The sequence below is a fragment of the Mucilaginibacter robiniae genome (assembly GCF_012849215.1).
GTDB lineage: Bacteria > Bacteroidota > Bacteroidia > Sphingobacteriales > Sphingobacteriaceae > Mucilaginibacter > Mucilaginibacter robiniae.
The window spans coordinates 4,150,749-4,266,091 of record NZ_CP051682.1 but is presented as its reverse complement, the minus strand read 5'-3'; the positions used below and the strand labels follow the sequence as shown (position 1 = coordinate 4,266,091).

Below are 115,343 nucleotides of genomic sequence, written 5' to 3'. Positions count from 1 at the left end.
TAACTTGCTGTTTGTTTAACTTAAGACTAAGTGACTTATCTGATTAAAATTTATGTAATCTTCCCCACCTTCCAGCTTTACATGTTGTATACTTATGTTTATTTTTAAAACTTTCTATTCTCTCCTAGTAAGTAAAGTAATATATAAGCTGCAACTCCGCGAACCTTTATATAAACAATATTGCTGATTCATTTGATGCTGTAGGACAAGAACTTTTTAACGTGATATTTGAAGAAGCTTTGATGAGCCCCTGACGATAGTGCCAAGTGGCAGCTTTATCTTTACAAAGGCTTATTTGTATTACTTAATAGAAGACTTCTACAGATCCCTTAAAAAAGTAAAGCCTCCTGATGGGCAGGAGGACTTTTACTAACCAATTATAAACCTAAATTATGAGAAGAATTTTTATTCGTTTTCTAATGGTGTAAAAATAACACTAAGTATTCATACTACCAAAAAGAATTTAACTTTTTTAATAAAATGTGTACTGTATTCATATTTTGATTTTGCTTATTGTTCACAAGAACACATCATCTACTTTAACCAATCCAAATGTCTGTTCGGTATTTAATCGACTTCCGGGTCAGTGTCGTGGACGGACGTTTTACTCCTGATTTCTGTAAAAGTTTAGTTGTCCCGTTCCGGCAAGAACCTAACCTATATTGCGCACGAGCACACTCGTGCACGTCTTCACCACAAGGTTCCAGTAGCTATAGTATACCATTTTATACTTATACAATAAGCCTATATTTCTGTAGAAATATAGGCTTATTGTATAGAGATGACTGTTGTAACTACTCTACTTTAAAATCAGCTTCTTTAACCTCTTGTGAGTTGCCACCTATAAATACCTTGAAAGCACCAGGTTCATAAGTGTACTTCATATTAATATCGTAAAACATTAAATCAGCCGGACTAATTGTAAAGCTAACCGTTTTTGATTCACCGGGCTTTAAAGTTACTTTTTGGAAGCCTTTCAGCTCTTTAAGTGGACGGGTTACAGAACCTACCATATCACGAATGTATAACTGTGCGGTTTCCTGTCCGGCTACATTACCTGTGTTGGTGATAGTAATACTTGCAGTAAGTTTATCATTAGCACCGTTTATGGTTGTTTTGTCCAGTTGAATAGCACTATAATTGAAAGTGGTATAACTTAACCCATAACCAAATGGATATAATGGTGTATTTGGAATGTCCAGATATTTAGAAGTATATTTTTGTTGCTCATCAATAGGACGGCCTGTGCTTTTCGCATTGTAGTAGATTGGAATCTGACCTACACTACGCGGAAAGGTCATGCTTAACTTTCCAGATGGATTGTATTTACCAAACAGAACATCGGTAATGGCTTCACCAGCTTTGGTACCAGCAAACCAAGTTTCCAAAATAGCATTTAGATTATTATTTTCCCATTGCAAAGTTAACGGTCTACCGTTCATTAATACCAGCACAACAGGCTTACCTGTAGCTTTTAGAGCTTTTAGCAATGCTTGTTGATTTTCCGGCAAGCTAATGTCGCTACGGCTGGCAGCTTCTCCCGACATGCCAAAAGGTTCACCTAAAAAGGCTACTACTACATTGGCGTTTTTAGCGGCTGCAACAGCTTCATCAATCAACTGCTGCGGTGTTTTGTTATCTAGCACAATCTGGGCATCATGCGGGTTCAGTTTGTTGATAATTTTCTGATCGTCAGTAATGTTGCACCCTTTGGCATAAACAAATTTATTGTTTAGATATTGTGCCTGTATTGCATCCCAGAAACTGGCAGCCTTTTTCCAGTCGCCTGCCCCACTCCAATTGCCAATTAAATCACGCTGATCCTTCACCAGCGGCCCAACAAAGGCAATGCTGGCGTCAGCTTTAAGTGGCAAAACATCATTTTCGTTTTTAAGCAACACCATGCTTTTTTCAGCTGCTTCTTTTGCTAGTTGTAACTTAGCAGCATTCATAATTTCTTTTTTTGCTCTCGATTCGCTTACGTAACGATATGGGTCGGTAAACAGGCCTAACTTATACTTAGCTTCCAGTACACGGCGGCAGGCTAAATCAACATAGCTCACATTAAGCTTTTTTTCATTCACTAGTTGTTTTAGCCTTTTCAGGAAAATCTCGCTCACCATATCCATATCGTTACCAGCTACTAGCGCTAGTTTAGCTACTTCCTCTTCATTACCTACTCCATGATTCATCAGTTCCATAATGGCGGTATAATCAGTAGCTACCATACCATCAAAGCCCCATTGTTTGCGCAATAAATCGGTTAAGAGCCACTGGTTAGCGGCGGCAGGTACACCATTAATTTCATTAAATGAACTCATCACTGTAGCAGCACCAGCATCGATAGCTGCTTTATATGGAGGCAGATAGTATTCAAACATTTTACGTTCGCTCATATCTACCACGTTGTAATCGCGTCCGGCCTCAACAGCGCCATACAAAGCAAAGTGCTTTACACAGGCCAGCACGGTGTTCTTGGCGGCCAAATCATTGCCCTGATAACCTTTTACCATGGCTCGTGCAATTTGCGAACCCAGCCAAGTATCTTCACCAGATCCTTCCGATACACGCCCCCATCGCGGATCGCGCGCAATATCAACCATAGGTGAAAACACCCAGTTCAAACCATCTGCCGTAGCTTCTTCGGCAGCTGTACGGGCCGTTTGTTCAATCAAAGGCATATCCCAACTGGATGATAAGCCCAGCGGTATAGGAAAAATAGTTTTATGTCCGTGAATAACATCATATCCAAAAAGTAAAGGAATTTTTAAACGGGTTTTATTTACAGCATATTGCTGTAATTTACGCACAGCTGTAGGTGTGTAGGTATTGAACACGCCGCCTACCATGCCTTGCTGTATCTTTTCTTCCACGCCTTCACTTAAAATAGGACCGGTTATATCAAATCCAATTGAGGGTAAATTCAACTGGCCTATTTTTTCATCCAAGGTCATTTTGCCCATTAGGTTGCTGATAAAGGCATCCATTTTAGGATCGGTTTTCTTCTGTGCTATAGCTGTAAAGCCAATAGCAGCTGTTAAACATGATGCTACAATAGTTTTACACAAGTTCATATATCGATGTTGTTGATTTATTAATATTTTACGTTTATTCTGTTACTATAACGAATATTGAAAGTCGAGCTTCTTAAGTCCGCGTTGCACTTCAGGGCAACTCATAAAAAGTTTCCAGAGCAAACCACTGCGGTAATTTTCAATCATCACTATAATCGGCCCCTGATCGATGGCCAGGTAAGATTTGGCATACCAGTTTTGTCCTTCATTAAAAGCATCCACAAAGCCGTACTCACCCCATATTTTATCACCTAAATCGTAGTAAAAATGACGTAATGCTTTCATGGAAAACTGAGGCGTATAAGGAAATGCCGATAACGCAGCTGTTGGCGCAATTACGCCTACATCATTAGTGGGCGAACTGGCCGTGTATCCATCTTTAATATCGCTTGCAGTTAGTCCCCAGCAGTTTTCGCCATAACCTTTAAAATGCTTAGGATTGTCTACACAGTAGGCATGATTTATTAAAGTATGATTGGTGTTTTGTTCCCAGTAATCAGCATAGCGATCTTTTAGCCCTTTAGGATTCAAGCCTAAAAATGAATATTGAGAAAAAAACAGTGGACCGCCATAATCAAACCCTAAAGGAAGCTTAAAACCATAAAACGTTTTGCCATTATTAAAAAAGTTGCTTTGTGCCCAACCACGATGATAAACATCAGCTGTAACCGGATACCGATCACCCGATGCAGCCAGTACATAGGTAATTAAACATTCATTAAAGCCATGAATAGGAAAATTCATAGCCCAGCCATTGTTGGGCGACCAATGCCAGTATAAGGCTTCTCTCCCCTCACGTGTAAACCAGCTCCATTCAATGTCATCCCACATCCAGTTTATTTTGTTACGCAGGTCAGTTTCCTTAGGAGTATTAGCTGAAAAATATTGACGGGCACACAACAACCCTTGGAATAAATAAGCGGTTTCCACTAGATCGGCCCCATCATCTTTACGACCAAAACGAATCACTTTACCTGTGGTGCCATCCAGCCAGTGCGGAAATGCGCCATGAAAGGCATCGGCTTTCCACAAGAAGTTTACTATTTTAAGCATACGATCAACCGCTTCATCATGGGTGATCCATTTTCGATTGGTGGCAGTTATAATACCCATAATACCAAAACCAGAACCACCTGTTGTAACTACATCGGTGCTGGTTTCAAAAGCATTGTTACTGCGCTCGCGAGCTAAACCACTTACCGGGTGACCATAATCCCAGAAGTAGCGGAATGTTTGTTTTTGTACTACATCGAGCAGAACACTATCTGATAGATTTTTGATAATGCCTACAGTTTTAATTTCTTGGGCTTTAGTAGGAGTTAAATTAGCTTTTTTTTGCCCAAAACCAATATTGCATATTGCGGTAAATAGTAGTAAATAAATAACAGTTAGCCTTTTCACTTTAACAAAACTTAGGTAAATGAAAAAAGCCGAAACCTGATAGCTAAATCGGGCTTCGGCTCTAAATACTTTATTAATTAATAGCCTGGGTTTTGTGTTAGTACACCACCACTTAAATCAATTTCGGTTTGCGGAATTGGCATCAACTCGCTTTTTCCGGTTACGAAACCTTTACTACCGAATACGGCTGCACCACGTCCCTGACGTATAACATCGAAGAAACGATCAAACTCCATTGCCAATTCATATCGGCGCTCATTCCAGATAGCAGTACGTAAAGCTGACTGGTCGGTAGTGGTTACCTTAGGTAGAATCGAGCTATTTGAACCACGTGCCCGGGCTCTTACCATTTCTAATGATGCCAGAGCTTGGGTAATATTTCCTAATTCATTTGCGGCTTCAGCATTCATCAATAATACTTCAGCATAACGTATAACCCGCACATTTTGTGCTTCACCTTCATTGCTTACAAATGCAGTAGTAAATGGCACGTAAGATTTCTGGTTATACATTGGGTTGGGATTTGAAGCCAGTACCACGTCACCTCCGGGAGTAGTTTCTCCGCGATATAGAATGGTAGCATCCCGGCGAGGGTCGCCGGTTGCAAATGCGTTAGACAAATCACTGGTTGGTACATTAAAGCCCCAGCCACCACCACTTTGTCGTGCACCCTGCACCTGCGAATACTGGCTGGTTGATGCATTGGCTATAGTAGATATAGTAGCACACTGAATTTCGAAAACAGATTCAGAGCTATTCTCATTAGCTATTCTGAATAACTGCTCAAAATTAGGAAATAATGAATATCCCATGCCCATTACTTGAGTAGTGTAGTTATATACATCAGTCCATTTTTTCAGGTACATAGCTACTTTGGCATGTAGAGCTAATGCAGCACCTTTGGTTGCCCGGCCTACATCATCAGATCCATAGCTGGTTGGTAGCACTGAAGCTGCATCGGTTAAATCCTGCTCAACAGCGGCATATACCTGAGCAGCAGTGCTACGAGATATATTGTACTGATCTGTACCAGTTGGCACATGCAAGCGCAACGGTACGCCACCAAATGCACGTACTAATCTAAAATAGCTGTAAGCTCTTACAAATTTAGCTTCTGCCAAATAGCGTGCTTTTAAACTTGCATCCATAGTAATGTTAGGCACATTATCCAATACCTGATTACAGAGATTGATTTCCACATACAAACCAGTCCAGAATCCAGTTAATTGTGTTTCAGTTGCAGTTTCTGTAAAGGTGTCATACAAATTCATGAATGTAGCATCACCTGCAGTACTGCCTTTTTCTGCATCATCAGATCCCATGCTTTCTACCGCAATGGCAGGAAATGCCACTTGGTTAAAAGAGCGTAAGTTAGCATAAATTGAATTTACAGCTTGTGCAGCATCAGTTGCACTGGTAAAAAATGTAGAACTGGTGGTTTGCGCCTGAACAGGAACATCCAGGAAACTTTTTTTACAGCTTTGCGCTGATATTAAGACTACAAGCGAAGCTGCAGTTATTGCTTTTCGATAAGTTTGAGTATTTTTCAACATAACTCAGATTGTTTTAAAGTTTAGAAGGTTACGTTTAAGCCCAAGTTATAAGTAGCATATAAAGGGTACACACCGTTATCAATACCTGCTGCTGTTGATGTTACACCACTAGAAGATACCGCGCTAGCTGTTCTACCGATTTCAGGGTTAAAGCCGGTATAACCAAATATGTTAACCGCATTTTGCGCATTAGCGTAAATTCTTAACCGTTGAATGTGTAGCTTACTTGTAACCGATGATGGCAAATTATAGCCTAATTGTAGATTTCTTAACCTTACATAACTGCCGCTTTCCACGTACCAGCTATTTGGGTAATAGTTGCTGCCGCCACCAATGTTTGCAGAAGGATAAGTATTAGAAGTACCTTCACCATGCCAGCGGTTCTTATAAAAATCAAGCGTGTAGTTTTCAGCACCGTAACGCAAACCTTTGTTAGCGTTATATACATCTACTTTAGCTACGCCTTGTATATCAACTGTTAGATCGAAGTTTTTGTAATTGAAAGTAGTGTTTAAACCAAATTGGTATTTAGGGTTTGGATTACCTAGTACAACACGGTCTTTACCATCAATTACACCATCACTATTAACATCCTGGTAGATAAAATCACCTGGACTCGCACTCTTTTGTGAAGATGATGCTATCTGCGCTGCATTTTGGAATATACCAGTTACTCTGTAACCGTAAAATACACTAATAGGCAACCCTACGGTTGTAATACTTGTAGTGTTGCCACCCGTAGCACCACTGCCTACATAAATGATGTTATTGCCGCTATAATTAGCTGTTACTTTATTATTGTTGATGCTAAAGTTACCGTTGATAGCATAGGAAAAATCTTTACCTGTATTGCCTTTCCAGCCAGCAGAGAATTCCCACCCACGGTTTCTAAAATCAGCTTGGTTAGTAATAATGGAACCGTTAGTTGTGCCTAATGATTTTAGAACGGGTACATCGAAGATACCCTTTTGGGTTACACGATTGTAGTAGTCAATTTCAAAGGTAAATCGGTTATTAAATAAACTACCTTCTAAACCTAAATCAGTACCTACACCTCTTTCCCAGTATAGAATAGGATTTGAAATAGTAGTAATGTTAGCACCAGAAGCAATTACACCGTTAGTTGTCCCGTAAACAGCAGTTAAATCGCCGGTACGAGATACGGTGTTAGTATAAATGTTAGCAGGAATAGCAGAGTTACCAATTTTACCCCAGCTACCACGAATTTTCAAATTATTGAATATGTTTTGATCTTTAAAGAAATCTTCATTAGAGATTACCCATCCGGCACCTATAGAAGGAAAAGCGCCCCAACGTTGATCGCTGCTGAATGCTGATGAACCATCGCGCCGTATAGATGCATTTAACAGATATTTATCTTTATAAGCATAATTTACACGACCAAAGTACGATGCTGATGTAGTAATAGTAGCATAATCTCTTACTGTAGTAGTTGATGCATCACCTGAATTGATGTAGTAAGTAGCTGTTGAATTAGGTGCATTTTGTACTGTAGCAATCGAATAATAATTATAGTAATGCTGAGCACTTTGACCCAACAATACCGTTAACCGATGATCTTTATTAAAAGTCTGGTTGTAAGTTAATGTGTTTTCCCAAATCCAGTTGCGGGACTGTGTTTTGGTTAAGGTTAAATCGCTAGTGGTGTTGAACTGGTTGGTTGTTGCAGCATATGCCGGAATGTAGTTGCGTACTTCATTCTGCCTAACATCAGCACCAAAACTGGTGCGGAAAGTTAAATGATCATTGAATTTCAGTTCACCAAACATATTGCCATTAAACCGGAAATCTTTAGTGCGCTGGTTGTAATTATCTAGCTGCGCCTGTGGGTTAGTAGGTGAATTACCAATAGGATAATTGGCAGGATCACCATATGTACCATCAGCATTATACACCGGTACTACAGGTGCTGCAGTATAAGCTTTGTAAATGATATCCGCAGGTACATCTTTAGAATTGCTGCCTTGAAGTATAGCATTGTATCCTACTTTTAAAAACTTATAAGCTTGTAAATCTTGCTGTAAACGTACAGTTACACGATCATAACTATTGGTTTTTACGTTACCTTGCTGGTTAAAATAACCAATAGACATGTTATAAGACGACTTATCGGTACTACCACTTAATGATACGTTATGGTTTGTAGTAAATGCTTTACGCAAAATTACATCAAACCAGTCTGTACCTTTACCCAAGCTTGCCGGATCAGCAAACGAAGTAGTGCCATTTAGTTCATTCACCAACTCGGCATATTGTGAAGCATTAGCCATCTTAACCATGTTGGTTACTTTCTGTACGCCTACATACCCGTTGTAATTAACTGTAGGTTTACCACCTTTGCCTTTCTTAGTCGTAATTAATACAACACCATTGGCAGCTCTAACACCATATATTGCTTCACTTGAGGCATCTTTCAGGATGCTCATGCTTTCAATATCATTAGAGTTCAAGAAGCTTATGTCATCAAACCACACCCCATCCACAACGTATAACGGGTTATTGTTGCCATATACAGTACCCTGGCCACGAATAGTAATTTGCGGAGAAGCACCTGGAGTGCCAGAGTTAGTGATTTGCACACCGGCAACTTTACCCTGTAAAGCACTTACCGGATTAGGATCAGGTTGCTTCGAAAGCTCTTCACCTCTTACTTGACTTACAGAACCTGTAACATCAATCTTCCTTTGGGTTCCGTAACCTACTACTACTACCTGTTGAAGCTCACTTGCTTTATTGGCCAGTTTTACATCTAAAGTAGTTCTGGCATTTACTGCTATTTGTTGTGCAGTATAACCAACAAAAGAAAAAGTTATGGTAGCACTTGATGGTACATTAATTGTGAATGCACCATTAACATCGGTTTGAGTACCTGTGGTTGTTCCTTGTACAGCAACTGTTACACCTGGTAAAAACTCACCAGTTGTTGCATCAGTTACTTTGCCTTTAACTGCAACATTTTGTGCAAAAGCTACAGTTGAAAACAACAGACACAGTAATACCAACCTCGAGATTGTGTAAATTCTCTTCATACGGTTTTAATTAGTTTTGGTATTAAATAAAATTGGTTTTGAGTGTACAAACTTGATGAGTAAAAACCACAACTCATCTATTTTTGTACTCTACATTACTACATCATGAATCTTAATACCTACTCAAACACATAATAAACAAAACCTAGTATGTTAATTTACAGGCATTTGAAAATAACAAATCCAAAGTGTGTACACTACACTCTGGATTTATAATTATGAAAGCTGGAAAATAGCTATGAGAGGTGATGATGTAGTATTATAGCTCAATTAAGAACTCTGATAAGTTTTTGTCATGTTGTAATTGGAGCTTTTTTCGTAGTCGATAACGTCTTATTTCTACCCCCCTTAGTGTAATATTTAACAAAGAGGCAATTTCTTTACTACTCATGTTCATGCGTAGGTAGGCACATAGCTTTAAATCATTTGGAACTAATTCTGGATGTTGAGATTTCAACTTTTTGAAGAAATTTTCATGGGCTTCATTAAAGCTGTTTTCAAAAATATTCCAATCCTGTTCATCGTTCATCCCTTCATCAATTACCTTCTGCAGTTTACGTAATTGTTCAGGAGATAAGGTTTTACCATTATCGTCTTTCAAATGAGTTATTTCATCACTTAGCTTTTGCAATAACTCATTTTTATAAACAATGTTCATTGCCGAATTAGAAAGCTCCCTGTTTTTGTTAGCTAAATCAGCCTGTAGCTGCTCATTTTTTAAACGAATAATTTTTTGCTCGTTCAAAGCCGCCTCTTTACGCAAAGCTTCTTCTTTTTCTAATATGAATTTCTGATGCAAGTACTCCTGATGCTTGATAAGCTTCTTTCTATATAAGAATCGAACAACATAATAAAGTGGAATAAGTAGCAGCAGGTATATAATAATGGCGATCCGGCTCGAATACCAAGGTGAGAGTACAACAATTTTGATGGACGTTTCATCTGATACGTTTTTTCCATCAACTTGAGCTTTAACTTTAAAGTAATATGTACCCGGGTTTAAATTAGTAAAGTCTTTTTGACTTTCGGTACTCCATTCTGACCATGTTTTAGAGTAGCCATCTAAGATATACCGGAACCTTATTTTTGATTGTTGATATAAGGGAAAGCTGTAGTAAATACGTACACTATTTTTATTAAACGGCAATTCAATCTCGCTAGTACCATTTTCAGAAAGTGTAACTACTTTATTGGTTGTATTTTGAACCTTGCGTATGAGAACCTTAGGTAACGCTGCATATTTTTGCTGATTGTCGCCCTGGTTGTTATATATCACAAAGCCATCATCAACGCTTATCAAATATAAGTAATCGTTAATGCGACTTATATTTTCATAATGCTGAACCATTTGCCCATTTAGCACACTAAACCGATTAGAGTCAATTTTAATTTTGCCGGCTATTGATAAATCAGCTAACGCAACATGCCCGTGGTTAATAAACCAATATTGGTTACTTGAAGCTTGAATTACTTTGTTTGATGTAGCAAATGTTCCCAGCATTTTATTCAGCTGGGTATATCGGTAAAACTTGTCGGTGATATGGTCGTAAGTGTAAAAGCCAGCTTCTGTTGAGTAAACAAGATCATTATTAAGTTTAAAAACATTTATGTTATAGCTGCTCGGAAGATTATAATGTTCATCATAATACTTGATAGATTCAGCTTTTGTTAAATCATGATTTAATTTGATTCGGTATACTCCTTTATAAGCATGGCTAACCCATAAATAGCCTTCGTTATCTTGCTCTACATAAATAGTGGGTTGAGTAAAACCACTTATTTGATGACTAAATATCCAATTGCCTGATGCATCTTTTTTATAGATTACTAAGCCGTTGTATGTACCTTGAATTAGTTGCGCACTGTTTGATTTTTTAATCGTCCATCCGCCACTAACTGAGGATAACGTTTTCAACGAGGTACCATTTACTTCATAAGTGCCATTATTATGACCGCACAACAAACGGCCATCAATAAGTGATAAATTCCAAACTTGCCCTTGTGAACCAGAAATAATATTAAAATCTAGAGCTTTAAACAAACCATTATTCTTATTCTTCCAATCACTGTAAAACAAGCCTTGATTGGTTCCTAAATAAATCTTGTCATTATAAATAATACTCGAATAAACAGTACCAAACTTTCCGGTTTTATCCTGATAAAAATATAAGGGTGAATTTAGCTCTATTCGGTCAATGCCATTATCTAAGGCTGCCCATAAGTTTTGATTATTATCGGTGTATAAACCTAATACCGTATTATTGTGCAACCCGCTTAACTTATTAACATGCTGAACAACGTTGCCTGCCGTATCAATGATAACAACACCGTTCAGTATAGTGCCATAAGCATAATACTTATTTTGAATATAGCTGCCATTATTTAATTGATAAGTTTTTAGAAAGCTATTTACCGGACTGGTAAATGGTACCACCGCTTGCCCGTTGTAAATGAACAGCCCATCTTTAGCAGTGCCTATTAAAAAATTACCTGATTGGTATGGTAATACTGACAATACAACACTGTTACTTAAAACATTGCTGCCAGGTATATAGCTAAGCTTATTACTCTTTAACTCGAATAGCCCTAAACCAACTTGTTCTACAAAAAAACGGTTACTTGCTTTAAGCAAAAATAAGTAAGACTGTGATGATTTGACAACCTCTATCCTACCCTTTTCATAAATGTATATGGAACTAAAGGTTTGGAACAGTACACGTTCTTTATCTACATATATTTTCCAAATTTCTTCATTTGGAAGATACTTAGCCGGAACTAAATTGATGAGCGAATGATACTTTAAAAAGCCTTGAGCATTGTTTTGCCAATATCCGAATTCACCAAATCCGCCTGCGTAGATCTTTCCCTTGCCATCTGCAGCTACTGACCTTACAATTAGCTGATTGGGCATGTGGTAAAGCTGCCAATACTGTCCATCGTAAGTAAGTAACCCATCTGAGTTACCAAAATACATTATACCATGTTCATCTTTGGTAACAGACCAGTTTTGATTACCAGCTTGGTATAACGCTTTAGTATAATTTTGAATGAACGGAACACCAACACTTTTAATATCGGTAGCGTTTACAATTGTAGGTAGAACTATAAAAAGCAGTAAGCCATAAAATAAATTAGCTATTTTTCTCATAGATATTTAGGCCGTGGTGTATTGAGTGTAACTACAAAATTACAATTTGCCTATCATATTGCCAGTATGCACAAACATACCAATCGGTAAGCGTTGATATATCAATTATTCTATTTAAGTGTCTTATTACATAGTTCTGAATAGTTAATGTATCTAAAAACAATAGATATAGTAGAACAATAAATTTCTAAAAACATCTACTTTTGCGGCTTTTACTTATATCTGTATGGAACCATCATTAAAAGAGCGCAGTGGAAATCATTGTGAATTATGTAAATCTGGAAATCATCTTTCTGTTTATACTGTAACACCTGCAACACATCCGAATAATCAAATTGTAATCTGTGATGCTTGCCTTACACACCTTGAAAAAGGCATTGATACAGATAGTCAATATTGGCGTTTTTTAACAGAAGCTATGTGGAGTGAGGTTCCGGCCGTACAGGTAGTAGCTTGGCGAGTACTTTCCAAATTTAAAAATGAGGACTGGGCAGCAGACAATCTTGATATGCTCTACCTGGATGATGAAACGCTTGCTTGGGCTAAAGCAGAACAGGATAGCACCAGTGTTGAACCTAGTGAAGTGCATAAAGACAGCCTTGGCGCTGTACTACAAAATGGCGATACAGTTGTTTTGACCCGGTCTTTGGATGTAAAAGGAAGTTCACTCAATGCCAAGATGGGTACTGTTGTAAAAAACATTCGCTTGGTGGCGGATAATACTGACCAGATTGAAGGAAAAATTGATGGACAACTTATTGTTATTTTAACTAAATACTTGCGTAAGCAAAAAGGTTAATTGGGTTTATCATTCATTGCTGAATCACTAAGGGTTGCTCTAATTCAAACCTTATTTTTTATTTGTACAGATAGTTTATTGGCAATCCGTAGAAACAGTAAGCCCTTGCAGAACAAAAATCTGCAAGGGCTTATTATATGTAAATTTAAGTTCTGACTTTGTTATTTATAAGCTTTACTTGCGTTATAAAGGAAATCACGTTGTGTAAACATCTCTTTCACAAATAAAACTTATATCATAATGAAATAACACCAATAATTATCTTAATGGAATAACAAACCGGAAAACTGTACCCTGACCTATTATCGAGTTTACATAAAGAATACCATTACTTTCTTCTATTAACTGCTTAACTAGCTTTAAACCTAACCCGTAGCCTACTTCGCCACCTGTACCTTCTGTAGACTCAGAAGTTCCACTTAGGATAGCTTGTACCTTATCTTTTTCCATACCCACTCCTGTATCAGTAACCCGAACCTCCAAATGGTTTTGATTATGTACTTTAAGTAGATTTAAGTCCAGAGTTATAGTTCCTCCAATAGAGGTAAACTTAATGGCGTTTGATATTAGATTTCCAATTACCTGCTGTAGTTTATTTTTAGGAAAGGTAACAGCAGCCGTAAGTGGTGAAAGCTTTACGAAAAAGTTTAATCCTTTCTCTTTAAGCCTTGGGGCAAATAATTGAGTAAGCTTTTCTTTTAAACCTACCAGACTAATCATGTGTGGAAGCGACTTGATTGCATCGCCGGTTTTAGCATCCTGCTCTAAAATTTCTGCTGCCAGCTCCAGAACAGACTCTCCGCTTTCTTTGATTAATTTGAAGTATTCCTGGATTTCCTCCGTACTGGTTGCTTCATCATCGGTGCTTGCGACTTGTGCTAAGCCAATAATGCCAGCAATAGGCCCTCTGATATCATGTGCTAATATCTTTTTTGCATTTACCAGTTGTCGGTTTTGAGTTTCTAGCCTTTCCAGCTGTTTAATGCTCTCCAGCCTACTTATAATTTCCTTTCCAATTAGCTGCAACATCTGCTTTTGAGCAACAGTTAGCACTTTGTTTTCTTTATCAAGAACACATAAAGCTCCAATATGGTAGCCTTGTTCTGTGGTTAAAGGAATACCGTAATAATAATCCAACCCAGTTTGTGTTACATAATCCCGCTTATTGAATCGTAAATCTGTTGATAGATGCCGCACCTCAAATTCTTGCTCTTGCTGAATCGTGTACTGACAAACCGATTTTTCCCGAGCCATGTGTTCCAGATGCGCACCTTGCTGAGCAATCGTCCATTGATTGTACGCATCCAGCAAGTTCACTAATGAAATTTCTGTACCGGCAATCATAGAAGCCAGTCTTGTTAAATCCTCGAACTTTGATTGCAGTACATTATAGTCAAGGTCGTATTCCGACAAAGCAACCAATCTACCAAACTCATCATTATCAACCCACTTTGTATTACTTATCATAGATTAATCAGTATAAAGGTTGAGCACCTTTAATTGATTATACGGCGGTATATAAATTATGTTATATAAATCATTACTCCCCTAACAGCAATAAATAATGAAATAGTCAGCAAAGGTTTTATAAAGATTTAACTGGAAGGTTAATTTAGTTACATGAATTAAAAATTAATACATGTACATGTAATAAACTAAATTGTTCCATCTGCTTGGTTAAGCTTGCTATGCCGTTTTCCATAAGTAAAGTATATGATTAAACCTATGCCCAACCATACAACAAGCCTGAGCCAAGTATCGGCTGGCAAAAAGGTCATCATGGCCAGGCAAGTTAATATACCTAATATGGGCACAACGGGTACTAAAGGCGTTTTGAAAGGTCTAATTGTATTAGGCTGTTGTTTACGTAATATTAAAACACCAGCACATACCATTACAAAAGCAAGTAGAGTTCCTATACTCGTCATTTCTCCCACTACCCGGATGGGTACAAAAGCTGCAAAAACAGCAATAAAAGCACACAGCACCAAATTCGACTTCCAAGGTGTGCGAAACCGATGATGAACATCTGAAAATATTCGGGGCAATAATCCATCCTTCGACATGGAATAAAAAACTCTGGATTGACCTAATAAATCAACCAGAATCACAGATGTATAACCAATTAGTATAGCCAAAACAACAGCCTTACTTAACCAACGATAATGTGTTTTTTCAATAGCAATTGCAACAGGCGCACCCGAACCGATAAATTCTTTGTAATTAGCCATACCGGTCATTACATGAGCGAATATGATAAACAATATAGTACAAACAACCAACGACCCTATAATACCAATAGGCATGTTACGCTGCGGATTTTTTGCTTCTTGAGCTGCTGTAGAAACTGCATCAAAACCAATAAATACAAAAAAGACTAACCCCGCTCCTCTTAACACTCCCGACCATCCGTATTCGCCCCAAACACCTGTATTTTGTGGTATATAAGGATGATAATTTTGCGGATTGATGTACGACCAACCAGCAGCAATAAATACCAGCACTACTCCAACTTTTAGCGTAACAATGATTGCATTAATTAATGCAGAACCTTTAGTACCTCTAATGATAACTCCCGTAACCAAAACAACGATAAGTGCTGCAGGCAAATTAATAATGCCTTGAACAACATGCCCGTCAGCAGCCTTAGCAGTTTCAAAAGGTGATAAGGTAAGCTGTGGAGGCAGGTAAAGATCAAACCAGGATAAAAACTTAGTTAAATATTGTGACCAACTAATGGCTACAGTTGCTGCACCTACGGAATATTCAAGCACCAAGTCCCAGCCAATAATCCAAGCAAAGAGTTCGCCCATAGTTGCATAGGAATAGGTATAAGCACTGCCTGCTACCGGAATCATTGCTGAAAACTCAGCATAACACAGAGCAGCGAAAGTACAACCCAATGCCGCAATAGCAAACGATATGGTTACAGCAGGGCCAGAATGCTGCCCAGCAGCAATGCCAGTAAGCGAAAACAAACCTGCTCCAATTATAATACCAATACCAATTAAAATTAGGTTAATAGGGCCAAGTGAACGTTTAAGTGTATTCTCGCCATCTTCGGCCGATTCTTTCAGTAATAAACTGATCGGTTTTATTCTCATTCGGCAAAGGTCTGTAAAAGATACACGATAAGTATGAAGGTTATTAGAAAAATTGAGAATAGCAAAATTTAACTATACAGATAGTTGCGGTGTGATATACAACTATTATTTATGTAAAACCTGTACAGCTCCGCTGAAGCTACGGAGCTGTACAGGTTAATTCAAATTAATTCAATGTAAATGCAGTTTTAGTTTTGATAGCTGCGGATGAAGCACCAATTAGCGCTTCAAAATTGCCAGGCTCGGCTACCCATTCATGCTTTGTTGGTTCAAAAAAGCTTAGAGCTGCTTTATCAATAGTAAAGGTCACGGTCTTTTGTTCGCCAGCTTTCAGAAAAACTTTTTCAAATCCTTTTAACTCTTTTATTGGGCGTGGCAGAGATGATTTTAAATCGCTAATGTAAAGCTGCACTACATCTTCCCCATCACGTAAACCGGTATTTTTTACATTAACTGAAAAGGTGATTTTATCTGAAGACGACATTGCTTTTTTATCGGCAGTTACTTTACCATACTGGAAGGTAGTATAACTTAAACCATGACCAAAAGCAAACAACGGTTTAATGTTATGTTTATCAGCCCAACGATAACCTACATAAATACCCTCTTTGTAGGTAACCTCATCTTTAGTACCCGGAAAAGCATTTAAAGCATGTGCACCATTGTCTGTTAATTTTACCGGAAAGGTAAAAGTCAGTTTACCTGATGGATTAACATCACCAACCAGTACTGCAGCTAAAGCATTACCTGCTTCTGATCCTAAAAACCAACCTTGCATAATTGCAGGTACTTGGTTCACCCATGGCATAGCTACAGCATTACCTGATATATTTACCACTACCAGGTTTTTGTTCGCCTTCGCTAGTTGTGCAATCAACTGATCTTGATTATATGGCAAATTTAAACTTTCACGATCTGCACCTTCAGCATCCTGGTGGTCGCTTTTATTTAAACCACCAATGTATATTACTACATCAGCTTTTTTAGCAACATTAATTGCTTCAGTCATCAACTCGCTAGCAGAACGTTTGTCGGCCAAGTTCTGACCTGTGTTTACACCGTTATAATTGCCTGTGGTATCTCCCACATAACCACGTGCATAAACCACCTCCGCTTGTGTACCCACTCTTTTTCTGATACCATCTAGCGGTGAGATTTCATATTCTGCTTTTAGTGATGAACTACCACCACCTACAGTCATCATTTTAATGGCGTTCTCGCCAATCACTGCGATCCGCTTAGTTCTATTCAGGTTGATGGGTAATACACTACCTTGGTTTTTCAACAGCACTATACCTTCTTCTGCTATTGTGCGAGCAGCAAGTGCATGCTCCTTCGTAGCAAATGAGCCAAAAGGTCTGTTCTTGTTCATGGTGGTAAGAAAAGATAGGCGTAAAATCCGACGTACTTTGTCGTCTAACTCCTTGGTACCTACTTCACCAGAATTAATTAACTTTATGTAAGGATCAGCCAAGTAATAACTGTCATAAGCATTGCTTTTACCTTGAGACAAGCCATTGGTCCAGGAACCAAATTCCATATCTAACCCGTTAAAAATGGCTTGACGCGTATCATGTACACCGCCCCAATCAGATATTACAACACCTTCAAAGCCCCACTCTTTCTTCAATATGTTATTTAGCAGATACTCATTATGGCAGCAATGCTGCCCCTTGTATAGGTTATACGAACCCATAATAGCCCAAGCACCACCTTCTTCAACAGCAGCCTTAAAGGCTGGCAGGTAAATTTCATACAGAGTACGATCATCCACGTTTACATTAACTGTATTACGATTTCCTTCCGAATTGTTTAAGGCAAAATGCTTTACACATGCAGCTACGCCATTTTGCTGAACACCTTTAATATAAGGTACTACCATTTTAGACGATAAAAAAGGATCTTCACCCATGTACTCAAAGTTACGCCCATTTAATGGTGAACGATAAATGTTGATACCAGGCCCTAGAAGAATATTTTTGTTGCGGTAGCGTGCTTCTTCACCTAATGATTTACCATAAAGCATAGCCATATCTTTATTCCAGGTTGCAGCTAAGCAGGTAAGTGCCGGGAAGGCCATACAAGAATCGTTAGTCCAGCCGGCTTGCGACCATTCATCCCATAGCACTTCAGGACGAATGCCATGTGGGCCATCGGTAGTCCAATTTTCCGGTATGCCCAGATGCTTTACACCCGGAGAACTAAATTTTGATTGTGCATGTATCATTGCTATTTTTTCTTGCAACGTCATGCGCTTCAATGCATCTTCTACACGCTCTTTAACAGGTTTGCTATCATCCAAATATGCGGGTATGGAACTTTGTGCATAAGCGCCTGATACACGCAGCATAGCGGCCAGGATGAGAACCTTAAAAATCTTTGATGCGTTGTTATACGCTTTTCTCATAACAGTATTAATATTTTGGTTTGTAAAATTAGCAACAGCCTGAGGATAGCCAATGCCTGTAGATCATAATGTAAAGTTATCATGATATAACGACGCCTGAAAAGTTGGAAATTAAAAAGTAGTTATTTTATATACATATCTTACTTATATACAGTATTTAATATAAAATAAAAAGAACAAAAAAGTAGCACTATAAAACACTTAAACTACATAGCAATAGGTAGCATACCAATTTTTGTCACTTGTTTTTCAAAGTCGTTACGCGATACGGAAGCCTTGTTGCGGGCCTTCGTACGGTAGTTGTAAATGGTGCTTAATGAATAACGCAAGAATGCCGCAATTTGCACACTATCAGTAATCCCCAATCGTATAAGTGCGAATATGCGCAATTCTGTATTAAGCAACTCACCTGGCTTAACAGTTACCTGTGATTCAGGAATGAGCAAAGCATTAAAGTCACTGACAAAATTTGGATACAAATTCAAAAAAATACTATCAAAAACCTTATATAGTTCTTCCAGTTCATTATCCACCACAGTAGTTGAGCGCAGCATTTTAAACAGCTCATCTAAATGCTTCTCATTAGCTTTTTTATTTAACGCCTTTCGATAATCTTCCAGCTTGTTAATGTAAGTGGAACATAAGTCAAAGAACTGGGCAATGTAAGCCTCTTTTACCTGGTTAGCTTCTGATAGTTGAGAATTTATATCGCTTAATTCTACATTGTTTTTACTAAGCTCGTGATTAAGTTTTGCTAATTGCTGACTAGTTATATGTAGTTTTTCTTTAATACGCGATACTTTTTTCATCTGCTGATACACATAAATAACAGCCAGAATAAGGATAACTGATAATAAACTAATTAGCACCAGGTATAATTGTAATTTACCTTTTTGATTAGCTTCCTTTTCCAGATATGAAGTATTAATGATTGTATATAACTCCGACATGCGCAATGTGCGAAATTTGACATTACAAAAAATAGCATCTTCGATAGCTGACTTGGTGTACTTGAACGCATTATCTATATCCCCTATTTCATAAAAGATTAAAGCCAAATTCTGTATTGAAGCATTATCTTTATTAGCCATTTGCACATCGGTAATTGCAGACAGAGCATAATAGTTCATTGCCAAGTTATTACGATGCTGTAACTGATAACTGTAAGCCAGTAGATAAGTAACCATGGCGTAATCGGCCGTATTTTTCTTTGTTGATGGTAAAAGCTTTAGTAATGAGCTTTGTGCAGCAAATAAATTATGTTGATAGATGTTTTTTTCAGCTAGATTTATTTGATAATGAATTGACTTTGGCTCAAGTACAGTTAATAAAGAATCGCGATATACTTTAATAAGCTTTACATAAGTTTCACTATAATTGTTAGTTGCATAATGCTCATAAAACTCTATTTGAGCTTCGTAATAACCGAAAAGCTGCGGGGCTGAAAGCTGGTTTCTATTTATGTGGGTCAGGATGTTTTCCGATTCTAAAAACTTCCCCAACGATGAATATAGATTGGACAGTTGCAATTGAGTAATTACACTTAAATCTTTATTTTTTAACTTTTTTGCTACTTCTAAGTTTTGAGTTGCATAAAATATAGCTGTATCTATTTTAAACTTTTTATATTCCTGATACAGGCTATTGTTTGTTTGGTATTGCTCAAGCAAGCTTAATTCTGACCCTTTAATCCTTTTTAATGAGGCTATTCTTTCTTCTTTTTGTCGGGTGTATTTAGCTTTAATTTTAATTACCAGATTAAGCCTATATATTGGCGGTAGGTCATCCGCTTTAACATAGGCTATATTAAGTATAAAAAACGAGATTAAAGTCAAGCTAATTTTCACTACCAACACTATTGTTTAAATTGGTAAATATAGCAAACTCAATAGCAGAGGTAATGTAAATCCATAATTTAGATACTTTGAATAAGATTTTACAAGTATAGTTTCATTATTCGGAAAGATATAGCACAACAACAAGGTGCAGCATTCAATAGATGCCCTCAACTTAACAGCTTTATCTAACCAGATACAGTGAGGCTGATAACACAAAAACCTGATTAATAACCATTTATCCCTCTTTTCTGAAGTTAATCTTCAACGTACTTGTTTCTTGCCGCCTGAATGCCAAAATACAACATCAGCATTACAGCAAATCCTAAAAATAAAAACGATTGCTGCCATGAATTATTTAAATCATGTAGTTTTCCAAATAAGGGTGGCCCAAATGCTGCAATCAAATATCCTATTGATTGAGCCATCCCAGATACTTTAATAGCATTTGCACTAGATTTACTTCTTAATGAAAAGAATAATATAGCAAGACTAAACGCTAGTCCAGTAGATAGCCCCAGCACAATTGCATTACAATAAATCCATTTGGATTTCAACCAGATGAACATCAAGATACTAATTAGATTTAAAGCACAAATTAGAATTATCATTGCTTTTTGATTTTTCATTTTACCAGCAATGATAGGACTACAAAAAGAAACAGGAAGCATTGTAATCTGGATAACAAACAATACCCACCCCGGAGAATTACCATGCATACCATAGTCGCCAAGTACTGCGGGTAACCAAGATACCAAACAATAATAAAACAAGGATTGCAATCCCATGAAGATGCTAATGCTCCAAGCCTGTGCAGATTTAAACAAGTTTAAATCTGATGTAACATCCACCTCTTTCTTATGCTGAACTGAACCTTTATTAAATAACAGTTCAAGCATTAATACAATCAATGCTAAAAGTGCAATAACCAACCATATCCCCAATGAGCCACGCCATCCTAACCCTGTCCACTGCCCGATCCTCACACTAAAACCTGAAGCTAAGGCTGCTGTAAGATTCATTGCTACAGCAAAAATACCGGTCATTAAACCGATTTGCTTGGGAAAGTTATTTTTGATATAACCCGGGGTAACTACGTTACCAATACAGATCCCTAACCCAATAAAAACAGACCCAATAAATAAGTAAATAACGGAACCCGAAACACGCAAAAGCAAGCCAATACTTAATACAATCAGCGAATAAATTAAAAATTTTGTAATCTTAACTTTATGCGAAAGCCGGCTTACTAAAACCGAGCATGTAGCAAACATGAACAAGGGAATGGAAGTTAGCATACTGCTTTGAAAAGCGTTTAGCTGAAGAGCTTGCCTAACCTGGTTCAAAACCGGAGCCACCGATATAATAGGAGAACGCAAGTTACTGGATACCAGTACAACCACTAAAAAGTTAACAATAAGTAAAGCATAAGATGCTTGCTGTCTATCTTTATAATTTATCATGTTAATAATCTTTTGGCAAAATTACTTGTTCAATCTTATTTACATTGGTCATAATGTTAATCTAAAACGACATGCATTACTCTGATGAAATCCTAAATATTGATAATATTATCAAACCTTATTTTGTCTGGTTCGAAGAAAACTGGGTACACGACGAACAGTTTCACCGGCATCAAAAGGTGCAATTGGTATACGTAGAAAGTGGGTTTCAGTACTTAACCGTGGAAGGTAAAAGATATCTTTTACCACAAAACCATGCTGCATTGATTCCGTCAGGAGCAATCCACAAAACTAATTCACACTCAGAGAAAATCAGGCTCATGGTTTTGTTCTTTGATGTAAATAAAAGTGATTCTTTTTACCAGGAAGTTACTGTCTTTAATGTTCCTCCCGTTTTAAAAGAGATGATAAAATATGCAGAAAAATGGTCGAAAAGTAAAGAAGACACTAAGGACGAAGCTATATTTTTGAGAGCACTTTTTAATGAGCTTCCCCATTTTGTTGCCGTGTCTTTACAACTGCATATTCCCTTCCCTAAAGACAAACGCCTGACCAAGGCCATCAAATATCTACATCAGCACTATGCTGAAGAAATTAAAATGGAAGATTTGAGTACAGCTGCTTCATTATCATTACGTACGTTAGAACGCGTTTTTAAAAAAGAAACCGGATTAACACTAGCTAAACACCAACAAATATTACGCATTATTAAAAGCCTAGAATATTTAAGCTCAAATGATTGTACAATTTCTGAAATAGCATACAAAGTAGGCTATAAAAGTTTGCAAGCCTACACTAATAGCTTTCAATCAGTACTACAATACCGTCCAACTGACTTTTTAAGAAAGATCAAATAGCAAGATAATAGAAAACAGATTATAAATTATTTATCCTGTAAAATGTAGATGAAATGTTTCTTGAAGCATACAAACTACAGTTTATTCATCATCTGCTGATTATAGCAATAAAAGACGCGTGATGCTCGAGAACTTTAAAATTTAGTTTTTTTCGTGCTTAACTACATTGAAGCTGCAACCAGCATAAAATAAAACACTTTTCCTCAACGTAACCCTCAGCTTCAATCAAATACTACAACGCTCAATAATTTTGTAAAACAGATAAAGATTGATTTAAAAGACATGTCTGCTCCACGTATTAAAAAAAAACCCTGTATATGAAACATATACAGGGTTTTGATACTTTATGGTATCGCTTTAGTCGGGATGGCAGAATGCCATCTCTACCCTCTATATTATTGATAATCAATTTAATAATCCTAATCAATTACGGATGGGTGTTGATTAAGACATTTCACTCCCTGTTGGTTATACTATCAATCTTGTCCTCAAAGATAGTAATAATTTTCATGCGGTTGTTTTCCTAACTTTATAGGATGGAAACATATAATGATTTGCTTAAAATTAAGGATGCTTTACAATATACAGACTACAAAAACAAAAAGTCTATAACTTGGCTTAGGAACACAATTAAAAAGACTATAAGGTTGCTCCAGGTAGTTAATGTTATTCATTCTGATATTTATGTTGATGATGTGGTAGAAAATCTAGAGTCTACAGTTAAACAACTTATACATTACAGCGATCTTAATCAGTGTTTTGAGATGGGATGCAAGGAAGCTCTTAAAGATATTCAAGGTTTCTTATTCCGAAATCGCCACTTATCAAGTGTAAAGTAATTAATTATCGGCTTGAGAGGTTACCCCTGTAATTGCAGCAAGCTATGTTGAATTGGCCAAATATGCAGCTTAGACGGGTAGCACCTTAACGCTTAAACACCGCAGCAGCTTCCATGCAGGTTCTGTAAAGGGCAGCGAAGGCAGCGTAGCGGACATAGCTGTTTATATACCCTCCTATGTAAAGCTATTATTGTAAAAACGGTTATTCTTTTATTTTGATTATCAATATGGCTCTTTTTTCTTTTGCCAGCCTTTTATAAGTCAATATCTTCCACTGGCAGCAACTTGCTGCCTTTACCTAACGTTTATCCCTTTGTTTCTCCGCCTCCTATTTGCGGTCATTCCTTATGAGGAGCCGCCAGCATTCATTATGGGTTTTAATAAAAGGCGCTGCCTGCTTGACGTTGCAGCCTGTTGCTAAGTTTGTGATTTAAACAGCCGCCGGGCATGTATTGCAGTCGCCTTTTTCTTTTCACCGGCAACGCTACCTGACCTGTCTGATTGAAGCAATTACACTAACTACAGCTGCCGGGTATAGATTGCAGTCACCTTATTTCTTTTGAGTGCCAAATGGGAAAACGTTTGTTGTTATGGTTGCCGTGTTAGTATGTGTGTAAACTCGGAGAGTTTTCCATATACTAACACGTATACGCCATGCTATTCAGGAACGGGTACTTCTGCCTTTCCTACACCTACCTGGTAGGGTTCCCCTGATCTGATCACATGCCATATTCTTCGCAGCAGCTTGTGTGCTACTTTGACAATGATCTTATTGGGCTGCTTACCTGCGTGGCTCCGGTAGTAGTCCTGCATCGAAGGATCGCGTCTGACCGACACCCATGCACTTTCAATCAGGTAACTGCGAACCAGCACCTTGCTGCGGTAGGTCAATCCTCTGACCTGCATGGTTTCTCCACTGCTGTAAATGCTGGGCACCAATCCTACAAAGCTGGAGAGCTGATCGAATTTGTCAAACCTTCTGATGTCACCCAGCTCGGCCAGGATACTGATAGCAATCGTAGGTCCGACTCCGGGTATGGTCATGAGCAGCCGGTAGTCCTGGTGATAGCAAATATCAACGTACTTTCTGAGCTCGGTATTCGATGCTAACCATTCCTGGCGAACAAACGCTAAGTGGCGAAGCTTGCTTTGCATACTATAGTGGCCCGTAGTGAATTTCCACTCCAGATCGCTCAGCCAGGTCATCATGGCAGAGGGCCAGGCTGATCTATCGTAGGCTGATAGCAGTTTGACCCCATAGTATAGCAGTTCTCCTTTGATCTGTGCTTTAAGTTTGCGCATGACTTTGGTCAGGTTATTTTTCTGCCGGAAAAGGCTTCGCAGCTGTTCCTGCTGTTCATCCGGTACATGTATGCCTGTCAAATGACCCGAGTGCAGTTGTTTGGCCAGGTTTCTGCAATCCACCCGGTCACTCTTCTGGTCTTTGTTTTTTGCGCTCTGCGGTATATCCGCAGGATTGAGCACCTTGGCCTTCCATCCGGCTTCAGTTAAGCGGCGGTAAGCCACAAAGCCGCAGCACGAGGCTTCGTAGCAGCACTGGACAGGATAACCTTTAAAGTGCTCATTCACATACCCGATCAACTTATCCGGTTCGGAGGGCATACTGAACGTTTTATGCTCAAACAGATCAGTGCGGATACTCACTGACCAGCTTTTTTTGTGCACATCAATGCCGATAAATAACTGTGGTGTCTGCATAATCTTAAAGTTTTGTTACTCAACAAAGCTTTTACATCTATGCTTGACTGTTTTCTACGCTGCTAATTTTGTGATAGCGGTGTAATGCTTGTATATTTACAATAACAAAACATATCATTATGGCAGAGACTTTGCACCTTGGCAGGAAAATTAGCAGGATACGTGAGTTGAGGGGCGTAAAACAAGAAGCGTTAGCCAATGACCTTGGTGTAAGCCAGCAATCTATTTCGAGGATTGAACAAAGTGAACATGTCGAAGGTGAAACGCTAAATAAAATCGCACAGGCTTTAGGCGTTACGGCTGAAGCTATCAGAAATTTCAGTGACGATGCTGTGATTAATATAATTTCCAGTACGCTGCATGACAATGCTGGCTCTGTCAATAACCATTGCACACTTAACTTCAATCCGATGGATAAGTTACTGGAGGTTATTGAAGAAAATAAAAAGCTCTATGAACGTCTACTTGCCAGTGAAAAAGAGAAAAGCGAATTATTTAAAAACAATCAAAAATAAACAGTCAGAACAATGGTACGCACTGTCATCACTCCTAACAAGCAGATTATATCTTTTGAGATTCCCCAGAGTTATGTCGGAAAAGAGATCGAGGTGATTGCTTTCACTAAAGACGAGGGCATTAATACAGATCAATCGGCTAAAAAGAAGGTGTCTTTTACTGCTTTATCATTTGACACACGGAACTATAAGTTTAACCGCGACGAGGCTAATGAACGATAGAGTATTTTTAGACAGCAACATACTTGTATATACCTATTCAAGCACGGAACCGGAAAAACAGGCTATTGCTCGCCAGCTTGTTATTAAAAACAATAGTTTTATAAGTACACAGGTGCTACAGGAGCTCTGCAATATTGTAACTCGTAAATTTAAATTTAGCTATCCTGTTGCTATTCAAGCCATAGAAGAATGCAGCGCAAATAATGATGTTCATGTAAATTCTGGCAATACTGTCCTACAAGCTTGTCGTGTAGCCGACCGATATGGTTTTTCATTTTACGACAGTCTGATAATTGCAGCGGCTATTGAAAGTAATTGTTCTATCCTGTATTCAGAAGATATGCGCGACGGTCAACTAATTGAAGGCGTAATTACGATAAAAAACCCATTCAAATAATAACTATTCGTGAATTGTAGGACATAATCAATCTAACAACCTTTAACCTTGAACATTTGAAACTTTTTCTACTTGCACTGCTAATAATTATCTCTACCAATAGTTTCGCTCAGCGTGACGAAAGCCCCTATGTTGGTAAAAAGCTTACTCTTGTTAAGGACGCCGGTCATTTAAAGGACAGTGTAAATATCGTTACGGACTTTTTCAAACATATCGTTAAATGGGACTATAGGCCAGATAATATCATCTACCAAGTCGGTAATAAGCCTTGGTCATATCGAGACAGTTTAATTAATAAAATTTTTGTTTGTTTGAGTGAGAAAAAGGAAGCTAATGACACTGCCTATACCTATCTAGAGCTGGAAAACAGAGAAACGGGTATTATATTTTACAAGATGAACTCTAATTGGTCGGAACTGGTTCTATGTGACGACAAAGGTAATCCTATTCCCAAAAAGAAGGTAGTTAAACCAGTTGTTGACCCATGCGCTTTGATTGATGAATCATACGATGAATTTAGTCATACAAAGCAATACACAACAGCATATATATATCATAGGGAAAATGAGTCACCTTTTGATCCTACGGAAACATACCATGTCGACTTTACTAAGTACATCAAAAAGTCCGGAGTAAATTACTATATGGCGTTAGAGACAACCTCAAACATTCCCCTTGCAACGGAACAGGGAGCAATTGTCATTTTGAAGAATGGTAAGAGGCTTAAGAAACCATTAGCTAAAGTCACTACAACTGTCAATAGCAAAGCTGAATACGTGCGAAGAAGTTTTATTACACTTACCTCGGCAGATATTGCCATACTAAAATCCTCACCAATAAAACGATTTCAGCTTTACATTGATCAGGATATTGTAAATGATTCCGAAACAGTTTATAAAATGTTTCTATGCTTAATTAACAAAAAGTAGAGTAATAGGGTCAGAGTTTGAGGAGACTAATCAATTTTTCTGGCCATAAGCCACGTCGATACATAACTTAAGTAAAATGATCAGTTCAGTAAAACCGTTACATACTATTGAGCTTTCAATAACTCCCAATTTATTTGAACAATCAGCTTTAGTAACCATTGACGAAAAGGTCGATTTCGGATATAAATTCATTTTAGTAGAAGAGGCTTATGAGTTTAAGTTGGCGATCAGAAGGATTTACCTCATAGCTTCTAATGAGCAGCAAGCCTGTAAGTACTTGGCGGAAAAGACATGTATATTACATAGGAAATTAGATTTAGAAGACAAAGGATTTCTTCATAACTACGTTTTATGTTTTCTAACGGAAGTTGAGGCTTATTTAGATAATTATCTGCCTAAAACTTGTAATATTGAGAAAGTTAAAATTGATGATGGAAAAATAGCTGATGATATAATAGCCAGTCTGAGTAAAGATGGTTTCTTCAGCTGATTCGCATTACTTAATGGCTGCTCTATGTAGGTACACAAATCTTAAACCGTGGCCATTCACAAAATTGAACAGATACATAAACATCATATCGTTATCAATAACACCATCATTCCCATAGGAGAATTCTACCGTCATAGCTTTTTAAAGCAGGTTTTAAGCAGTTAAATCTTTCAGGTTGTCGGCATATGCAGTATAAAGCCGGATCCGCGTACGCTTTCCAATGCTAACTGCGGATCGTTCGCAAGCAGCTTGCGTAGCCGGCGAACGTAGACGTCGAGACTTCTGCCATTAAAATAATCGGCATTGCCCCAAACTGATTCCAATACATCCTTTCGGTAAACTATCCGGTTTGCCTGCCTGGCCAGTAATTCGAGTACGCCAGCCTCCTTTCTGGTTAGTAGAGTTGATTGTGATCGGGAGGATAATCGTAGTTGTGCCGGTTCGAACCGGAAATTGCCAATGACCATCAGGCTTGAAGCTTGTGGGGTTGACGCATTGCGCCTCAAGATATTTTGCACTCGCAGTATCAGTTCATCAGCGTCAAATGGCTTAATCATGTAGTCATCCGCTCCAAGGGTGAGCCCTCTGAGCACATCTTCTCTTTCCCGTCGTGCAGTGAGGAACAGAAAGGGCAAGGCCGGATAAAGGCGTTTGATCGTTTCAGCAAGCGAAAAGCCATCGCTTTTAGGCAGCATAACATCCAAGACGACGATAGCAAAAGACTGCTGGGAGAGCAATCTTAGGGCAGACTGTCCGTCCGTAGCTAAGGAGACTTGTAGTCCCTGTACCTGCAGGTACTTACAGAGCAAGCGGCCGAGGTCGGCATCATCTTCGACTAAAAGCAACGGTGTTGGGTTCATAAGGCAAGATTAGGCTAAAAATGCTGCCACCAGCAGCATTTTGCAGGTAAGACAGTTTGCCGCCAAGTTGCAAAGCCTGCAAGCGGCAAAGGTAAAGGCCAAGACCTAAGCCGCGCACCTGATCACCATCCGGGCCTGGTACACGATAGAATTTGGTAAACAAGTAGCGCTGATGAGGTTTTGCAATCCCCGAACCTTCATCAATGAGGCTGATTATGATTTGCGGTTCAGCAATCTTGCACTCCAGAATGAGCGGCGTATCAGAAGGCGTATACTTAAAGGCATTATCCAGGAGGTTGGCCAGAATGCCGGTCAGCATATCCGGGTCGGTTTGAATGGATATGTTGGTAGTTCCGCTCAAGCGCAGCTCCCGATCAGCGTCTATTGCCATTGCCTTCAATCCTTGAAGGAGTGTTAGCAGGCAAACCGCCTGAAATTCAGGAATGCCCAGCGGACGGTCCATAGCACTGGTAAGCACACTATCCATTAGTCTCCGAATTTTGTTATGCTGATTATCCAGCTGGCCCAATAGCTCGGTGTACCAGTCCTCATCCAGTTTGGCTTCAGCCGTACGAAGCGATTTTACGATTATCCCAGCAGCACTGAGCGGCGTTTTCAGCTCATGAGTCATGTGATTAGCAAAATCCGTGGTTACATCGGCAATCTTTTTCTGCCGAAGGAGTGTGGTAAAAATCAGTACAAAAATCGTCAATACTGCAATAATTAACAATCCGCTACCCACCAGCATGGCTGTCATTCGGCGCAGTACCATATGCTTCCAGTCAGTGGCATCTATATCCGTTCTGGTCCAAACGGCCAGGCGGTAACCGGACTGTGCTTTGTTTTGCTTTAATCCAAAACCAGCTTGCTGCTGGCCCTCGCTAATATTAAATGCTCCCGTTTGTTTGTTTTTCACGCCACCGGCTAAAAAGAGGGGCGGTTCATCTCTTCGCCACAGGGTATCGATGTGATAGTTCTGATAAAGAAGGACTTGCGTGTACTCCAAGTTGTAACCAGTTTGAAAAAGCAGGCTATCGTTTCTGAGCGCATGAATAATAGGCTTACGAAACTTTTCTCCGATGCGATTAGTTTGTTGCTGAAATCCTGTGAGCGCTGGCTTTGTGCCGCTGGCGAGTTGCTCCTCTACGTTGCTAAGGAGTTTCTCCATAACCTGGTGATTCAATGAGTCAGATAATGTTTGGGTGAGCACAGCCAACCGGGACTTTACCTTGCCGAGATAATCCGCCTGTTCCAGACGGTAGGTGTTCTGTACCAGCCGGTACTGGATAAAGCATAACCCGGCAAGCACCAGTACGCAAGCACAAATCAGTAACAGCAGCTTTAGCTTGAATCGCATGGTTAAAGATAGCCGCATGGTTCGGTAAACGAAAACACATCCGCGGCTTTTAACCTTGCTTTAACCTTTATTTAGCCTGATGTGTGATTTCATTTGACGCTCTTTGCAGAAAAGAAGCGTATGAAAAAAGCATTATTACTTCTCGTTTTACTAAATGGAGCCGTTATGCGTTTGTGGGCACAAACGAATCCCTATCAAACGGCTATGGCAGCCTATCAGCGCAAGGACTACCATGCAGCTGCTTTGTTGTTCAACCCCTACTTTGCGGCTAAAGGAGAAGCGTTAACCAGTACACAGCTTTATGATGGCGCCTGCATCCTCGCGCTTGACGGGCAACAGGACGCAGCACTTTCTGCACTGCATATCCTGGCAGAAAAACGATACTTCAGCAGTTTGAACCGTATCAGCACTGATTCGGACTTGAGTAGTTTGCATGGTTTGCCGGAATGGAATAAACTGCTGGAGAAAGTAGCCGAAAACCAAAGAACCGAACCCGGCCGGAATGCCCTCAAGGTAAAGGCTGCTTTTAGTCAGGCCAAAGCGTTGCTGATGGAAGACAATGGGCGTTTATGGGGTAAGCCGCTCTGGAGCGACAGCCTGCTGGCGCTGGACCCGCAACACCGGGTGTACAGCATGGAAGCCTTGGCCGGCGCACAAAACAGCAGCGGCATCTGGATTGCTCAGGCCGGTGAACGCGAATTGAACCAAAGCAATGCGCCGCAGGTTTATCAGGGCAAGTCCTATGCCGTTATCCTGACCAGTTATCTGGCAGACAGTTCGGCCACCATCATCCACGAGCTCTTTCACTTAAAACAGCAACATGATATTTCACTCAATGGAAATCCGGTTAACTACCTGGATGACTACGAAGCGCGACAGCTGCTCCGGCTGGAATACCAGGCGCTGCGCGACGCATTGGCCATGGCAGACAAAGGTAAATCTAAAAACTCTGTTACAGCAAATTTGCGCGACGCTATCTTGTTCCGAACACTTCGGCAGTCGCAGCACTCCCAGTCAACAAAGGATGAAATCGAGATTGAGTCATCGGAAGGCTTGGCCAACTATACAGGCTTTGTGCTTTCGGCCTATAGAAACAAATACGATCTTGCGATTAGAGAATTAAATAGCCGTGAACAGGCGCCGACCTACACCCGGGCCTTTCCTTATGCGACTGGCCCTGCTTACGGTTTGCTTTTTGATTATCTCGGCATTCACTGGCGTACGGGGCTGAATCATGCGTACAATTTTACGGCAATTTTTAGGCAGGCTAATCTTGGACGCATTTCTGCAAGTGACACAGCGACCTTTAAACCAGCCGCGAAACGGCACAAATATACTGATATTCATGATCAGGAATTAAAACGTAAGGCTGCCATAGATCAAAAGATAAACTATTTAACCCAAGAATTCACTCAAAAGCCTGTACTGCGGGTTAAGCTTGCAGACCCTAACTACAACCGTTCTTTTGACATGTACGGTACAACGGTACTCGAAGGCATCGGCATGGTTTACGGCTCCATTACGGGTACCGACATCAACGGTAAAAACTTCGGCAGCTTTAAAACAACGACTACAGGAACCGAAGACCAGCCAGCTGGCGTACTGGCCAGTTTTGATAATATGGTTTTCAGGTTTTCATTACCGCTTAAGATAGAAGGTAATAAACTCACCGGCTCCAATTACGAACTGGTATTAAACCCGGGGTGGGCTGTTCGAAAAACAGATAATCAGGGGAATTTGGAAATTATTAAAGAATAAAATAGGGTTGATTTATCAACTTCGGTCAATCACATTAAACTTACTTAAGTACTGTAGACTTATAAATTAATTGGTCGAGCTCTGCCCAGTGTGGGGAGCTAACCGTTGAAATAATTCCTTTTTAATATTTCGCCCCAAGACTGGACACAATGCGAGCTAATTACTTGCACAACTAAAATTCATGTTCGGAATGGAAATCCGTAAGGATTTATTTTTTAGCTTGTTTCTCAGCTGGACTTTAGCCAAACTCAAGCGGCACGGGCAAGTATTTCTATGAGGAAGTGGAGTCTTAGCGTATCATTTTCATCTGTTTGGTACTCTTGTCCAGAGGTTCAAAAAGGGTGGCTGGCCCAAAGTCGGCTTCGCACGGCCGCCAGTGCGTCTGCGAAGGTGGGTAGCTTCTTCTGGTACCAGGCTGTTGTTTCCTTACCCAGTTTTCCGGCTTTGTTCAGTTCATAGGCCCATAGGGTGGTGATGCTGAATAGGCTCAGGAGCAGTGGTGTCGTCCGGGCAATCGCTTTATCAGACCATTGCCTTTGGGTTTCTACACCCAGGTTGGTACGCACTTCTTTAAAAGTTACCTCTACTGTCCATCTTTTGATAAAGTAGTTTACTATATCCTCTTCGTCTAAAGCAAGGTCTGTACTTAGCAGGGCAGACAGCTCACCTTTTCCGCTAGGATCACGCAGCATTACCCAGCGGACAGGTAGTGGCTCCATGCCGCTGTGATACCATATAACCATACCTGTAGCCAGTTCCACTTTCTTGTTTTTCTGCCCGTACCATTGCGGAATGATAAGTTGCTGCCACTTCAGTTTAGTACGGTCTGCCTGTTGTTTCAAGGTAGGCAGACGCTCACCTTTCAGGCGTTTTCTGCCTACCTGCCCGCCTTTCTTTCCGGTACTTTTTCGTATAGGGCTGCATCCAGCCGCAGGCGGGTAATCATTGTAACCTTACTCTTGATAGCAGCTAATAGTTCTAAAGCTGAATAGCTGCTGTCTGCGGTAATAATCAGCTTTTTGCCGGGCAGCCAGCGGGCAAGTAACCCGATGATTTGCCTGGCCCAGTCGGTAATCTTCTTGTGCTTGGCATGCTGTTCCTTGCAGTATCGTTCTGAGGGAGCCAGTGCCGTGAGGAAAGGCAGAGCCCAGATGCGGGCAGCCCAGGGAACTTCAGTCAACAACATCAGGCACATCCATCTCAGCCCGCTGCATTTCACAAAGTGTGAATGGGAAGAACGTACCGGGTCACGGTAGATGCCTTTAGCCTTGATCTTTGCGCCCCGCCTGCGCTCTATGGTTTCGTCTATACCAAAGACCAACGGTTCATCCACTTTATAAAAGGTTTCTATCAAAAAGGTCAGCAAAATGCGGGAGGCTTTCAGCCCGCTTTACCTGGCCCGGCTCAAAAAGCGGTGGTACTTATGGAAAGCGTTTTCTGAACTTAGGCCGCAGTAAAGCAGCACTGCACACACCGTCCGGGAGCCATTCGCCAAAAGGGCACCCATCAACAATACTTCCAACAATCTAAATGTGCGTTTGGAAAAAACAGGGCGAAAAGGTAATATTGGCCTTGAGCCCGCTTCTGGCAATGAAGTCATGTCTTAAAAGTTTCGTCACTCATAAAACATGCGAACTTCCTTTCAGTTGCAGGCTCAACCTTTTGGCTAAAGTCCAACTCAGAAAGTGTAAGCAAACTGTTAAGACATCGCAAGCTAACTACTACACAAATATACCTGTAATAGCTTATGCCAAGCAACAGGTCGAGCCGTACGTCAGCTGTTCTACACCGCAAGACTTGGAGGTGCGAGAATTCTCTTACTTTCTTTTGTCCGGTTCCAATGATCGTCCAGTTACATTGCAGCTCAAAGGTCCTAAAGGACAAGCTTTTACCAAAACACTTGCCCGAAGTGGGTATAGCGATGTCAAATATTCCGATGGCATGAGCTATAAAACCATTGGGAATGTGGGTCACCTGGTTATCAACAACTTTGAAGACCGTCGGATCATCAAGCAGTTCGACTCATTGTTTACACAAATCTCTGCTACCAAAGGGCTCATTATAGATATCCGGGATAATGGCGGCGGTGATGGTGATATTGCTTTTCATATCCTTGCCGCACTAACAAACAAGCCCTTCAGGACATCCGCTTATAAGATACCGCATTACCGGTCGGTTCCAGGTACGATCATGCAATGGGAGGAACATGATGCCGGAACAGGCATGCCAAATGGCAAACTGCTCTATGATAAACCGGTGATATTACTGATCAGTGCACAAACCTATTCTGCCGCTGAGGATTTTACGGTTGCCTTTGATGACCTGAAGCGTGGTAAAATGATCGGGCAAGCCACAGGAGGCAGCACCGGGCAGCCGGTGAGTTTCGACCTGCCTGGCGGCGGAAAGGCCAGGATATGCGGTAAGCATGATATGTACCCGGACGGGAAAGAATTTGTGGGTGTAGGCATTATGCCGGATATTCCGGTTGAACGGAAAGCAGCAGACCTGCTTAAAGGTAAAGACGCCGTGTTGGTAAAGGCCTTGGAAATATTAAAATAAATAGATGAAAAGATGCATAAAAAGTATTTCCATAAGTACTGGTATGTACTGATCCTGTTCTGGCTTGCCCTGCCTGGTTTAGCTTTGGCGCAAAAAGCTTCGATAAAAACTGCGGACAAGCGCCTAGAAACCATATTTGAGGATGACAAGCCCAAACCCAGGGTTTTGCTATTAGGTGTTTTTCATTTTGCAGGCGAACAGGTGGATGCCAACACGACGCCGGCAAACCTCAGGGTGGATATGCTGTCGGCCGAACGGCAAAAGCAGATTGAACACCTGGTGCATCAACTAGCTGCGTTTAAGCCAACGAAGATCGTCATTGAAGATTCGCCCAGGCGCCAACACTATTATGATTCCCTTTATAATGCCTTTAAGGCGGGCAAGCTGCCTGCGGGTAAAGCTGCCTGGCCTGCAGACGAGACCATACAGTTGGCCTTTCGCCTTGCCAAACTAATGAACCACGAAACGCTATATCCTGCAGATGCCCAGGCTTTTCGTTTTAAGTTGAGTCACCAGGATTCGATTCTTACCTTTGAGAAGTATAAAGACCAGGGTGATTCTTCTTATACCTACTGGGATAAAGCCTACGAGGCAGAAAAGGCTTATGAAGATTCTCTTAATTTTCATTTGCCCTTAAATGAGTACCTCAGGTACCTGAATTCGCCGCAGCGACAGGCTAAAGCGATCGGCCGTTGGCTGGTGACCACCAAGCGCGGTAGTAACACTGAGCCTATCGGAGCTGATGGGTTTGTTACACGCTACTTTAATCGTAACGTAAGGATCTATTCCAATATCCAGCGTATCGTCACCAGTAAGCATGACAGGATATTGGTTATTTACGGTGCCACGCACATGTACCTGCTTAAACAATTATTTGAGGCCAGCCCTGAATTTATCGTAGAGGATGTGATGAAATATTTAAATTAACATTAGGTAACTTCAACAGCGTACAACTATGATCAGCTATTAGAAAAAGTATGAAAAAGTTATGGCCTATGGTATGGGTGCTTTGCACCTCCGGTGCGCTGGTACAGGGGAATAAGATGCTATCTAAACAGGAATATATAACCTTGTAACGTTTTCAACAAGTAAAAATGTAGATGGTCCCTTTGACTTGGCCGAAGAGAGGCATGTCATGTATTTTATCCTTACACAATAATTTCAATGGATCTGCACTAATAGCGTACTTCTAAAATTTACTTTTAAAAAAAGTTAGCATTAGCTTTTGTTATGTATTACGATCAGACTCGAATGTGATTTTCCAACTGATTCCAAATTTGTCGGTCACTATACCATAATGTGAAGACCAGAAAGTTTGAGCTATAGGCATTACTATTTTTCCGCCTTTGGACAATTCATCAAAAATACGGTAAGCATCTGCTTGGTTTTCGGTACTTACATATAAAAAGAAGTTATTCATAAACGTACCACGGACTTTTTCGTAAGTGCCGGGATTATCATTACCCATTAAAACCGTTTGAGAATTTATTTTTAATGTGCCATGCATGATCTGTTCATCAGCGGAGCCTGGAAAAAATCTCTTGGTTTCCTCAGGCATATCTTTATAACGGCCCATGTATAGAATTTCACCTCTAAAAACTTCTTCATAGAAACGAAACGCCTCTTCACAGTTATCTTTAAATACCAAATAAGGAGTAAATGTCAACATAGTTATTGATTCTTTATGAAAATTTATGAGGCGATATAAGCACAAGATACGCACATCAGTATTCTATATCCCCTCGTTATTGTTTGATTCTAATTTTAGTGGTCTTTGTTATCGGCTACCGGCAGGTATTAACGCTTTTAATAAAGTTTGATGCCAGGTTTTCGTTGCCTGATCGTAAATACTAAAATCAACGGCGAAATTGAAAATACCCCATGAAAAATGGTGTGCTTCCGCCTGTTGCCTGATATAGCTGAAATATAGCGCTCTGGATGTGGAATCGGCATGATCTCCGGCACCGAACTCACCTAAAAATACAGGGCGGTGATTTTTGTTGGCCCAGTCAGATACCATGTCCATTGTGTAGTTAATCGCATTCTTTTCCGCTTCCGTACCCTGCCACTTAGTTCCCACCCATTCAGGTTTTGCACTGGGGAACCAGGTTTCGCCCTGCATAGTAAATTGAATGGGGTCATAATAATGGAAGGTAAAGATGAGGTAACTATCTAACGGCAATTTTAGATCGGCTAAATGATATACCAGATTATAAAAAGGAGGTCCGACAATTACTGGGCGACTTGGGTTTGTTTCCCTGATGACGGCCAACGCCTCTTTAAAATATTCATTCCAAACGGCGTCAAGCTGGCCACGAGGTTCGGCCATAACTTCAAACATTACCTGCTGTGATCGGTGTTGATAACGTGTTGATAGTTGCTTCCATAAACTTAAAAAACGTTCGCGGTGAGTGGCAGGAGCTTTCATCAACTGCGCATCAAGATGATTATCGAGTATAATAGCTAGGTGGTTTTTTAAAGCTTCGGCAATGGCCCAGTCTATCCGGCCTAAAAATAGTGGGTCGATGTTATACGGAGGTTCGGTATTCATCCGGCTAATCCATTGAATAGGCAAACGTACCGCCGTAAAGCCTGCATCTTTAATTAATTTAAAATCGGCTGCTTGCAGAGTATGTCCCCAGGCGCCTTCTTTTGGTGCGTCAAAAGTGTAGGCAATATTGATGGTTTTTGACAGATAACCGTTAGCAGTATAAATATCTACAGCTTTCGGGTTGTTCATCTTCTGAGCACAAACCGTAAAACAGGAACCTACCAGTATTAAAACATGAAGGCTTAATATCTTATAAAGGCGATACATAAAACTAATATAACCTACAATATATCAAGATAAAGCAATTGTCGGTAAAAGCGACCTTTTAGACGGTGAAAGTCGGAAAATAACTGGTAAATAATTATGTTATCTCCAACCCATCAAAATGTGAACTGGCTGAAATATATAGAACAAAACAGCGCAACGCTTCAAGGTAAGTTGTTTATAAATCTTTACTGGCTCGTAACAGAAACTTTGTGAACAAAAAATAACAAATATCACTTGACAAAGGCTTAAGAGATATCAAACTACCGAATTGCCGCCAAACGTAACCGCTAATCAGCAGGTATTCCGCTATACTTGCTAAGTATTTGTAACGATTATAATGATACGGAAATTCCTTCAAACTAAAACTTTAGATTTGAATAAATTGCTAGTTATGAAACATTTAATCATCGCTGTCCTTTGTTTTACCACCATGTTTGCCCAAGCCCAAAAGCACTTTAACCCAGCTTTGAAAAAGCAACTGGATAGCGTAATGTTGCTTGATCAAAAATACCGCGACACTTTAACCTGGTTAATGACTCCTGATAAGGTAGCTGCCACGACCAAAAGTTTAAGAATGAGCGCCAGCCAGGCTATTAACCATTACAGTAAATTGCAAAAAGATATTGATTCTACTAATACCCTGTTTGTTGAAGCCATATTCAAAAGATACGGCTATCCGGGTAAAAGCTTGGTTGGAGACAGTACCAGTGAGGCGGCATGGTACGTTATACAGCACAGTAAAAAAATAGATGATTATATCCCGGTAATTAAAAAAGCGGCCGAGACACATGAATTGACTTTCAGGCTATACGCCATGATGCTCGACCGCTACCTGATGAGTAAAAACCAGGAGCAGGTATACGGCAGCCAAATGACTATGCGTACTCTCAAAGCTACTAAAAAAAGGGAATGGATAGTTTGGCCGATAAAAGATCTCAAAAATGTAAATGCGCTACGCAAAAAAGCCGGTTTCAAAGACACTGTGGAAGAAAATGCAGCGAATCTGGATGTAAAATACCGTGTGATTAAGCTCGATGAAATTATGATGTGACGTTATATGTGGATATTCCGCTAATCATGTCGATAGCAGCCCGGGCAGACCCACTAAATACATCCTAAAAAAGCACCTTACTAGGTGAGCGATGTCTGAAGGTAAGACAGTCGGTATCTCACATTATTCCAGATCTTGCAATTTTATCTGACTGGCGCGTTTAAAATTGTTATTTATAATCTTCAACTTTCGATCAATAAAAACACTTTTTGGTAAGGTGGATATGTTGTATTTTTTCTTCAGATACTTTCCTTGTATATCATCCGCAAAGAGATTGACCATTTTTAATTGGTGCTTTGCCGATAGGTTTTTCCATGCATCGATAGGGCTATCTATACAAACGTTAATCACGACAAGATTTTTACTGGCTTTATAAGTGTCGTACAATTTATTTTCCAACGGAAATTCCTGTATGCAGGGTGCACACCAACTGGCCCAGAAATTAACAACAATCAAATGATCTGCAAATTGAGATAGCTCAACGGTATCACCAGTAATGCTTACAAGCCGGAATTCAGGAGCTTTCTTTCCTGTCAACGGCAATGAGAACCTGGCGTTACTTATCGAATCCAAAATCCTTTTGTTTTCTGGATTTACAAAAGTGACTTGACGGAGCAACTTCTCATAATTAATCTTGGAGCGCGCATAGGCATCATATAGCAGACGCATTTTCACAACGTCGCCAATTTCAGATTTTCCGCATTTATCCTGAGCCGCCGCAAGCATGGTAACCGAAAGCAAAGAATCGGCTTTACTTTCATTAATAGCGATGTCTCTTAACCGAAACACGGCATACCATAAATATTCAGTACTTAATGGTATTGCCTGTCCTACCAGTGGGGTTTCGCTGTCAAAATTGAAATATTTATCGTCTAGCCTTATTTTCTGCCCCGACTTAAAAGCTTTGTCAAACGGCACATGGTGCTTTAAGAAAGCGTTGTTATACATCAGTCTCCAGTATTCCTGTTTTTTGAATGTTGAAGATAAAGGCTGTTTGTAATTTTCAAGGAAGTTCAGATTAATCCTATTAATGGAATCTGCCAGTGCAGGAAACTTGTTAAAATCTTTAATCTGGTTTCCGACTTGGTAATAGATCTGATTACTCTGGGCGCCCTGAAAATAAGCGCTATAATAATTGTTCTCGGCAGAAAGATCACCTGTAAAGCTTAATTTTAGTGGCGTGTCACTCTCAATGGTACATTTTACCGTTTTTCCCGGCGCATTGTAAATTCTAAATGGTAGTGAGGTGAATTGAATAAAGTCAGGGTAATTCATTTTTATCTTGAACGTAGCAGATTTACCTGGATCGATAACTTCTTCTACCACTTTCTCCGATACTGGAAGATAAAACGATATGACTCCTTTTAGTTTAATAGTATCGTTAGTCTGATTTGTTACAGTGGTCACCGCTTCCTCGCTTCTCAAGCTAACATCTGTTCCCAACAAGCGATTCCGGCCCTTAGGGTAATCTAATTTTTGCGCTGTAGTAGTTGAAAAAATCGCACATGATATTATTATCAGAATGAATGACCGCATATACAAAACTAATATTTTAGTTCAATAAAGCAAATCTTGTTTTATCTGCACATCCCGCCACATTACCGCTTAAACAACCGGAGCTCAAAACAGGAAAATTGTCAAGGGCCGCGGCGATAGCCGCGGTTTATTATACCCTTGACTGTTTTCCTGTGTCGCTAACTTTGTGTCGGCGGTGTTGTGGTTTTTTATGTGCGGCTGGAAAGCTGGCGTGTATGAGGAACGAATACTTGCCAGCGTGCGGCGGCGAGGCTGGCTGCGAAATGAAACCCGGCGCATAGCGCGTGGTGCAATGCAATAGCCTGCCGAAGCAGCCTGGCTCGCTACAAATATTTATTGGTCAAATGGCTTTCGCCAATATCATTATCGCTTCCTGTTCAATGCTTTCAAACTATCCGTTTCCCTTTCCAACTGTTTAATCCGCAATGCTGTTACCAGCGTTTCTTCATACCGCTCTATACTGTCTGCCCGAAAGCTTTTGACAGCCGGTACATTCAAACTGTCCAGTTGGGTTTGTAATTCCTGCTTTTTAACGCTATCGCTGGTCAAATAATTCCAGTACCAGGCAATCCGGTAACGACTGTTCTGGCTATTCCTATACCAGTTACGGAAACCGAACCAACTAATAAGGCCGACGATAATTGCCAATGCGCTCAAGTACATTCCCCGTTTAGCCACTACCTTGAAAAATCCCTTGCCACTGTCCTCCGGCAATACCAGTATCCTGTTCTTACTAAAAGCTGCATTTAACAACTGCACAACAGCCGTTTTGATATTTTCCATTCCCTCACTGGCTATTCTGGATATCGGTAATGTACTTGGCGCAGGTACCGTAACTTCTATTTTTTGGTACTTCTGCTCAAAGCTGCTGATCAGCTTTTGCGTCTGCTGATTCTTTTCGGCAATAAGCTCATTTTTCTGGTAGAGCTGTTTTTGCTGCTCTTTGATGAAATCTTTGATTTCTTTGATCTCCGTTACATTATCACTAAGTACAGATGTCAAGGTTTTTTCATCCATTGGGGTTTCTTCATTTGGTTTCATGATGTTATCTTAAATAATTCATAAAATTTGTTTGTTGTTAATTCTACATACTTACCGGCTGATGCTCTTGGTATGCTGACGTCCTTGCTGCTTTTCCTTTTCCTGCTGTTGCTGTTTTTTCAGTTCCTCCTGCTGTTGCATTAGTAGTTGCGCCTGCCTGTTTTGTTCCTGCTGGCGTAAAAGCTGTTCCTGTTTGAGCTTTTTTTCAATATCCATCAGGGCGTAGCCGACCTGGCTGCCTTTGAAGCGAACTTGCTGCGCGTCGGTAAAAGCGATACCCCGGCCCAGCTCCACTTCGTAGCCCTGCTGCTCCATGTACTTTTTTACCTGCTGTACATCTTTACTTTGTTTGATGGCTGCTTGCAAATGTTTTTTCAAAGCTTCCTTACGGTTGTCGATCCGTTGGCTGTGTGATTTTCGTTGCTCCGGCTTTAAGAACTTATTCGGGCTTAAGACCTGCTGTAAATTGTATTCCAGCTCCATCTTACGGGCGAACTCCGCCATATGCTTATAACTGTTGCTGTCGCTGGCGGTCTTACCGTCAAAACCGATCCGGTTGGCAACCACATGCAAATGCTCGTGCTGGGTATCCTGGTGTGCAACTACTACATACTGGTGCTCTTTGAAATCAAACTTTTCGGCCAGCTTTTCTACCATGTCGATCTTGTCCTGCAAGCCTAAAGTCCCGGCATCGCTATGTGCGAAGCTCAGTGAAAAATGAAACACCGGCTTGGACTGGTCAGGGTTGAGCTTGGCCACTTCAATCATCTCGCGTACCAGTTCCAGCCTGGTGCCGAAGCATTGGTTGTAAGCAATCACCTCCACTTGCTTCTTTTCCAGTTCCTGCATTTGCAGTGCTTTGCTTTCTTGCCGCCTGCCCTCAAAGAGATAGTGCAAGACGCCACGAAAACTTTTACCTGTGCCTACTTTCCCGATCATGATACATAGCCGTTGATGTTCTTCACTAAGCCTCGCAGGCTGCGCACATCCTGGTCGAGCAAAGCTCTCTCCATCGCATCCAGGTCATCTCCCCGGTTGCATTTTTTAGCGATCTGGTTCAGGTTGGCGGCGATGTGATTGAGCGTGCCGCGCATTTCCAGAACAGGCCTGGGCAGGCTCTTTACCCTGACCTCAATTCGCGTACTTAATCCCAGGTTCCGCAGGAACACGGATGAGCTCAGGCCAACGCGTTTAGCGTTGGCTTCAATGATCTTTTTTTCTACGAGCGTGCACATTACGCTCACCGTAGCGCGCCGCTTGTGCGGCACCTTCGGCCTGCCGCCCCGATTTACCCGGCCTGCCGGGGCCGGGTTTACTACTGTACTTTCTACCTTTTTAACTGCACTTTCCATAAGCTTTAATTCGTTAAAAAACTTCAAAAACTCCCCCCGAATGCGATAGCATGAGCGGGGGCCAGCAAGTTTCGGCATGGCCGAAACATAGCTCATACTTTAGCAGGGTAATTCAGGAGATAGGTCAATGAGTAACTAACACAAACCTGCAGCGTCTCAAAGGATGCATGCGTAGCAAGATCTTACCATCCCGATCAAAGGATTATACGAGATGGGAATCGAGAGTACCAAACATTAACCTGCAGCGTCTCAAAGGATGCATGTATAGCGAGATACGACCTTGATTTCCGCCATGTAAACAGGAGTTCCGGCCCGAGAGTACCTAACATAGCTTTGCAGCATGAACAATGCATGTCTAGCCAGATATTGCCTCCCCGGTTCTCCTGTTTCGTTTATTTGTAATGCAATTACCAACTAAGGATATTGATATAGAGAGGAACGGCAAAAGAGCATCCACATAGCCTGCTGGCACCAATATGAAGGTGTACGCCTGAGCAAGAACCTGCCTTTGCCTGGTTTCCTTATCCATGAGTCTCAATAGTATTTTAAGCCGGGGATACTTCCCTGAGCCTGTGTAGTATATGAGTATAGACTGTGGGATATATCTCTCTGTCAATTCCTGAACAAATCAATATGAGTAAGAAAACAACCTTGAAACAATGCCTGGGAATCGACGTATCGATGAAGAAGATCGATTGCTGCCTGTCCTTTTATACCGGGGAACTGAAGATCAAAGTATTGGCAACCTCCGGTTTTGATAACAATCCGGGCGGGTTCGTCAAACTGCGCGAATGGCTTGGCAGAAAACAGGATAACGGCCTGCCGCTTTATGTCAATATGGAAGCGACCGGTACCTATCACGAAGAGGCTGCCTATTTCCTTGCCGGTGTAGGTTACCGGCTAAGCATCATCCAGCCGACCAAAGGAAAGCAGTATGCCAAAAGCCTGGATGAGAAGAACAAGACCGACAAGATCGATGCCGGAATGCTGGCCCGTATGGGCCTGGAACGGGAGCTGACGCTTTGGAACCGGCCCGATGAACAGCTGCGCCTGCTGAAAAGAATGAGCAGGGAACGCATCGGCCTGATCAGGGACAGAAACGCCCTAACTAACCAATTGCATGCCCTGAACCATTCGTTCGAGGCCTTCGGGGATAGCGTGGAGCGCCTAAAAGAACGCATCGCTCTAGCAACCAAGCAACTTGGGGAGATCGAACTGCAGATGCGTGAAATGGCTGAAAGCGACCCGAAACTGTGGAAGCGGATCAGCCATGCCATTACGATACCCGCAGTCAACTTTGTGACAGCTATCACGGTCATCGATGAAACCGATGGGTTTGCTAACATAGGGAACCGCCGGCAGCTGGTCAGTTATGTCGGTCTGGATGTGGTGATGAAAGAATCAGGTACGCTTACCTGGCGGCCTCATATATCCAAACGGGGCAATGCCTATATCAGGGCAGGGTTATACATGGCCGCAGTAAGTTCTATCATTCACAATAAAACCTTAAAGACCTATTTTAACCGGCTGAAGGATAATGGCAAACCCGGAAAAACCGGTATCGTTGCCCTGGAACGAAAGCTGCTGGTGCTGATCTATACGCTTTATAAAAACGGTCAGGATTATATCCCGGACCATCGGTAGCGTTAAAAGGTAAGGCAAGGCATCGTTATAAAAAGAATAGCCCGCTTCGCGGGCTATAGTAGATGGTCTTTGCCCTAATGGTAGGGCATAACCTCTGATATGGTAAAGATAAGTATTATTCTGTTCCCGTGATAACACGCACCGATCTTAGGGCCTGTACTGCTGGCCCTGCGACTTTTTCTTTCTTTTTTTCTTTTGCCCGTCATCATGATCCGGGACGATATTTGCTCCTGGCATGTATACCGGTTCCAGCATTACTTCCAGGAAACCAGCCGCTGTCTTGCCTATGGCAGCCAGCATATCTCCTGTAGTCTGAAACAAACCTCCAGCAACACCCTGGGCAAGTTCATTAGCTACCGATCTGCTCTGGTAATTCTGCGAAGCACCTTCGGATAGCAAACCGAGCTGTTCCCGCTGGGATAGCTTGCCGTTCTTTTGGACATTGGCGTAAGCCAATGTGTCTTTTAGCTGCCGGTCAAACGAAAACAAACTATCGAAAAGCGTTTCCCCGCTTTGCTTGAAAGCCACCCGGTCAAACTGCCCCATCTTTTTAGAGTGCTCTGCATTCCTGCCCCGTGAGTTATTCATCGGGCTGAGTTTAATACTGTTGGTCGCATCTTTCCTGCTAACAATGACCTGTACATGCATTTGCTCACCTTCCTTACGGTCACCGCGCATTTTAAGCCCTTGTTTCACCTCCGGGTCTTTGTGGCCGTAATAACGGTAGTTTTCCAGCTTGGCGAACCATACCAGGTCTTCATGGCTGGTCACACCACCCCGGTTAAAGTTCTGCGCATAGGCATCCATCACGCGGACGGCAAACCCTTTCATTTGTTCTTTAGCACCGTCCTCGCCATATTGCTCTTTTAAAAACGCGATCTCTTTATGGCTCGGGCTGATATTGACCAGGAAGAACTTAGCATCGTCTCTACCAAGCTTTGCAATATTACCATCGATCTTTCGCATGACCTCGTAAGGCTCAATCCTGATCTGCTGACCGTTGAACCAGTAATCGGGCTGCTGTTTATTATCCAGCCGGTTTTCTTTTTCGAGGTAATGGACCAGCCCGTTACTGCTACCTTTGTTCGCTGCTTCTTTGTTGTCAGTGATATTGATAAACATAAGAGTTGCTATTAGTTAAGTCTATCCCTCACAGTAAACTGATCTGCACTTTGGTAACTGAGATCAGTTCTTCTTTTTCCCTGCCCGATGTCATCATGCCAAACGCATCCCTGGACTTGATATAACTGTCCAGGATGAACAGGAACTGCGCTTTCAGCTGTTCCCTGCTCTTTTGGTTCTTCCTGATCGTTTCCATGAGCGTATCCATCTCGGTGAACTTGCGCACCTGGGCGTTTTGATTGTTCAGCAGGTCCGTATTCGCTTTAAGCACCTGGGTATTGAAGCGCTCGATGAGCTGTCCCTGTGAGGCGATCATCTGGTCCGTTTCAGTTTTGATCGGGATGAGCAGCATGTCTTCCTGCTTTCTGATGAAGCCGATGTAATCCTTATGATTCTTCATCAGCGCATTCTTTAACAGCTCATCATTCAGGTCCAGCGGATCTTTTTTGCTTTTGTAGAAGTAGTCCACCATCTGAATGAATACCTGACGCTTTGTTCGCCCAAGCTTCAGGGCGATCTTTTCTAACTTCTGGTCGACCGCCATAGGGTATCTGACCGATCTGACATTGATATCTTCCATCGTAAATCCTTTCTTAATGACGGCATAGCTGTTTACACAGTTATGCCTTTATACCGATATACAGGATACCGCGAAGTATCCTTTTTTCTTTTCTTTCACCGGCTAAAACGTGCTCAAGTATCCCCGGAGGATACGCAAAACCCCCATAGCGAAGCGTAGGGCAAGCAAAGTAGGGCTCTGCCCAACTTCCGCTTGCTCCTTTTCTTTTGCAAGAAAAGGACGCGCTTTAGAACTGTTGCCGCCGCCGAACCGGCGGACGGCTCCAAGGAACCCATGAAAAAAAACGCTGAAAAATTTGCTTTTCATAATAGTATCTGGCTCACACGTTGGGGCAAAGCCCCTCGTGTTCTGTTCATGCTGCCTTTGGCAGCACCGGTCAAGCTTGCTTGACCTGCGGTTTGCGGCTGGCTGGTTCAAGCTTGCTTGAGCCGCTCCCGCAACAGCTTCATGTCAGAGCTAACTTTTTTCTTTTTCACCTTGGAATAGATTTGAGTGGTGCGAATGCTGGAATGCCCAAGCATTTTAGATACGCTTTCCATCGGCACGCCATTTTCTAAGGTCACCGTTGTGGCAAACGTATGGCGTGCAATATGGTACGTCAGGTCAAAGTTGAGCTTTGCTTCCCTGCTGATTTTCTTAAGGTAGCGGTTAGTGGTTTGATTGGAGTAAACCGGGAACACCGTTCCAGAACTCACGGCCATAGGGTGGCCTTTGTATTTCCGGATTAAAGCGATGGCTTCCGGTAACAAGAGCACATAAAACTTTTTACCCGAAAAATTAGCGGTCTTTTGCCTGACCATCTCAATCCACTTTTCGCCTTCGATGTCTGTCACCAGATGGTCGTCGCTAAGCTGGCATATGTCAGCAAAGGCCAGTCCGGTGTAACAGCTGAAAACAAAATTATCACGGATGATTTGCAGGCCATCACTATCCAGTTCCAAATTCTTGACTGCTTCCAGTTCCTCCTGTTCCAGGCATTGCCTGTCCTTATTGACCATGTGCCGTTCGAAGCGTATAAAAGGGTCTTTAACGATCCAGTCGTTCTTCAAGGCAATGTTCATCATCTTGCGCAAACGCTCAATGTGTTTCATCACTGTATTGTTGCTGCACGGGCGTTGCCCCTTGTCCGGCTCCCGCTGGCGCAAATAGATTTCGAAGTCAATCACGAACCTATAGTCCAGTTGGGACAGGTAAATGTCTTTGCGCTTCTTTTTCTTGATCAGGAATTCTTTGACGTAGCGTTCGGTACTGTAGTAGTTTTTCATGGTACCGGGTTCAAGCAGCTTTTTGATCTCGGTATTATGGTAGGTCATTAGCCACAATAGCGTGGTTTGCTCTTCCTCAATACCTTCGATTTTAGCTTTGATAGCATCGGCACTTAAAATTTGTTTGTCATACCGCAGGACGTCATAAGCGGCATTGATCTCATTGCGCATTTGCCGGATCTTTTCCCGCGTGTCCTTGGATTCCACGTCAGTGCCATTCAGTTTTTGCCCTAACTGATCCCATGCATTGATACTGACACGCCGCTTTAAAGAAATGTCCACAAACTTGCTGTTGACAGTGATACGCACGTAAATCGGCGCGTTTCCCTTGCTTGCCTTATCTTTTTTTAGAAAAAAGTTAATGCTGAATGAATTTGTCGTTTTCATCGATTCCTACTCCTTTTAATCTATTTTGATATACTTATCCGCTTTGTGGATTCTGCCTCAACCCTCAAAACAGTTCAAATACGCATAAATTAAATTCAAGTAACTGATAATCAGTTATTTGAAAAACGCATCGATCAATAATACAAATAAAAAACAGGGTGTGGAATAGGGCATTTTTACTTTGATATTGAATGCCTCAATTTGATAGGAAAAATTTTTATTAAATGAAAAAACCCTCTAAATCATACAATCTAGAGGGTTTTTAACTCGATTTGGTATCGCTGTTGTCGGGATGGCAGGACGATTGTCTTACCCCTTAACTTGTTGATTATGTTTTAGTTATCAAGCAAACCTATAAAATGGTTACCGAATAGGTCTCATTTTAAATACCCCACTTTGATTCCAGTTGCATTATAAATTGCTTATAACAAATAGTCAATGAACTTAATACACAAATATAATGAATGTTTTTGCTTTTTTAAAGCATATTAATCGCCGTCCTTTTCGTCTAAAGCACAACAGCCGCATAATTACCATGTAAGCAACCGAAAGCGCTTAGCCTGATAAACTGTCAAGGCCGGGGCCAACCGCTGAAAAGTGGACAACATGGCACCGCTGCGTATAGCCTTGACCGGTTATTTCGGCGTGAGCTATCTTTGCGGATATGGTGATTGTGGGCATCTTATAAATTGTGTCCGTTATCGGGGTTTATGGGATTGATTACAATACTTTCCGTGGAACCTGTTATGGTAGGTGACCGTTGATGAGCTGAATTTGTGCCTGATTTTGATTCTAACTCCTTTGCCAATTTGTGATCGCTGCTCCAATTCCCAGATTGCAAATAATAATTGAATGTTACTACAGCATTCTTTACGGCAATGTATAGAGGTTTTAGCACCAATTTTTCAATGCTACAAGTGCTGTTGAGCACAAAAATATCGTCATCCACATTGCCAATATCCATATAATTGAAAGGCGGTAAGGTACCATTATGCGTTGCTACCGACCTGTATTTCGAGTAAAAGTCTGTAATAACCATGTCCGACAACCCCAGTTTGAATAATACAGTATGGTTCAAAATATAAAAGTGGTGGGCTGCTTTTTCAATTATTCTCTTTTCACCGTCAACTTCAAATTCCATATTGGTGCCTCTAAAATAAGCACCCATTGTGTCAATAATAGATGATAAGAGAATTAATGCAGGCATACCTAGGATGCCTGCATCCGTAGTCTCCCATTTCTCATTGTTGGATTTGTCATACCCAAAACAAAAGTCCAAGGCTATAAGGGTTTCCTTAATTGATGTTATTGTAGATTCTTTGTAATTGTTGATCTGTGCCATAAATTAAATTATTTTATCTTGAATCATATCAGTACTGCTTTCCATTTGTAACAATTTTTTCAAATAGGAGATTATGAGCTTTTCCCTTTTATTAAAAACCTCTATAAAGTTGCCTAGCGAAAGGTCAACGTTTGGCAAATAGTGCTTCTTTCTAAAGTCCTTTATTTCATCCTCGTTGTAAAGTGACGTTAGCCATGTGTCAAATTCTTTATTCTGTTTTTCAATATTTGGAATAGCATCCAGTAATTGAAGATTACCTAAAAAGTCAGTATAAGATACGTAAGTTTCAATATCATCTTTGGCAATTCCTTTTTTCTTTAAATGCCGTTCGGTCATCTTGCTTTTCGGATAAATATGGTCAATGTGAAACTTATTCCTAAAATCTAATGATGGATACAATAGTGAAAGTACAGCAAATGTGCCGCTCTGCCCGTATTTGGACCATGTTAGGTTTTCTATATCTTCATCGGTAAATAATAAGGTTTTATTAGTGCCTTTAAACTGATCGATTATATGATTAAGCGGGAAGCTTCCTGGTTTTTCCTGTATAGCCTTACGAACGATACGAAGTACATTATCAGATTGACCACCAAATACGCGCTTTAAAAGCGAGAAGATTAGCCACTTTTTCAGGTCAGCCCTATCTTGTATATAATGGGTCGATACCTCGTAGTTTTCGGGAAGGCCTATTGATTTAAGGTAATAAGCTATCGGCACTATTGCATTGTTCGATGTTAATGTATCGCGATTAAAACCGAAACTGGAAATGAGATTTACAGCTAAGCGAATTGATTTAGTTATTACGTCCCAATCCTTTTCAATCTTCAACATATTGGATTTGTTGAAGTTATCGACCTTGAATGCAATATTGGGGAAGTCATTTAGCACCAAGCATGTTTTTAGTACAAAGTCCTTGTTGAAATTAAAACCTCCGTCGATCTCATTGATCTCATCTACAAATTTTGTGATCTCCTCCCGCGCATCTTTGTGCTGCCATTGGGCGGTAGCAATGGAGAGAAGCAGGTCGGAATAACTTAAAATCGTGCCGCCACTGTTGATACGGATAAATATATTAAGTACCTTATCAAGTACGGGGCTACTTTCTAAATAGTAGCTGATTGTTGGCTTTAAGTGGATGATTTGATTTAGCTTTGATAACGCTTGATTAGCAAAAATCGCTTTCTCTTTGCAGTGGTTAGTGAAAATGTCATTCTCAAGCAGATACTGATTGACCTGATGTAATTCTTTTAAATCAAGAATCTTACCAACTGGAAACCAAAAATGGTTTTCATCGTTTGCACCCGCCTCTTTCGGTGTTAAAAACAAAAAAGAAAACTCCAGTTCGGGATTGTCAGAGGGTGACAACAAATTTAAGTAAAGCTTTCTTTCCGGGTATGCCTGACTATTATCGTATCTTTTTCTCGGTAATTTAAACGCATAGCTTCCTTTTAAACCAATATAAAGTGAAGTAAGCCGCTGCTGACCATCAAGGACAGCAATAATCTCTTCTTCTCCGCCAACATTTGCTTTAGGGTTATGACGTTTATTACGTTCGTGGTAGTCTCTTAAAAACTCGTAAAATTCATACTCCTTAACATGCTCTTTTTGAACTTTCCAAAATAAAAAAGAGTTAATGGGATAGTCACGCATCAGACTATCAAAGAGACGTTCTATTTGAAACGTGCTCCAAACAAATTCTCTCTGAATAGCTGGCAATAAGTATTTTTTCTGATGAACATCATTAATTACATCAGCAATGGGAAGTGCAGTCTGGTAAGACATAATTTGATAAGGCTAATATTTGATTGTAATATTATAAAATATTACCTATAACAAAAAGTACCCTGACCAATTACTACGACCTCGGCAAACGGCGATAGCGGTTTGCCTTGCAGCGAGGCTGACGGCGTAAGTATGGAGCCGTTTGCCGCAGCTGCTGCCCCTCACTGGCTAATCTTTGCTTTCACTACATTACGGTCATAAGCCAGTCTGCTTTTGTTCCTATCTGAAAAGAAAACCGGGTGCCTTGCAGCTAGCTTGCCTAGCACATCGTTATCGAACTCCTCAAAATTCTCTGTCAAGGCCGTTATTCGGTTGCCATGGTCCAGCATCCAGTTCAGCAGTTCATCGTCCTCCATGCTACTCATCAGATGACAATACCCTGCCTCTTCGTCAAAAATGAAAAGGTGTGGCTTATGTGCTACAGGCACAACGCGGCTACCCACCGTTACTTCCACTGAAAGCTTCAGATAATCTCTGTGTATGGTCAACAGGAATCTAAGGCTTGGGCGCTCCAAGCTGTATCTGCACGGCCTCATAAACCTTTTCGCAGGCTTTTCTCTTAAATAGCGAAAATGGTACAGCAAATAGCTGTGATTATATGGACAATCTACCAGAAGCAACAATGCTTTCTGCCACAGACTGAGGATGGCCTCTTCAGCTTGCCGCCACAGCTGTTTGTCTCCCGCATCACTCTTGTAAGTCAACGGTCGCATGAGTTCATACATGGTTTTGCTGTAAGCATTCAACTGTTGATAGTACAGATGGTCATTGTTTTGCTTTGGGCCTCTGTCCAGCAGAACGAATGACGAGAAGGTATCTACATTCAGACCGGTCTTGTTGGTTTTTCCATAAAAAGGTATTAGCACGGGATAGTGGCGGTTGCGAAAAGCATCAGGTGCATAGCATAAAGCATAAGCATACACCGCAGTACCTCCAGCTTTAATAGTGAACTTATTACTCGAATGTTCTGTCAACGCCGGAAAGCCGTATGGTTCCAGGCTGATCCCGCTGCGGTAAAGTGCGCCATACTCCGGTTTAGCCTCCACGCAAATCTTTCCACGTAGGATTTCGATATTCAAAAATCTCTGTGCTGCCTCATAGCTGTAGAAACCCGGCCAGTACAAGCGCTGGCAACTAAAGCGCTCACTAAACCAGGTTAAGTAATACAGGGTGATGAAGGCATGGAAACAAAGCTTCTCACCCGGCATACCACACGTGCAGGCCACGTGCAGCTCGTCGATCTCGGCATGCAGGTACAAGTGATAAATTGCATTATCGTTCATCTTGAGCTTAATGGTAGCAATACCATTTTCAAAGCTGATGAACTCCTCCTGATTACCCATATAAGCCTTTCTTCCTTTAGGCGGCTGGAAATGCTTATACAACTCTTCCCTGGTGAGCAGTTGATCCGGCTGGGTCAGCGCTATGGGATAGAAAAACAGGCCCGCTGGAATGATAGTAGCCATTTTTCTTTTTTTGCGGTTCATGTCAGTCTTTGCTTTCGTTTACGGAATAAGTGTTTGGTAAAGCTTCCCCGCCTAGGCTGATACGCCGCGCATTAAGCCAGTCAAGGCACAGGTTTTCTGCGACGTTCACAAAGGCATCTACCCGTTCCAGTAGCTTTATGGCATCCTCTTTGGTAATGTGAAAATCTTCTTTGTAACGGGCATTGCCATAGCTGTCCGAAAGCAGTTGAAAAAGCCTGATGGAATCGGTGTTCTCGGATAGGAAGATGCCAGCCGGTTTGTCAGAAAAGCATTTGCATAAGTTGAGAAGCCTGTAGAGGTTATGCAGATCAATCCGGTAGCCCATGTGTACCTTGATGAGTGCGATACAAGCTTGCTCGACGGCTTGATGCAGCAGGAAGACGCCGTTTTCAAAGTACTCCTCCAGACGAATGCAGTTGGCGGAACTGTACAGAAATCCAAAGGCTATTTTCAGGTGATCATGATAACGCCGTTCTGCTTTTTGGAGCGTTGTCTCGGGGTTTAGTTTAGGAAAGGCAATATCGAAAATGGTTACCTGATCGTGATACATTTCTAAGCCGCCTACAAAAGCTGCTACAAAAAAGCGGTTGCCTTGAGCTATGGCATGACGAACATTCTCAAAGCTGTGCGCAATAGCCGTCACCTTGAAGCTTTTGTAGTGCGTGTTAATATACTGCTGTATCTCGTGTTCTACCCGTTCCGGTCCTTGGGTGACAAACAGTAAAAAATAATGGAGGTGAGTAAAAGAGGGTATATCGGCAAAGGCGCTGAAGTTAAAGGCTATGGTACCTTTCCGGGCGAAACACTGGATATGGGTAAGTTTATATTTATGAGCGAGGGTTTCGATGAGTACTAACATTTCCGTTGCCTGCTCCTCGGTCACATAATACTCAGATACCAGTTTTTCCACCGGGAACTCGTGGTTGAGTGCGGCTTTCAGGACATTTACTTTCTCGCGCTCCGCCTCTAGCAGCCGCTTGTACAGGGATTCGGTTAAGTTTTCTGCGCTGACCGGTATGCCGGAAACCCAGACGTTTTGGGCATTGATTGCGCTGTTCGTCAGGAACAGCTTTCCATTAAAGAAATTGATATTGTTCATAGCGACTGAATTTTGATAAAGGATTTAATCAAAATTCATGTTCCACCTTGGTGTACCGAACCCAAAGCGGGCGTATTTTACCCGATAAGGCGTTATCTTTACCGATGCATTTTCTTTGTATATTTGGATATGGAAACATCAGCTAAACCCTCAAACAATCACATCGGCAGGAAAATCGGTCGCATACGTGAAATGCGTGGTATCAAACAAGAGGCGCTTGCTTCCGAACTTGGCGTAAGTCAGCAAACGGTATCCCGTATGGAACAAAGTGAAAGTATTGAGGATGAGGTACTGGAAAAGATTGCTAAGGTTCTTGGTGTTCCTGCGGAAGCAATAAAGAACTTCAATGAGGATGCTGTAATTAATATAATAGCAAGCACGGTTAACAATCACGACCAATCAGCATCCGTTTTCTTTTACCCAACATTTAACCCCATTGATAAAATAATGGAGTTAGTAGAAGAGAACAAAAAGCTCTATGAACGCCTTCTACAGTCTGAAAAAGAAAAAAATGAGCTTTTACAGAAAAGTATTTCGGACAGGTAAAGAGAAATGTTATTTTAGCACCTGATAAGGTTTAGGTGGAGAGCCTCGGATAGCAATTATTCGGGGCTTTCTCTTTTAATGTTAATTATTCTTGAATTTTCATTAACTATAGGATAAAGGTTTTTCTAAATTTCGGAATTGGAAATTAACATGTTATCTTTCAAAGTCATTCCTAAACTGACTTATGAAACCCGGAACCTTATCTCTTACGAAAGTATTTGGCATTCTAATGGTGAATCTTTTGTTTTTTGCTGCTAACACATATGCACAGCGTGACACCACGCTGAATCAGCCTAATCAATCAGGAACGTTTGTAGCGCCTCATGCAATCAGGTTAGCGCCTGGCTTTAGTACAGCAGCCGGTCAAAGTTTCAGAGCCTATATTGATCCAAACATAAACCAATGTCAGCCACTGAACTTACAATTAAGTAATAATCAAAATTACATCGTTACCTATACACCTCTTGTTGCAGGAGTAACTAACCCGGCTGCAACCAATAATTCTGCTTGTAATGTGATGGTAGATGTCCAATATTTCGACGGTTTAGGAAGGCCATTGCAAAATATTGAAGTTAAGGGTAGCCCTACATTTCGTGACATCGTTCAGCCTATTGCCTATGATGCTTATAATAGAGAAACTACCAAATATTTATCTTACACTGTCAATTCATCGACATCAAGCAACGGTAGCTTTCAAACCAATGCTATTGCGGACCAAGGCTCGTTTTACGCCAATCCGACAAACCCAACAACGTGGAATGCACCAGGAGTACCTAAAATCAATTTCCCCTATATGGAAACCGGTTTTGAACCATCTCCTTTAAATCGCGTTTTGGAACAGGGATCTCCCGGTGATAATTGGCAACTTACCGGAAAGCCAGGAGCAACTAATCCAGGTCATACGGTAAAATATGAATATGCAACAAATGATGCTTCATCCTTAACATCTGGCAGTGGAAGGTGGGCAAAGATGTATGGTGTAGCACTCGATGCAAACGGAAAACCAACTTTAGTAGATCAAGGAAGCTATGGTGCAAATCAATTGTATGTCACAATTACGAAAGATCAGAATTGGGTAAATGCTGATGGAAAAGATGGCATAGTTGAAGAATATAAAGATAAACAGGGCAGGATTGTCTTAAACCGGGCGTATAACAATGGTGGCGTTGCACATTCGACTTACTTTGTGTTTGATGATATAGGTAATTTATCTTATGTACTTCCTCCTGCAATCGAGCCTGACAATGGTGGAATAACCCTAAGTGCATTAAGCAAGTTGGGGTATCAGTATCAGTATGATGGCCGAAATCGCGTCGTAGAAAAGAAAATCCCCGGTAAGGGACGTGAGTATACAGTCTTTAATAAGCTTGATCAGGCTGTTGCATACCAAGATTCAGTTTTAAGGTTGACTAATCAATGGTCTTTTACCAAATATGATGCATTTGGTAAGGTAGTACTAACCGGGGTTTGGAATAATGGGGGAACGGCAATTAGCAGAATTAACCTGCAATCCCAAGTGGATGCCATAAGCCAAAACTGGGAATCACGGGACAACAACAATGCAAGTAATTACTATTATTCATCGGTTAGTTTTCCTACCAATAATATACAAAAGGTTTTAACGGTTAATTATTATGATGATTATATTGTACCGAACCTTCCCAGTATCTATGATAAGCATTTAAGCTACAGTGCAATGACTAAAGGACTACTGACTATTGCACTCAGCAATGTCTTGGGAACATCAGATATGCTTTGGTCAGTACATTATTATGATGACAATGGCCGGCTTACAAAGACCTTTGCTCAACACTATTTGGGAGGCTCATCGAATCTCAACGTTGCTAATTACGACGAAACAAGCAATACGTACAATTTTACAGACGTGTTGATAGCTTCCACTCGCAACCATCATGTGTCCACTGGGGCACTTACAACGATTGTCGATAGTTTGGTCTATGATCATAGAGGCAGACAGATACAAGCATGGAATAGGATAAACAACGGGCCCAATACATTAACCTCTAAGCAAGATTATAATGAAGTCGGTCAAGTAAGGATCAAGCACCTGAATGCTACGAATTCGGGCGCATCATTTTTGCAGGACATTGGTTATTCCTATAATGAGCGAGGCTGGCTGACAAAGGACAGTTCAAGTTTGTTCGTGATGCAGCTGAAATATAACGATGGCACAAACCCTCAATTTAATGGCAATATTGCTAATCAGTACTGGGGAACAGGCAATTTGCTGTCCAAAAATTATGCTTATAACTATGACAAGCTAAACAGATTAACTGCTGGTATATCAAACGAAAATTTTACAGAACAAAATATCACCTATGATAAAGGAGGAAACCTTTTAACCTTGAGCAGAACAGACCCACGAATACCAGCAACAGTGAATCTTGTTTATCATTATGATGGGAATCAATTGAAAACCGTGGATAACTTAGTTAATAATCCCTATGAATATGACGGAAACGGAAATGCGACTTATGACTCAAGGAATGATGTACACGTTAGTTATAATTTTTTGAATCTTCCTCAAAATTTCACAGGGAGTAAAACTTTAGCTTACACTTACGACGCAGATGGAAATAAATTGCGGAGAGTGAGCAGTAATAGTTCCGTAGGTGCAACAGATTATGTAAACGGTATTCAATATAAGAATGGGGCAATTGAATACATTCGAACAACGGACGGCTTAGCCAGACGAAATCAAAGTAATGGAGATTACAGCTATGAGTACTCTCTTTCTGACCATCTAAGTAACTCGCGAGTTAGTTTCGACAACAATAATGGTACTGCCAGGATGATTCAGCAAGATGACTACTATCCTTATGGGTTAAACTACAACCGGTACGCATTCGGAAACAAGACCCCGTATTTGTACAACAAAAAGGAATTGCAAGAAGAACTTGGACAATATGATTACGGATCTCGCTTTTATGATCCGGTAATAGGTAGGTTCCTGGTGATCGATAAATATGCGGAGAAGTTTCAGGGAGTAAGCACGTATCAGTATGCGGCTTTAGATCCTATTAAGAACATAGATGTGAATGGCGACTCGGTTAAAACCGCGGAATCAACACCAATAGTTAAAGGAAAACACATCTATATAACAAGAACTACAACTATTACTGGTAAAGTTTATGATGCTACAGGACAGGGTAAGGCTGATGCGCTTGCAGGTGCACTTAATGATAAACTCAATAACTCAACCGGCTCTGAAACAGTTAAAAACAAGAATGGTACAGTGACGCACTATACTTACAAGATAGATTCCAAATTTACTGCTGCACACTCAGTAGAAGATGTCAAGCGGGGAGATAATGTTGTAGCCGTTGTTTCAAAGGTAACTGGCAAATCAGCTAATGGGGTTACAGATGCGGCGGGTGTCACCAACAAAGCTTATGGCTTAGTTGCTTTTGTTCAAGACTCGCCGATGGCTGCGTTGCTTGATTATGCTTACCATGAAGTGGGGCATGAACTAGGTTTTATAGACCATTTCGATGGTGATAAAACTGATCCTATGGATTATAACGGTGGCACTAATCACGGAAACAATTTTACAAATTGGGAGATGATAGGAATTTATGATAATAACAAAAATCCGAAGATTGATCGCGGATACAACCGTGCGATTATTACAAATCGGCAAAATGAAGGCGTAACGAACGACGTGTCAACAAACGAAAGGCCTTACACCGGTGATAGAAGACATGGAATGCTCATTATAAAACCAATTAAGAACTAATATGAAAATTCCAAAACTAATTTTACTACTTGACCTCCTATTAGCGTTTGGATGTAAACAAAATTCCGGGAACAAGGCAGTCGCTATTTTCGTCGATCCAGGAGGAGTAATGAAAATTGCAAATCGTCATGTACAAGTGTACCTTAATCATAAAAAGCTTGTCGACACTAGCATAAGCGCCGACGATTTGCATCCAGACAATGCAAAAATTCTAAAGTGTTTTGATATCGATTCGACAAAAGTGAACCTACTGTTGGTGCGTATAAATTCAAAAGAAGTAAAACTTGATTTAAACCGATATACATCGCAATGTCTAAACATTCATGCTACTTATGATGACGTCACTGTACTTAATAAGATAATTAAAGAAGCGGATGACGACTTAATATCTACAAAACATATAACCTTAGACGTTAAAAGGTTTACTGACAGTTTAATAGCTACTTATCCTGACAAAAAGTTTGATACTTTGATGTATCAGGTGGATTTAAAAAACTGTCCATGTCAAGTTAAGTAATGGGTGAGCTGCGGGGCTAGATAAATTCCAAGGTATGCCAGTCGGTGTTTAGCCAAAATGTATCGTGGGATTAGGTATGGCGGTCACGAAGTATGACTCCTTATGTTGCAGTTTATAAAATCGGACATAGTAAAAGGCAATCCTACCACTTACCTGAAATCATCTTAAGTTGTTCCCTAACACTGGCTGGCAGTTGCTCCAGTACCGTTTTTCGGTACTCATCGACTACCAAACCCTCTTTGGTGTTTACCAAGTGATGATAGTACTGGTAATCTTTTTCAAAGTAATAACCGGCAACATTGGTCAAATTTCCTGCCGACAGCAATCCATTCTTCACCTCGCTTTCACTCAAGTTCTTATATTCTGTTGCTATGTAAGCTACTATATCTCCAGCAATAAAGTAATTGATACAAAGATTGATACCCTTATTGATGCTGCCGTTTAAGACGTTTTCCTTGCATAGCACAATGGTTACTGGCTTACCCTTATAATCAATCGTATGGGCGCTCATTTTGACCAGATAGCCTCCGGCATTGTAGTGTCCCTGTACTTCGTCGGCCACCAGCTTTTGCACCACGTCGGCTTTCTGACCAATGAAGATTTGATGATCATCCTGCGCCTTAGCAACACAGGTAACCGTCAAAACATATGTCAGCAGAAGAATAGACCTGAACGAACCCATATTCATAGCTGAAAGTATGAATATGGGGTGATTTATCATAACGGTTTAACGTTTTTTATGCTGCTTGCGCAGCTCGTTTAATTGCTTCTTGGCTGTTTTGCTGCTTTCCTCAGCCTGCCTGGCCTGATACTCGGCTTCCAGCACCTGCTTTTGATGCTCGATATTGATTTCCGCCTGCTCAAGTAAAGAATCCTTGTTTACCACATAAGCGCTGTCTACCTGGTGACTGACCTCAGGATAAAAGCCCTTTACGACCTTGTATCTGTTTTCGTCATCGGCCCTGTGGCTGACGTTTACGAATAGAGCTACAACGACACCTGTCAATGTCACTACGGCGAGACTTAGCCCTAAGATTACCTTGATGACAAACTTAGCCTTGGTATCAAATTCAATTTTCGTCTTAACGGGAATTTCTTTAGGGATGGCAGTAACCTGATCTTTCACGCCAATGAGCAGCTCGCCATACTGGGAAAGTTGATTGCTGAAATCCAAAGTTTTCGTTTCCCTGAGCTCATTAATGCTTTTATCCATCTCTTTCATTTGCTGTGGCAAACTTTCCAATTCCAGGGTTTCTATCTTGCTTTGCCGCTTATCCAGTTCATTGACCTTTTTGGCAAAACTTTCAATGATCTCCTGCTGCATGTTATTCTGTGGTTGGTTTTCCATAATTGATAACTCTTAATTGTTGTAACTATCTGCGTATACCCCGGCTCTTACTTTCATCTTCACCCTGGCCTTTCTTTTTGCGCCTCCAATTAGGCTCCTCCGGTTCCGGTACGATCACCGGCAAAGGTATCGGTGTCTCAAAAGCAGGTTGCAGCTGTGGTGTACCTTGGCTTGGTACCTTGCTCTGTTCCCGGCTCACTATCTCCCTTAACTGGTCGGCCAAGCTGTGCTGCTGCGCTAATGCCTCTTTTTGCTGCGCCTGTTCCACCAGCTGGCTGCTTAGTTTGCCATAGCTTAAACTCCTGTCAATCTCCGAGCCTTTAAATTTGTATTTGCCTTCGCTGAAGCTGATACCCTGCACCTCTGTCGTGCCGCTCTTGTACTTGAACAGCATACCGAGGCCTTGCTTCGCCAGTTCCCTTTTGAGTTCTTCCATCGTGGTCACCCCTTTACTTACGGCTTTGATCTTGTCATGCAGTTCATATTTGACCTGGTCGGCTCCTTTGAGCTGCTGCCGATTAACCTGTTTTTTATCTTGGGCTAGGTAAAAGCCGTACTTCAAGGTGAGTGCCTTACAGATCTTAGCACTTTTCTGCCGCTGGAAATTATCGGATATCGTCTTGCCCTCATAGTTCACCCGGTTGTAAATGATATGGACATGGGGATGCACTTTATCCTGATGCCTGACGAGTAGCACCTGTGTATTATCAATCTTCATTTTTTGCAGGTACTCTAGGGCTATACCGGTCATCACCTCATCGCTTAACTTGTCCTCATCGTTCGGGCTCCAGCTCAGGGCGATATGGCCAACCGCCTGCCCTAAGCCTGGATTCAACTTGCGCTGCATGTTGAAGTCTGCGATGGTATGCTTGATGTTGTCCGTTCTGATACCGTCTGCATACAAGATTTCTGCATCTGGCTTCAGCAGGTTATACGCCACGCAGCCGCCGAAGCTTTTGCCGGGTTTAGGTATCTTGGCGATCATGGCGGTTAAAGTATTTCAGCGCCTCATGAAGTTCTGTGAGCACCTGCCCGCATTGCATAACGACGGTTAGAATGCCGTCCTTGTGAGCCAGCCTGGTCAACTGGTTCAGGTTGTTCGCCAAGCCGGTAATCATCCGCATGATTTTGATATCCTCCGCCGTTAACCTGGCGATTACGCTGGCTGATCTTGCTGCTGCCCTAATGAAGTCGCTCAGGCTCATGCCGGCCTCTTTTGCCTTCGCGGTAAAGAGGAACCGCTCGGTATTGGTCAGCCTGATCTTGGCATGTGACTCCCGCCTGATTCTGGCCTTCGGCCTGCCACCTTTGTGTTTAGGCTTGGCGGCTTTTATCGTTGTCTTTCCATTCGTTTCCATACATGCCAATCTTTATCATTCTTCGATTCCCTTTTTGCAACCACCGGGCGCAAAAAGCAAGTTTGCCCGGTGCCGCAAGGCATCCGGGAGTTTTTGGGTACCAAAAACACAAACTTGCTTCTTCTTCGCCCACAGGATAGGCTCACCGCCTATGCAGGTATACCGATAGGTCATTGTAGCTCATTTTTATCTGCTGTTTTCTTCCAGCAGCCCCAAGATGTCTTCGTACTTGTAATAGAGCAGGCCGCCGATCTTCGTGTAACGAAGCGTGCCGTTTACCCGCAGGTTTTGCAGGGTGCCTGGGGAGATGTTGAGCAGCTTTCTGACCTCGTAACTTTTCAGCCACTGCTTGCTTTGGCTGGTACCTCCGGGCTTGAGCAATAGCTTCATCTCGGTCAGCATCTCGTTCTTGAATTGCCTCAAATCTTCTTTAGTGATTAATTCGTTTGCTTGCATTTCTTATCCTCCGTATCGTTTACTTTTTGTTGCATGGCGTTAAGCACTTCGCTTTTTTTAAAATACACGCGCTTGTGCAGGCGCAAAAAGGGCAAGCCCTTTTTCATCCAGTCGGTGAGTGTAACCAGGGACACGCCCAGTTCGGTGGCCAGTTCCTGTTTGGATAATAGCCGCTCGTCGTCAGGGTGTGGCGGGCTGCCACCTTTCTTAAAATGTTCCTTTAGTTCTGTCCCGACGGCATCCCGGATGCATCTGGTCAGGGCCTCTTCGTTAATGATTGTCATGCCGCAAATGAAAGCAGAAAAGCGGCGCAAGGGTGACCTGCAAAAATTCGAAGGTCAGTTTTGGGGAGTTATTGGAAGATTAGCGCAACAGTTTGTGGGCTATGATACGATTAGTTGCAAAATGGTTGAAACTGGCACAAGTGTGGTAAAGGCAGCCATTTATAAGCTCCTTTTCTTTGCCGGAGCGATGGTAAAAAGCCGGTCTTTTGCCGGTATGTCTTTGTATTTGGTAGAATCGGCGCTCTCATCCATACCAAAATAGCGGGTGATGCTTTGCAGACTGATGGGCTTGCCATCAGCCCGGAAGTATCTGGCGATCATCTTACACCAGATATTTAGGGTGGTCGCATACGTCAGTTCCTTACCATCCTCCAGTTTGAGGTCGCGGATCTGTAACATCAGGTGATACAAAGTTCGGTGCTTGCCTTCCCGGATGTCGATATAGTCTTTGGGTTCCAGCTCCCGGAGTTTTTTGTTTTCTTCCTTCAGCTTCTTGTTTTCTGAAAGGAGTTTGGCAATCTCTTCGAGCTGGCGTTTGATGGTTTCATGGTCAGTAGACTCAATAAACCACTGGTCAATGGAATTCAGGTAAGTCAGGAACTCTTGCAATTGCATACGGTTACGCCGCTCCTGCGCGTGCTTGGAGGTGTAGCGATCTTTGTTGACCAGGCCGCTGATCGTATCGGTAATGATTTGCTTGACATGAACGAAGAACTCCTGCTCCGTGGCATCAGGATACCTGTTTAAAAAGAATTGCAGGTGATGCTGGTAGAAGGACGGGTACTCATCCTTGTTTTTCTTATACAGGCGAAAAAGAAAGTGGTTATCTTCATTGCCCTTCTTCCAGGGCAATGGAAAACCGACGTCATCGGTATTCGAGTCAAAGTCGAGAAGCTGCCGATGTTTGAAGTATTGCGATCTCATATCTGTTCGTACTTAACAAATATAATCAAGCAATCATAGATTACCTACCAGGAAGTAAGCAACATTAGCAGCGAACTTGAGCTTTGTCAGTCCACTGATAGAAGTGTACGTACCTGAGATAATATCCTTTTCAATATTTTCCCTAACACGTATGAATCATTTTTAAACAGAAGTTTATTACAAGAGAACGTAACTGGAACAAAAGCTTGTTAGATGATTACAAATTTAGCCAACTGTTGCCTCGGGTTAATGATTTGCAGATACAACACAAGGGCCGGCTAATCAGTAGCCAGCCCTTGTGTTGTATCTGCGTATGATCAAAATACACGTTCTTGGTAAATAATACTTTAGCTATATGGACCTAGCTTGAATTAATTGTTGAAACCATTATCAATCAATTCCGTGTTTTAGTCGGAAGTCAGGGTCGGTCATATGCCCGTGATAAAAAGTAGGCTTGGCTTTGAGTTTAGTGTATTCTATGCCACCTGCAATTTGGAGAAGCCTTATCTCTACTTTGGAATACCTTTGCGGCTTTTTCGTATGAGTAGGATGATCAAAAATCAAAGCTATCAATACCTCTGATGCTGTCACTATTATATCAACGCCAGAGATCCAGTCCATTTCTCCAATGTTCTTTCCAAACATCCTGAATTCCTGTGCACGTTCCTCTACAAGCGTCATCGCTAGTTCATGAAAGCCTGGCCATATCTTTCCGGAAAATTGTTCATCTATCTTCCTTGAAAAAGGGGTGCTGATCCAGCTGTAAAACAGCTATCAAATCGCATCAAAACAGATCAAAATAAACCAATCAAATTATTGAACATTAACATTTTACAATGACTTTATTGACCCCAACCTAAGAAAACAAAATGGGTAACCATATAGGTCCCCTTTTATTTGGTTTTACTTGAATAACTTGGGTTGGAATAAAATAATAACCCCTTAAATCATACGATATAAGGGGTTTTGCCGACTATTAGTAGTCTAATTGTCTACCTGACTGTACAAATTTCGAACCTTTTTCTACATGATTTGAGGAAATTGGCGGCGTTAAGTCTTGATTTATTAGCTTCGTAATCAACTACCTTTTGCACCACAGAAAAGGAAGATTAATGACAAATAGATGATTAATTCGGACATTTAGTCATGTTAAAACCCTATTAATAAATAAAATCTCCGTTGGTATAAGTATTGTTGTTGGTCTGATAATCAAAAACTTAAACTGGCATGGGAACAAAACTACTTAGATATAAAGTTATAAATTTTAGGTCGATAGAAGAAAGCGACTGGATTGAGGCTGGTGAAAATACTTGCTTGGTTGGCACTAATGAAGCCGGCAAAACGAATTTGTTAATCGCATTGTGGAAATTGAATCCAGCAAATAAAGAACCTATTATTCCTCTTGCTGACTATCCACGCCATCTCTACAGCCAATATAAAGCCGATGGACATGAAGAAGATGTGTTTATTAAAGCTGATTTTGAATTGGATGAAGCCGTTAAAAATAAAGTCGCTGCAGATTGTGGATGCGACCCAGAACAAGTGTCTAAAGTTTTAGTTCAAAGGAAATATAAGGGGACTTATTACCTAGATTTACCTTATTCTAAAATTGAGAAGTATGATAAGAAGCGCGTAGAAATTATAATAGGGAAGTTTATCAGCATATTACATAGCTCTGAACACTACATAAAGGAATCACCAGATCTCAAAAGTAAGATCGACGGTGTTTTAAATGGTTTATTAACTGCTTACAGCGAGCAGTTTCTGCTTAAATCAGATGTTGATGCCATTATTGCCCAGATAAGCACTCTTATGACTGATTTTGGCAAAAAGCAAAACTTGCCGGAAGTCTTTAACAAACAACTTCTTCCCCATTTAAAGAAAATACAAAATTCATTTGATGGTAAGGCAATAGATACTACACCGGAAACACGTAATTACATACTCAAAAACATTCCCAAGTTTGTATACTACTCTGACTATGGGAACTTAGATAGTGAAATTTATTTGCCAAGAGTTATAGAAGATTTGGAACGAACTGATCTGACAGAAGCCGCACGTGCTAAAGCCAGAACTTTGGACGTGCTATTTCAATACGTCAAATTATCACCTCAAGAGATCTATGAATTAGGTAATGACAGAAAAGTTATCGTCAAAAAGTTAGACTATTCCGGTAATGTAGTAAGCTCAGAGGAACAAGATTTAAGTGAAGAGGAAGTTTCTAATTGGGCTGAAAAGAAAAAAGAACGTGGGGTATTACTTCGATCAGCTGCCAGCGAGTTGACCAAGAGTTTCAAAAAATGGTGGCAGCAAGGGAATTATATTTTTTCATTTGAAGCAGATGGCAGCCATTTCAGAATAAATGTTTCAGACGAATTAAGACCGGAGTCAATCGAGCTCGAAGGCAGAAGCAGAGGGCTACAGTGGTTCTTTTCATTTTTTCTTGTGTTCTTAGTGGAAACAAAACAAGAACATGCCAACGCCATTTTACTTTTAGACGAGCCAGGGCTTTCTTTGCATCCCTTAGCTCAATATGATCTTGCAACATTTTTTAGAAATCTATCTGAGAACAACCAATTAATATATACATCTCATTCTCCATTTTTAGTTGACATGGACAATTTGGCTAATGTTAAAGCTGTATATGTAGACAAGAGTTCTGGAAGAACAAAAATCTCGGCTAATCTTCGTTACGATGAAGCAGATGCTGAAAAATCGATATATCCGGTGCATGCCGCATTGGGTTTAACAGTGTCAGACACTTTATTATTGGGTTGTACACCTGTGCTTGTCGAAGGGCCAAGCGATCAAATTCAATTGACTTTAATTAAGCGCTATTTAATAAGCAAAGGTAAGATGCTAAATAATAAAGAATTAGTATTTATTCCAACTGGCGGTGTTAGAGGTATGGGCCCAGTTACCAAATTAGTGGCTTCGCGTGACAATAAACTTCCGTATGTGCTGTTGGATTCTGATAAACCAGGTAAAGATTACTTAAAGCAGGTAAAAAATGGCGCTTATAAGGATCAACAGGATAAAGTATTGGATGTTGCTGCCTTCTTGGGAGATAAGGCTTTTGAGATTGAGGATTTGATACCTGTTAAAGCTGTTGCTAATGTTGTTGACCGCATGTTCAGAGGTAAAACGTATTTTGAAGATGGAATGGTAGAAGGTGAGCCAATAGTAGATCAAATTGAGCAGTGGGTAAAAGAAAATTCAATTGTTTTGCAGCAAGGCTGGAAAGTTGACGTTGCAAGGGAATTGCTTAATAATTTTGATCGAGTGACGAAGGATGTTCCGGCCGAACTTGAGGCTCAATGGGTTACTCTCTTTGAAACTTTTAGCAAAAATTAATATGAGAACAATCAATATTAGAACCGATGCGTCTACATCTGAAGTTCAAGGTTTAATACAGTTTTAGGGAGCCCCACACGATGATTTTTTTGACGGTGAAGAAATCTACATACAGCTAGTAAATGACGACGGCATTAGTGGGCGCTCCTCAAATCAGGTCTGTAATAAAAATGCATTATGCTGAAGAAGGCGAAAGCGCATGGTATGAGGCTTATATACATATCAAATGACCAATATTTTGCTTGCATCAACACGAGACTGGTTTGATTACGTCCGAGATATTGTTACAATAGTTGGCTATTTAGCAACTGTTGGCACTTTTCTGTACCTATTCAGAAGAGATAATGACAAACAAAAACAGATTGATTCTTTGGCAAAACTTGCTTTGCTTTCTGAAGAACAGTTGGTGTTAAGCGTACGGCCTGACCTTTACAAAAATGGGGCAAGAGTACGACCAGATGACGGCAATATTATGATCGATCTCCTAAATAGAGGTGAACACGCCAGGTTGCTTCAATTTAATTCTATATCGCCGGACATTACCCTCCATAGTAAAAGCTTGCCATACGTGCTTGAAAAAGGAAGCGAACGTTTAGTTATCGCACGATCAAACGGAAAAAACCCTAACGACTGTGAATATGTAATTGAAGTAGTTTACGAAGACAAACTACATAATCAATATAAAATCAATATAAGTGGGAAAGGTGCTTATGTTAGCTTTGATCAAGCCGTCTTTTTTAAGCATAGACACACGACACAATCATTGTGATCTTATTTTTAAAGTTTATATGTATGGATATTCAGATGCGTCTATATTGGGAGGCCTATTCAGAGACTTTCACAACTAATGATTTAATCAGGACATTGCATAATCCCTTGAGAGATTATGAAAACGAATTTGTTGATGGTGCCATAGTGGACATAGGTTGCGGCCAAACAACTTTTCTCTTGGATTATATTAATACCAACAGAAAGTTAATAGGTATTGACAATGACCAATATCAACTTGACTTATTAAAAAACAGATTAGATGAGCTTCGTATCGCTAATTCAAAATTAGGATTGCTTAATCTCACTTTGCTAAATGACCCTTTGCCATTAGAAACCTATTCAGTAGTGTTTCTGGCGAACATTTTACACTTTTTTGATTTGGTACAATGCCAAAAGATAATAAATCAATTGAAACTGAACTTGGTTTCAGGTTCATTTATATACGTTTGGGCTCATTCGGATAAATATTATCGAAATGACCTGAACGATCCAGAGAATAATGAATATTTCAAGCATTATTTCACATTAGCAGATTTAGATAGCCTATTCATACCATCTGGGTTTGAAAGACTATTATATTCAGAAACGGAACGGCTATTTTCAAAAAAGGAAATGAAGACGCAGGAAAAATGGCTTGAAAAGTTTCTTGACCACATGGAAATTTTTGATAAAAACGAACGTCAATCAATTAAGGATGAAGAATTAATTAATAATCCTGAGAACGACATAATGTGCATATACAAACTATTGTAGTGTGAAATTCTATTTAATTGATTTGGCTGCTTTTTTCTTGGCTAGATCGTCTATTTTCCAAAGCTGATAGTTAATCGTATAAAGCGATTTAAACGCTTTACACGACTTTTCGAGCAATTCCGGCCATGGCGTGTTTACATTCCACTTCAAAGAAAACTGTCCAATATCCATTGTCGGAGGTTGCTGGTAATTAGTTCCATTCATTTTTTTAACCTGATACAACATGAAATTCCTAATCACTTGGAAAATGGTGCTGGTCTTATTCTCAAAAAACGGACGTTCTTGGGCATTTAAGTAACCAGAGCCGGAATACTCAAATTCCCCCAAACTTTTCAGCTCTAATAGCATTGTCCAAAAGTCATCTGTCATGTACCTTAAATTCTCTGGATACATGATATGAACGTCCATATAAAAATCATTTCCGTCTAAGCCCCAATCGAAGGTCAAATTCATTTTTTCTGACTTTAAGAGCAAATTTTGACCTAAATAATTCAGGTGGCATTTTGAAGTGTCCCACTTATCCTTAAATTTTCCGTAAACAAAAAAGCTGGATGCTATATCTATTAATAGCTCATTGGTCTGAAAAAATATCCGTTCGTATTCTTCTTTTCCGACATCGTTAGGATGATATTGGGCAAAAAAATGTTCGTCCAACTGCTTGTCCCACACATCAAAATTTGGTTTGCCTGATTCAAGTATTTTATTAATTGACATTTTGATTAGGTTATAGCTGTTATGTTCCAAAGAACTTATTTTTCACTTCCTCCGATGCACTCTCCATTTTGTACCATCCAAGAATATTAGTATCAGTCGCGACGATACCGGTTCTATATAAATTATCGAGGAACACCTTTTTTTTCCTGATCTGAACATGGATAATAAGAGCCTCTTCAAACTGTAAATGTTCGTCTACCGTTTTGGGCAATAATGCGACGTTACTACCTTCGTAATCTGTTCTTACACTTGGGTAAATAATGCCTTGAACATTTCCGGTTTTAAATGCGCTTTCAGCATAAGCGGCGCTGATCTTGTAATCTGCATCCGTGGTGATCTCTGCTTTAGAAAATTCCTCCGAGTAGAACTCAAGGATCGAAATCAACTTCTGTACCTCCTCCTCCGGCATATTTTTACGAAATGCTTTTAAATGAAACTGGTAAGCCTTTTCAATTTCTGGAGTAGTGGCTATCCTGTTTTTTTTAAATACAATTTCTGCGAGCCGCATATTCTTTGTGATCTTCCATTTGCTAACGGTCATCAAAATATCCTTATCGACCTTACCTTTTTCTTGACTTCTTAGTAATTCGTCAGTCTCTGCCAGCGCAACTATTCTTGGTAGCTGGATAGGACTGCTGATCACTGCACCATAAAACATAGAAGAACCTGGTGAGTTTGCCCTACCGAAACTCTTGATGTTTTCAAGATCAGTGCGATACGACAACTCCTGCTTAGTGGTAAATATCTCATCCCCTTTATTGATTCGTATCCGTTCAATGAAGTTACCAGCGCGAACCTCTGTGACCAGGATCGGTAATATTATCTCTTTATTAAGAATATCGATGATCTCAGGGTAAGAGATAATGGACAAATTTAACTTTTTAAGCTGGTCCAAGCGTTTTTTTAGATCACTGAGGGTTATTTCGGGAAGCATATCAAATCATATTTAAGCCTTCTTTTTCAGATAGGCTACGTTTTGTAATCAGGTATCGTTCGATTTCGGAGGCATTTTTCTTTGATCGTCCCGCTGCACAAACTACGTGATATGAGCCGGTTAATCTTGTATTTGTGTTTGTATCGTTTAGCAGCTCTATAATCCGCGCCTCGATACTTTCCCGCAATAATTTGGGGAATTTTCGGTCAGACTTACTGTTGACCGCTAGGCGAACGTGTTCGTTAAAGCGTTTCATCCAACCTCTTTTTGTGATCCCATAATACACGAATGTCTCTCTATTATTAATTTCCAAAACATGCAAATAGACCATATAAGTTCCTATTAACGGCATCATCCCTTTTAATACATAACGTAAGGGGATTTCTATCCTTTGTGGAATATCCAATGTCGGAGAGTGTAAATTGATATGAAGCGCCGGCGGGAGACCTTTATACTCCTTATCTTGCGTGACTGTTGCCGTAGCTAATAATTTACCGGAAGTCAGATATTTATCAAATATCACGATAATCTGCCCGCTGCCATCGGAAGGAAGTGTTGATTCCGCTCCTTGAGTTTCATTATGCATTATGATCTTTTCAATAAGGCCGTTTTTGTCGTTCAATCCAATCAATACCCCATCAATTACCTGCATATCGTGCAAGTCCAATGTTAAACCCTGACAGAGGTAGTGGAAGTTTTCCTCGTTGAGTAATTTCAAGTCCATACCGTGCTTTAAATTTTATATTCTACAGCCCGATAGAATGGCGCCCATTTTCTGGTTTGTGCCCTTTTTCGGTCCGTATTCCAATTTCCATCGATAGGATAATAGTCCCGCTCACCCCAAATGATCTGGAACAGGGTCAATTCGTTATCCAAGAGATATTTATCTAATAGATCTTTTCTCAGGTAGGTAAAAGTTTCCTGATCAACATATTCCACCTCATATGTATAGTTGAAGCTGGCGAGTTCCCCATTCCGGTCATTTAGATCAGTGATCCCGTAGGGGCTTGACAATTCCAGTTCATCTATCATATTCTTGCACAGATAAACCTTGTCCTTATGATAGCGAACAGGTATAAAAACATCGATGGTCTTATCAATCTCCCGTGGCTCCTGTTTGGTAAATTTCTCTTCTTTCAATTCGATGTTCATGCGCCTGAAGGCATCCTCCAAACTTTCGTCGCCATCGGCTCCGGGAGCCTTAAACCGAATCATGGGCATTGAAAACCCTGACAAGTTAGTTCTTGGGTGAGTTAAAAAGTGTAATTGCTTTATAATCATATCCCAAAGCTGGTCTGATTCCTTTTCTTTCAATCGCTTACCATTCTCAATCAGAACGATCCTGGTATACTCCCTATCAATAATTTCGGATTCCAGACTATAGTTCCACTCGGTAAATTCATTATAGGGTATGCTGTCTGCATCAGGAATTTCAGATTCATGTATATTATTGGTGTAGGGGATGCTGTTGTTCGCGCGCCCCAATTCAGTTTTATCGCTAAAAGCCAGTCTTGCCTCTATCAAATCCTTGTTCTTCACAAAAACAGTATCTACCTTGAAATAGAATTGCCTTTCCTTATGCTTTTTATGCTGGTGCACCAATCCATGCAGTAAAACCCAATTTCCAGTTTTTTCCTGAAATGCCGTTCTTTCAAGATATTCCGAAACTTCAGGCGCGGAATGATCGGCGCACCATTTTGATAAGGAGATATTGGCATCAATAAAATCCTTTTCAACAAATCTCGGCAATGGTACGGGCTCGTCGACATCGCCCGTTTCGCTCGGATCATGTTTAAGTTTAAATGTGCGCAGGTAGCCTATATCATCATATGATTCCAAATCATCCAGGCCGTCAAGATACCCGCAATATTCAAGAAACGCGATCTCGATATATTTATCAGCATAACGCTCTGTGCTGGCAAACGATTCTCCCCAGTGCTTATATTTAGCAATTTGAATATCAGGTTCGCCAAATAGTTCAAATTTGTAACCTAACTGGTAGGCGCGCCAACGCAACTTTGCCTGAACAGCCAGAAATTCCGGTGTTCGATTATATTCGTTGCCACGGCCACGCGAGATGTAGGGCATTTTCTCCTTGTTAAAATAATAGTCAATAAGAGCATTGCCATCACGATATTCCCCTTTGTTGAGGTCTTCTGCTTCCTCCCAGGCAATAATGCCTATATTTTTAAATTTCTTTCTGACTTCTTCAATATCTATGGCTGCTTCAGGATACTTACGAGTCAATAATTTAAGGATGCTGTAAGCATAATTTCTGGTGACCAAATGGTTAGTTGCATAAGCCCCTCCCGGGTTAAGCACCTCTTTTTGGAGAAATGCTGAAAGTTTGAGCAAGCCGTACTTATGGTTTTCTTTATTGTTCTTGACAAGGTATATACAGGTATTGTATAGAATAACCATCATCCATTCAAATACGGATGGGTCATTTATTTTCGCCGAATTATAAAACTCTGTCAAAAAAACTACTGGGAACTTTATCGCGAACTGATACAATGCATCTCCGGCCTTCCCTTTAAGATCTTTATTGGTTGAAGTAAATGTCCATTTAAGATAGTCGGCAACCAGATATATCTTTTCATTTTGTTCCTGTGTAAGTGAAGCGCTGGTTTGTAAAGCTTCAAATTCTGTGATCAGGTCATCTAAAAAACCCTCTCTCAAACTTCTCAGGTATTCAGACCATATAATATCTCTTTCATTCATAGGTAATCCGGCGAGCTTTACCGACCAAAACTTAAAATTGAAAGGGTGGTTAGAAACAAAAAGCACATCTTCGCTTAAACTGATCAGCCTGATCAGATTTTTGGAGTGTAGGGATAATGCGGTAAAATACCCGACCTGTTCAGATGTGATATATTCCGGTGAAAGTAAAATAGTAGCAGCAATCGACCGTTCAAACAACATCTTTTCTACCTGCGACTGGGTGTGGTCTTTTCCCGGCTTTGTAATCAGGTCATGGACAAAAATGCCTTTCTTGATCGGCAACAAGCTACATAAACCATCGGTTATGTCTTCATGGTTAGGATGAAGTTTATCATAATCATCACCGATCAGCGACTCCATCTGTTCATCTTTAAAAAACGTGGTAAAGTCGCTAACAGTATCCACCAGGTGCTTTGCAATAAAATAGCCAGCCATCAAATCGTACGTTAAAAAAATATGCTCCTCTCCATTGTGCCAGTTACGGATAAATAATAACTCCTCATCCAGTAAGGCCTTGGTAACCGAATCCTTGTAATCAGGTTTTGTTTGACCGTCTGCTAAAGTCATCAAATCATCCAATAGAAATGCGCGCTGATGTTGCCGCCACAATCTTCCAGCGATCTCTGCTAAAACTTTTGAGGCTAGCTTTTTATTAGCAGTCGTGGGAGCTAACTTGCCTGCCTTTTTTATCCTTTTAAAGATATTGTCATCACAGAGGCCGACAAAATTCTCGAAAATAGAATAGATGGAGTCAAAACCCAGTGTGACCTGTTTAACTTCTTTTCTCTCGCTGTTGATAGATTCACAAAAAAGTTTCAGATATAAAGGCTTAGTGAACCGCTCCAATGACAGGAAGGATAGGTCTGCTTGTATCTTATACTGGCTGAAGTAATTCCTTACCAGCTTTTTTTTGTCTTCCTGGTTGGTAAAGCCATATAAAGAATGAAATCTTTTATCATTGTGTGTGACCTCACCCCATATCGCTTCTTTGTAAGAAGTACGGCAAGTGGTCAGTAAAACCAAATTCTTCCGATGCAGAAAATCAACTTCTATTTGCGGCAGGTCCAGGGGAAGCCGGTCATTCAGAAATCCTTGTGCATTGATGGCTTCGTTGAGTCCATCGATTACCACTGGAATGCGCTTATTATGGATTTTCCCGAGTTCATTCAGGCAATCCAAAAAATCACCGAAGGTGTAACCTGATTTAATGTCGAGTGTTGTGAGTATCTGGTCAGTTAAAGGATTGGCTCCTGTAAATTCGATTGCAGGGATATAAATGGCTGGAATTTTTGTTGACAGATACTCCTTGACCAGTGCTACGGCAAAATTTGTTTTTCCATCGCCGCCATTTCCCAGATAATGGGCCGAACGCCATTCAACAGGCATCCGGCTATGTGAAACATAATATTTAAGCTCTTCGATAAATTCTTTATAGACACTTTCTACCGGCCATATCTTTTTTGATTGCTCTAAATTGCTTTTCTTTAGATCTTCGGTAAGTTCAGGGGCGTTATTTTGCTGCCAGTTCCTGCGGAACTCTTCAAGACCATTTTTGATCGATTCAAAATATGCGATCTCATTTTCATACTCGTCACCAACAAGTTTTTCGAAATTATTCGGTGTGATATTTTCCAGTCGGGCCTTAAGCACCGGCAATAGACTTTCGGCAGCGAGGTTGAATTTAGTATAACGATCGATATATTCTCTTAATAGTGGCCTCCAAAGATCGGTCGTGTAATGCAGGCTTTCCAGTTTTTCCTTTGCATCACCCAGCAGTTCTTCCAGTTTTCTCGGGTAATAAGCGATCCTCTGTTCGACGAACTTATCATTACAAAGAATAGGATTTACATAATAATATTCAAACTCTCCATTTGGTACATATAGCAAATCATCAAACTTGTTCTTTACAATACTAAAAGACTTTTCGTATGCTTTTGCAAACCAATCGCTAGACAATTCGAGTTCATTGAAAAAAGATTGTTTTAAACCATTGAAGGCAGGTTGATTTATTTTTTCATGCAAAAAGCTCTCATTCCATACCTCTATTTTAGCCGGATGTCCAGCTGGGATACGATTTTTAAGGTCTGTGGTTACCCAGGTTTCTTCATCGGGAGTAAGGTCTGTGGTTACACACAAAAACCACATTTCCATCTTGGGATGTTTGTTTACGGCACGTTCAAGTGAAGAAATAATCGCGGCCTTTCTACCACTGACGCTTAATCTTGCCGAACCTTCGTAATATTTCGCCTGCCATCCCCATTCACTGCCATCAGGCATGGTTAAATAAAATTCAACACCATCCCCGCCGCCGCTATCGTCGACTGGTGTAAAAGTACCTTTGTCCGAATATAGCCTTGAAGCTATCTGATAACAGAGCTGCTCGAAACTCTTGGATTTGGTTGTTTTATAAGGTTGTAACTTGTTCCAATCAATAATCATCAGGTATACAGGCTTAGAGATAAATTCAAATATACGCCCTGTTCTATGCTATTGATAAACCTATTATCGTATATTTTTAAACATTGCTACGCATAATCAACTACTTTTACCAACTGTCGACCATATACATTAAAACTTAATGCCAGGTTTATCAGAATATATGAAGGAGAAAAGTCCTCGCATTTACGAACGTCACGCTACAAAAAAATTTGTCTATTTAGATATAAAATACTGGATACTATTAAGAGACGGCCTGAAAAGTAGTGATCCCATCATACGGCAGCTCGCTGAAAAACTACAGCAGCTTCACCAATCAGGCAAATGTATTTTCCCCATTAGTGATGTTATCTATTACGAAATAATGAAACAGGGCGATAATGCCCAAAGGTCGGCCAGCATTGCCCTACTAGATTATTATTCGGAAGGTTTAGCGATGGCAACTGCCGTAGAGCAGTTTCAGATCGGTTTTGGTTATTGGATCAGGAAGCACCTTGAAATTGCCAATTTGACCGATCCCAAGAAAACGTCAATTGCGTTACTTACCTCACCGCCCTTTTCGTAGGCAATCCCTTGATTATTTAGCTTTGCACAGCTCTCAATTCGTTTATTTTTAAGTTCATATGCTTTTGTATCTTCAATAAGTCTGTTGATAAGACTTTCTTCAACATTAATAAGAGCTTAGCATCATTTATAATAGCAACATTCAGTTGCTCTATCAACTGTTCAGGCAGGAACGCCATGTATTTAGTCTTAGAGTATTCAGATACTTTAACAGTGATTGTATTTCCCATTTCGTTAGTACTAAACTTGCACTTGGCTATTTTTCTCAACCGCTCTAAATTCGACCAGCTTATAGCTATCTGCATCTAAAGTAAGTTTTAAGTCATAGCTATTGAGGTCTGCTTTATTTAAAGATTTTAGATCAAAAACAAATTCGTCGCCCTCTTAGTGAAAAAATGTGGCTTCTCCGATTTTGTATTCACCGTCAAAATATATCGGGTATTTTTCATTTGTGTCGGCTGTGGTATAAGCTGATATTAAAGTTTTTATAGTCACGAAACAAGTATGACCATTGTGGTTAAAAGTCGGGCTTGTAACCAATCCTCTTTTGCTCTTTCGGGTTCTCGTTTTTGTCTATTAGCTCATCTAAATAGCGAAAAACGATTTCCATGTTCTTATCCTGATTATCAAGCTTTTTTTTAATGGTTTCTATCTCCATATGTAACTCTGTATTCTCCAAAAATATTTTGCGTATGCGGGTAAATATCCGCATCACCTGTATATTGACTCTTATTGCCTGCTTGCTGTTCAATACGCTGGAAAGCATAAGTACACCATGCTCCGTAAATACATAGGGGAGCTTTCGCCTACCCCCACGTTTTGATGTCGCAATTTGCGACATCAAACTATCAAATTCAGATTCGTTTAGCCTGAACATAAAATCATCAGGAAACCTATCAATATTTCTAGCCACCTGTTCATTTAATCGTCGGGTCTCCACACCATAAAGTTCGGCAAGGTCGCTATCCAACATCACTTTCTGATCCCTGATCATGTATATTTTATTCATCAGGATTTCGTCCGGTATCAGGGCATTTTCCATATCTCTTTATTCGAAATTTAAGATTTGAAAATATGCGGTCGAAATTTGCGACCGCATGTTGAATTAATTACGCTTGCAGTCGGGCGCTAAGTCGTGCCATATCATCTTTTAACTTACTCTCAACGACCTTTGCATAGATTTGGGTAGTGGATAGTTTGCTATGCCCCAATAGCTTGCTAACCGTCTCTATAGGTACACCATTGGTTAAAGTTACCGTTGTAGCGAACGTATGTCGGGCGATATGGAAGGTAAGCGGTTTTGTTATGTCGCATGTGTCTGCTATTTCCTTTAAGTAGCTGTTCAGCTTCTGATTACTCAATGTCGGCAATACTTTACCCTCGGCCAGTGCCTGCGGATGGCCTTTGTATTTTTCTACTATGGCTAACGCCTTTGGTAACAAAGGGACTTTAACAGGCTCATTGGTCTTTTGCCTGTTGGTTACTATCCAAATATCATTTTCGGATTTTTGTATCAGGTTGGCAGGGGTTAGGTTAAATACATCAATGTAAGCCAGTCCCGTGTAGCAACTGAAAATAAAAAGGTCTTGCACAACCTGTAACCTGACAATGTTGAAATGCTTGTTTTCTATCCTTGCCAGCTCGTCTTTGGTCAAATACTCCCGTTCAACCTTATCAAATTTCAACTGATACGCCTGAAAGGGATTGCGGTCTATCCATTCCAGCCTTACGGCAAGATTGACCATCTTAAAAAACCGCTCGATATGTTTCATCAGGCCGTTGTTATTTAGCGGTTTTTGGCCTTTCTCCGGCGTTCTGTTCATCAGGTAATACTGAAAGTCGGTAATGAATTTATAGCTTAGCTCAGACAGGTATTTATCGCTTGTCTTAAACCGCTCTTTGATAAACTCCTTAATATACTTTTGGGTAGTGTAGTAATTCTTCATCGTGCCAGGTTCTAAGACACCAGACTGCTCTGCATTGTGATATTCCATCAATTTGCAGAGTGTAAACTCGGCTTGATCTCCACCGGTTACTTTTTCCTTTAACAGTTCGGCGGTGATGAACTTCTTTTGCAATAGAAGTTGCTGGTAACCCTCTACAATACCGGACTTAAATTGGTCAAGGTATTTGTTCAGCTTGGTAGTTTCTTCGCGGCTGCCCTTTGCCATTCCCTTAACAGGGTTCCAATTACTTTCCTCAATAGAACGTTTAACGGAAATTTCAATACGCTTGCCGTTTACGGTTATGCGGGCATAGATCGGTGATTTTCCTGCCTGATTGGTCTTTTGCTTTTTAAGGTAAAAGCTGGCGCCGAAGGTGTTGTTTGTAGTACTCATAGCTATTCTTGTTAATAATTTACAAAAGCATGGTTTGAACTGCTATGATATGTCCCTTGAAAAAGGGGTCCCGATCCGGCTGTAAAACAGCTATCAAATCGCATCAAAACAGGTCAAAATAATCTAATCAAATTATTGACTATCAATACGTTACAATGCCTTTGGTGACCCAAACCTAAGAATTAAAAATGGGTAACCGAATAGGTCTCATTTTCTTTGGATTTACTTGAATAACTTGGGCCAGAATAAAATAAAAAACCCCTTAAATCATACGATTTAAGGGGTTTTGCCGACTTTTAGTAGTCTAATTGTCGGGATGGCAGGATTCGAACCTGCGGCCTCCACATCCCAAATGTGGCGCGATACCGGGCTACGCTACATCCCGAAATGGATTGCAAAGGTAAACTTTTTGATTTAGTTTGCAAACTTTTTTAAAGAACTTTCTTTTTGCAACAGAACCAGCTTCGTGCCTGTTCTTTATTGTGGTGCAAAAGTACAATTTATATCAACAATTCAAATACAAAATATACTAATTTGAACTTCTCAAAACTAGAGCTCTGTATATCAATGAAATATTTTTTAATTATTTTACCTATCATCTCTACACAAAGCTTCTTATTTTTAATTGGTGTCGAATGCTAAAGGGCATAAAGGCTTTTTATCCCTAATTTTTTTCAGATAACTTAAATCTAAATTGGGCAAGTTTTCAAATTTGATGTTATTAGATATCATATAATCATAAAACAGTTTACTTGCTAAAACTTCCCCTGCATGAATACCATCTAACATGTAATCATCAGTAAGGCCTAGCTGTTTAGGTGTACAAAAAGGTATCACATGATAGCCTTTTTGTATTAACATATGCTGAATAGATAAATAGGGAAGAAAAATATCTTGGAACCCTTTATTCGTTATAGCATAATTATAAAAGTCGTTAGCTAATGGAGGACAGTATACAATCAAATTAATACGCATTTTCTTAATCAACGCAAAGTTCTGTAGCAGCATGGCTACTTTCTTAGCATCAACCTGCATGGGTTTGTTATATATGAATGTATTTCTTTTTAAATGCTCTTTATAGTTATAAAGGTCTGAATAATGATGACTCTTTATATAATTTTCAATTTGATTCCAGTTATGCATGCTGCCATCTCTACGATATCCTGTACCGTTCATACCAGCCATACCGTAAGCTTGCTTTAAGCAACTAGGTTTGTTGTTAAGATCTCCATCAATAAATTGGTGTAGTATTTCTTGTATAGCATTGACATGGTTATTTAAATTAAGCACTTCATCCTTATCTGGATCTGTTACATTGTTTTTATTATCGTTAAGATAATCTTTTTTAATCCAAGACGGATCAAACCCAAAAATGATAAGCTTAGGTTTGTGCACCATCTTTTTTTGCATCATATTAATGTAACTGTTAAAGTCATAAATATTTTTAACCATAAAGCCACCATTATAAAAGCGGTTCTCATATGGATGAAAGTAAAAATCACGATACTGCAAAACAACCGATATACCAAGCGTGATAATGTCCGGCTTTTTTATTTTCATCATTTCTGTCTTTAATCTTACATCAGGCGTATTAAAAAAAGATCTTGAAAAATAAATTTCTTTTTTGCTGGATAATTGCTTTTTTACAACAGTGCTTACAGGAACATCTTCTTTGTATTTATACAACAATACTTCACCAACTACAAAGTATAAAATAACAGGTATACTAAATATAGATACTCTGATTAAAAACTTCTTTATCATTAAAACTTGAAATAATAGAACGTGGCCTGACCGAAAAAACCGAAATACAAAATGGCGATTACAGTACAGAATTCTACAGCAATCCTATAGGGTCTATATAGCTTACTGATTTCGAATTGATGACTCTTGTGTTGTTGTATCCACTCAAATGCAAAAAACAAAACTAATATGATTACCCACTTCGTAGTGTCATGATCAGGCATGCTTAAGCCCTGAAACATGAATAGACGTTTGTAGTAAATAAATGCAACATGAACATCAGGTGCCCTAAACAAAACAGTAGTTAAAGCAACCAACAAAAATGTAAATACAATTGAAACTTTTGATAAGTAAGGATCTTCCTTCAGGTAAGTAATACCATTCTTTATAGTTGATGACCGTTTAGAAAGTATATTAGGGATGTAATATAAGCCATGTAATATACCGAATGTTACAAAAGTAAAGTTAGCACCATGCCATAAACCTATTAACACAAACAACAAAATAGTACAGTATAATCGCCACATTAAACGGTTCTTATTTCTACGAACAAGAGGCAGGTAAACATAATCTCTAAACCATGTGGTTAAAGATATATGCCAGCGTGTCCAAGCTTCAGGAATGGTTTTAGCGAAAAATGGAGTCTTAAAATTCGTAACTAGCTTAAATCCAAAAAGCTTTCCGGTACCAATAGCAATGTCTGAATATCCTGAAAAATCAGTATATAACTCGATGACAAAGAATATCATTCCCTTGAATAACTCACCGCTGGTAGCCGTTTGGTAGTTGTAAAAAATACTATTTACACGTAATGCTAAATGATCTGCAATAACCACCTTCTTAAAAACTCCATAAGCAATTTGCCTTAGCCCGTCAACAGCCTGATAATAGTTAAAATATCTTTTGTTTGATAGTTGAGGAACCAGCTGAGCTGCCCGCTCAATTGGACCTGCAAGCAATTGTGGAAAAAAGCTGGTAAAGCTTAAAAATACAACGTAATTAGTAGTTGGCGCAATTTTGCCTTTAAAGATATCTAATGAATAACTAAGCGTTTGAAAGGTAAAAAAGCTTAATCCAACTGGCAGTATAATATTTAACGTATGTAGATTGTCTTTAATCCCGATACTACCTAAAGCATCATGAAAAGATGATATAAAAAATTTAAAATATTTAAAGATAAATAGTACACCTATATTTAGGCATAAGCTTAAGTTTAAATATCTCCTTTTTACCAGTTTATCGGCCTTATACATTTTAATGCCAATAAAATAGTCAAGGTTTGCACAAACGAATATTAATAATAAGAACCTGTAATCCCACCAACCATAAAATATATAATTAGCAATTAGGATAAAAACATTTTGAACCTTTAAATTTTTATTTAAAGCCCAGTAAATTCCGAAAGTCACCATCAAAAAGATAGCGTAATCGATAGTAATAAAGTTCATTAAAGAAGTAGCTTATATAAATAGCTCAACAAAGAAAAGATTAAAAATTAACTTTTGATAAATAACAACAACTACAATTTATTACTTAACCGTATGCACTACCAGTTCACTTTTTTTCATTCCCTTAGCTGTTGCAGTAATAGTAATATTACCTTTGGCTTTTCCATCCGATTGTACAATCACTTGTGCTAAACCATTAAAAAGTTTTCTTTTCCAAGCAGGAGCTGGTACTGAATATTGTATCAGTCCCGGGTTGGTGTTTAATACATCCCAATCATGTTTTTTGCGCAATGGCAAGGTAACTATGGCCACCATATTTTTTCCCGCATGCAAATAGCGGCGATTGATGGTTATGATATCACCATTTTCGTGTGCATCTAGATTAGCTGCTACCAAATAACCATTCACATAAATGGATTGCTTTTTGCCTATGCTTTTGTAAAAGAAAGTAAGTGATGATTGCGACATGGTATCGGTTAAGGTTATTGTGCCTCTGTACACCCATGCTTTTTTACTCGTATCGGTTAAATCTGTAAAGGCCTTTTTCCATGAATGATCATCAAAACCTGGCATCACCTCTGCACGATTTAAAGTATCACTTACCGGTAATTCTTTCAAGTTTTCAATTGGCAAATTAACCAACAGTGGAAGGTATTTATCAGGCTCTAGAGATGTTGGGTTACCATTACCTACACCGATAATACGCCCTGACCCAGTTAAGTTAAAGGTAACTTCATTATTAGCATCTGGTATAGGCAGGCCTTTTTTATCTAGGGCACTTACGGCAATAATTGCAACATCTTTACCATCTGCCTTAATGGTATTTTTGTGCGCATTCATGGTAAGGCGTGCAGGCAAATCTGTGGTTTGTACCATTTCAGTTAACATGAGTTTGCCAGCAGTGTACCCTATTGCTTTCAACCGGCCTGCAGTATAAGGAACCTTCCACTCTAAATGCCCATTTTTGGGGATTAGCTTTTTTCCTTTACTCTTATCATTCAAAAATAGTTCTACCTCATCAAAATTGCTATAAACCCAAACATTTATTGGTTGCCCTTCCCTACCCTTCCAATTCCAATGTGGTAATATATGTAATACTGGCTTATTGCCCCACCAGGCTCTTAAATACCATACATCATCTTTAGGAAAGCCGCATTGATCGAGCATACCAAAATAAGATCCGATAGATGGCCAGCTATAAGGTGTAGGTTCACCACGATAATCAAACCCAGTCCAGATAAACATGCCTGCTAAAAATGGTCGTTTAACATAATAGTTCCATCCCTCCTCTATGCTATAGGCATTGGGGCGTGGCTTTGCATCATAAGCAGCTTTGTAATGCAAACTATCATTAGTAAAGTAAATGCCGCGGGTGGAAAAAGTTGAACCTTCTTCAGTACCCCAACCCTTTTGCCAAGGATATTTTTGATGTTGAGCATCCGGGTTTTCTTGTGCGATGTAATTAAATCCAATTAGTTCCATAACAGATGAAATACCCTGGCCCCATCCTCCACTAAAAGCAGCAGTAACAGCCCGAGTAGAATCTAAACTTTTAACATAAGCTTGCATGGTGGTAGCAATTCGGGCACCCGTTTCACTATTTTCTATCCCCCATTCTTCATTACCAATCGACCAGCTAATAACGCTTGGATGATTACCGTCACGTTGTATCAGCTTTTTCATATTGTCAAAATGATAATCGTTAATGCCCATCAATCTGTTTTCATCTATCACTAACATTCCCAAACTGTCGCAGGCATCCAGCAATTCGGGTGTTGGCGGATTATGAGAGCAACGGTACGCATTACTCCCCATCTCTTTAAGCTTTGCAATACGGTAGTATTGTAATTCATCAGGTATTGCAGTACCAACACCTGCATGTTCCTGATGATTATTAGTGCCCTTAATTTCAAACCGTTTACCATTCAGGTAAAAACCGGTATTGGCATCAAATCGAATTGTACGTATACCAAAACGTGTTTCATATTGATCAATGGGTACATTATTTTGCAAGATGGTTGTTACCAGTTTATACCGATAAGGAACATCAACCGACCACAAGTTCGGATGACTGATTGCAAGTGTATTCGTAAAATCCTCTTGTTTAAAAGCACTTAAAGATATCTGCCCTGTTTCCTGAGTAGCTACAACTCGCCCATTTTGATCATAAACAGCTTGCATAATTGTGAAAGTACTATTACTTCGACCATCGTTATTTACAGTTACTTTAGCATGAACAGTAGCTACATCATTATTTAAAGCTGTGCTAACAAATGTTCCATTGGTTGCCACATGCACCGGATTGGTTTTATTAAGCCATACATGGCGGTAAATGCCGGCACCTTCATAAAACCAACCTTCCTCCATGGTGGCATCAACTCTAACGGCAATCGTGTTGTCTCCGCCGTAATTCAGATAATCAGTAATATCATATTCAAAACCATTATAGCCACTGGGTTCAGTGCCCAAATAATGGCCATTCACCCAAACAATAGAATTACGGAATACACCACTAAAAGCAACAGTAATCCGTTTGCCAAAATCATCTTTAGCTATTCTAATTTTCTTGCGGTACCAGCCTATACTTTTTTCAGGAAAATTACGACCAATAGCTTTAAAGCCATGACTAAAACTTGCTTTTTCACTAAAGCTTGCTTCTACTGCCCAATCATGCGGCAGGTCTAGTTTTCTCCAAGGACGATCATCAAAATCGGGAGCAGCAGCACCATCACCATATCCTGCTTTAGCTAAATAAGAAAAATAGCTTGTTCCATTATTAAAATCCTTGTTTGTATCAAAAGGATGTCCGAAAGCAAAGCGCCAGCCTGTATCAATGTTAAGGTGCTCTCTAGTTTTTTGAAGTAACTTCTTACTTTGTGCATACATTGCCGAACAGTAGCACAAACTCAGCAAATACAAGCCTAAAAATTTTACACGCATTAAAAGGTAGATTTTACAGCCGAATTTAGATAATTAAGCAGGCTCAGCAAAATTCTACATTTTATTATACAAGCTAGTATTTACGATTTCTTTTAAGCCACAATAATGCACCTGTAACTGAAAGCACACCCGGTGTTAAGCCTAAAACAAGGTACAACCATTTAATCCAGTTACCACCATAAGCACCAATATGCAATTGATAAACTTCCCAGTCTGAACGCTTCTCAAAATTTTGTTGTTCTATAGGTGCAATACGCGTTAGCCTACCGGTTGTTGCATTGAAGAAAATAGAACTCGGCTTACCCTGAAGTAAAAAAAATGTAGTTTGAGGCATATGTCCTCTCACCATAATATCGTCACCCTGGGTTGCCGGTATATTCACGGCAATTGGTTGGAACCCTTTAACTACTTTTTTTGATTCGGCAATAACAGCATCCAAGTTGGCAGATATTACATAATTTACATGAGGTGGATGTAGCTTCCAGCCTACCGATGTAAACTCTTTACGGTTAAGCCAAAATCCAGTAAAAAACAGAATAAAGTTAAACAGGACAGACCATACGCCTATGATTCTGTGCAAGGTTGATACGGTTGTACGTCTGTTTTTAAACTTTAAACCTGCCTGCCACCTGAATGCCTCCCAAAAATGTTTACGATAAACGATGGTGCCTGTAATTAACGAGAACACCATAACTAAACCTACCATGCCGGTAAACAACTTACCTGGTATACCCAGTTGCAAACTGTAATGGAACGAGTATAGCCAGCGCATGAAAAACGGAGACAAATCTTGATAGTTGCCTTCTTTTAGTATTTTGCCGGTATAAGGATTTACAAACACGTAGTATAGGTAGTTCTCGGTAACATGCTGCTGATTTTTGTACAGCATAAACTCGTAACTATCGTATTTGTCTTGCGGAAAATCATGTAACACCAGCTTTTGTAAATTAGGATGAGTGCGCACCAGCATTCGGTAAATCTGATCAGCCGAAACTTGCTTTGATGCTGGTGTAAGATGGTGTAGTTCTGGATTAAAATGTCGTTCCATATTGCTCCTGAACATCAGCATAGAGCCTGTTAGTCCAAACAGCAGGAAAAAAAATCCTGCTGTAAGGCCAAGGCAGCCATGAAATTTAAATGCCCACTTAGTAATCTTACGTTTCATCGGCTATAGGGTTAGAAGTTATATCCTACACTGATGCGATACTCCCGGGGAGGATATGGCACATAAGCATACACACCAACCAGATTGGCTGCTGAAGGTGCGATCCATGCACTACCATAATTGAAACGGTTAAGAATGTTATTTACGATACCATTAACCGAAAACCGGTTATTCGACCAGCCAATACCACCATCCAGCCTGAAAATTGGAGCTAAATGAAGGTTTTCTATTTCGTACCTGCCCGCACGCCCCATTTGCAATTGATAGCCGCTAGATATTGAAAAGCCTTTCAATTCAGCAAACGGTAGCTTGTAGTTTAACCATGTATTCTGAATATGCTTAACCCGAAATGGGGTTGTCAGTCCAACTCTGGATGCATTTGCATCTTTAGAGATATGGCTATCTGTATAAGAATAATTGATAACAACGTTTAAACCTTTTACTATCTCCCCTTTTAAATCAAACTCTAAACCTTTTGACACAGTCTGTCCGATTTGAGACTGTTGATTAGTTGACGGATCAGTAACTTTAACATTATCGCGTGTAATATGGTATATAGATAAAGTAGTGTTCCATTTACCGTTTGACCAATCCTTTTTCAAACCAGCTTCTAGGTTTTTTCCTTTGAGCGGATTGAAAGCCTCTCCTGTTGTTACATTAACTCCGCTTTGTGGTGTAAAAGTTTGATCAAACAAGGCATAGGCCGAAAAGTCGGTCATTAATGAATAGCTTAGGCCAACTTTGGGTGTTAATGCGACATCATTGGTGCTACCTAAACTGTTTTTAGTAGGACTTTTAGTTACCTTAGTGTTAGAAAAAGTAAGTCTGGCTGCTACGGTTAACCTTAATTTATTGTTGAACATCCCTAACTCATCCTGTACGTAAGCTGCTTGGTAGCTGACGGCTTGTTGATCAGTAGCAATATCTAACAACTTACCTGTACGCACATTAGCATCAAAGGAGATTCCATACACCGGATTATTTGCATTTAAAAAATATAATGTTGGGTTAGCTGTTGGATCATTAAACCCAGAATAAGCTAGAAAGCTTTTATGGTTAATGTCTATTCCTCCCACAAAGTTATGGTGGATACTACCGGTAGAAAACACACCATTTACATAAGGCTGAATAGCTAAAACATCAGTATTTAATCGCTCATAAGTTGCTCTTCTCTTTATGTTGACAGCTGTAGAATCATATGTAGATACAAAAAAGTAGGTACCTTCTAAATGGTCGCGGGCATAAGCCGCGTTTACATGCAACTGCCAGTTTTTACTCAGCGCATTGTAGTAGCTTAAAAAGCCATTATTCTCTGTTGATTTATAGGGCTTCTTGTTAGGGTCATTAATACTGAAATCTATAGGTAATGAAGCAAAGCCATGAGGCGCAAAAACCGTTGCAAAGTATTGCTGAAAGCGCTGCGTTTGGAAAATATATTCGGCTGTGAGATAAGAATGGCTGTTGATATTATATCGTAAAACCGGATCAACCACTACTTTATCATTGAAATTATACTTTTGAAATGATTTAGCTTTTTGCCCGGCTGCATTCAGGCGATACTGCCATTTACCCGATTTATCCAGATTGCCATCCAAATCAGCACTTAGCTTATATAAGTTAAAGCTACCCGCAGTAAAGTTAATCTGGTGGGTGTTAGTACCCATAGGCTGCTTAGTCAATACGTTGTAAGAACCGGCAGGATCATTCAGCGCATTAATATAGCTTGACGGACCTTTAATAAACTCTACCCTACTTATGATTGACGCATCTTCAGGACTTGGGCCAGCATAAATCATAGACAAATCTAATCCGTTGCGCAAGGGTGTAATCATAGCACCACGCATAAAAACGTAAGAGGCATACAAATCAGCGTTGTTGTTACGCGTAGCACCACTTACATTGCGGGTTACACCTTCAATAAGGGTAAGTGCCTGCTGGTCGGCAATAATACTTTGATCAATTTCTTGAATATTCTGCGGTAATTGCAATAAAGGCGTATTTACTTTTAAAGTATTTGACGCTTTATCATGCTTATATTTTTTATAATATCTGGAAGAAACCGTTACTTCTTTTAAAGCATGGGTACTATCTTTTACAGCAAAAGAAGTATCTTTTTGCACGGCTTTGCCGGCTTGTGCCATAGCCGATGTAGTTAGCCAAGTACTGGCTAATAGGAGAAAAAATTTCATGAATATACAAAAGGGTAGTTAACAGGACATGCTTTTAGCATAGCCTGAAATAATGCTCAATAGCTATTCGAATGATTTCAACATTTGAATAACGAAACAAAAACATGCATATACGTTGCAGTCAAAACAGCATATGAATGCCGTTAACCATAAACAACATTTTATGCTCTTACCCGAGGTGGCTGGAAAACAGAAAAGGAATGTTGCACAACAGAAGGTATGCGATGCTGTGCGTAGGAAAGTTGAATATGCTGTATATATAAAGCAAGTTGAAACGGAACATGCGGCAAGGCTTCCTGATAGTGATTTTTCTGATCTTCACGCTCCTGCTTCTTTTCCTTTTCACTGGCCTCTTTCAACTTTTTCATCAAAAAGCAATGACCATTACAATGCAGCCACGGCCGAGATTTATTTTCACAGAGCATTTTGGCAATATAGCTTTGGTTAGCCTCAAACCCTGCATAAATAAAATACCGCGAGAAATTGGAACCGACCAGCGCAACAAGCAACCATATGACAAGTATCCGATTCAACATTTGCGAGCAAAGATAGTGATAATCCGTTCATATAATAATTCTGGAAAAATAGATTATGCTTTTAGACTATCGTTATAGCTGTTGTTAACAATGCATGAATACAATATAATGGGATTAATAACCCGATCAGCTTAATAAAGTAACTAGCACCTGTACTACATGTTACTTAATTTCACGAACAGCTAGAATTTGGTAATGCACCTACAGATATAATTATGATTTCACCAGGTGCATTAACACTTAATATCACCGGCAACATTCCCATCTGAACTTCTACGCTCTACAATGTTAATAGGATTTTATTTTAAATTAGATACGCATCAAAGACATTCATTAAGATGCTATTAAAAAGATTATCTCGTTGTTAAGTTCAACAACATTACAAACTTTCAACATTTATATAGCTCTGGTTGATTAATCACCTTAAAAAATTAAATTTGGACAAAACTTTTTAATTTTTTTTAAAAGGTATTTTGTTTGAATAAAATATTTCACTTACTTAGATTATTGCAGACAATTATTCTGCTTTGTTTATCAATATCAACATAGAATTATGTACGTATTGATAAACATGTGATTAAACCAATAAATAAGCTCAAATTAATGTTAAAACCCAACATCGTCGCTCTATGAAAAAAATCTGACTCTCATCCGGCACAAGTTACGCTCAGGGGAGCAACCTTCTGCAACGCCTTATATGGCCATTGACTACTTTTTAACAGTTGATTAAAGTCATTCACACAAACCAATGTATACGTATGAAATTTAGGAAACCCCTAAAAGGTAAAATGGATAGGTCTATCCTGCCCAAATTATCCCTCCCTCAAAAATTAATATTAGCCGGTGTCTTAGTGATCAATCTTGATGCTACGGCAGGAACAATCATCACGAAGTTTAAGCCTGAATTGCCTGCTCATACAGCTTCAGCATTAACTTTTAATCATCTACTTGCTGATGAGAAAGTTACAGGCAAAGTAACTGATGATAAAGGTCAGCCATTACCAGGTGTGTCCGTTAAAGTTAAAGGCAAACCAACAGGAACCGTTACCAACATAGACGGTGCATTCACCATTGACGCTCCTGAAAACGCCACTTTAGTAGTAACCTATGTCGGCTTCACTGCTCAGGAAGTTGCTGTAAACGGCCAGAATAGCGTTAACGTAAAATTACTCCCATCATCCAGTGCACTGAATGAAGTTGTGGTAACCGCCTTAGGTATTAAGCGTGAATCCAAATCATTAGGATACTCAACAACAACCGTAAGTGGCGAACAGTTAACCCAATCACGTGATGTTAATTTAGGTAATGCTTTAACAGGTAAAGTAGCAGGTGTAAGTGTTGCCAATAACGCCACCGGCCCAACAGGTAGTAGCCGTGTGGTGATTCGTGGTAATAGTTCATTAACTGGTAACAACCAGCCCTTGTACGTAATTGATGGTGTTCCTTTTGATAACACAAACCAAAATTCTGCCGGGCAATATGGCGGTTTGGATTTAGGTGATGGTTTATCAAACATTAATCCTGATGATATTGCGAACATACAGATTTTGAAAGGTGCAGCAGCTTCGGCCTTATATGGTTACCGCGGAGGAAATGGCGCTATCTTGATTACTACTAAAAGCGGTGCGAAAGGCAAGGCAGTTAGTGTTGAGCTAAACAATAATTTCACCTTTAACACCATAATTGACTATCGCGATTTTCAAACCACCTACGGGCAGGGCTCACAAGGTCTGAAACCAACCACAGCAGCATCGGCATTAAACACCGGTAACTCTAGCTGGGGTGCAAAACTTGATGGCTCTACAGCAGTAAACTTGCTTGGGCAGAACTATGCTTATTCATTAGGTCCGGATAATTGGAAAAACTTTTACAAAACAGGTCTTAACAACCAATCTTCAGTAGCTGTAAGTGGTTCAACTGATAAGATAAATTATCGTGTTGGTATATCAAATTTGTATAACAAATCCAATATTCCTAATTCGAACTTAAAGCAACAAGGTTTTAACATTAATACTACTTATAATATAAGCAAAAAATTACAATTTACCTTAACAGCAAATTACGTTTTTGAACAGGCTAAAAACCGAACGTTTTTGTCAGATGCATCAACCAACGTTAATGCAACGTTAATGTACCTTGCTAATTCATTCGATGTAAGATGGCTAAAACCAGGTGTAAAAGCTGATGGTACCGAACTTACTCCTACTAACGGATTATATTTTAATAACCCTTACTTCTTAACTGAATACCACCAAAATAGTACCGACAGAAATCGTTTAACTGGAGCTGCCACATTAAAATACAACATATTGGATTGGTTGTATGTGCAAGGCCAGGTGAGCCGAGACGGATACATCCTTGATTATAGAAAAGTTACGCCTACTGGTACAGCCTATGCTCCAGGTGGTGAACTTTCAGAATATGAACGCAACTATCATGAGCTCAACGGTAACTTCCTGATTGGGATGAATAAAAAGATTACTGAAGATTTCAGTATTACCGCTAACTTAGGTGGAAACTCTCAGGATGATGTTAATAAATCATATGGCTTAGATGGAACTGCTTCACCTTTTATATTACCTTATTTATATACAGCCAACAACATTGCTAATAGACCATATACGCAAACTTATACGCACTACCGTGTAAATTCATTTTATGGCTCAGTTGATTTAGGCTATAAAGATTGGCTCTTCTTGAATGTTACAGGCCGGAATGACTGGTTTTCAACATTAGCATCAAACAGCAACAGCTATTTTTATCCATCAGTTACCGGTAGCTTTGTTTTCAGCCAAGCTTTAAAACTGCCTACTTGGGTGAGCTTTGGTAAATTAAGAGCATCTTATGCTGCATCATCTAACGGTACCAGTGCTTATCAAAATTATTTAACTTATGGCATACGTACTTATACGACCAATGGTAATTCAATAGGTTACATAACTCAAAGTACTATTCCAAATGCTAACCTAAAGCCTGTTGATATTAAAGAACAGGAAGTTGGTTTAAATATGCAGTTTTTGGATAACCGATTAGGTTTTGACGTAGCTGTATATCACAAACAAACTACAGATGACATTGTAAGTGTATCTACCAGTAATGCATCTGGATACAATGCTGCTATTCAAAATGTTGGTAAAATCAGAAATAGAGGTATTGAATTTTTATTAACAGGTACACCTGTTAAAGCTAGAAACTTTAGCTGGAACTCATCATTCAATATTGCCTATAACAACAACAAAGTGCTGTATTTGGGCGAAGGTGTAAACTCTCTATCTATTGACGGTGCAATAGCCAATCGTGGTGATGGCGTTATTATCGCAAATGTTTTAGGCCGTTATTCCAGCCAAATTTTAGGTTATGCTTATTTACGTGATGCTAATGGTAATAAAATTTATGGCACTGACGGACAGCCTTTACGCACGTCTACCGTAGTGCCTTTAGGTTCTGGCATTTACAAAACAACAGGTGGTTTCAATAACGAATTCCGTTACAAGAATTTCTCTATGTCATTCTTGTTTGATTTCAAATATGGTGCTAAGATATACTCAGGTACTAACTTAGCATTGTACGCTGATGGTTTACAAAAAACCACTTTACAAGGTCGTGAAGGTGGTTATGTAGGTGTAGGAGTTACACAAGCCGGAACGCCAAATACCACAGCTGTTAATGCACAAACTTATTGGACTAATTTAACCGGTTCCAATAACATTGCAGAAGAATTTGTATATGATGCCAGCTTTATCAAACTGAGACAATTTATTGTTGGATATACTTTACCAACGTCTGTTTTTAAAGGTGGGTTTGTTAAAGGTGCAAGCATTTCTTTTGTAACCCGCAACTTAGCCACATTAATGAAACATACACCTAACATTGATCCAGAATCAAATTACAGCACTTCTAATGGACAGGGACTTGAAGCAAACGGTTATCCACCAACCAGAAGCCTTGGCTTTAACCTGAATGTTAAGTTCTAATCATTAAATGACTACGTATATGAAAAGTAAAATATTTTTATCTACCCTTATAATTGCAGGCGCCTGTTTAGGCACCAGTTGCAAGAAGAACTTTGAAACCATAAACCAAGACCCTAATCATATCACGCCGGAAATACAAGACTATAACTTGCTGCTGAGTGCAAGTGAGGTTTATATTGGCGGCACAGACTATGATACTTGGAGAAATGGTTTGATTTATGGTGCTACCATGATGCAGCATTTGGCTTCCACACAAGATTACTGGAATGGTGATAAATATACCTATAGTGCTGGTTATAATTCAGCCTTCTGGGACAGACAGTATCCTAATGGTGTTGCAGATATTCAAGAAGTAATTAACAAGTATAAGGATGATGCAACTAAGCAGAATGCTTATAACATTGCCAGAATTTTACGAGTATTCTTGTTTCAACAAATGACTGACTTGTATGGAGATGTACCTTACTCAGAAGCAGGTTTGGGGTATATATCAAAAGTTACTTACCCGAAGTATGATAAACAGCAAGACATTTACACCAGCTTACACAATGAGCTTAAAGCAGCAGCAACGGCATTAAGCGCTACAGCTACTAACACCGTAAATGGTACTGAAATGATTTACAAAGGTGATGTAACGTTATGGAAAAAGTTTGCCTACACAGAAATGCTGCGCTTAGGTATGCGTTTAACCAAAATTGATGCGACTACCGGGAAAGCCTGGGTACAAGAAGCTATTGCAGGCGGGGTGTTTACCAGCAATACTGATAATGCTATCCTGAAACACGAAGCTAACACCACTGATGCTGCAAATGCTTATGGTAAGGTGTTGGTTTACCAAGATCCAGATGCATCAAGAGTGAGTAAAACATTCATTGACCTCCTGAAGAATACTTCAGACCCTCGTTTAACTTATATTGCTACGGTAGCTACTAACCCAGGTGTTTCATATGGTTCGTCAGGGTTTGATTATGGCGATACTACTGCAACTAAGCAGGTTGGTATGCCTAACGGATATGATGAACTGAATGGAGCAACTGATATATCAAAAGCTCTAAACTGGCCTGGAGATATCAAAAAGTATTCAATTGTTAACCGTTATACTTACGCTAGAGTAGATGCACCTACGTTTTTGCTAACCTATGCTGAAACAAAGCTATTAATGTCCGAAGCAGCATACAGAGGTTGGATATCAGGTGATGCAGCTACTTATTATGCGGATGGTGTTACTGCTGCAATGCAGCAAATGACACAAAACGGTGCTGCCACAGGTATTAGCAACGCCCAGATTTCAGCATACTTAACTAAGAATGCTTACAATGCAGCAACAGCGTTACAGCAAATTAATACGCAATACTGGATTGCAACGTTCTTGGATGAGTACGAAGCTTGGTCTAACTACAGAAGATCTGGTTACCCAGCTTTAACACAGGTAAACTACTTTGGTAATGTAACCAATGGAACCATACCACGTCGGTTTACTTATCCAACGTCTGAGCAAACCATTAATACAACTAATTACAATGATGCTGTTTCAAGGCTATCTAATGGCGATAAAATGACATCAAGAGTTTGGTGGGATAAGCAATAGTCCACACCCCTAATCAAGAGCAATGCATTATGCATTGCTCTTTTTGTTTACATTGGTACAATCTTCAACTACCAACATAACTATCAAAAAAGTTTGTCTGCTGTAATCTAATTTATGAAATTACTAAAACATAAAGCTCCAATTTTATCTGCAATCATTTTTAATGCACTTTTTTATTGTTCCATATCTCAGGCCCAAAACATACCTGTTTACAAAGATGAACACCAACCTGTTGATGCCCGTGTTAAATCCTTATTATCTCAGCTAACCTTAACAGAAAAAGCAAATCTATTAGGCTATAATAGCCAAGCCATCCCCAGGCTAAACATACCTGCCTATAATTGGTGGAATGAAGGGTTACATGGTGTAGCCCGCGCTGGCGAGGCAACCGTTTTTCCGCAAGCTATTGGCATGGCTGCTACATTTAATCCAGATCTGCTTAAACAAGTAGCCACCGCAATATCTACTGAGGCCCGAGCTAAGTACAACTTGGCCATGCAGCAAGACAGGCATTTACAATATATGGGATTGACTTTCTGGTCGCCTAATATTAACATTTTTCGTGATCCCAGATGGGGACGCGGACAAGAGACCTATGGTGAGGACCCATATTTAACATCCCGCATGGGTATTGCCTATGTAAAAGGTATGCAGGGCAATGATCCTCAACATCTAAAAGTTTCGGCAACAGCTAAGCACTTTGTGGCACATAGTGGTCCTGAAGCTACCAGAGACGAGTTCAACGCCATTGCTGATGAAAAAGACTTACGCGAAACTTACCTGTATGCATTCAAAGCCTTAGTAGATAATGGTGTTGAATCAGTCATGACAGCCTACAACCGTGTTAATGGCGAACCCAACTCTACGAGCAAAAAGTTATTGAATCAAGTCTTATTAAAAGAGTGGGGCTTTAAAGGACATGTTGTTACCGACTGCGGCGCTTTAGATGATATTTATTTACGACATAAAGTATTACCCAATGCAGTGCAGGTTGCAGCAGCGGCTATTAAAGCAGGCATTAATCTGGATTGCTCCAGCATTTTGCAAAAAGACGTTGAAGCCGCTGTTAAACAAAAACTAATTACCGAAAAGGATGTGGATACTGCCCTTGCTAAAGTTTTAAGAACTGAATTCAAACTAGGCTTCTTTGATGAAAAAAGTCATAGTCCTTACTATAGCTACGGCGCTGATAGTATCAACAATGCTGCACATACAGCTTTAGCCCGTAAGGTAGCTACACAGAGCATGGTATTACTTAAAAATGAGAACAACATTTTACCGCTTAAACCAAATACTTATTCAAGCATTACTGTATTGGGCACTAATGCTTCGTCGTTGGATGTTATGGCCGGAAGTTACCATGGTGTAAACAGCCGCATAGTTGACTTTGTAGAAGGGATTACCGGATCGGTAGGCTTAGATACCCGTGTAGAATACGACTTAGGTTCAAGCTACACTGATACCACACATTTTGGTGGTATATGGGCGGCTGGTAATAGCGATGTTTCTGTTGCTGTTATTGGCCTATCGCCTGTGTTGGAAGGCGAAGCTGGTGATGCGTTTTTATCACCTACTGGCGGCGACAAACCTAACATTAGCTTACCAGCTGGAAATATAGCATTCATTAAAGCACTACGGAAAGGCAATCCTAAAAAGCCAATTATTGCCGTAATTACTGGTGGCAGTGATGTTGATGTAAGCGCTATTGAACCCTATGTTGATGCCATTGTACTGGCTTGGTATTCTGGCGAACAAGGGGGTAATGCTTTAGCCGATATTCTGTTAGGTAAGGTTTCCCCATCTGGGCACCTACCCCTTACTTTCTACAAATCAACTGCTGATTTGCCTGAATACACTTCATATAGCATGAAGAATCGCACTTACAGGTACTTTAAAGGTGCTGTACAATATCCATTTGGCTTTGGTTTAAGCTATACCACCTTTAACTATGCGTGGAAAAACAAAGCGAAAGAAAAATATACAGCAGCCGATACCATTACCTTTACAGTACAAGTAAGTAATACCGGCAGAATGGATGCAGATGAAGTAGTGCAAGCCTACATTAAATATCCTAATTCTGAAAGAATGCCATTGAAAGAATTAAAAGGCTTTCAACGAGTAAGTGTTGGAACGGCTCAAACCAATGAAGTAACTATCAAGATTCCGGTAAAAGAACTACAAAAATGGGATTTAACTAATCACCGCTGGAAGCTTTACCCTGGTCAATACCAATTAGTGGTAGGTAATGATTCTCAAACTGAAAAATTAAGTAGCAATTTCACCATTGCTAACTAACAACTAATTCTTAAAAAGAAGGCCCTACAAATTGCATTTATAGGGCCTTCTTTTTAGTGTATAACAGCGGGCTTAATTAGTCACCGTAACTACTCTCCCTCCTCTTCCTGCATCATCAAATACTCTAAACTTGTATGTACCTTTTTGGGTAAGCGGCCCAGTGTACATTGTACTGCTAATGATAGGTTCAGCTTGATTGGTGGTGTACCGAATAGTCATACCCGGAAATTGCACATTAGCTTTAACCGTACCGTTTTCTATAACAACACCAGCTGTAGGTATTCTGTACTGAAAACCTTGATGCATATAGCTTAATTTCACTAGTTCTTTTTTGCCTAGGGTATTACAGAATGTGCTCCACGCAGTGTTGTAAAGCGTATTTGCTTTAGCACTATCCAGTTCTGTAGCCCAATCCGGGTCTTTGGCCCATGCACGTTCAGCCAAACCCAGCATTTTAGGTAAAAGCAGATATTCCATTCTATCTACACCTTTGGCTTCCTCGCTCCATAACTGCCCTTGTATGCCTACAATGTGAGCTTTACCCGTTTCGGTGAGCTTCTCTTTTTTGGCCCATGCCGAAGCTGGTACAGGCACTCCCATGGAGTTTTCTGTAATGTTCTTTAGATAATTGTACGGGATGAATTTAAAAGGCTTATCTACATCTACGTAGCCTCCCCAGTACTGCCCTGGTTCATAAAAATTTTTCTGGTAAGATAAATCGAAATACAAGTTGCTTACGCACGATAATATTACCGGATAACCTGCATTAGCCAGCTGATACGCCAAGTCTTCTGCTCCCCAGCCTAGAACGTTATTCCATACATACAAGTGAAAGTTTGCTTGTGCAAAGTCAGTGTTTGGCACTTGCTTTTTCACACCATTTACCATTACCTTCCTTAAACCAGCTTCTTCCCACCCCGACACATATAGGTTTCGGCTTTTCAATAATTGATTTATCTTTTTGAAATAGTAGTACCACAAGTCATCTGTTGTTTTTACGTCAGATGAACCAGCCAACAGCTTCTGTACGGAAGGCGACTTAGCCCACACACCGGCAGGCACTTCATCGCCACCAAAATGAATGGTTTTCAGGGGTGCTCCTGCCTCACGGTACATATTTACTATTTCGTCAACTAGCGTTTCAAGAAAGTTGTAGGTAGATGGTATAGCAACATCCATGACATTATCACTCCAATGCTGTACAGATGAGTAAACCGATTGATCCTGCAAATCGTGTAATAAATACCGCTCGGCTTCCGCTTGCTGCCCAGCTTTCATCAAGCGTTTGTAACGCGCATCCATCGATTTGATAGCAGCTCTAGCATGACCCGGACTTTCAATTTCAGGTATGATAGTAATATGCCGAATATTCGCATATCTTAATATTTCAACGAAATCTGCTTTACTGTAATTACCGCTGCCATAATTGTTATTTACATCCGGTCCGGAACCATAAGAGGGCTGCAAATGGTCGGTATTAGTTAACGTGTGTCCACGTTTGGAACCTACACTGGTTAGCTCAGGCAATGATGGAATTTCCAAACGCCAGCCTTCATCATCATTCAAGTGCATGTGTAAAGTATTTAGCTTATACATGCTCATTAAATCGATTACTTTTAAAATCTGGCTTTTCGGTTGAAAGTTACGTGCTACGTCAAGCATTAAACCCCGATAACCAAAACGCGGTTTATCCTTCACGATTACAGCCCTAATAGGAATGCTTTGCATTTTACCCTGCCATGCTTTTGCCGGCAATAAACTTTTTAAAGATTGTATGCCGTAGAAAATACCAGCTCCAGTGCTTGCAGCTATGGTGATATGATTAGCATTTACCTGTAATTCATATTCCTCCTGACCCAAGCCAACCTTTTTCTGCAATGAAATATTCTGTCGTGCAGTAAGCTTACTATGAACGGCAGCCCCTATGAATAAATTAGCCATTTGCTGTTTTAAGTAAGCGGATTCATTTGTAAATGCAGCATCAGCTATAACCTGTGTATGTGCAGTTAATACAAAGGGTTGCCCACCTTTTTTATAATTGACCGGTGTGGGGAAAATACCAGATAGCTCGCTTTCCGGAATGTTCTGGATCTGATCATTTTGCTTGTAAACGTACTGCGGTGTAACAACGTCCACCTTATCGGCAGGTGTACGTTGCAACTGCTCTGGCTTAGTGGAGGGTACTTGACTAATGTTTTTTATAGAAACAGTTACATCCGGCGCATTGTCTGCTACATAGTAAAAACCTTCAGGCGCATCAGTAAAGTTTACTACCCAAGCACCTGCAACAAACGCCACCCGCATGGTGGCATTTGTTGAAAGTCCGTGAAAATTGGGATTAGGCGACATGCAGAAAAAATCACCATTCAGATGTTCAATTTTTACCGGACCCTCAACCGATTCAGGAACAATTTGCCGTGCAAAATTGAAGTAAACTTTCCAGCCATTGGCAGGCATGGCTTGTTTATCCGTATTGGTAAAACTTAGTACTGATTTAAACTGCGGCTTGCCATTATAGTTGTTCTGCAACACATCCCATTTAACCTGTAAGTTTTGCGCATTAAATGCTGTGCTTTTAGATTGTGCATTGGAACCAATACTTGCAATCAGCACACACATCAGAAGAATTACTTTTTTCATCATACAAAATGTATTTCGGAACAGTTGATATTTAATCTGCTTATGGTTTTGCAGAATACGGACGATCTTGTAGAGTTTTACCCCAATTTAAATTAGGCTTGCTACCCATTTCAAAAACCAGTTCGCCTCCCTGCATTAAATCAGCATGTGAAATATATGATTTAGTATAACTTTTTCCATTAAGCATAATGCGCTGTATATAAATATTCTGGTCGGTGTTGTTATGGGCAACCATGTGCATGGTTTTGCCGCCTGGCAATTTTAGGTTCACCTCATCAAACAAAGGGCTACCAAATACATACAAACCATTGGCTGGGTTTACAGGATAAAAACCCAAAGCAGAGAAAACATACCAAGATGACATCTGTCCAACATCTTCATTACCAATTATGCCATCATGCTTACTGGTATAGAAGTTTTTCAAGATATATCTTACTTTTTCGGCTGTTTTCCAAGGTTGCCCTGCGTAAGCATATAGGTAAGTGATGTGGTGGCTTGGTTCGTTTCCGTGGGCATACTGACCAATTAAACCTGATATATCAGGCGATCCTTCCGCCCCAATGCTACCTTTGGCTATAAACAATGAATCAAGCTTTTTAATGAAGGGTTGCTCACCACCTTGTAAAGCTATCAAGCCTTCCACATCCTGCGGCACCAGCCAGGTATATTGCCAAGCGTTACCTTCAGTATAATCGTCTTTACGATGGCGAGATACAAACGGACTAAAAGGTGTACGCCATTCTGTAGCTGATACTCTGCCACGCATAAAGTGGGTTTGCTTATCAAAATAGTTCTGGTAGTTTTTACCACGTTTACTGAAATATTGATAATCGGCCATGTTACCCATCTTTTTAGCCATTTGAGCTATGCTCCAATCATCAATGGCATACTCCAACCCCATCGCTACCGACTCAACGGTACTGTCTGCCGGAATATAACCCAGGTTCTTAACGTACTTAGTACCCATCTCATCACGCATAGCGGTAGCTTTTACCGCTTCATAAGCCAGCTTAGCATCAAAGCCTTTAAAGCCTTTCAGGTACGCATCAACCACAATAGGAACGGCGCTGTAACCCACCATAGTGTTCGTTTCATTACCCATCAAATGCCACATTGGTAATGAGCCCTGTTGCTGATAGATGGCCAGCATGGAACTAATCATATCATTTACACGCTCTGGCTGCAAAACGGTATATAACGGGTTAGCAGCACGATAAGTATCCCATAATGAAAAGGTGGTCAGATTGGTAAAACCAGCTTTTGAATGCACCTTTTTATCAGTTCCCCAGTAATCGCCATTGTGGTCGTTAAAAGTAGATGGCGCAATCATGGTATGATAGAAGGCTGTATAGAAGATGCGCTTTTTATCTTCATCAGTTGTTTTAAGTTGTACTTTCTGCAACTCTTTGTTCCAGGCCGCATCAGCCGTAGCTACCGTTTGGTTAAAGTTCCAGCCTGGCAGCTCGGCTTTGATGTTTGCCATGGCGTTAGCCGTACTTACCGGTGATATACCTACTTTAACATACACTTTTTCGCCAGCAGTAGTAGTAAAGCTTAATACGCCTTTTACTTTTTCACCTTCTAAAGCCATGCCTGTTTTGGCAGCAGTACTATCATATACGGCGAAGGTTTTGATGGGTTTTGAAAATACTGCTGTAAAGTATATACGCTGATCTTTCGCCCAGCCTTTTGAATAACGAAAGCCGGTAACCGTAGTATCATTAACTTGCTTAATAGCCGTTTTTACAGGCGTATCCCAACCTAATCCTTCTTCCAAATCAATCAGTATGTGTGCTTGGTCGGATTTTGGAAAAGTGTATTCATGAAAACCTACGCGCTGTGTGGTCGTTAACCTTACCCCAATATGGTATCGGTTTAATTGAACAGCATAATAACCAGGACGAGCAGTTTCCTGCTGGTGACTAAAGGTTGATACATAACCACTTTGCATATCCTTTGCCGTACCTTTGAATACTTTAATCGGTCCGGTTGTTGGCATAAAGGAGATATCTCCTAAGTCGCCAATACCAGTTCCACTTAAATGTGTATGTTGAAAGCCAACAATGGTAGAATCGGAAATATGGTACCCCGAACACCAATCCCAGCCTTGAGATATATTGCTTGGACCCAACTGTACAGCACCAAATGGAACGTTAGCCCCTACGAACACATGTCCGTGGAAACCCGTTCCAATAAAAGGATCTACATATTTAGTAAGACTAGCTGATTGTTTTTGCTGGCTATAAGCCGGATGGCCCGCCCAAAAACCTGTAAATGCCGCGGCCAGTGATAACAGCAACATTTTTCTTTTCATAGATAAAAAATTCATCATCATATAAATAAAATAAACATCCGGCTTAATAAAGCCAGCTCAGTTTAAAACGTACTCTTTTATTAATTCTTCTTTGACATTGAGTCACCAGATACAAGCAAACTCTTTAATATTATGGTTTTGGCTTTTCAACTTCAATTAATCCTTCATCATTAATGCTGATAGCCGGATATCCATTAGCATTTATACTTGCCATAAACTGCTGCTTGGAAGCTTCAAGCATTAACTTATTCTTTAAGTTACCAATCAGGGGCATAGTATTAATACTCAGTTCTGCTAAACTGGCTGCATAATGATTATGCTTTTGTAAATACGCTTTTTGCCGATAATACACCAACCAAAGCCATTTCTTCTGTTGCTCGGCAAAAGGCAATTTAAATATAGCCTCTGCTTTACGTGTAAATTGCAAGTATCCCCAACGCTCCGGATAGTGCATGTTAATTACACCCTGTGGCGACCAAACCCAGTTTTCTTCTGGCAACTCACGCCCGTTGGCAGCTTTTAGTTTAACATTCCTAGTGCCTTCAACCTTCGTATGCCATTCTACCCGCGAAAAGTTTATACGCCAGATATCGCCTTCCGCCGGTTTATTGAATGAGAACCCCATGCGTAATTCTTTAAGCGGGATAGCCATTTCTACAGTCCAGCCTTCATCCTTATCGGCAGGGTTGTTAAGCGTACCTTGTATGGCTACACCAGTTTTTAAATGATCCACATTCCATCCAATTAAGGCATCACCTCCATTACGATAAGGCTTAGGTAAAAACAAATCAAATATTTTATTAATAGCATTAATTTCAATTTCAAAATACTGATGAGCAGTGTTATCAGGATCTATAAAAATCTCAAAATCATTATCCTTAAAAATAATATCATCGTGATGGGTTTGAGTAGCCCAAACTTGTGGTTCCTGCAATTTAGCCGCTATGAAAAGAGTTGAATCGTTCCATAACATTTTAACTTGGGTTTTAAACTCCGGCAGAGGCTTTTGGGTACCTTCTATATCAACAAAATCCGTAGTCCAGGGTGCGTTTTGCCAAGCGTCCTCTTGTAGTTTGCCGTCCATCGTTAGCATGGCATTTGTATGCTTTACTACATAGTTTTTAGGAAAGGAAAACAACCTATCAAGGCCCTTAAAATTCTGTTGCGCTGAAGAACGTGCACCTACCAATAACAACAACGTACATAAGCTGCTTTTTACCAGATTGTATTTATTCGAATATTTAAAATTCATCACTTAAACTTCAGTTATTTACCTGTAATTATCCCTATCTCAGCGGCTGTTGCTCCATTACCGGCAATCACATGCAAAGCTTTAAACTGCACAAAACGTGCTGTAACGTGCTGCGGCAACGTTACTGTTTGCACAATTGGATTAGCTTTAATATTTGAAAACTCTCCTGTTGTAACCTGTTGCCATGCTTTACCATCATTGCTAATTAGAAAAGCGTAACGATCTACCAACCCGATTACGGATTTATCCTGACGGGGCAGGTAAGTAAAAGCTGTAATTGTTTCCGGTTTACCCAAATCAATACTGATCTGGGCTGGTGTAAAATGCTGCGTAGTATCAGCCTGCAAAGTGCTCCACAAAGTATTAGACTCATCGATAGCATTCTCGGGCTTACTACTGGCATTTGTTTGATTGTCAGATAAAACACGCCAAGCCTTTTTACTTAAGCCCAGTTGCACAGCGGCAACTTCGCCATGCTGTTGCCCATCAACTGCTATTGCTTTAATTAAACCACCTTCGGACAAACTGAAAGGTGAAGTATAAATAGGCGATTTTAGTGTAGGCTGACTTCCATCCAACGTATAATGAATAGCCGTTACAGGTGCAGCTGTAGTTATACTAACTATACCTTGCCGGGTACAACTAATGATAGGCGCTGTTAAATGTGGTGGTTCTTTATATAAGCCAAAATCACTTAAAGCTATACAAACCGGAGAGCCTGTAATACGCAAACGAACTTTAGCGGTGGTAATATTTTGAGGCAAACGGATCAGACGATTAGCTCCAATGCTGGTAGCAGCACCTATTTGTTTCCAAGCTCCGTTTTGCCACGCATCCACAGCAAAGCTTTCTATGCGTTGGCCCAGCTTAATGTTTTCACGCAGCCTAATTACGTTGAAGGTTTTGCTGCTGGTTAAGTTAAATACAATTTGAGGTGTTTTTACTTGATCATCAGTGGCCCAATAAGAATACCTATCAGCATCCAAAAGGTGCTGTGCACCAAATTGGCTATTGTTGTTACCACGTACATTGCTGGCAATTAGCTTAGCGCCAGATGCCAGGTTAACAGCAAAGGTTTGCTTTAACAGTTGCCCAAACTGACGTAACGAAGCTACATCTTCAGGATTTAACAAGCCTTGCTGATTTGGTGATAAGCCCAAATCCAGACCAGCACCACGCCCGACACTCTTGTAATATAAATCCAGCAGTTCGTAAGGGGTTTTTACTTGGCTATTCTGACTGGCATGATAAAACCAACCGGGGCGTAATGAAACATCACATTCAGCCGGCATCCAATGTTTCCCATTTCGAGTTCCCTCAATACCTAGTTCATATTTGGTGTAACCGTTAGATGGTTCTCTTCCTACATCGGGAGCCACAGGATCATAAGTAGCCCAGCAAGTTTCGCCGGCATGACCTTCTTCATTACCTACCCAACGTACATCCGGACCTACATCACCAAACAATACTGCACTAGGTTGTAACTGGCGGGTAATAGCCCAGGTTACAGGCCAGCCATAATAAGTAGTCCGGTCAATTTTACGCACTTCTTTGCTACCACCATAATATCCATCTCCGCCATTAGCCCCATCATGCCATGAAATAAAGAGCTTGCCATATCGGGTATATAATTCTTTCAGCTGGCTTCGGTAAATATTGATGTATTCAGGCTGTCCATAATAAGCACTATTCCTATCCCACGGTGAGCAATACAAGCCCATTTGCATACCAAGCTTTTGGCAGGCTAGTTGGTATTCTTTAACCATATCGCCTTTGCCCTGCTTCCAGCTACTTTTACTTATGTTATGTTCGGTAGTTTGGGTAGGCCATAAACAAAGACCATCGTGGTGTTTAGCTACAATCACTACCCCTTTAAAGCCACCTGCTTTTGCTGCACCTATTATTTGCACGGCGTCAAACTTAATTGGATTTACTAAGTCAGGGCTTTCATCACCATAACCCCACTCTTTATTGGTATAAGTATCTACCCCGAAATGAATAATGCAGTACATTTCCATTTCGTGCCAGTTAAGCTGCGCTTTTGATGGTAATGCACCGTAAGGCGCAGGTGCGCTTTGAGCATTACACCATACGCTTTTTGCAACTAATGCAGCCAGTATAATCCACTTTCTCATCTGTTTAGTGTTTTAACCAGTCAGCAGGTACGCTCATGGGCTGCGATCCATTGATACTGTATTTTAACTTCAAGGTATATCCGCCGCCACCTTCAACAAAATTGAGCTCAATAGGCTGTAAACCTTTTTTTAGGGCTACCTGCCCGCTTTTTTCAACAGGAGCGTGCCAACCGTCATTATCTACCGTAATGCGGCCAGCTACTTTGAGTATGCCGCCATCATCACAGGTTAAATAAAAACTATATATACCATCCTGAGGTACATCCAAATATCCTTGATAACGTAAACCAAAGCCTGGCGCAGTTACTGCCTTAGGTACCACAACGCTATCTACCACAAAGGTTTCTTTAGGCTGAACACTAGCCATCAGTTTTGAACTTTTGTACTCGCCAGGATAATAGCTGCACAGCAATCCCGCTTTTACATCAGCCTTCACAGGTTCAGCTAAGTTTTGTTGGGTATAATGCAGATTATATACATCACCAGCAACGCCATTAGGCTTAAATGCAGCCAACCTGATATAGCTTGATTTCGAGATAACCAAAGGTGCAGTTAACTCAGGCGAATTTTTATTAGGTACATTACCATTGGTAGTGTAATGAATAGTTGTGTTAGGTAACGGCTTTTTTAAATTAAGCACGGCTTGGTTAGTAAAAACGCTTTGTTCTACTAAGCCATCAAAATCAGGCAAGCGGTAGTTTACGTGTAAGTTATTTAATCGTGCATATTGTGCACGTAACCGCACTAAATAGGAGTTATATTTATGATTACGTGTCCACAAATTTTCAGCTAAAGCTGTCATGCGAGGCATGTACAGGTAATCGGCACGGTTCTCAGTAGGTACATACTCCGTCCATAAGTTAGCTTGCGCACCAATAATACCGTTGGCTTCTGCTTGGGTAAGCCCTTTAGGAACAGGGTTATAATGGTAAACGTTGTCTATTGAATTATGATCGGGTGCATTGTCGAAATACAAAGGGTTACCCGGCGACATAATAACCTGATTACCGTTTTTTGCTGCCTCAACAGGTGCTTTCGGCACCCAGGTACGCCAGTACATTATCAATGCTGTATGACTGATACCACCTTCCAATACTTCATCCCATCCAATCAGCTTACGGCCTTTTGAATTGAAGTATTTTTCCATACGGTTGATAAAGTAGCTTTGCAGAGCCGGCAAATCTTTTATTCCCTCGCGTTGCATGAATGCTTTACAAGCTTCAGATTTGGCCCAGTCAGACCGTTCCACTTCATCACCGCCAATGTGGATGTACTTGGATCGAAAAATGTCCATGATCTCGTCGAATACATTCTGAGCAAACTCATACGTGCTTTCGTTACAAGGGCATATAGGTTTTGTGAAAAGTTTGCCCCATGAGTTTTCACCATTACAGGTTAAAAATGGATAGGAATTAATAGCCGCCATCATGTGGCCAGGCATATCAATTTCGGGTATGATATCGATGTGGCGGGTAGCAGCGTAAGCTACCACATCTTTCATCTGCGCTTGTGTATAGTAACCGCCGTACAACGTTTTACCATCTTTATGAATGATATGCTGCGGATCGATAACAAAGTCAGGATTGTCGGCAGCTTTTTTCATACAAACCGAATCCTGGTTGTTAAAAGTTCGCCATGCACCTTCTTCGGTTAGTTTGGGATATTTTTTAATTTCAATACGCCAGCCTTGATCATCAGTTAAATGCAGGTGAAACTTATTGAATTTATACAGGGCTAACAGGTCAATAAACTTTTTCAAATAGGCTATTGAAAAAAAGTGGCGCGATACATCCAGATGCATACCCCGCCAGGCATAAACCGGGGCATCTTCAATGTTAAGTGCTGGTAATGATAGTTGACTCGGCAATGCCTGTTGTTTGTTTTCAATACCAACAGGCAGTAACTGACGGATGGTTTCTACAGCATGAATCATACCCGCGCCATCTTTAGCCCCGATAATTATGTGCTGTGATGTAATTTGCAGATGATAACCTTCTTCGGCAGTAATCGAGTTGTCTTCTACAAACTGGATGCTGTTTTTAGGCAAAGCTTTACCATTATGCCTAACCGCTAGCTTATTATGCAACAACTCATTCAGCAAACCAGCTTCTTGCTGATATTTCTTACTGGCTGGTGTTACAATAGATGTTTGGTTATTAATTACAAACAGCCCCTGGCCCACTGTTAACTTTTGCGGGTATGGCACCAGCGGAAAGCGTGAGGAAATATCTTGTGCAAATGATGCACCAGCATCCGCTAACATTAATAAGGAACCTAGTAGTGCTATTTTCCGGCTTATATTCTTTTTCATCAACAAGTAGATATACGCTGCTATTAATTAGTAGTATTTTGATCCAGGATAGGGTGATTGATAGCGGAAAGACTTTGATGCGAAGTTTTTAATTCATCAAAAACCACCACTTCATTTTTCCCTTTTTTGAGCCAGCCAGCAGGTACATACAAAGTTTGCTGCGGCCCTATTTGCCAGTACTTACCCAGGTTATGACCATTCAGAAAAACAAAACCTTTTCCAAAAGCATGCATGTCAAAATAAGTATCAGCAACGTTAGTTAAAGTAAAAATACCTTTGTACAAACCCGGATGTACAACAGTGTTCAACCCTGGTTTAAACATAAAGCCACTTAAATCATTAAAAGGCAAACGGTACATTTTCCAGTTCAGCACTTCGGTATTGTTCAGGGTTACGCTTTTAGTAAGACCATGACGATTGTCGGCCAGAAAGGGACCGTAATTTATACGTCCGTTATTCTCAACCAGAATATCCAACGTGGTATTGGAAAGTACCTGATTCAGCATAACTGAATCCTGCTTCAAACGGCGGTCGAGTGTAGCTATTTGTTTCCCATTCAGGTATACAATCGCATAATCTCTTAGCCCGTCTAATTTTAGAGTACCGCCACTCTTTATTTGTGTCCGATATAGCACAAAGCCATAAGCTTGGTCTAAATCCTCAAAGCATAAAGGTTTGGCAGAAACTGACGGCTTAGGTAAGTTGTTAAAAATATCGGCACTAGCATCAAATTTAATATTTGCGATATTAATGGTTGGCTTTTTTGCCGGAACATCCGGAAGCTTTTGTCCTGTAGGCAGATGTTTAGCGATTATTTCTCTGAATTTGTAGAACTTCTCGGTAGCATTGCCGGCTTCATCAAGCGGTGAATCGTAATCATAGCTAGATACCTGCGGCGAATAGGGATCGTTTACATTCATGTTTGCCCCATTCATAAACCCGCGGGTAGTACCTCCATGAAACATGTACATGTTGATTGAAATACCAGCTGCTAAAATTTTATCTAATGTTTGTGCGACCTGATCAGCAGGTACCTTAGCATGCTTTTTACCCCAATTATCAAACCAACCAGGATACCACTCGGCTATGTAATAAGGGCCTTTCCCATTATGATACTTGTTAATAAGCTCTTTTACTTTTACCGGATCTTCCAAGCCATTTACAGCCGGCAAATAACCCGGCAGATAGCCTTTAGGCATTTGGTCGGCACCATCGCATGTAAACAGAACCCCATCAAAGCCAGCCTTGCGGAATACCTGACGGTTGATGTCTAAATACTTCTTATCATCACTGTATGACCCATACTCATTTTCAATTTGTATCATCAAAATGTTGCCGCCATGCGTTACCTGTAAAGGCACCAACTGTTTAGCCAGTTGGTTTATATAGTTGGTGTAAGCCGCCAAGAACTTCGGATCTGTGCTTCTTACCTTCAATGTACTATCTTTTAACAGCCACCATGGGTAACCGCCAAACTCCCACTCGGCACAAGCATAAGGGCTTGGACGTAATACTACCCACAAGCCTTCCTCCTGCGCAGTTTTAACAAAAGCAGTAATATCATTGTTACCGGTAAAATCATATTGGCCTTTAACCGGCTCATGTGCATTCCAGAACACGTAGGTGCCTATGGTATTCAGGCCCATGGCTTTTGCCATTTTCATACGGTCGCGCCAGTACTCACGCGGAACACGGGCGCAATGCATTTCTCCTGATATCATTTGCAATGGCTTACCATCCAACATGAAATCGGAATTACCCAAAGCAAAAGTGTGCCTGGTTTGCGCTATTGAAGATAAAGTACCAGCCAGCAGCAAAGCACCACCTAAAGCGGACAGGAATTTATTGCTCGATATTTTCACCAGATCAGATTAGCTGTTTAACAGTTGTGGATTTTGCTGGAAAGTTTTCCATAGAAACTCACCAAAAATGGTATTAGCCCAAGCAAACCAATTCCGGGTAAAATCGGCAGGGTTATCTTTATTAAATGATTCATGGATAAAGCCTTTACCTGCGTGTGTAGCCTGAAGCATTTGAATACAATGTTTAATTTCCTGCTCATCAGTACTGGTCAATCCACGGCTAATAATGCTCAATGGCCAGATCATTCCATCTCTGCTAACATGTGGGCCGCCAATGCCTTCGGCAAGCTGGCTTTTATAGAAGTATGGGTTGTGCTCAGATAGTACAAAGCGACGAGTATTCTGATAAATCGGATCAGAGGTAGATACCGCTTCCAAATAAGGCAAAGCCAATAAACTTGGAATATTGGCATCATCCATCATGTTGGCATTTCCAAAACCATCTACTTCAAACGCATATATTTTACCTGCATACGGATGGTTAACCACGCCGTGCTTTTGTATAGCCTGCTCTACTTCGGTAGCCAAACTTTGCAGTTCAGTAGCCAATTGGCTTTCTTTCAAAACCTGCATCATTTCGGCAGACTGCTTTAAACTTACTACCGCAAAAAAGTTGGAGGGTATCAAGAACGGGTAAATAGTTGCATCATCACTTGGGCGAAACATGGAACAGATTAACCCGGTTGGTTTTATCGGAAAACCATAACCGCCCATAGGCAATGTATCAGTAGGCGTATTGGTTACACGCTGAAAATGGTAACTACCTTTGCCGGTTTTACGTTGCTGCTCTTTAAATGTGCTTAAAATAAGCTTTACTCCATTTTTCCAATGCTCATCAAATGGTTGTACATCGCCAGTGTTTTTCCAATAATGGTATGATAAACGTAAAGGGTAACACAAAGAGTCAATTTCCCACTTACGCTCATGTATGCCCGGCTTCATATCTGTGCGGTCGGTTTTCCATTCGCTTACCTTAGTGGCGTCTTTGTAAAAAGCATTAGCATATGGGTCTTTCAGTACACATTGCATTTGGCGGTTTATCACCCCGGCTACCATTTGCTGAAGCTTTTTATCCTTTTTAATAAAAGTAAGGTAAGGCCAAAGTTGTGCTGAACTATCCCGCAACCACATGGCATCAATATCGCCGGTAATCACGTAAGTATCAGGTTTACCATCGGTAACAGAGTAAAAAATCGTAGTATCTAAAGTGTTTGGAAAGCAGTTTTCAAACATCCAGGCCAATTCTTTATTGCTTACTTTGGCCTTAAACTGCTTAATAGCATCCTCAACAGCTGTACTGGTAAAATTACGTTTACCAAGTGCTGGCCGTTGGGTAACGCGCTCATCAATGGCGGCAAGAACGGTTTTGTTAATAAACATTCCGGCAGTCAGTAATCCTGCCTGCTGTATAAAAGTACTTCTCTTCATAGGTATAGTTATTGGTTATTCAATATGTACTCAGCTTTTTTGTATATGCCTTCATCGCCTTCTCAAAACGATAAGCCGACAAGATTATCAAAACCTGAAGCGCACAAACGCCTCCATGGCTTCATATTCAGCTAAACCTAACTGGTTATAACAACCAGCGGTCTCCCGGTTACGATCTTCAGCACGTACCCAGAACTCGCGATCATCATCGCCAGGGAAAACCGGCGTATCTTTTTGCGACTGGTGCTTGAATATAGCATTGCGTTTACGCAACACTTCCTGTGGTGATAATGGAACGGCCATTTCAATTTCGTGAGTTTCAAACTCATGCCAGGCACCACGATATAACCATAGCCAGCAATCTTTAACCCACTCTTCGGTTTCTTTCAATTGTTGCAATGCTGCCAGTATAATGTTAAAGCATACCACGTGTGTACCATGTGGGTCAGCAAAATCGCCAGCGGCAAATACCTGATGTGGTTTTACAGACTGCAGTAATTCCATCACCAAGCGCACATCTTCTTCACCTACCTTATTTTTTTGTGTTTTACCGGTTTCATAAAAAGGCAGTGCCATGAAATGAATATGATCATCCGGTAAGCCGGCGTAACGTGCACCTGCAATAGCTTCTGTTTTGCGAATGAACCCTTTTACATTCCGTATCTCTTGGGTATCTATTTGATTAGGTTGTTTTTGTTCTAAAAAGGTACGCATACCATCATATACCGTGCTAAGCTTAGCGGTATCTTCTCCTATACTTTTGTTAAAATCGATGGCAAACTCAACATAGCGTAGTACGTCATCATCCCACACGGCAGTATTTCCGGATGTTTGGTAAGCCACATGCACGTCATGACCTTGATCAACTAAACGAATAAAGGTTCCACCCATTGAAATCACATCATCATCAGGGTGTGGTGAAAAGATGATAGATCTTTTCTTAGCCGGATTGGCACGTTCAGGGCGTTGGCTATCATCAGCATTGGGCTTACCACCTGGCCAGCCTGTAATGGTATGCTGTATCTGGTTAAAGATATCAATGTTAATGTTATAAACCGGGCCTTGCTCTACCGCCAGTTGGGCCATACCATGGCTGTTATAATCTTCTTCCGTTAATTTTAACACTGGTTTTTTAAGTACACCTGCCAGCCATATCACAGCTTTCTTTTTTAATGTATTGGTCCAGATACAATCTTTTACCAACCATGGCGTATTAAAGCGGGTTAAATCAGAAGCTGCACCTGCATCTAAAACAAATTCAACATTATCAGATAACTGCAAATAGGTAGCAGGTACATCGCTGGAAATTTCACCTTCAACTGCTTTTTTGATAATGGAAGCTTTTCTTTGGCTCCAGGCCATCAATATAATTTCGCGGGCTTTGAAAATAGTACCAATGCCCATCGTAATTGCTTTGGTAGGCACGTTTTCTTTACCACCGAAATCACGTGATGCATCGCTGCGTGTTAAATCATCAAGCGTAACCAAACGAGTACCGGAATTTGGAGCAGAACCAGGCTCATTGAAACCAATGTGTCCGGTACGACCAATCCCCAAAATTTGTAAATCTAAACCGCCTAAGTCTTCAATTTTACGTTCGTAATCCATACAAAATGCAGCTACTGCATCCTTATCGAGCGTACCATTAGGTATATGAACTTTACTTTGGTCTATATCAATATGATTAAACAAGTTTTCGTTCATAAAAGTCACATAGCTTTGAGCCGCATCTGGCTGCATTGGGTAATACTCATCCAAATTGAAGGTAATTACATTTTTAAAGCTCAATCCCTCTTCTTTATGTAACCTTACCAGCTCCTGGTAAACGCCTATAGGTGTAACACCAGTTGCAAGCCCCAGAACTGTTTGCCCGCCAACTTCCTGCTTGCTTCTAATCAGGCCGGCAATTCTATGCGCAACATGTTTTACAGCTTCTTTTTGGGTAGGGTAAACATTTACCGGCAGCTTTTCGTACCGGGTTTCTTCTAAGAGATTTAAACGTGCCATATAAAATTGTATTTCTAGTTAGTTGAATACTTTAAAGTTTGATTAGTTAGTTATTGTTAGCAGTTGCTCAGGTAAGTTCCAGCCGCTGACTGATAATTGCAGCATTTGCTGTGCAGCATGTTCGGGCGTGTAATCTAAAACTATTTTCCGCTGTTCGCCGGGCAAAACCGATACGTAGTTATCTGTGTAAAATACCGGCAGTACACGCCTTTTGGTACTGCTGTTTACCAGTGATACCCTGTTAAAAAATGCAACTGGAGCTTTCGCTGGATTAGTTAGGGTTACCTCAATTTTACCCGTGGCTATATGCCTGCCAGATACTTTAAGCTGCGATGCTGGCAAATGCTTCAAACCCGAATAATTACCTTCAGCATCAGGTAACCAGTATAAATTATTGCTGAGTATATTTTTATTAATATCCAGCAACTGCAATGACAGGAAAGTTCCCGCATCTTTTGCCCGATTATCAATCATGGCTTTGATAGGTAAAAAGTTTTTGCTTGATGAGGACTGCGCTTCAACAAAAATTTGTGTTACTAAGCTATCAGCTCCCTGCATATCAACCGTTTTTACTACCAGCATTAGGTCGCGTTTGGTTTCAAAAGTGTTGTTTACTACCGATACCATACCAGTAATGGGGTTGTACATGGCATGCAACGGCTCACTGCCGCTGTGCAAACCATACAAGCAGGCATTAGGATCTAGATAGTAGTCGTACATCTGCCCACGCATAGCAGTCCATGGGTTCTGCGTTTTCCAGATGATGACACCTGTGTACCAGTCCCACATGTGTGAACTAAAGCCTTCCATCAAAGCTCGGTACTGATCGTAATTCACCAATTGAGCTTTATTAGCAAAATCTTCGGCATCTTTTGCTTTGCCATACGGATCAATAGCAGCATCATAGCCAATGTATTTATGATAATCCCAAACAGAATCAACTTTGGAAGTATGGTTTTGGGCAGAATACTGCGGTGCCACCAAGTTTTTTTCAGGAATAAAGCGCTTCAACGATTCATAATCACTTACACCAACCGAACCAATTTCAGAGTTAAACGGAAAAGTGCGGGTTTCCCAAAAAGCTGAAAGGGGCTGTATGCCATAAGGACCATCACCGTTGCCCCCTAAGGTATTCAGTGACATTTTATCGGAGTTTGAATAATCTACAAACCACCGTGTTCCATCTAACTTAGGGATAATAGAATCACGCAGCGGTATTAAAATATCTTCAGGAGGCGTGATCTCGTTACCACCGCACCAGATAGCTAAAGACGGATGATTACGCACCAGCTTGATTTGATCGGCTGCTGATTGCAGAAACAGTTGATGGTTATCGGGATATTTGCGCCGAGTCCATTGATCTTCTGCTTTCATAGGATCTATCCATTTGCCATTAGCATCACCTGATATCCAAAAATCCTGAAACACTAGCATACCATATTTATCACACGCATTATAAAACTCTGGTCGCTCTACTAATGCTCCACCCCAAACCCGAATAAGGTTAAGATTCATATCATGATGGAACCTGATTTCGGCATCGTAACGAGCATCCGAAAAACGCAGCATAGCATCAGAGATAATCCAGTTACCACCCTTAATAAATACTTTTTGCCCGTTCACTGATATTTGCTGGCTATTGGTATGACTATTCCAGCTAGCTTGTATTTCCCGAACACCAACGTTTACATTCTTCTGGTCAGACAACTTATTATCGCTGGTAAAAAACTGTAATTGTGACGGGTACAAATAAGGTTTGCCATAACCATTAGGCCACCATAGTGTAGGGTTTTTCAACACTAAATCTGCTAGGTTTACTTCGGTGACTGTGTTAGGTTTAAGCGTTATTTTTTGATTAACACGAATACCATTGATAGTAAATTGCAAGATGCCGGGTACCGGAACATTTAAAGGATTTTGCAGTTCGGCCGAAGCTTTGATGATAGCAGGCTGCTGCGGGCCATTTACTTTGCGCACACCGGGCACCAACGTTATAAAATGCGGATTGCATATTTTTATTTTACCTGTGGTTTCGACAGTTACCTTGTCCCATATACCTGTATTGCGATCCCGCATGGGTTGTATCCAATCCCAACCGGCGGTATATTGTAATCCCACATTTTTAGCTATACGTCCGTCGCCCCCCTGCCCGCCATTGGGCTTTCCCACCGGATCGGGCGGATATACCACAACGGCCAGCCTATTGTTTCCTGATTGATTAAGTACCTTCGTAATATTATATGACTGGCGCAGAAACATACCATAATGTGTTTGCGCATTAAGCTTATGGCCGTTTACAAATACATTGCAACTGTAATTTATACCCCGTAGGTTTAAATAAACCTGTCCGCCACGATCAGGAACAACGGTTTTAAAATCATTAACAAACCAATAAGTGTAATAATCACGTCCGGTATCATAAATGTCTTTTATCTTTTCGTTGTTCATTCCATAAAATGGGTCAGGCACTTTATGGTTTGATAGCAGTGTGGTTAATACCGTTCCGGGTACTACAGCCGGCATCCACCCAGAAATGTTATATGTTGTTTTGGAAATGCTTACTCCATCTGTATTCACTTCTTTTATAGCAGCACATTTCCAACCCGAATTAACTTCAACAGTAGTTTGTGCCAGTGCGGTTCCATAAAACCCAGCAGTAATTAAAGTTGCCAAAACTACTTTCCTTAATGGCTGATATAAATGTTGTAAAAAATGAGTGCTTTTGCTTTCCATATTAGATGTTTGCAGATGAATGAGGTACGGCTATATAAAAGGTATGTTTAACACGAAAAATTTATGGATAATCCAATTTAAATGCGGCAGCATTCTTTAAACCACTGTTATTTTGTAAGCTTACCGGCACGTTTACGGTTACAATACCTCCTGACTCCTGCCATTTAATGTTTTTATTAGAGCCTAATAAGCTCACTTTTTTAACGCCTTTTACACCATTCAACTTAAACTGTAAAGTAGCTGGCAGCTTCACTTCTTCCGCTTCGCTTAATACATAAGCGTAAACCGATTTCTTATTTTTTGATTGCGTATAGAAAATATTATTTTCTGAATATGGAGCTATTACGCGGGAGCTATAAATGCCTTGTCCGTTTATTTTTATCCAGTCAGCTATACCAGCCAAACGCTTATATGCTTCAGGGTCCCAATCACCATCCGGGCTTGGGCCTATGTTCATCAGCAAGTTACCCCACGTGAAACGATTTTGATAAGTAGCTGAACTATCTCATGTGTTGATTTATAATGATCACCAGGAACATAACTCCAAGAGTTCCCCATGGTTATACAACTTTCCCAAGGGTAGCTTAAGGGTGTTGCTGGAACTTCCTGTTCGGGAGTAGTATAATTTTCATATTCGCCAGGCACAGTTCGGTCAACCATAATCAATCCAGGCTGATTATGGCGAGCCATAGCAGCAATTTTAGGCATATTAATATCCTGGTTAAACTTGATTCCACGCTGCCAATCAATAGCGGTATCAATCGTGTTTTTTGGACGAACCCATCCACCATCCAACCATAGTATATCGATACTGCCGTAACCCGTCATGAGCTCCTGAATCTGGTTATAAGTAAATTCTTTAAACTTATTCCATCGCTCCGGGTATTTTGCAGGATCATAGTTTACGTTACGATCTTTAGGCGGAAAATATGGCCACCAATAATAAGGCGAGTGCCAGTCGGGCTTAGAAAAGTAAGCTCCTATCATGAAATTTTCTTTCCTGAAAGCACTAAAAACTTCTTTGGTAACATTAGCCCGCGGATTACTTGCAAACGCTGATTTAGGATCGGTTATCTTGTAATCGGTTTGCTTAGAATCAAACATGGCAAAGCCATCATGATGCTTGGTGGTAAAAACCACATATTTCATACCTGCATTTTTAGCAGCTTTTACCCACTTTTCGGGGTTAAAATTTTGCGGACTAAATGTTTTTTGTAGGTTTTCATAAGCCTGCTTATACTGGTTATAATCAGCGCTGTATGGTCCTTTACGTTGTGTCCAGCCTTCATCTTCAGGGCAAATACTCCAGCTTTCTACCACTCCCCATTGTGAATAAGTACCCCAGTGCATAAACAAGCCAAATTTCAAATCCTGCCAGTTAGCCAGCTTCGCTTTAACAGCCGGATCTGTAGGCACTTGATACTTTTTTGATATTTCATGAACCTGTGCCTGTACACTACAGGTTAACATGAACCCTAAAGCAAAAAGAACATATCTATTTAGTTTACAGCGCATTTGCTTATTTAATTGTAGAGTATTACTCATTTATGTTTAGCTCCAAATTAAGAGCATCAATTTTTTCACCTAATAGCTTACCAATATTTTCTACCACAAGAACAGCCCCTCCTATCAGCTGTGCATTGCTGGTTAAATTTGATATTACTACTTGAGTGTATTCGGCCAAACGCGGAATGCAATGTTCATTGATGGCTTGCTGTATAGGGGCCATCCATAAACGGCCAATTACACTTGCTTTGCCGCTTAAAATAACCGTAGCCGGATTCATGATGTGAATTAGAATGGCTAAACATTGCCCGATGTGATAAGCAGCTTCAGAAATAAGCTTAACGGAAAGTATATCCCCTTTAATGGCTTCATTAATTATTGCATCAGCATCAATAGAAGAGTATTTAGCTAAGCTGCTGCTTTGCCCTTGCCGAATTTCTTCGGCTGCTTTAGATGTAATAGCTATTAATGAGGCTTCTGTTTCTAAACAGCCATGTTTACCGCATTTACAAAGCTTTCCATTTTTAATCAATGGAATATGGCTGAACTCTCCGGCTAAACCACTATGACCTCTGAAAATCTCGCCGTTTACTATCATACCCAAACCAATTCCCCAGCCTAAGTTGATGACCATAGCATCATCTTGGTTTATAGCTACA

Annotated in this window: 84 protein-coding genes, 1 tRNA gene and 2 pseudogenes (1 of these 87 only partly in view); 23 read left to right on the top strand and 64 right to left on the bottom strand. The window is 40.4% G+C overall.

The window, feature by feature from the left end; translation table 11 throughout:
- Positions 1 to 794: 794 nt before the first annotated feature.
- The 5 genes from bglX to HH214_RS18610 form a co-directional block, all read right to left on the bottom strand.
- Entirely contained in the window at positions 795 to 3,074 is a 2,280-nt protein-coding gene (bglX, locus tag HH214_RS18630; protein ID WP_169610190.1) for a beta-glucosidase BglX, read from the bottom strand.
- 45 nt (positions 3,075 to 3,119) lie between these two features.
- The gene (locus HH214_RS18625; RefSeq protein ID WP_248282143.1) at positions 3,120 to 4,475 is read right to left on the bottom strand and encodes a glucoamylase family protein; all 1,356 of its coding nucleotides are present in this window, start codon (positions 4,473 to 4,475) and stop codon (positions 3,120 to 3,122) included.
- 77 nt (positions 4,476 to 4,552) lie between these two features.
- The gene (locus HH214_RS18620) at positions 4,553 to 6,028 is read right to left on the bottom strand and encodes a RagB/SusD family nutrient uptake outer membrane protein (protein WP_169610188.1); all 1,476 of its coding nucleotides are present in this window, start codon (positions 6,026 to 6,028) and stop codon (positions 4,553 to 4,555) included.
- 20 nt (positions 6,029 to 6,048) lie between these two features.
- Positions 6,049 to 9,078, bottom strand: a complete 3,030-nt coding sequence (locus HH214_RS18615; RefSeq protein WP_169610186.1) for a SusC/RagA family TonB-linked outer membrane protein — start codon at positions 9,076 to 9,078, stop codon at positions 6,049 to 6,051.
- A 259-nt stretch (positions 9,079 to 9,337) separates the two neighbouring features.
- Positions 9,338 to 12,226, bottom strand: a complete 2,889-nt coding sequence (locus tag HH214_RS18610; protein ID WP_169610185.1) for a ligand-binding sensor domain-containing protein — start codon at positions 12,224 to 12,226, stop codon at positions 9,338 to 9,340.
- A gap of 226 nt (positions 12,227 to 12,452) precedes the next feature.
- On the opposite strand from HH214_RS18610, the gene HH214_RS18605 reads away from it, so the two are divergent.
- Positions 12,453 to 13,025 (top strand): PhnA domain-containing protein, encoded by a 573-nt coding sequence (locus HH214_RS18605; protein WP_169610183.1) that lies wholly within the window; start codon positions 12,453 to 12,455, stop codon positions 13,023 to 13,025.
- Between the two features lie 258 nt (positions 13,026 to 13,283).
- Here the strand turns inward: HH214_RS18605 and HH214_RS18600 are convergent, their stop codons facing one another.
- The 5 genes from HH214_RS18600 to HH214_RS18580 form a co-directional block, all read right to left on the bottom strand.
- Positions 13,284 to 14,492 (bottom strand): GAF domain-containing sensor histidine kinase, encoded by a 1,209-nt coding sequence (locus tag HH214_RS18600; protein ID WP_169610181.1) that lies wholly within the window; start codon positions 14,490 to 14,492, stop codon positions 13,284 to 13,286.
- A 188-nt stretch (positions 14,493 to 14,680) separates the two neighbouring features.
- Positions 14,681 to 16,129, bottom strand: a complete 1,449-nt coding sequence (locus tag HH214_RS18595; RefSeq protein ID WP_169610179.1) for an amino acid permease — start codon at positions 16,127 to 16,129, stop codon at positions 14,681 to 14,683.
- Between the two features lie 166 nt (positions 16,130 to 16,295).
- Complete coding sequence (locus HH214_RS18590; protein WP_169610177.1) at positions 16,296 to 18,536, bottom strand: glycoside hydrolase family 3 C-terminal domain-containing protein; 2,241 nt, start codon at positions 18,534 to 18,536, stop codon at positions 16,296 to 16,298.
- A 206-nt stretch (positions 18,537 to 18,742) separates the two neighbouring features.
- Positions 18,743 to 20,383 carry a DUF6377 domain-containing protein gene (locus HH214_RS18585; RefSeq protein ID WP_211166256.1) on the bottom strand — a complete coding sequence of 547 codons (1,641 nt, stop codon included), beginning with the start codon at positions 20,381 to 20,383 and terminating at the stop codon, positions 18,743 to 18,745.
- A 245-nt stretch (positions 20,384 to 20,628) separates the two neighbouring features.
- Positions 20,629 to 21,834, bottom strand: a complete 1,206-nt coding sequence (locus tag HH214_RS18580; protein WP_211166255.1) for a CynX/NimT family MFS transporter — start codon at positions 21,832 to 21,834, stop codon at positions 20,629 to 20,631.
- A gap of 71 nt (positions 21,835 to 21,905) precedes the next feature.
- On the opposite strand from HH214_RS18580, the gene HH214_RS18575 reads away from it, so the two are divergent.
- Both HH214_RS18575 and HH214_RS18570 read left to right on the top strand, forming a co-directional pair.
- Positions 21,906 to 22,691: a helix-turn-helix domain-containing protein gene (locus tag HH214_RS18575; RefSeq protein ID WP_169610175.1), complete on the top strand. Its 786-nt coding sequence runs from the start codon at positions 21,906 to 21,908 to the stop codon at positions 22,689 to 22,691.
- Between the two features lie 536 nt (positions 22,692 to 23,227).
- A complete protein-coding gene (locus HH214_RS18570) occupies positions 23,228 to 23,530 on the top strand; it encodes a hypothetical protein (RefSeq protein WP_169610173.1) in 303 nt (100 codons plus the stop codon).
- Positions 23,531 to 24,187: 657 nt separating this feature from the next.
- Here the strand turns inward: HH214_RS18570 and HH214_RS18565 are convergent.
- On the bottom strand, positions 24,188 to 25,249 hold the full coding sequence (locus tag HH214_RS18565; RefSeq protein ID WP_169610170.1) for an IS110 family RNA-guided transposase: 1,062 nt from the start codon (positions 25,247 to 25,249) through the stop codon (positions 24,188 to 24,190).
- A gap of 119 nt (positions 25,250 to 25,368) precedes the next feature.
- Between HH214_RS18565 and HH214_RS18560 the strand changes: the two genes are divergently transcribed.
- The 5 genes from HH214_RS18560 to HH214_RS18540 all read left to right on the top strand — a co-directional run bounded on the left by HH214_RS18560 (position 25,369) and on the right by HH214_RS18540 (position 27,802).
- Positions 25,369 to 25,764 (top strand): helix-turn-helix domain-containing protein, encoded by a 396-nt coding sequence (locus HH214_RS18560; protein WP_169610168.1) that lies wholly within the window; start codon positions 25,369 to 25,371, stop codon positions 25,762 to 25,764.
- A gap of 12 nt (positions 25,765 to 25,776) precedes the next feature.
- Complete coding sequence (locus tag HH214_RS18555) at positions 25,777 to 25,986, top strand: hypothetical protein (RefSeq protein WP_169610167.1); 210 nt, start codon at positions 25,777 to 25,779, stop codon at positions 25,984 to 25,986.
- Positions 25,976 to 26,383 carry a PIN domain-containing protein gene (locus HH214_RS18550; protein WP_169610165.1) on the top strand — a complete coding sequence of 136 codons (408 nt, stop codon included), beginning with the start codon at positions 25,976 to 25,978 and terminating at the stop codon, positions 26,381 to 26,383. The genes HH214_RS18555 and HH214_RS18550 overlap by 11 nt, the downstream gene beginning before the upstream one ends.
- Positions 26,384 to 26,439: 56 nt before the next feature.
- The gene (locus HH214_RS18545; protein WP_169610163.1) at positions 26,440 to 27,312 is read left to right on the top strand and encodes a hypothetical protein; all 873 of its coding nucleotides are present in this window, start codon (positions 26,440 to 26,442) and stop codon (positions 27,310 to 27,312) included.
- A 76-nt stretch (positions 27,313 to 27,388) separates the two neighbouring features.
- Positions 27,389 to 27,802, top strand: a complete 414-nt coding sequence (locus tag HH214_RS18540; protein ID WP_169610161.1) for a hypothetical protein — start codon at positions 27,389 to 27,391, stop codon at positions 27,800 to 27,802.
- Between the two features lie 170 nt (positions 27,803 to 27,972).
- On the opposite strand, the gene HH214_RS22175 is transcribed toward HH214_RS18540, so the two are convergent.
- From HH214_RS22175 to HH214_RS18530, 3 genes and pseudogenes are all read right to left on the bottom strand, one after another.
- Entirely contained in the window at positions 27,973 to 28,359 is a 387-nt protein-coding gene (locus HH214_RS22175) for a response regulator transcription factor (protein ID WP_248282142.1), read from the bottom strand.
- 18 nt (positions 28,360 to 28,377) lie between these two features.
- Positions 28,378 to 28,662, bottom strand: a pseudogene (locus tag HH214_RS22355) (response regulator); the annotation flags it as partial.
- Entirely contained in the window at positions 28,628 to 30,019 is a 1,392-nt protein-coding gene (locus tag HH214_RS18530; RefSeq protein ID WP_169610158.1) for a sensor histidine kinase, read from the bottom strand. The gene HH214_RS18530 and the pseudogene HH214_RS22355, both read right to left, overlap by 35 nt.
- Positions 30,020 to 30,139: 120 nt before the next feature.
- Here HH214_RS18530 and HH214_RS18525 point away from each other — a divergent pair, with 120 nt between their 5' ends.
- Entirely contained in the window at positions 30,140 to 31,777 is a 1,638-nt protein-coding gene (locus HH214_RS18525) for a hypothetical protein (RefSeq protein WP_169610155.1), read from the top strand.
- Between the two features lie 332 nt (positions 31,778 to 32,109).
- Here HH214_RS18525 and HH214_RS18520 read toward each other — a convergent pair whose 3' ends face one another.
- Together HH214_RS18520 and HH214_RS18515 are read right to left on the bottom strand one after the other, a co-directional pair.
- A complete protein-coding gene (locus HH214_RS18520) occupies positions 32,110 to 32,619 on the bottom strand; it encodes a hypothetical protein (RefSeq protein ID WP_169610153.1) in 510 nt (169 codons plus the stop codon).
- 35 nt (positions 32,620 to 32,654) lie between these two features.
- Complete coding sequence (locus HH214_RS18515) at positions 32,655 to 33,143, bottom strand: transposase (protein WP_211166254.1); 489 nt, start codon at positions 33,141 to 33,143, stop codon at positions 32,655 to 32,657.
- A gap of 296 nt (positions 33,144 to 33,439) precedes the next feature.
- On the opposite strand from HH214_RS18515, the gene HH214_RS18510 reads away from it, so the two are divergent.
- On the top strand, positions 33,440 to 34,336 hold the full coding sequence (locus HH214_RS18510; RefSeq protein ID WP_169610151.1) for a S41 family peptidase: 897 nt from the start codon (positions 33,440 to 33,442) through the stop codon (positions 34,334 to 34,336).
- Positions 34,337 to 34,348: 12 nt separating this feature from the next.
- Positions 34,349 to 35,263, top strand: coding sequence for a DUF5694 domain-containing protein (locus HH214_RS18505; protein ID WP_169610149.1), 915 nt, complete (start codon positions 34,349 to 34,351; stop codon positions 35,261 to 35,263).
- 301 nt (positions 35,264 to 35,564) lie between these two features.
- Here HH214_RS18505 and HH214_RS18500 read toward each other — a convergent pair whose 3' ends face one another.
- Both HH214_RS18500 and HH214_RS18495 read right to left on the bottom strand, forming a co-directional pair.
- Entirely contained in the window at positions 35,565 to 36,005 is a 441-nt protein-coding gene (locus HH214_RS18500; protein ID WP_169610147.1) for a VOC family protein, read from the bottom strand.
- Positions 36,006 to 36,113: 108 nt separating this feature from the next.
- Positions 36,114 to 37,076 carry a glycoside hydrolase family 5 protein gene (locus tag HH214_RS18495; protein ID WP_169610146.1) on the bottom strand — a complete coding sequence of 321 codons (963 nt, stop codon included), beginning with the start codon at positions 37,074 to 37,076 and terminating at the stop codon, positions 36,114 to 36,116.
- Positions 37,077 to 37,545: 469 nt separating this feature from the next.
- Here HH214_RS18495 and HH214_RS18490 point away from each other — a divergent pair, with 469 nt between their 5' ends.
- Positions 37,546 to 38,205 carry a DUF6624 domain-containing protein gene (locus HH214_RS18490; protein ID WP_169610144.1) on the top strand — a complete coding sequence of 220 codons (660 nt, stop codon included), beginning with the start codon at positions 37,546 to 37,548 and terminating at the stop codon, positions 38,203 to 38,205.
- A 123-nt stretch (positions 38,206 to 38,328) separates the two neighbouring features.
- Here HH214_RS18490 and HH214_RS18485 read toward each other — a convergent pair whose 3' ends face one another.
- The 4 genes from HH214_RS18485 to HH214_RS18470 form a co-directional block, all read right to left on the bottom strand.
- Positions 38,329 to 39,648 (bottom strand): TlpA family protein disulfide reductase, encoded by a 1,320-nt coding sequence (locus HH214_RS18485; RefSeq protein WP_169610142.1) that lies wholly within the window; start codon positions 39,646 to 39,648, stop codon positions 38,329 to 38,331.
- A 456-nt stretch (positions 39,649 to 40,104) separates the two neighbouring features.
- Entirely contained in the window at positions 40,105 to 40,782 is a 678-nt protein-coding gene (locus HH214_RS18480; RefSeq protein ID WP_169610140.1) for a hypothetical protein, read from the bottom strand.
- 51 nt (positions 40,783 to 40,833) lie between these two features.
- Positions 40,834 to 41,721, bottom strand: coding sequence for a relaxase/mobilization nuclease domain-containing protein (locus HH214_RS18475; protein ID WP_169610138.1), 888 nt, complete (start codon positions 41,719 to 41,721; stop codon positions 40,834 to 40,836).
- Positions 41,718 to 42,134: a plasmid mobilization protein gene (locus HH214_RS18470; protein ID WP_169610135.1), complete on the bottom strand. Its 417-nt coding sequence runs from the start codon at positions 42,132 to 42,134 to the stop codon at positions 41,718 to 41,720. Before HH214_RS18470 ends, HH214_RS18475 begins: the two co-directional genes overlap by 4 nt.
- Positions 42,135 to 42,767: 633 nt before the next feature.
- On the opposite strand from HH214_RS18470, the gene HH214_RS18465 reads away from it, so the two are divergent.
- The gene (locus tag HH214_RS18465; RefSeq protein ID WP_169610133.1) at positions 42,768 to 43,778 is read left to right on the top strand and encodes an IS110 family RNA-guided transposase; all 1,011 of its coding nucleotides are present in this window, start codon (positions 42,768 to 42,770) and stop codon (positions 43,776 to 43,778) included.
- A 147-nt stretch (positions 43,779 to 43,925) separates the two neighbouring features.
- Here HH214_RS18465 and HH214_RS18460 read toward each other — a convergent pair whose 3' ends face one another.
- The 7 genes from HH214_RS18460 to HH214_RS18425 all read right to left on the bottom strand — a co-directional run bounded on the left by HH214_RS18460 (position 43,926) and on the right by HH214_RS18425 (position 52,842).
- Positions 43,926 to 44,900 (bottom strand): DUF5712 family protein, encoded by a 975-nt coding sequence (locus tag HH214_RS18460; RefSeq protein WP_169610131.1) that lies wholly within the window; start codon positions 44,898 to 44,900, stop codon positions 43,926 to 43,928.
- 28 nt (positions 44,901 to 44,928) lie between these two features.
- Positions 44,929 to 45,480, bottom strand: coding sequence for a BfmA/BtgA family mobilization protein (locus HH214_RS18455; RefSeq protein ID WP_169610130.1), 552 nt, complete (start codon positions 45,478 to 45,480; stop codon positions 44,929 to 44,931).
- A gap of 413 nt (positions 45,481 to 45,893) precedes the next feature.
- Entirely contained in the window at positions 45,894 to 47,132 is a 1,239-nt protein-coding gene (locus HH214_RS18445) for a site-specific integrase (RefSeq protein ID WP_169610126.1), read from the bottom strand.
- Positions 47,133 to 47,814: 682 nt separating this feature from the next.
- Complete coding sequence (locus HH214_RS18440) at positions 47,815 to 48,474, bottom strand: hypothetical protein (RefSeq protein ID WP_169610124.1); 660 nt, start codon at positions 48,472 to 48,474, stop codon at positions 47,815 to 47,817.
- 3 nt (positions 48,475 to 48,477) lie between these two features.
- On the bottom strand, positions 48,478 to 50,256 hold the full coding sequence (locus HH214_RS18435; protein WP_169610122.1) for a DUF262 domain-containing protein: 1,779 nt from the start codon (positions 50,254 to 50,256) through the stop codon (positions 48,478 to 48,480).
- Between the two features lie 161 nt (positions 50,257 to 50,417).
- Entirely contained in the window at positions 50,418 to 51,641 is a 1,224-nt protein-coding gene (locus HH214_RS18430; protein ID WP_169610121.1) for a hypothetical protein, read from the bottom strand.
- 103 nt (positions 51,642 to 51,744) lie between these two features.
- Positions 51,745 to 52,842: a HEPN domain-containing protein gene (locus HH214_RS18425; protein WP_169610119.1), complete on the bottom strand. Its 1,098-nt coding sequence runs from the start codon at positions 52,840 to 52,842 to the stop codon at positions 51,745 to 51,747.
- Positions 52,843 to 52,971: 129 nt separating this feature from the next.
- Between HH214_RS18425 and HH214_RS18420 the strand changes: the two genes are divergently transcribed.
- From HH214_RS18420 to HH214_RS18410, 3 genes are all read left to right on the top strand, one after another.
- Positions 52,972 to 53,388 (top strand): helix-turn-helix domain-containing protein, encoded by a 417-nt coding sequence (locus HH214_RS18420; protein WP_169610117.1) that lies wholly within the window; start codon positions 52,972 to 52,974, stop codon positions 53,386 to 53,388.
- A gap of 184 nt (positions 53,389 to 53,572) precedes the next feature.
- The gene (locus HH214_RS18415; protein ID WP_169610115.1) at positions 53,573 to 57,145 is read left to right on the top strand and encodes a DUF6443 domain-containing protein; all 3,573 of its coding nucleotides are present in this window, start codon (positions 53,573 to 53,575) and stop codon (positions 57,143 to 57,145) included.
- Position 57,146: 1 nt separating this feature from the next.
- The gene (locus HH214_RS18410) at positions 57,147 to 57,662 is read left to right on the top strand and encodes a hypothetical protein (protein ID WP_169610113.1); all 516 of its coding nucleotides are present in this window, start codon (positions 57,147 to 57,149) and stop codon (positions 57,660 to 57,662) included.
- Positions 57,663 to 57,804: 142 nt separating this feature from the next.
- On the opposite strand, the gene HH214_RS18405 is transcribed toward HH214_RS18410, so the two are convergent.
- The 9 genes from HH214_RS18405 to HH214_RS18365 form a co-directional block, all read right to left on the bottom strand.
- Entirely contained in the window at positions 57,805 to 58,383 is a 579-nt protein-coding gene (locus HH214_RS18405; protein ID WP_169610111.1) for a hypothetical protein, read from the bottom strand.
- A gap of 6 nt (positions 58,384 to 58,389) precedes the next feature.
- Entirely contained in the window at positions 58,390 to 59,010 is a 621-nt protein-coding gene (locus HH214_RS18400) for a hypothetical protein (RefSeq protein ID WP_169610109.1), read from the bottom strand.
- Between the two features lie 25 nt (positions 59,011 to 59,035).
- The gene (locus HH214_RS18395) at positions 59,036 to 59,995 is read right to left on the bottom strand and encodes a relaxase/mobilization nuclease domain-containing protein (protein ID WP_169610107.1); all 960 of its coding nucleotides are present in this window, start codon (positions 59,993 to 59,995) and stop codon (positions 59,036 to 59,038) included.
- Entirely contained in the window at positions 59,976 to 60,368 is a 393-nt protein-coding gene (locus tag HH214_RS18390) for a plasmid mobilization protein (RefSeq protein ID WP_169610105.1), read from the bottom strand. Before HH214_RS18390 ends, HH214_RS18395 begins: the two co-directional genes overlap by 20 nt.
- Before the next feature lie 15 nt (positions 60,369 to 60,383).
- The gene (locus HH214_RS18385; RefSeq protein ID WP_169610104.1) at positions 60,384 to 60,542 is read right to left on the bottom strand and encodes a hypothetical protein; all 159 of its coding nucleotides are present in this window, start codon (positions 60,540 to 60,542) and stop codon (positions 60,384 to 60,386) included.
- Positions 60,543 to 60,554: 12 nt separating this feature from the next.
- Positions 60,555 to 60,824 (bottom strand): helix-turn-helix domain-containing protein, encoded by a 270-nt coding sequence (locus tag HH214_RS18380; protein ID WP_169610102.1) that lies wholly within the window; start codon positions 60,822 to 60,824, stop codon positions 60,555 to 60,557.
- Complete coding sequence (locus HH214_RS18375) at positions 60,806 to 61,108, bottom strand: helix-turn-helix transcriptional regulator (protein ID WP_169610100.1); 303 nt, start codon at positions 61,106 to 61,108, stop codon at positions 60,806 to 60,808. The genes HH214_RS18380 and HH214_RS18375 overlap by 19 nt, the downstream gene beginning before the upstream one ends.
- Before the next feature lie 159 nt (positions 61,109 to 61,267).
- Positions 61,268 to 62,032, bottom strand: a complete 765-nt coding sequence (locus HH214_RS18370) for a hypothetical protein (RefSeq protein WP_169610098.1) — start codon at positions 62,030 to 62,032, stop codon at positions 61,268 to 61,270.
- Between the two features lie 390 nt (positions 62,033 to 62,422).
- Positions 62,423 to 62,653, bottom strand: a complete 231-nt coding sequence (locus HH214_RS18365; RefSeq protein WP_211166252.1) for a hypothetical protein — start codon at positions 62,651 to 62,653, stop codon at positions 62,423 to 62,425.
- Between the two features lie 606 nt (positions 62,654 to 63,259).
- On the opposite strand from HH214_RS18365, the gene HH214_RS18360 reads away from it, so the two are divergent.
- From HH214_RS18360 to HH214_RS18350, 3 genes are all read left to right on the top strand, one after another.
- Positions 63,260 to 65,386 carry an AAA family ATPase gene (locus tag HH214_RS18360; RefSeq protein WP_169610094.1) on the top strand — a complete coding sequence of 709 codons (2,127 nt, stop codon included), beginning with the start codon at positions 63,260 to 63,262 and terminating at the stop codon, positions 65,384 to 65,386.
- Between the two features lie 226 nt (positions 65,387 to 65,612).
- Complete coding sequence (locus HH214_RS18355; protein WP_169610092.1) at positions 65,613 to 66,155, top strand: hypothetical protein; 543 nt, start codon at positions 65,613 to 65,615, stop codon at positions 66,153 to 66,155.
- Positions 66,156 to 66,178: 23 nt separating this feature from the next.
- A complete protein-coding gene (locus tag HH214_RS18350) occupies positions 66,179 to 66,910 on the top strand; it encodes a class I SAM-dependent methyltransferase (RefSeq protein WP_169610090.1) in 732 nt (243 codons plus the stop codon).
- A gap of 9 nt (positions 66,911 to 66,919) precedes the next feature.
- On the opposite strand, the gene HH214_RS18345 is transcribed toward HH214_RS18350, so the two are convergent.
- The 4 genes from HH214_RS18345 to HH214_RS18330 are packed head-to-tail and all read right to left on the bottom strand — an operon-like array spanning position 66,920 to position 73,718.
- Complete coding sequence (locus HH214_RS18345; RefSeq protein ID WP_169610089.1) at positions 66,920 to 67,624, bottom strand: hypothetical protein; 705 nt, start codon at positions 67,622 to 67,624, stop codon at positions 66,920 to 66,922.
- 19 nt (positions 67,625 to 67,643) lie between these two features.
- Positions 67,644 to 68,558 carry an RES domain-containing protein gene (locus HH214_RS18340; protein WP_169610086.1) on the bottom strand — a complete coding sequence of 305 codons (915 nt, stop codon included), beginning with the start codon at positions 68,556 to 68,558 and terminating at the stop codon, positions 67,644 to 67,646.
- A gap of 1 nt (position 68,559) precedes the next feature.
- On the bottom strand, positions 68,560 to 69,282 hold the full coding sequence (locus HH214_RS18335) for a hypothetical protein (protein WP_169610085.1): 723 nt from the start codon (positions 69,280 to 69,282) through the stop codon (positions 68,560 to 68,562).
- Positions 69,283 to 69,290: 8 nt separating this feature from the next.
- On the bottom strand, positions 69,291 to 73,718 hold the full coding sequence (locus HH214_RS18330) for a hypothetical protein (RefSeq protein WP_169610084.1): 4,428 nt from the start codon (positions 73,716 to 73,718) through the stop codon (positions 69,291 to 69,293).
- Between the two features lie 160 nt (positions 73,719 to 73,878).
- Between HH214_RS18330 and HH214_RS18325 the strand changes: the two genes are divergently transcribed.
- Complete coding sequence (locus HH214_RS18325; RefSeq protein ID WP_169610082.1) at positions 73,879 to 74,280, top strand: hypothetical protein; 402 nt, start codon at positions 73,879 to 73,881, stop codon at positions 74,278 to 74,280.
- 16 nt (positions 74,281 to 74,296) lie between these two features.
- Here HH214_RS18325 and HH214_RS21985 read toward each other — a convergent pair whose 3' ends face one another.
- From HH214_RS21985 to HH214_RS18280, 10 genes are all read right to left on the bottom strand, one after another.
- The gene (locus tag HH214_RS21985; protein ID WP_211166251.1) at positions 74,297 to 74,584 is read right to left on the bottom strand and encodes a hypothetical protein; all 288 of its coding nucleotides are present in this window, start codon (positions 74,582 to 74,584) and stop codon (positions 74,297 to 74,299) included.
- 212 nt (positions 74,585 to 74,796) lie between these two features.
- Positions 74,797 to 75,321 carry an ORF6N domain-containing protein gene (locus HH214_RS18320; protein WP_169610080.1) on the bottom strand — a complete coding sequence of 175 codons (525 nt, stop codon included), beginning with the start codon at positions 75,319 to 75,321 and terminating at the stop codon, positions 74,797 to 74,799.
- A gap of 67 nt (positions 75,322 to 75,388) precedes the next feature.
- Entirely contained in the window at positions 75,389 to 76,618 is a 1,230-nt protein-coding gene (locus HH214_RS18315) for a site-specific integrase (RefSeq protein ID WP_169610078.1), read from the bottom strand.
- A 311-nt stretch (positions 76,619 to 76,929) separates the two neighbouring features.
- Positions 76,930 to 77,003 (bottom strand) — tRNA-Pro (locus HH214_RS18310).
- A gap of 236 nt (positions 77,004 to 77,239) precedes the next feature.
- Positions 77,240 to 78,382, bottom strand: coding sequence for a hypothetical protein (locus tag HH214_RS18305; RefSeq protein ID WP_169610076.1), 1,143 nt, complete (start codon positions 78,380 to 78,382; stop codon positions 77,240 to 77,242).
- Positions 78,382 to 79,809, bottom strand: a complete 1,428-nt coding sequence (locus HH214_RS18300) for an MBOAT family O-acyltransferase (protein WP_169610074.1) — start codon at positions 79,807 to 79,809, stop codon at positions 78,382 to 78,384. Before HH214_RS18300 ends, HH214_RS18305 begins: the two co-directional genes overlap by 1 nt.
- A gap of 81 nt (positions 79,810 to 79,890) precedes the next feature.
- Entirely contained in the window at positions 79,891 to 82,749 is a 2,859-nt protein-coding gene (gene galA, locus HH214_RS18295; protein ID WP_211166250.1) for a beta-galactosidase GalA, read from the bottom strand.
- A 73-nt stretch (positions 82,750 to 82,822) separates the two neighbouring features.
- On the bottom strand, positions 82,823 to 83,914 hold the full coding sequence (locus HH214_RS18290) for a PepSY-associated TM helix domain-containing protein (RefSeq protein WP_169610072.1): 1,092 nt from the start codon (positions 83,912 to 83,914) through the stop codon (positions 82,823 to 82,825).
- Between the two features lie 11 nt (positions 83,915 to 83,925).
- Entirely contained in the window at positions 83,926 to 86,103 is a 2,178-nt protein-coding gene (locus HH214_RS18285) for a TonB-dependent siderophore receptor (RefSeq protein WP_169610070.1), read from the bottom strand.
- 161 nt (positions 86,104 to 86,264) lie between these two features.
- Positions 86,265 to 86,471 carry a hypothetical protein gene (locus HH214_RS18280; RefSeq protein WP_169610069.1) on the bottom strand — a complete coding sequence of 69 codons (207 nt, stop codon included), beginning with the start codon at positions 86,469 to 86,471 and terminating at the stop codon, positions 86,265 to 86,267.
- A gap of 926 nt (positions 86,472 to 87,397) precedes the next feature.
- On the opposite strand from HH214_RS18280, the gene HH214_RS18275 reads away from it, so the two are divergent.
- From HH214_RS18275 to HH214_RS18265, 3 genes are all read left to right on the top strand, one after another.
- Complete coding sequence (locus tag HH214_RS18275; protein ID WP_248282140.1) at positions 87,398 to 90,613, top strand: SusC/RagA family TonB-linked outer membrane protein; 3,216 nt, start codon at positions 87,398 to 87,400, stop codon at positions 90,611 to 90,613.
- 19 nt (positions 90,614 to 90,632) lie between these two features.
- Entirely contained in the window at positions 90,633 to 92,201 is a 1,569-nt protein-coding gene (locus HH214_RS18270) for a SusD/RagB family nutrient-binding outer membrane lipoprotein (protein ID WP_169610068.1), read from the top strand.
- A 114-nt stretch (positions 92,202 to 92,315) separates the two neighbouring features.
- Positions 92,316 to 94,496, top strand: coding sequence for a glycoside hydrolase family 3 N-terminal domain-containing protein (locus HH214_RS18265; RefSeq protein ID WP_169610067.1), 2,181 nt, complete (start codon positions 92,316 to 92,318; stop codon positions 94,494 to 94,496).
- A gap of 72 nt (positions 94,497 to 94,568) precedes the next feature.
- On the opposite strand, the gene HH214_RS18260 is transcribed toward HH214_RS18265, so the two are convergent.
- The 12 genes and pseudogenes from HH214_RS18260 to HH214_RS18210 form a co-directional block, all read right to left on the bottom strand.
- Positions 94,569 to 97,139 carry a family 20 glycosylhydrolase gene (locus tag HH214_RS18260; protein WP_169610066.1) on the bottom strand — a complete coding sequence of 857 codons (2,571 nt, stop codon included), beginning with the start codon at positions 97,137 to 97,139 and terminating at the stop codon, positions 94,569 to 94,571.
- A gap of 37 nt (positions 97,140 to 97,176) precedes the next feature.
- Entirely contained in the window at positions 97,177 to 99,450 is a 2,274-nt protein-coding gene (locus tag HH214_RS18255) for a GH92 family glycosyl hydrolase (protein WP_211166249.1), read from the bottom strand.
- Positions 99,451 to 99,580: 130 nt separating this feature from the next.
- Complete coding sequence (locus tag HH214_RS18250) at positions 99,581 to 100,702, bottom strand: carbohydrate-binding family 9-like protein (RefSeq protein WP_169610065.1); 1,122 nt, start codon at positions 100,700 to 100,702, stop codon at positions 99,581 to 99,583.
- Between the two features lie 14 nt (positions 100,703 to 100,716).
- Complete coding sequence (locus HH214_RS18245) at positions 100,717 to 102,837, bottom strand: alpha-L-fucosidase (protein WP_169610064.1); 2,121 nt, start codon at positions 102,835 to 102,837, stop codon at positions 100,717 to 100,719.
- 4 nt (positions 102,838 to 102,841) lie between these two features.
- The gene (locus HH214_RS18240) at positions 102,842 to 105,148 is read right to left on the bottom strand and encodes a family 20 glycosylhydrolase (protein ID WP_169610063.1); all 2,307 of its coding nucleotides are present in this window, start codon (positions 105,146 to 105,148) and stop codon (positions 102,842 to 102,844) included.
- Positions 105,149 to 105,171: 23 nt separating this feature from the next.
- Positions 105,172 to 107,010 (bottom strand): glycoside hydrolase family 35 protein, encoded by a 1,839-nt coding sequence (locus HH214_RS18235; protein ID WP_248282139.1) that lies wholly within the window; start codon positions 107,008 to 107,010, stop codon positions 105,172 to 105,174.
- Between the two features lie 9 nt (positions 107,011 to 107,019).
- Positions 107,020 to 108,438 (bottom strand): glycoside hydrolase family 125 protein, encoded by a 1,419-nt coding sequence (locus HH214_RS18230; RefSeq protein ID WP_169610062.1) that lies wholly within the window; start codon positions 108,436 to 108,438, stop codon positions 107,020 to 107,022.
- Positions 108,439 to 108,525: 87 nt separating this feature from the next.
- On the bottom strand, positions 108,526 to 110,445 hold the full coding sequence (gene nagB / locus HH214_RS18225; protein WP_169610061.1) for a glucosamine-6-phosphate deaminase: 1,920 nt from the start codon (positions 110,443 to 110,445) through the stop codon (positions 108,526 to 108,528).
- 42 nt (positions 110,446 to 110,487) lie between these two features.
- Positions 110,488 to 113,118 (bottom strand): glycoside hydrolase family 2 protein, encoded by a 2,631-nt coding sequence (locus tag HH214_RS18220; RefSeq protein ID WP_248282138.1) that lies wholly within the window; start codon positions 113,116 to 113,118, stop codon positions 110,488 to 110,490.
- Between the two features lie 121 nt (positions 113,119 to 113,239).
- On the bottom strand, positions 113,240 to 113,581 hold the full coding sequence (locus HH214_RS22170; RefSeq protein WP_248282283.1) for an alpha-L-fucosidase C-terminal domain-containing protein: 342 nt from the start codon (positions 113,579 to 113,581) through the stop codon (positions 113,240 to 113,242).
- A 21-nt stretch (positions 113,582 to 113,602) separates the two neighbouring features.
- Positions 113,603 to 114,648, bottom strand: a pseudogene (locus HH214_RS18215) (alpha-L-fucosidase); the annotation flags it as partial.
- Positions 114,649 to 114,715: 67 nt separating this feature from the next.
- Positions 114,716 to 115,343: the 3' portion of an ROK family protein gene (locus HH214_RS18210; RefSeq protein ID WP_248282137.1), read on the bottom strand. Its footprint extends 533 nt past the window's final position; the window shows 628 of its 1,161 coding nt (coding positions 534-1,161); its start codon lies off the right edge, out of view; it ends in the stop codon at positions 114,716 to 114,718.

Bases quoted from the DNA above. Each gene is read 5' to 3' on its own strand.
- HH214_RS18280 (WP_169610069.1), bottom strand. From the start codon at position 86,471: ATGAAAAAGTTGAAAGAGGCCAGTGAAAAGGAAAAGAAGCAGGAGCGT.
- HH214_RS21985 (WP_211166251.1), bottom strand. From the start codon at position 74,584: ATGCAGATAGCTATAAGCTGGTCGAATTTAGAGCGGTTGAGAAAAATA.
- HH214_RS18335 (WP_169610085.1), bottom strand. From the start codon at position 69,282: ATGGACTTGAAATTACTCAACGAGGAAAACTTCCACTACCTCTGTCAG.
- HH214_RS18565 (WP_169610170.1), bottom strand. From the start codon at position 25,249: ATGCAGACACCACAGTTATTTATCGGCATTGATGTGCACAAAAAAAGC.
- HH214_RS18470 (WP_169610135.1), bottom strand. From the start codon at position 42,134: ATGGAAAGTGCAGTTAAAAAGGTAGAAAGTACAGTAGTAAACCCGGCC.
- HH214_RS18405 (WP_169610111.1), bottom strand. From the start codon at position 58,383: ATGATAAATCACCCCATATTCATACTTTCAGCTATGAATATGGGTTCG.
- HH214_RS18600 (WP_169610181.1), bottom strand. From the start codon at position 14,492: ATGATAAGTAATACAAAGTGGGTTGATAATGATGAGTTTGGTAGATTG.
- HH214_RS18400 (WP_169610109.1), bottom strand. From the start codon at position 59,010: ATGGAAAACCAACCACAGAATAACATGCAGCAGGAGATCATTGAAAGT.
- HH214_RS18580 (WP_211166255.1), bottom strand. From the start codon at position 21,834: ATGATAAATTATAAAGATAGACAGCAAGCATCTTATGCTTTACTTATT.
- HH214_RS18415 (WP_169610115.1), top strand. From the start codon at position 53,573: ATGAAACCCGGAACCTTATCTCTTACGAAAGTATTTGGCATTCTAATG.
- HH214_RS18300 (WP_169610074.1), bottom strand. From the start codon at position 79,809: ATGAACTTTATTACTATCGATTACGCTATCTTTTTGATGGTGACTTTC.
- HH214_RS18360 (WP_169610094.1), top strand. From the start codon at position 63,260: ATGGGAACAAAACTACTTAGATATAAAGTTATAAATTTTAGGTCGATA.
- HH214_RS18275 (WP_248282140.1), top strand. From the start codon at position 87,398: ATGAAATTTAGGAAACCCCTAAAAGGTAAAATGGATAGGTCTATCCTG.
- HH214_RS18255 (WP_211166249.1), bottom strand. From the start codon at position 99,450: ATGAAAAGAAAAATGTTGCTGTTATCACTGGCCGCGGCATTTACAGGT.
- HH214_RS18350 (WP_169610090.1), top strand. From the start codon at position 66,179: ATGGATATTCAGATGCGTCTATATTGGGAGGCCTATTCAGAGACTTTC.
- nagB (WP_169610061.1), bottom strand. From the start codon at position 110,445: ATGGCACGTTTAAATCTCTTAGAAGAAACCCGGTACGAAAAGCTGCCG.
- HH214_RS18240 (WP_169610063.1), bottom strand. From the start codon at position 105,148: ATGAAAAAGAATATAAGCCGGAAAATAGCACTACTAGGTTCCTTATTA.
- HH214_RS18460 (WP_169610131.1), bottom strand. From the start codon at position 44,900: ATGTTTATCAATATCACTGACAACAAAGAAGCAGCGAACAAAGGTAGC.
- HH214_RS18475 (WP_169610138.1), bottom strand. From the start codon at position 41,721: ATGATCGGGAAAGTAGGCACAGGTAAAAGTTTTCGTGGCGTCTTGCAC.
- HH214_RS18365 (WP_211166252.1), bottom strand. From the start codon at position 62,653: ATGGACTGGATCTCTGGCGTTGATATAATAGTGACAGCATCAGAGGTA.
- HH214_RS18330 (WP_169610084.1), bottom strand. From the start codon at position 73,718: ATGATTATTGATTGGAACAAGTTACAACCTTATAAAACAACCAAATCC.
- HH214_RS18440 (WP_169610124.1), bottom strand. From the start codon at position 48,474: ATGGCACAGATCAACAATTACAAAGAATCTACAATAACATCAATTAAG.
- HH214_RS18250 (WP_169610065.1), bottom strand. From the start codon at position 100,702: ATGAATTTTAAATATTCGAATAAATACAATCTGGTAAAAAGCAGCTTA.
- HH214_RS18525 (WP_169610155.1), top strand. From the start codon at position 30,140: ATGAAAAAAGCATTATTACTTCTCGTTTTACTAAATGGAGCCGTTATG.
- HH214_RS18410 (WP_169610113.1), top strand. From the start codon at position 57,147: ATGAAAATTCCAAAACTAATTTTACTACTTGACCTCCTATTAGCGTTT.
- HH214_RS18610 (WP_169610185.1), bottom strand. From the start codon at position 12,226: ATGAGAAAAATAGCTAATTTATTTTATGGCTTACTGCTTTTTATAGTT.
- HH214_RS18420 (WP_169610117.1), top strand. From the start codon at position 52,972: ATGGAAACATCAGCTAAACCCTCAAACAATCACATCGGCAGGAAAATC.
- HH214_RS18455 (WP_169610130.1), bottom strand. From the start codon at position 45,480: ATGGAAGATATCAATGTCAGATCGGTCAGATACCCTATGGCGGTCGAC.
- HH214_RS18490 (WP_169610144.1), top strand. From the start codon at position 37,546: ATGAAACATTTAATCATCGCTGTCCTTTGTTTTACCACCATGTTTGCC.
- HH214_RS18260 (WP_169610066.1), bottom strand. From the start codon at position 97,139: ATGATGAAAAAAGTAATTCTTCTGATGTGTGTGCTGATTGCAAGTATT.
- HH214_RS18605 (WP_169610183.1), top strand. From the start codon at position 12,453: ATGGAACCATCATTAAAAGAGCGCAGTGGAAATCATTGTGAATTATGT.
- HH214_RS18380 (WP_169610102.1), bottom strand. From the start codon at position 60,824: ATGCAAGCAAACGAATTAATCACTAAAGAAGATTTGAGGCAATTCAAG.
- HH214_RS18615 (WP_169610186.1), bottom strand. From the start codon at position 9,078: ATGAAGAGAATTTACACAATCTCGAGGTTGGTATTACTGTGTCTGTTG.
- HH214_RS18265 (WP_169610067.1), top strand. From the start codon at position 92,316: ATGAAATTACTAAAACATAAAGCTCCAATTTTATCTGCAATCATTTTT.
- HH214_RS18505 (WP_169610149.1), top strand. From the start codon at position 34,349: ATGCATAAAAAGTATTTCCATAAGTACTGGTATGTACTGATCCTGTTC.
- HH214_RS18320 (WP_169610080.1), bottom strand. From the start codon at position 75,321: ATGGAAAATGCCCTGATACCGGACGAAATCCTGATGAATAAAATATAC.
- HH214_RS18425 (WP_169610119.1), bottom strand. From the start codon at position 52,842: ATGAACAATATCAATTTCTTTAATGGAAAGCTGTTCCTGACGAACAGC.
- HH214_RS18315 (WP_169610078.1), bottom strand. From the start codon at position 76,618: ATGAGTACTACAAACAACACCTTCGGCGCCAGCTTTTACCTTAAAAAG.
- HH214_RS18345 (WP_169610089.1), bottom strand. From the start codon at position 67,624: ATGTCAATTAATAAAATACTTGAATCAGGCAAACCAAATTTTGATGTG.
- HH214_RS18550 (WP_169610165.1), top strand. From the start codon at position 25,976: ATGAACGATAGAGTATTTTTAGACAGCAACATACTTGTATATACCTAT.
- HH214_RS18560 (WP_169610168.1), top strand. From the start codon at position 25,369: ATGGCAGAGACTTTGCACCTTGGCAGGAAAATTAGCAGGATACGTGAG.
- HH214_RS18390 (WP_169610105.1), bottom strand. From the start codon at position 60,368: ATGGAAACGAATGGAAAGACAACGATAAAAGCCGCCAAGCCTAAACAC.
- HH214_RS18325 (WP_169610082.1), top strand. From the start codon at position 73,879: ATGAAGGAGAAAAGTCCTCGCATTTACGAACGTCACGCTACAAAAAAA.
- HH214_RS18245 (WP_169610064.1), bottom strand. From the start codon at position 102,837: ATGAGAAAGTGGATTATACTGGCTGCATTAGTTGCAAAAAGCGTATGG.
- HH214_RS18355 (WP_169610092.1), top strand. From the start codon at position 65,613: ATGACCAATATTTTGCTTGCATCAACACGAGACTGGTTTGATTACGTC.
- HH214_RS18285 (WP_169610070.1), bottom strand. From the start codon at position 86,103: ATGAAATTTTTTCTCCTATTAGCCAGTACTTGGCTAACTACATCGGCT.
- HH214_RS18570 (WP_169610173.1), top strand. From the start codon at position 23,228: ATGGAAACATATAATGATTTGCTTAAAATTAAGGATGCTTTACAATAT.
- HH214_RS18620 (WP_169610188.1), bottom strand. From the start codon at position 6,028: ATGTTGAAAAATACTCAAACTTATCGAAAAGCAATAACTGCAGCTTCG.
- HH214_RS18375 (WP_169610100.1), bottom strand. From the start codon at position 61,108: ATGACAATCATTAACGAAGAGGCCCTGACCAGATGCATCCGGGATGCC.
- HH214_RS18290 (WP_169610072.1), bottom strand. From the start codon at position 83,914: ATGAAACGTAAGATTACTAAGTGGGCATTTAAATTTCATGGCTGCCTT.
- HH214_RS18435 (WP_169610122.1), bottom strand. From the start codon at position 50,256: ATGTCTTACCAGACTGCACTTCCCATTGCTGATGTAATTAATGATGTT.
- HH214_RS18270 (WP_169610068.1), top strand. From the start codon at position 90,633: ATGAAAAGTAAAATATTTTTATCTACCCTTATAATTGCAGGCGCCTGT.
- HH214_RS18555 (WP_169610167.1), top strand. From the start codon at position 25,777: ATGGTACGCACTGTCATCACTCCTAACAAGCAGATTATATCTTTTGAG.
- HH214_RS18395 (WP_169610107.1), bottom strand. From the start codon at position 59,995: ATGATCGCCAAGATACCTAAACCCGGCAAAAGCTTCGGCGGCTGCGTG.
- HH214_RS22175 (WP_248282142.1), bottom strand. From the start codon at position 28,359: ATGATTAAGCCATTTGACGCTGATGAACTGATACTGCGAGTGCAAAAT.
- HH214_RS18230 (WP_169610062.1), bottom strand. From the start codon at position 108,438: ATGAAGAGAAGTACTTTTATACAGCAGGCAGGATTACTGACTGCCGGA.
- HH214_RS18340 (WP_169610086.1), bottom strand. From the start codon at position 68,558: ATGCTTCCCGAAATAACCCTCAGTGATCTAAAAAAACGCTTGGACCAG.
- HH214_RS18595 (WP_169610179.1), bottom strand. From the start codon at position 16,129: ATGAGAATAAAACCGATCAGTTTATTACTGAAAGAATCGGCCGAAGAT.
- HH214_RS18480 (WP_169610140.1), bottom strand. From the start codon at position 40,782: ATGAAACCAAATGAAGAAACCCCAATGGATGAAAAAACCTTGACATCT.
- HH214_RS18590 (WP_169610177.1), bottom strand. From the start codon at position 18,536: ATGAGAAAAGCGTATAACAACGCATCAAAGATTTTTAAGGTTCTCATC.
- HH214_RS18465 (WP_169610133.1), top strand. From the start codon at position 42,768: ATGAGTAAGAAAACAACCTTGAAACAATGCCTGGGAATCGACGTATCG.
- HH214_RS18305 (WP_169610076.1), bottom strand. From the start codon at position 78,382: ATGATAAAGAAGTTTTTAATCAGAGTATCTATATTTAGTATACCTGTT.
- HH214_RS18500 (WP_169610147.1), bottom strand. From the start codon at position 36,005: ATGTTGACATTTACTCCTTATTTGGTATTTAAAGATAACTGTGAAGAG.
- HH214_RS18445 (WP_169610126.1), bottom strand. From the start codon at position 47,132: ATGAAAACGACAAATTCATTCAGCATTAACTTTTTTCTAAAAAAAGAT.
- HH214_RS18540 (WP_169610161.1), top strand. From the start codon at position 27,389: ATGATCAGTTCAGTAAAACCGTTACATACTATTGAGCTTTCAATAACT.
- HH214_RS18385 (WP_169610104.1), bottom strand. From the start codon at position 60,542: ATGACCTATCGGTATACCTGCATAGGCGGTGAGCCTATCCTGTGGGCG.
- HH214_RS18530 (WP_169610158.1), bottom strand. From the start codon at position 30,019: ATGCGATTCAAGCTAAAGCTGCTGTTACTGATTTGTGCTTGCGTACTG.
- galA (WP_211166250.1), bottom strand. From the start codon at position 82,749: ATGCGTGTAAAATTTTTAGGCTTGTATTTGCTGAGTTTGTGCTACTGT.
- HH214_RS18575 (WP_169610175.1), top strand. From the start codon at position 21,906: ATGCATTACTCTGATGAAATCCTAAATATTGATAATATTATCAAACCT.
- HH214_RS18495 (WP_169610146.1), bottom strand. From the start codon at position 37,076: ATGAACAACCCGAAAGCTGTAGATATTTATACTGCTAACGGTTATCTG.
- bglX (WP_169610190.1), bottom strand. From the start codon at position 3,074: ATGAACTTGTGTAAAACTATTGTAGCATCATGTTTAACAGCTGCTATT.
- HH214_RS18370 (WP_169610098.1), bottom strand. From the start codon at position 62,032: ATGAGATCGCAATACTTCAAACATCGGCAGCTTCTCGACTTTGACTCG.